Below are 112,192 nucleotides of genomic sequence, written 5' to 3' on the forward strand. Positions count from 1 at the left end.
CAGCCTCGCCCCCCGGGTGGGCCGTCTGGACCTCCGGGGCTACCTCCTGCTGCCCGCCCCCGCCGAGCCCCACGCCCACGCGGACACGGCGCTCACCGGCACCACGGAGGGCCCACCGTCCCACCGGCTCGAGGACGTCCGGCACCGCGCCACCGAGGCCGCACTGCTTCAGCTCGGTCACGGGGCCACCGCGCTGCGCGCGCACGTACGGATCGGCGACGTGCAGGGGCTCGGCTCCCTGGAAGGCGTCCTGGCCGCCCGGCGTTCCCTGCGTGGCCTCACCGACCTGACCGCCGTCGCCGTGCCGCGGCTCCTCACCGGCGTCGCGGGCGCCGGGCACCTCGCCGCACTCTGTGACGCCGTGGACATGGGCGCGGACGTGATCGGCGGTTGTCCCGACCTCGACCCCGACCCGGCCGGCTGCGCCGAGGCGGTCCTGGACCTCGCCGCCTCCCGCGGCCGGCCCGTCGACCTGCACACGGACGGTGACGACCCCGCCCGCATCGCCCGGCTGGCCGCCATGGCCGGCGGGTTCCGGCCAGGCGTCCGTATCGGTCCGTGCGCGGGCCTCTCGCGGCTTTCCGCCGACGAGGCGGCCCGCACCGCCGACCGGCTCGCCGCCGCCGGCGTGACCGTGATCTGCCTCCCCCAGGGCGGCTGCTCCGGCGCGCGGCTCCGCGGCGCCCCGCCCGTGCGGCTGTTGCGTGCCGCCGGGGTGCGGGTGGCGGCGGGCGGCGGAGCCCTGCGCGACAGCTCCAACCCGGTCGGCCGCGGCGATCCCCTGGAGGCGGCCTACCTGCTGGCCTCACAGGAGGGCCTCTCCCCCGAGGAGGCCTACGAAGCCGTCTCCGGTGCCGCCAGAACGGCCCTGGGACTGCCCGAAGTGCGCGTCGAGGCCGGCTGTCCCGCCGAATTGCTCGCCGTGCGCGGGGACGGCCTGGCCGGGACGCTCTCCCTCGCGTACAGCAGGATCGTGGTGCACCGCGGACGCGTGGTGGCGCGGACGAGCGCCGTGCGCGAATACCTCGGTTCCGGGGCCGCCGCCGGTCTCCCCCGCCAGGGACGCACCGGTTCCGGCCCCGGGGGCGAGCCTTGAGCACGAGCACGAGCACGTCCTACGGCGTACGGTCGGAGGCATGCGCATTGTCATTGCAGGTGGACATGGTCAGATCGCGCTGCGGCTCGAGCGGCTGCTCGCCGCGCGCGGTGACGAAGCGGTGGGCGTCATCCGCGACCCGCAGCAGAGCGAGGACCTGAGGGCGGCAGGCGCCGAGCCCGTCGTCCTCGACCTCGAGTCGGCATCGGTCGAGGAGGCGGCGGAGGTCCTGCGAGGGGCGGACGCGGCGGTCTTCGCGGCCGGCGCGGGCCCGAACAGCGGCTCGGCACGCAAGGACACGGTGGACCGCGGGGCGGCCGTGCTCTTCGCGGACGCGGCGGAGCGGGCGGGCGTACGGCGCCACGTGGTGGTGTCCTCCATGGGCGCCGATCCCGGTCACCCCGGTGACGAGGTCTTCGACGTCTACCAGCGGGCCAAGGGCGAGGCGGACGCGTACGTGCGTTCCAGGAGCGGCCTGGACTGGACGATCCTGCGCCCCGGCATGCTCACGAACGACGCAGGAACCGGCCAGGTGCTGCTCGCCGCCTCGACGGGTCGCGGCCCGGTCCCCCGCGACGACGTGGCGGCGGTCCTGCTGGAACTGCTGGACACCCCGGCCACTGCGGGCCTGACGCTCGAGCTGATCAGCGGGAGCAGGCCCGTGGCGGTCGCGGTCAAGGACGTCGCGGGGAACTGAGGGCGGGCCCGGCGGGTTTCTCACGTGGAGGGTGATCGGGGGTACACGCCCCGAGGTGACGACCCGCCGACCTGGAGACCCATATGCACCTCATGTACACGGCTCAGCAGCAGGAACCCGGTGGCATCGCGGGGTGGGCCGCCGGTCTCGTCGAGACCATGGGCGGCCCCGGAGCCGGTCTGGCCATCGCGCTGGAGAACCTCTTCCCGCCGCTGCCGAGCGAGGTGATCCTGCCGCTGACCGGTTTCGCCGCCGGTCAGGGAGTTCTCAGCCTGGCCTCGGCGCTCTTCTGGACCACGCTCGGCTCGGTCGTGGGAGCGCTGGCTCTCTACTGGATCGGCGCGTGCGTGGGCCGTGACCGCATGCACTCCATATGGGCGAAGCTGCCGCTGGTGAAGTCCTCCGATCTGGAGCGCACCGAGGAGTGGTTCGCGAAGCACGGCACCAAGGCGGTCTTCTTCGGCCGCATGGTGCCGATCTTCCGCAGCCTCATCTCCGTCCCCGCCGGTGTGGAGCGCATGCCGCTGCACGTCTTCGTCACGCTGACCGCCCTCGGCAGCCTGATCTGGAACTCGGTCCTGGTGATGGCCGGTTACTGGCTGGGGGACCAGTGGGAGGCGGTGGAGACCTATGTCGGTCTCGCCTCCAAGGTGGTGCTGGCCCTGGTGGTCGTGGCCGTCGCGGTATACGTGGCCAGGCGGCTGCGCGGAGCCAAGCGGGCCCGGCACGGCCGCAGTTGACGCCCCTCCTCCCCTCCCGCACATCCGGACAACGGCGTCGCACCGTGGCCGCGTCGCGGCGGGCGGGCGCCCGGGCCTCCCGGGACCTGCCGCGCGAGGTGTTCCGGCACCCGCGCGAGGCGTTCCGGCCTGCCGGGACATCCGCGGGATAGCGTCGGGCGCATGGACGGTGTCCTTGACCGCCGAGGCTGGCTCCCCTGCTACCTCGGCGGGGCGGTGTTCGCCGTGAGCATGGCGGGGACCACCCTGCCGACCCCCCTCTACGGCCTCTACCAGGGCAAGTTCGGCTTCTCCGAGCTGACGGTGACCGTCGTGTACGCCGTGTACGCGTTCGGGGTCCTCGGGGTGCTCCTGCTGGCGGGAAACGCCTCCGACGCGGTGGGCAGACGCCCTGTGCTGCTGTGGGGCCTGGGCTGCGCGGCGGCGAGCGCCGTCTGCTTCCTGTGCGCCACCGCTCCGGGCTGGCTCTTCGCGGGGCGCCTGTTGTCGGGGCTGTCCGCCGGGCTGTTCACCGGGGCGGCCACCGCGTACGTCATGGAGCTGGCGCCCGGGAAGGGCTTGCCCAGGGCCTCGTTCGTGGCGACGGCGGCCAACATGGGCGGCCTGGGCTGCGGGCCGCTGCTCGCCGGGATCCTCGCGCAGTACGCCCCTCGGCCGCTGTACCTGCCGTTCGCCGTGCACCTGGTGCTGCTGGCGGTCTCGGCGGCCGTCCTGTCCCGCCTGGAGGAGACCGTGGGCGAGCGGCGGCCCCTGGACACCGTCCGCCCACAGCGCCCCGGGCTGCCGCCCGGGGTCCGGGCGGTGTTCAGGCCCGCGGCGCTCGCCTCCTTCGTGGGGTTCGCGCTGTTCGGGGTCTTCACCTCGGTCAGTCCCGCGTTCCTCGCGCAGTTCCTGGGCGTGGACAACCACGCCGTGAGCGGGCTGATCGTCGCGCTGGCCTTCTTCGCCTCGGTCGCCGGCCAGTCGGCGGTCGGCGGGATCGGTGTGCGGCGGTCGCTGCCTCTGGGGTGCGCCGGCCTCTTCGGCGGACTGGCGTTGCTCGCGGCAGCGCTGTGGTGGCAGTTGCTGCCCCTGGTCGTGCTGAGCGCGCTCCTGGGCGGCGCGGGCCAGGGGCTGGCTTTCCGGGCCGCCCTGTCCCAGGTGGCCGCGGCTTCGCCCGCGGACCGGCGGGCTGCGGTGATCTCGACGCTGTTCGTGGTGGCGTACGCGGGTATCTCCCTGCCGGTGATCGGCGTGGGCGTCCTCTCGGGCCCCATCGGCCTCCAGGGTGCGGGACTGGCCTTCATCGCGTGCATGGCCGTCCTGGTCACGTCCGCCGGCGTCTACCTCCTGCGACGCCCGGCCGGGAGCGGGGGGTGACCCGGCCTGCTGCGGCCTGTCCGACCCGTCCGACACGGCCGTCCGGTCGCTCTCGTGCGACCGCCGGCGGACAGAGGCCCTGCCTGGACGAAGCAGTTCAGCCGAATACTCTTCACCACCAACCGCTTTGGAATGCAAAGTGACGGCCGGGGAGTGCCCAGCCGCTCGGCTGCCTCCCCGCGTTGCCGAAATGCGGCCACACGGGGGAGGTCATGGGGACACCGTCACCGGACGACGCGGAAAGCGGGCCGACGGCCCACGCGGCCGGCCTGCCGGCGTCGGCCGAGAGTCTGCGGGCCAGGACCCGCGCGCAGATGAGCGGTTCGTGGGTATCCCTTCTCGGCCTGGGCCTACTCGCGCTGCTGGCCGCTCCTGTCGCCCGGTACGCCTTCAACTTCGGAGCTCACGGCCGCAGCGTCCCGTCCTACCCGGCCTTCGCCTATGCCGAACTGACCGGCCTGTGCGTCGTCCATGAACCAGGAACTCCCTGCTCGGCGGGCGAGTTCGACGGAGCTGTGCTGCGCTTCACGGCATGGGGCGTGTGGTAGGCGCTCCTCCCCCTGGCATGGTTCGTCTTCGCTCGCTGGTACCGCCTCCGCGGCGAGTCCCGAGGCCTCGTCCCCCGCCGAAGCGCGTGGATCCGTACGACCGCCACAGCCACCGTGGCGATGACGGCCGCCCTGACAGCGCTGCTGTTCGGCAGGAACCAGCCGTGGGAAGCCGTGGTACTGGAGAACAGCTACGCCTCACCGTGGTACCTGGCCGGCATCGGACTCATCGCGCTCGGCCTGGTCGAGCGCAGCTGGATCGCCGCGGTCGCCGGCGCCTCCCATGCCCTGCTGCTCACCGGCTACCTCGGCGCCTCCTGGGGCAGTGGGTGGCTCCCCTGGCAGCACCCGGCCCACCCCGGCTGGACGGACGGGCCGCAGGCCAAGGCGCTGCTGCTCGCCGCCGTTCTGCTCGTCGCCGGCCTGGCCGAACGGGCGGCGGCCCGCCGCCGTGCCACCCCCGCTGCGGGTACGGCTGCCCCATGACCTTCGGGGGCTCGACCGCTGCGCGAGGTGACGAGGAAGGCCCCCATCCGACCCAGTCGCTGGACGACACCGTCCATCAACGCGTACGGCTCGGCATTCTCACCATCGCCCGCGAGGCGGACCGAGTCGAGTTCGGCTTCCTGAAGAAGCAACTGGCCGTCACGGACGGAAACCTCTCCCGGCACCTGCGCGTGCTGGAGGAGTCAGGTTCGATCACCCTGGAGAAGGGCTACGCCGGCAGGCGCCCCCGGACGTGGATCGTCCTTACCGGCGAAGGCGCACAAGCACTGGGCGCCGAACTGCGCGCCCTGCGCGCGCTCGTCATGCGCCTGGAGACCCCTCGCCCGACCTCGCCCCCGCACGGCGAATGAACGTTACTGCCGGAAGTTGAGGAAAGACCGGTCGGACGCCGGCCGCGCCCCTGATCGGCGCGGTCACCTTCACTCACACAGAAACCCCGCCCGACCTGGTGTTCAATCAGATCGGACGGGGTTTCCCGTCCTGTGGCGGCGCCAGGGTTCGAACCTGGGTAGGCTGAGCCGGCAGATTTACAGTCTGCTCCCTTTGGCCACTCGGGCACACCGCCTGGAACGACGCGTCGGATACCAGTTGGGATCCTTGGCGACGACGTAAACAATACCTGATACCCGGGGGTGCTCCGCCACCCGTTTGATCAGCACCGGGCGCGGGCGTGGGTGACTAGGCTTTGTGCCGTCCCCAACGCATACGACGCAAGGAGCCACACGTCATGGCCGACTCCAGTTTCGACATCGTCTCGAAGGTCGAGCGGCAGGAGGTCGACAACGCCCTCAACCAGGCCGCGAAGGAGATCTCCCAGCGCTTCGACTTCAAGGGTACGGGCGCGTCGATCTCCTGGTCCGGCGAGAAGATCCTGATGGAGGCGAACGGCGAGGAGCGGGTCAAGGCGATCCTCGACATCTTCCAGACCAAGCTGGTCAAGCGCGGGATCTCCCTGAAGTCGCTGGACGCGGGAGAGCCCCAGCTTTCCGGCAAGGAGTACAAGATCTTCGCCTCGATCGAGGAGGGCATCTCCCAGGAGAACGCCAAGAAGGTGGCGAAGATCATCCGCGATGAGGGTCCCAAGGGTGTCAAGGCTCAGGTCCAGGGTGACGAACTGCGGGTCACCTCCAAGAGCCGGGACGACCTGCAGGCGGTACAGGCGCTGATCAAGGGCAAGGACCTCGACTTCGCGGTGCAGTTCGCCAACTACCGGTAGAGCTTTCGCTGCCGTGTGCAGCGGGCCGCGGCGGCGGGGCGGGCGTGCCGGTCGGCACTGCCCGCCCCGTTGCCGTATGCGAAGGGGCTGTGCGGGCAGAGGGGTCAGCGGCGGCCGCGGGAGTGGCCGAAGAGCAGCCGGTAGGCGATCAGCAGGACCAGGGATCCGGCCACGGCTGCGATCCAGGTGGCCGTGTCGTAGAAGTCCGTGCTGATGGGGCGGTCCAGGAAGCGGGACGACAGCCAGCCGCCGAGGAAGGCTCCCACGATGCCGATGAGGGTGGTGCCGATGATGCCCCCGGGGTCGCGACCCGGCAGAAGCAGCTTGGCTATGGCGCCGGCCAGCAGCCCGAGGACGATCCAACTGATGATGCTCATGTTCGCGTTCCTACCCGTCACTTGTTCCTGCAAGCAAGGACGCCTGCGGGAGCGGGTGCGGTTGCCGGCCGGGCGTTCCGATCAGGGGTGACGTACGTCTAGCGGGTGGCGAACGGCTGGTCCGTGCGGACGATCTCCTTGCCGAAGGGCATCAGCGAGACCGGGATGAGCTTGAAGTTCGCGAGGCCCAGCGGGATGCCGATGATCGTGACGCACAGGGCGATGCCGGTGAAGATGTGGCCGAGCGCGAGCCACCAGCCCGCCAGGACCACCCAGAGGACGTTGCCGATGAGGGAGGGACCCCCGGCGTCGTGCCGGTCGACGACGGAGTAGCCGAAGGGCCAGAGCGCGTAGACGCCGATGCGGAACGCGGCCACGCCGAAGGGAATGCCGATGATCGTGATGCAGAGCAGGAGCCCTGCGGCGATGTAGCCGAGGAACATCCAGAGTCCGCACAGAATCAGCCATATGACGTTCAGGATTGTCTTCACGGTCGGTACCCTGCCATCTGCTCGAGTCGGGCGATGCGTTCGGCCATGGGCGGGTGGGTGGAGAACATCTTGGACATGCCCTGGCCGGGACGGAACGGGTTCGCGATCATCATGTGGCTCGCCGTCTCGAGCCGCGGTTCGGGCGGGAGCGGAAGCTGCTTGGTCCCGGCGTCGAGCTTGCGCAGGGCGGACGCCAGGGCGAGCGGGTCGCCGGTGAGCTGGGCCCCCGACGCGTCGGCCTGGTACTCCCGGGAGCGGCTCACCGCGAGCTGGATCACGGACGCGGCGAGCGGACCGAGGATCATGATCAGGAGCATTCCGAGGAGGCCGGGGCCGTCGTCGTCGTCGGACCGGCCCACCGGGATGAGCCACGCGAAGTTGACCAGGAACATGATGACCGAGGCGAGAGCGCCCGCGACGGACGAGATGAGGATGTCGCGGTTGTAGACGTGGCTCAGTTCGTGGCCGAGGACGCCGCGCAGCTCGCGCTCGTCGAGGAGCTGGAGGATCCCTTCGGTGCAGCACACGGCGGCGTTGCGCGGATTTCGGCCGGTGGCGAAGGCATTGGGAGCCTGGGTCGGGGAGATGTAGAGCCGGGGCATGGGCCGGCGCGCCGCGGTCGAGAGCTCTCGTACGGTGCGGTAGAGCTGCGGCGCTTCGAATTCGCTGACCGGACGCGCCCGCATGGCGCGCAGGGCGAGCTTGTCGCTGTTCCAGTACGCGTAGGCGTTGGTGGCGAGCGCGACGAGGAGGGCCACGATCAGGCCGGTCCGTCCGAAGAAGCTGCCGATGACGATGATGAGGGCCGAAAGGCCCCCTAGCAGTGCGGCGGTTTTCAGCCCGTTGTGCCGGCGGTGCACGGTACGCCCTCCAAGTGGTGCAGCAGGGGAACCCTTGCTCGGTGGTGCTCCACTCTTCAGTGGAGCCTCCCGTACTGGTCAACGCGAGGCGAAGGAAGCTAGTTCCCTTGTGCGAGGTGGCCGGAGGCACAGGCGAAGGGGCGGATCCGAGCGGATCCGCCCCTGGGCCGTACGAGTGGATGGGTGGCCCGTACGGGCGGGCGAGGGCCTGCGGTGACGGGTCAGCGCTGGGCGGGGAGCCCTGCTAGCGCGCGGGCTTCCGCGTCCGGCTCGACCTCGCTGGTGCAGTGGGCGCAGCGGGAGGCGATGGAGGGGATCTCGGCGAAGCAGCGGGGGCAGTCGCGGAGGGCGGCCTTGATGTCTGCCTTCTGCTCCTCCTGCTTGGTCGTGAAGCGGTTCTGGACCTTGGCCATGGGGAGGACGACCAGGAAGTAGAGGACCGCTGCGGTGATGAGGAAGGCGATGGCGGCGCTGACGAAGAGGCCGTACGGGAACGTCACGCCGTCGACGCTGTAGGAGGCCTTGCTGAAGTCACCGGTGCCGCGGGTGACGAGGCCGATCAGCGGCACGATGAAGGCGTTGCTGAAGCCCGTGACCACGGCGGTGAAGGCGGATCCCACGGCGAGACCGATGGCCATCGAGACGACGTTCCCGCGGAGGATGAAGTCCTTGAACCCGTTCAGCACCGCTCTGGCTCCTCTTCGCTCTTCGTGCGAGCTCTTCGTGCGTGTTCGTCCTGCGTGCCCATGTGCGTCCCATGTACGTGACGCGTGCACGCATGACCATGCCTTGTGCGTGGCTTCACGGGCAAGCCGGCCGGAGCCGGTCAGAAGAGGCTGACGGCGGCGAAGCGGAGGATGAGCTGGGGCGCACCGGAGAGTGTGATTCCCGCTACGGCGGTGAGAGCGATCGCCAGCGTGAGCGGAGCCGGGACCCGGTGCTTGTGGGCCGGGGGCTCCGTCTCGGCAGCGGTGCCCGCCTCCGGGGCCTTGAAGAGCGCGGCGGTCCACCGGAGGTAGTAGTAGAGCGCGATCACCACGTTGACGGCCATGACGACGGCGAGCCAGCCGAGCCCGGCGTCGACGGCCGAGGAGAAGACCGTGACCTTGGCGAAGAGGCCGATGATGCCGGGCGGGAGGCCTGCCAGGCAGAGCAGGAAGAAGCCCATGGCGAGCGCGGCCAGGGGGCGGGTGGCGTACAGGCCGCGGTAGTCGCTGAGACGGTTGCCGGGGTGGGTGCGGGCGACGAGGGCGGCCACCGCGAAGGCTCCGAGGTTCACCACGGCGTACATGAGCGCATAGGTGACGGTCGAGCCGATCTGTGCGTCGCTGGAGTACGCGGCGGCGGCGATCGGCACGAGGAGGTAACCGGCCTGGCCGACGGAGGACCATGCGAGGAGCCGTACGGCGCTTCGCGCGCGGGTGGCGGTCTGCCGGAGTCCGGCGAGGTTCCCGATGGTCATGGTGAGCGCGGCGAGGACGGCCAGGGCGGGCCCCCAGACGTCGGCGTACGACGGGAAGCCGATCACCGTGACGAGGATGAGGCCGGAGAAGCCGACCGCCTTGCCGACGACCGAGAGGTAGGCGGCGATGGGGAGCGGGGCGCCCACGTAGGTGTCGGGGACCCAGAAGTGGAACGGCGCTGCGGCCGTCTTGAAGGCGAAGCCCACGAGGGTGAGGACGACACCGGCCGCGGCGAGGGTGGAGAACCTGTCCGGTACGTCGTCGAGGCGGGCGGCGATCTCCGTGAGGTGCAGGGTACCGGTGGTCGCGTAGACGAAGCTGACGCCCAGGAGCATGACAGCGGTGGCGACGACGGAGGACAGGAAGAACTTCAGGGCCGCCTCGGAGGAGCGGCGGTCGCCGCGCTTGATCCCGACGAGCGCGAACGCGGGGAGCGAGGCGACTTCGAGGGCGATGACGAGGGTGGCGAGGTCCCGGGCCGCCGGCAGCAGTGCGGCGCCCGCGGCGGAGGCCAGCAGCAGGAACCAGAACTCGCCCGCCGGGAGCCTCCGGGTGTCGCCGACCGAGAGCAGTGCGGTGAGCAGGGCGCCGCCGAGCACGAGGACCTGGATGACGAGCGCGAAGTGGTCGGCGGTGTAGCTGCAGGCCTGGGCCCCGCCGGTGAGACAGAAGGTGGAGCGGTCCCCGGCGCGCAGCGGGACGGTCATGGCGAGGGCGGCGACGAGCCCGGCGACGGCTCCGTAGCCGAGGAGGGGCTTGCGCCGTTCGTCGGTGAAGAGGTCGGCGACGAGGACGAGCAGGGCCACGGACGCCGCGATGACGGGGGGCGCGATCGCGAGCCAGTCGACGGACTGGACGAGGCTCGCCGCCCCGGTTGCGCTGCCGGCTGCCACGGTCACGACTTGCCTCCTGCGAGGAGCTTCTGCACGGCCGGGTCGGTGAGGCCGAGGAGGACGGCGGGCCAGAGTCCGGCGAGGACGGTCAGGGCGGCGAGCGGGGTCCAGGCGGCGAGCTCGTGGCGCTGGATGTCTGCGACCGGGTGCGGCTGCTCGCGGTGCTCGCCCATGCAGACGCGGCGTACGACGATCAGCATGTACGCGGCCGTGAGCAGGGTGCCGAGGGCGCCGACGGACATGAAGGTGAGGAAGGCGGGGCGGCTGAGGCCCTCGGCGGGGTCGAAGGCGCCGAACAGCGTGAGCATCTCGCCCCAGAACCCGGCGAGGCCGGGCAGTCCGAGGGAGGCCACGGCGGCGAAGGCGAGGAGGCCGCCGAGCCGGGGCGCACGGCCGTAGAGAGCGGCTCCGGTGGCTCCGGAGAGGGTGTCGAGGTCCGCCGTGCCGTAGCGGTCCTTGACGGCGCCGACCAGGAAGAACAGCAGGCCGGTGATGAGGCCGTGGGCGATGTTCGCGAAGAGCGCGCCATTCACACCCGTGGGGGTCATGGTCGCGATGCCGAGGAGCACGAAGCCCATGTGGCCCACGGAGGAGTAGGCGATCAGGCGCTTGAGATCGCCCTTGGCCCCGGGGCGGGCGAGGGCGAGGCAGGCGAGGGAGCCGTAGATGATCCCGACGACGGCGAAGGCCGCCAGATACGGCGCGAAGGTCTGCATCCCGTCGGGGGCCACGGGGAGCAGGATGCGGACGAATCCGTATGTACCCATCTTCAGCAGTACGCCGGCGAGGAGGACGGAGCCGACGGTCGGGGCCGCGGTGTGGGCGTCGGGGAGCCAGCTGTGCAGGGGCCACATCGGGGTCTTCACAGCCAGGCCGACCCCGACCGCCAGCACGGCGATGACCTGCACGGATGTGGTGAGGCCACGGCCGTTGTCAGTGGCGAGTGCCACCATGTCGAAGGTGCCGCTCTTCAGTCCGATGAGGAGCAGCCCCAGCAGCATGATCACGGATCCGAGCAGCGTGTAGAGGATGAACTTCCAGGCGGCGGGCTGCTTCCGGTCGCCGCCCCAGCGGGCGATGAGGAAGTACATCGGGATGAGGACCATCTCGAAGGCCAGGAAGAACAGCAGCAGGTCGAGGACGGCGAAGGTCGCGAGGGTGCCGGACTCGAGGACGAGGACGAGAGCGACGAGGGCCTTCGGGGAGGGGCCTGCGGAGGGCTTGAAGTAGCTGTGGAGCGCGCAGAGGAAGGTCAGCAGCGCGGTCAGCACGAGGAGGGGGAGCGAGATGCCGTCGGTGCCGAGATGGATCCGGACGTCGAGTGCCGGGATCCAGCTGATGTCCGTGGTGGCCTGCATCTTCGACGGATGGTCGTGGTCGAAGCCCGCGGCCAGGACGAGCGCGGCGAGGAGTACGGCGCCGGTGACGGTCACGCCGTGGCGGAGGACGGCCTGGTCGGGGTTCCTGCCCTTGAGCCCGGGCGGGGCGGGCAGGAGCGCTGCGGCCGCGCCGAGGAGCGGGGCCACGACGACGAACGCCAGAAGGAACTGCATCACGGATGCGCTGATATCGAGCACGGTTCACGCCCCGGCGTAGACGTTGGCGAAGACGACGGCGGCGATCGCCAGGACAAGGGTTCCGGCGAGCAGCGCGCCGAGGTAGGTCTGCACGTTTCCGGTCTGGACCCGGCGGATCAGGGTGCCGAGGCCGCGGGCGATGCTGGCCGATCCGTGTACGTAGGTGTCGACGACCTCACGGTCCAGGAAGCGGACGAGCTGTGCGGCGGCCCTGACGGGGCGGACGAACAGCGTCGTGCAGAGGGCGTCGAGGTGGAAGCCGGTGACGGCGTGGCGGTGCAGCGGGCCCAGCAGGAACCTGCCGGGATCCGAGGGGTCCGGGGCGTCCGCGATGGTGCCGTACGCAGCGGTGTGCGAGGCGATGGCCTCCGCCTCCACGAGGGCGGGCTCGGCGTCGGGGTGGGCGGCGACCGCGCCGACCGGGGGGCGGTCGGCGAGCGCCGTGGTGTGGCGCCAGGTGCCGTAGGTGACGAGTCCGCCGGCGAGACCGGCACCGGTGGAGAGGACGGCGGTCGTGAGGGAGGGGGTGAGGCTGTGTCCGTCGAACCAGCCGGTGAGGGCGCCGGTGGTGAGGCCGAAGGCGATCGTGGGGGCGGCGAGGACCCAGAGGACGGAGGTCATCGCGACGGGCTGGCGGCCGTGGTCGGGGGCCTGGGGGCCGCGCCCGCGGAAGGCGAGGAGCCACAGCCGGGTGGCGTAGGCGGCGGTGAGGACCGCGGCGGCGAGTCCGGCGACGAGGATCGTCCAGCCGGCCGCGGCGGGCGCGACGTCCCGGTCCCCGAAGGCGGTGTGCTCGGCGGCGACGAGGACGGCTTCCTTGGAGAAGAAACCGGCGAACGGCGGGATGGCGGCGAGCGCGAGGAGGGCGACGGTCATCGTCCAGTAGGCGTCGGGGATGCGCTTGGCCAGCCCGCCCATGCGGGACATGGCGGCGAGTGAGTTCGTTCCGGCCGCATGGATGACGACGCCCGCCGCGAGGAAGAGGACGGCCTTGAACGCACCGTGCGACAGGAGGTGGAAGACGGCGGCTCCGCGGTCGCCGACGGCCAGGGCGCCGGACATGTAGCCGAGCTGGCCGATCGTCGAGTAGGCGAGGACGCGCTTGATGTCGTCCTGTGCGAGTGCGGCGAGTCCGGAGCCGATCATCGTAACGGCCGCCATGACGGCGAGGACGACGAGTGCGGCGCCGGAGGCGGCGAAGACGGGGAGGAGCCGCGCCACGAAGTAGATGCCGGCGGCGACCATCGTCGCCGCGTGGATCAGCGCGGAGACGGGGGTGGGGCCGGCCATCGCGTCGGGCAGCCAGGTGTGCAGGGGGAACTGCGCGGACTTGCCCGCGACGCCGGCCAGGAGCAGCAGGGCGATGAGGGTGGGGTGGTCGAGTCCGCCGTGGGCGACGGCGGCCAGGATGCCGGTGATGCGGAAGGTGCCGGTGTCCACGGCGAGCGCGAACAGGCCGATGAGGAAGGGGACGTCACCGAGTTTGGTGACGAGGAACGCCTTGAGGGAGGCGGCGCGGGCTTCGGGGGTCTCCCAGTAGTGGCCGACGAGGAAGTACGAGCAGATGCCCATGACCTCCCAGCCGACCAGGAGGACCATCAGGTCGCCCGAGTAGACGACAAGCAGCATCGCGGAGGTGAAGAGGGAGACGAGCGCCGCGTACGAGGGGTAGCGGGCGTCGTTCTTCAGGTACGCCGTCGAGTAGATCTGTACGCAGGTGGCGACGAGTCCGACGAGGACGGCGACGAGGACGGCGAAACCGTCCAGATGCAGGGCCAGGTCGATCGGGACCGAGCCTGTGGGAGTCAGCTGGGTCGCGGCGTCGACGGGTCGGCCGCCCCCCTGGCGTACTGCGACGACGACGGCGAGGAGGGCGGCGGCGAGGGTCGGCAGGACGGCGAGGGGACGGACGAAGCCGGGCGCGGTCCGGCCGAGGAGCAGCCCTGCGGCGGCACCCAGGAAGGGAAGGAGAGGGACGAGGGCGGCGAGGGTCGTGGTGGTCACGCGGTGGCCTCTGCCTTCTTTGCCTTCCCTGCCGGAGCAGTGGCCTGGTCTGCGGTGGTGTCCCGGGCGGCGTCGGCGTCGGGCAGCGTTTCGGCGGCGTCGGTCTCCGCGGTGTCGCGGAGGCGGTCGATGTCCGAGCTGCCGCGGTTGCGGTAGACGGCCAGGACGATCGCGAGGCCGATGCCGATCTCGGCGGCCGCGACGGCGATCGTGAAGAGGGTGAGGGCCTGGCCGGCGTGGAGTGCGTCGCGGAGCCAGACGTCGAAGGCGACCAGGTTGAGGTTGACGGCGTTGAGCATGAGCTCGACGGACATCAGGACGAGGATCGCGTTACGGCGGGCGAGTACTCCGTACAGGCCCGTGCAGAAGAGGAGGACGGCGAGGACTGCGGGATAGGCGAGGTGCATCAGCTCCGGTCCTCCCGGTTCGCGGCCGGACGCACCTGCCGGTCCTGCTCGGCCGGCGGGGCCTGCGTGGCCTTCCGGCCCCTGTCGTCCTTGCCGTCCTTGCGGGAGAGCACGATCGCGCCCACGAGCGCGGCGAGGAGCAGGACAGAGAGCGCTTCGAAGGGAAGCACCCAGTGACGGAAGAGGAATTCTCCGGAGGCCCTGGTGGAGCCCTGGGCGGGGCCGTCCAGGTCGATCCAGGTGGTGCGGAAGGCATCCACGACGACCCAGACGAGGGCGGCGGCGGAGGCGACTGCGGCACCGAGCGCGATCCAGCGGTTGCCCGAGTCGGCGTCGGGGGAACGGCCGATGGGGGCTCTGGTGAGCATCAGCCCGAAGAGGAGGAGGACCACGATGGAGCCGACGTAGATCAGGACCTGGACCCACGCGATGAACTCGGCCGTGAGCAGGAGGTACTCCACCGCTATGCCGCCGAGCGCCACGACGAGCCAGAGGGCCGCGTGAACGAGTTGCTTGGTCGTCACGGTGATGAGGGCTGCGCCGAGTGTGGCGAGCCCCACCAGGAGGAAGGCGATCTCGACGCCGGTCGGTGAGAGGAAGCCGGGGTGTCCGGCGCTAGCCGCGAGGGTCACTCCTGTCCCTCCTGTTCCGCTGTCGGGCCCGGCCGGGCTCCTTGGTCTGCCTGGGCCTCCTGGGCCTCTCGCTCCTCCTGGGCCCGGAGCTTGTCGGCCGTCTTGCGGGCGGCAGCGATCTCCTTGGGCTCCTCTGCTCCCGGGTCGAGCGCGGGGGGCTCGGGAACGGTCCACATCCACTCGCGGAGTTTGTCGCGCTCGTGGGTGAGTTCGTGGATGTCCGTCTCCGCGTACTCGAACTCGGGCGACCAGAACAGAGCGTCGAAGGGGCACACCTCGATGCAGATACCGCAGTACATGCACAGGGCGAAGTCGATCGCGAAGCGGTCCAGGACGTTGCGGCTGCGCTCGCGGCCCCCGGGGGCGGCCGGGGGCACCGTTTCCTTGTGGGAGTCGATGTAGATGCACCAGTCGGGGCATTCACGGGCGCAGAGCATGCAGACCGTGCAGTTCTCCTCGAACAGCCCGATGACACCCCGGGTGCGGGGCGGCAGTTCGGGCTGGACGTCCGGGTACTGCGCGGTGACCGTGCGCTTCGTCATGGTCCGCAGGGTGACGGCGAGACCCTTGGCCAGGCCTGAGCCGGGGATCGGGGGCACTAGTGGATCGCCACCTTCACGATGCCGGTGAGCGCGATCTGCGCGAGAGCGAGGGGAATGAGCGTGGTCCAGGCGAGCTTCTGCAGCTGGTCCTCGCGCAGGCGGGGGTAGGTGACCCGGAGCCAGATGACGACGAACGCGAGAAGACCGGTCTTGAGCAGGGTCCAGACCCAGCCGAGTCCGTCGGCGCCCCACGGTCCGTGCCAGCCGCCGAGGAAGAGCACGGTCGTCAGACCGCACAGGACGACGATTCCGGCGTACTCGGCCAGCAGGAACAGGGCGAAGCGGAGGCCCGTGTACTCGGTGTACGCACCGAAGATGATCTCTGAATCGGCGACCGGCATGTCGAAGGGCGGGCGCTGGAGTTCGGCGAGCCCCGCCACGAAGAAGACCACGGCGCCGACGATCTGCCAGGGCAGCCACCACCACTCGAAGGCGTTGAGGATGCCGGGGAGCGAGACGGTACCGGCGGCCATGGCGACGGAGGCGGCGGCGAGCAGCATCGGCAGTTCGTACGCGAGCAGCTGCGCGGCGGTGCGGAGACCTCCGAGGAGGGAGAACTTGTTGGCCGAGGCCCAGCCCGCCATCAGCGAGCCGAGCACGCCGACGCCCATGACCGCCAGTACGAAGAAGATGCCCGCGTCGACGACCTGGCCGACCGCTCCCTCGCCGGGGCCGATCGGGACGGCGACGAGTACGAGGAGGTACGGAAGCAGGGCGACGGCGGGTGCCAGCTGGAAGATGCGGCGGTCCGCCTCGGCCGGTACGACGTCTTCCTTCTGCGCGAACTTCACCCCGTCAGCGACGAGCTGGGCCCATCCGTGGAACCCGCCTGCGTGCATCGGGCCGAGGCGGCCCTGCATGTGGGCCATGACCTTGTGTTCGGCCTGTCCCACGACGAGCGGAACCACCATGAACACGGCGAAGACGATGACGAGGCGGAGGGCGACGTCGAGTACGTCGTTCACGCGGTATCGCCTCCTGCGGGACGCTCGGGATGACCGGACCCGGCGGAACCGCCGGTCGGAGACGAGGGGCCGGGCTCGGGCGCAGGTGCCTGCCCCGACTCCGTAGCCTGCTCGGGCGCAGGGCCGGGCTCAGGCGCAGGTGTCTGCTCGGACGCAGGACCGGGCTCGGACGCAGGACCGGGCTCGGACGCAGGACCGGGCTCGGGCGCAGGTGCCTGCCCCGACTCCGTAGCCTGCTCGGGCGCAGGACCGGGCTCAGGCGCAGGGCCGGGCTCGGGCGCAGGGCCGGGCTCAGGCGCAGGGCCGGGCTCCGTAGCCTGCTCGGGTTCCTGTGCCGGATCCTTCCGGGAGTCGTCGAAGGCGGGGCGCGCGTCGTGCCAGGGGGCATCCGCGCTGCCGGCCGCCCGCTTGCGTCCGGCGGCGTCCACGTCCGTCGCGGCGGCGTCCGTCGCACCGGCCGGAGGTGTGGGTGTCGCTGCCGGGCCGGTGGCCTGGCTCGCGGAGCCCTGGGAGGCGCTGCGGCTGCGGCGCGGCGGCGCCGCCTGCGGGGCCTGGGCGGCCTCCGGTCGCTGCGCCGCCGAGCCCTCGCTCGCGCTGCGGGCCCGGCGCACCGGACGGTCGCCCGCCGCGCGCGCCCCGCGGGCCGGGCGGGCCGGGGCGGGTGGCAGCTGGCCCTTGAGCGGACCCCATTCGTTCGGATCCGGCACCCCGGGCGGCAGCATGGTGCGCCGCTTGGGCCCGCCGTGTTCGGACTCGCCCGGCTCCTTCGCGCCCGGCCAGGCCTTGGCTACCCGGGCCGCCAGGACGAAGTCCTTGCGCAGCGGGTGGCCCTCGAAGCTCTCGGGCAGCAGCAGCGGGACGAGATGCGGATGGTCCTCGAAGGCGATGCCGAACATCTCGTACGTCTCGCGCTCGTGCCACGCGGCGCCCGCGTAGACGCCGACGGCGGTGGGCAGGGCCGCCGCGTCGTGCGGGACGGTCGTGCGGAGCAGCAGGCGCCGGACCGTACCGCCGCCGACGGCCGCCACATGGGCGCAGACGCGGAAGCCGGTGCCCGGTTCGTCGACGGCGCTCAGCCAGTCGAAATAGGTGCAGCCCAACTCGTCGCGGGCCGTTTCGAGGGCGGCGGTCCAGGACGCGGCGGGGACGTCGACGGTCAGCAGGTCGTACGCGTGCGCGGCGGTGGCGTCCGGGCCGAAGACGTCGGTCACGGCGTCGGGCAGCCGGTCGTAGGTGTCCGGGGCGGTCACGTCCGCTCCTCCCCCGGCGTCTTCGGGGCTGCGACGAGACCGCTGCGCAGGGCGGCGGCCGAGGGGCGGTCCGTGTCCTCGGTGGCGTACCGCTCGGCGAGCGATTCGCGGGCGATCTTCTCCTGGAGCTTGAGGATGCCCTGGAGGAGCGCCTCGGGCCGGGGCGGGCAGCCGGGCACGTACACGTCGACGGGGATGATCTGGTCGACGCCCTTCGTCACGGAGTACGAATCCCAGTAAGGCCCACCGCAGTTGGAGCAGGCGCCGAAGGAGATGACGTACTTCGGCTCGGGCATCTGCTCGTAGAGCCGCTTCACGGCCGGGGCCATCTTGTCCGTCACCGTGCCGGACACGACCATCAGGTCGGCCTGCCGGGGGCCGGGTGCGAACGGGATGACGCCGAGCCGGATGAAGTCGTGCCGTGCCATGGAGGCGGCGATGAATTCGATGGCGCAGCAGGCGAGTCCGAAGTTGAAGACCCAGAGGCTGTAGCGGCGCCCCCAGTTGAGCACCACCTTCATCGGTTCGGGCGCGAGCCGGGACAGCACGCCGAGCTTCTTGGGCTCGGGCAGGCGCGTCGGGTCGGGCAGCGACACGGGGGGTTCGGGGTTCGGCCGGCTCGTCACGCCCATTCGAGGACGCCCTTCTTCCATGCGTAGAGCAGTCCCACGGCCAGGAAACCGAGGAAGATGAACATCTCCACCAGCGTCGTCGCCCCGTATCCCGGGGCCGCGAACACCGTCGCCCACGGGAAGAGGAAGATCGAGTCGACGGCGAAGATCACGTACAGGAAGGCGTACACGTAATAGCGAACCTGGGTGTGGGCCCAGCCCTCCCCCACGGGGTCCACGCCGCACTCGTACGTGAGGAGTTTCTCCGGCGTCGGGACCACGGGCCTCAGCAGCCGGCCGGCCCCGAAGGCGACGGCGACGAACAGCACACCGACCACGGCGAGCAGTCCGACCACTGAGTAGCTCTGGAAGTAGTCCGACGCGAGAACGGTCGGTCCCGGCACGTCCGCCACGTCCGCCCCTCGCTCCCTCAACCTGTTCGACGGTCTGTACGCACGGGAGTCTAGGCCCTGTCAAAGAGACGGTGGGCAGCCCCGTCGCACAACAGGCGGGGCGGGAGGAGACGCGGGAGACGTGACACGAGGTGGGGTTATCCCTACCGGGCCCCACCCACGAACCCCATGGCGTGCGCGTCCCCGGCCCGGCACGCTGGTCGTATGACCATGAGCCCCTCCTTGCCGGACAACGACCGGCCGCCGCCCGCGCGCTTCGCCTTCGACCGGTGGACATGGCAGGAGATCGCGTATCTCCTGGCCAATCTGCCGATGGCGATCGCCGGGTTCGTGTACGCCGTGTTCCTGGTCGGAGTGGGGGCCGGGCTCTCCGTCACCGTGGTCGGGCTGCCGCTGCTCGCGTTGGGGCTGCAGGGAGCGCGTGGTCTCGGCCGGGCCGAGCGCGGCCGGGCGCGGCGCATGCTCGGAGTGCGGATCGAGGAGCCGAGCCCCATGGGACGGAGCCGTCGGAACCAGGGGTTCCTCACCTGGCTGTGGTCAGGACTGAAGGACCCGGTCGGCTGGCGGGCGCTGTTGTACTCGTTCATCCGGCTGCCGTGGGGTGTGGCGACGTTCGCCGTGACTCTGGTGAGCCTGTTCGTCCTCTGGCCCGTCCTCCCCTACCTGGCGCGTGGGCTGACGAACGCGGACCGGGCGATGGCACGCGGGCTGCTCTCGCCCTCCGACGAACTGGAGCGCAGGATCGCCGAGCTGGAGTCGGACCGGGGTGTGGTGGTGGACACGGCCGCCGCGGACCTGCGCCGCATCGAACGCGACCTCCACGACGGCGCACAGGCCCGCCTCGTCGCCCTCGCCATGGACCTAGGTCTGGCGAAGGAGAAGCTCGACCACGACCCCGAAGCCGCCGCCCGCATGGTCGAAGAGGCCCACGGCGAGGTCAAGGTCGCCCTCCAGGAACTCCGCGACCTCGCCCGCGGCATCCACCCCGCCGTCCTCACCGACCGCGGCCTGGACGCCGCACTCTCCGCCATCGCCTCCCGCTGCACCGTCCCCGTGACCGTCACCGTCGACCTGGAAACACGCCCCGCACAAGCCATCGAAGGCATCGCCTACTTCACCGTCTCCGAACTCCTCCAGAACATCAGCAAACACGCCCGCGCCACCCACGCCACCGTCGACGTGTGGCAGACCGCACAACGACTGATGCTCCAGGTCACCGACAACGGCAGAGGCGGCGCCGACGTGACGACGGGCAGCGGCCTGGCCGGACTGACGGAACGGCTGGACGCGGTCGACGGCGTCCTCGTCGTCGACTCCCCCCAAGGCGGCCCCACCACGGTCACCGCCGAACTGCCCTGGCGTGACCGCGCGGACAACGGGGCCGAGCGGGTCGGTGCGGGGTGAGCCGCCCGTCGGGTGACCCCGTCGGCGTGAGCCGGCCGCCGGGCGGAACCGCCGGCGTGAGCCGGTCACCGGGCGGGACCTCCCCACGGTGGGGAAAACCCCCTGCCGGATACGGAGACCGCCCTCATGGTGCCGGAGCTCCCGGCACAGCAGTCTTGGGACATCAGCCGTTGTATCGGCCCGCGGGGAGTTCCCGCCCAGAAGAAACGGACGGACGCCACTGATGGCCACGGCATACGGACCGGACACCCGGGCCCACCAGAGGTCCGGCACCGGGCCGGGGGGCCACCCCCCGGTGAAGCACTTCCTCCCCGCGGCGCTGCGCGCGCCCGTCGAGGCCCGCACATGGCGCGAGCTGGGTCATGTACTCCTGAGTCTGCCGATCAGCGTGGTGATGTTCAGCTTCGCGGTCACCATGGTGTCACTGGGCCTGGGCCTGCTGATCACCTTCCTCGGCGTTCCGGTACTCGCCGCCGGCCTGGTCGTGTGCCGCGGCTTCGGGGCCGTGGAGCGGGGCCGGGCGCGCGGGCTGCTGAGGCTGGACGTCGCGGATCCCGCACCGGTGCGCGGGAAGGGCGGCCTGATGTCCTGGGTCGGCGCGGTGCTCAGGAGCGGGGCGTCCTGGCGGCATCTGCTCTACGCGGTGCTGCACATGCCGTGGGCGGTGTTCGCGTTCGTCGTCACGGTGGTGTTCTGGACGTACGGCTGGGCCGCGTTCACGTATCCGCTGTGGCGTTGGGTCTTCCCGGCGTACGTGGGGGTCGACGGCATCCAGGTGTACGGCGACAGCACGCACCAGGTCTACCTCGACTCCTCCTTCGAGGTGGCGGTCACGAGTGCGATCGGCCTGGCCCTCGTCCTGGTCACGCCGTGGATCATCCGTGGCCTGGTCTCCGTGGACCGGGTGATGGTGCTGGGTCTGCTCGGTCCCTCCCGGCTGGCCACCAGGGTCTCGGAGCTGGAGTCGGACCGGGGTGTGGTGGTGGACACGGCCGCCGCGGACCTGCGCCGCATCGAACGCGACCTCCACGACGGCGCACAGGCCCGCCTCGTCGCCCTCGCCATGGACCTAGGTCTGGCGAAGGAGAAGCTCGACCACGACCCCGAAGCCGCCGCCCGCATGGTCGAAGAGGCCCACGGCGAGGTCAAGGTCGCCCTCCAGGAACTCCGCGACCTCGCCCGCGGCATCCACCCCGCCGTCCTCACCGACCGCGGCCTGGACGCCGCACTCTCCGCCATCGCCTCCCGCTGCACCGTCCCCGTGACCGTCACCGTCGACCTGGAAACACGCCCCGCACAAGCCATCGAAGGCATCGCCTACTTCACCGTCTCCGAACTCCTCCAGAACATCAGCAAACACGCCCGCGCCACCCACGCCACCGTCGACGTGTGGCAGACCGCACAACGACTGATGCTCCAGGTCACCGACAACGGCAGAGGCGGCGCCGACGTGACGACGGGCAGCGGCCTGGCCGGACTGACGGAACGGCTGGACGCGGTCGACGGCGTCCTCGTCGTCGACTCCCCCCAAGGCGGCCCCACCACGGTCACCGCCGAACTGCCCTGGCGGGGCTGAGGCTCCGGTCCCGTACACGAGCCGCAGCCGCGGTGCCCCGGACGCCGTGACGGCGTCCGGGGCACCGCGGCTGCGGCTGTGGCCCCGCAACCGCTGGTGCGGGGCCCGTTCCCGTGCCATTCCCGTGCCGATGCTGGAATGCTGGACACACAGAGCGGCGCGCGACAGCGGCGTACACAGGGAACACCGACAGTGGGGGACACACGTCGTGGAGGAAAGAGTGCGGGTCGTCATCGCCGAGGACTCGGTGCTGCTCCGGGAGGGACTCACCCGGCTGCTGACCGATCTCGGGCACGATGTCGTCGCGGGGGTGGGGGACGCCGAGGCGCTGATCAAGACGGTGAGCGACCTCGCGGGGCAGGACGCGCTGCCGGACGTGGTGGTCGCCGACGTGCGGATGCCGCCGACCCACACCGACGAGGGAGTGCGGGCCGCGGTGCGACTGCGCAAGGACTACCCGGACATCGGGGTCCTGGTGCTCTCGCAGTACGTCGAGGAGCAGTACGCCACCGAGCTGCTGGCCGGGAGCAGCCGTGGGGTGGGTTATCTGCTGAAGGACCGGGTCGCCGAGGTCAGGGAGTTCGTGGACGCCGTGGTGCGGGTGGCGCGGGGCGGGACCGCGCTGGACCCGGAGGTGGTGGCACAGCTGCTGGGCCGCAGCCGCAAGCAGGACGTGCTGGCGGGACTCACACCGCGCGAGCGGGAGGTCCTCGGTCTGATGGCGGAGGGACGTACGAATTCAGCCGTCGCCCGGCAGCTGGTGGTCAGCGACGGAGCTGTGGAGAAGCACGTCAGCAACATCTTCCTGAAGCTCGGCCTGTCTCCCAGTGACGGGGATCACCGGCGTGTTCTCGCCGTTCTCACTTATCTGAACTCGTGACGGCGCGATGACTTGACGGCAATGGTCCGGGGGATCCGCCCGCCGTCGAGCGAGCCCCGGGCCTTACCGCAGCCTACGACGAAAGGATGAGTGCCGGAGGAGGTTCGTCCGGTGATCGGGGGGCTCGGAAAGTATGGCAAAGCGTGACGCATTCATGTCCTGAAAACACGTTCACCCTATGATCGATCCAAGGAAGGCGACCCTTACAGAAGTAGGGTGGGGCCTGGACCGCCGGCGGGCCGGCCGGTCCCGAGCCGCCGCCCCGAGGGAGGTCCAGTTCAGTGACCAGCCAGGTCAGTAGCCCAGCCGGAAAGTCCGATGAGGCCAGCGAGGCTGTCGTCGGGGAGCAGCGCCCCCCGCACATGGAGCGTACGGGTGCCGCCGAGAAGGAAGTCCGTCGTCTGGACCGGGTGATCATCCGTTTCGCGGGTGACTCGGGTGACGGCATGCAGTTGACGGGTGACCGGTTCACGTCGGAGACGGCGTCGTTCGGGAACGATCTGTCGACGCTGCCGAACTTCCCGGCCGAGATCCGGGCGCCTGCCGGCACACTGCCGGGCGTCTCGTCGTTCCAGCTGCATTTCGCGGACCACGACATCCTGACCCCGGGCGATGCGCCAAATGTGCTGGTCGCGATGAATCCCGCCGCGCTGAAGGCGAATATCGCCGATGTTCCGCGCGGGGCGGACATCATCGTGAACACGGACGAGTTCACCAAACGTCCGATGGCGAAAGTCGGTTATACCGAGTCTCCGCTGGAGGACGGTTCACTCGAGGCGTACAACGTGCATCCTGTGCCGCTGACCACGTTGACGATCGAGGCGTTGAAGGATTTCGGGCTTTCCCGCAAGGAGGCCGAGCGGTCGAAGAACATGTTCGCGCTCGGGCTGTTGTCCTGGATGTATCACCGTCCGACCGAGGGGACGGAGACATTCCTCCGGTCGAAATTCGCGAAGAAGCCGGACATCGCCGAGGCGAATGTGGCGGCGTTCCGGGCGGGCTGGAATTTCGGTGAGACCACGGAGGATTTCGCGGTCTCGTACGAGGTCGCACCGGCGTCGCAGGCTTTCCCCACGGGCACGTACCGCAACATCTCGGGAAACCTGGCCCTGTCGTACGGGCTGATCGCGGCCGGCCGGCAGGCGGATCTGCCGGTGTATCTGGGGTCCTATCCGATCACTCCGGCGTCCGACATCCTGCACGAGCTCAGCAAGCACAAGAACTTCGGCGTGCGCACGTTCCAGGCGGAGGACGAGATCGCCGGGATCGGGGCGGCGCTCGGTGCCGCGTTCGGCGGTTCCCTCGCGGTGACGACGACGTCGGGTCCGGGTGTGGCGCTGAAGTCGGAGACGATCGGTCTGGCGGTGTCGCTGGAGCTGCCGTTGCTGATCATCGACATCCAGCGGGGCGGGCCGTCCACCGGCCTGCCGACCAAGACCGAGCAGGCCGACCTGCTGCAGGCCATGTACGGGCGCAACGGTGAGGCACCGGTGCCGATCGTGGCGCCCAGGACCCCGGCGGACTGCTTCGACGCGGCGCTGGAGGCCGCCCGGATCGCGCTGGTGTACCGGACACCGGTCTTCCTGCTCTCGGACGGGTACCTGGCCAACGGCTCCGAGCCGTGGCGGATCCCGGAGACCGACAGCCTGCCGGATCTGCGGACGCAGTTCGCGACCGGGCCGAACCACACCCTGGCCGACGGCACCGAGGTGTTCTGGCCCTACAAGCGGGACCCCCGGACGCTGGCCCGGCCGTGGGCCGTGCCGGGCACGCCGGGTCTGGAACACCGGATCGGCGGGATCGAGAAGCAGGACGGGTCGGGCAACATCTCCTACGACCCGGCCAACCACGACTTCATGGTCCGCACCCGTCAGGCCAAGGTCGACAACATCCAGGTCCCCGACCTCGAGGTCGACGACCCGGCCGGTGCCAGGACCCTGGTGCTGGGCTGGGGTTCTACGTACGGGCCGGTCACCGCGGCGGTGCGCCGGCTCCGGGCGGCCGGGGAGACGATCGCGCAGGCCCACCTGCGCCACCTCAACCCTTTCCCCGCCAACCTCGGCGAGGTGCTGAGACGCTACGACAAGGTCGTGGTCCCGGAGATGAACCTCGGGCAGCTCGCGATGCTGCTGAGGGCGAAGTACCTCGTGGACGCCCGGAGTTACAACCAGGTCAACGGAATGCCCTTCAAGGCCGAGCAGCTCGCCACCGTCCTCAAGGAGGCCATCGATGCCTGACGTCCACGCCAACGAGCTCCTCCAGCTGGTCCCCAAGGCCGAGGGCAAGCAGTCCATGAAGGACTTCAAGTCCGACCAGGAGGTGCGCTGGTGCCCGGGCTGCGGTGACTACGCGGTCCTCGCGGCCGTGCAGGGCTTCATGCCCGAGCTGGGGCTGGCCAAGGAGAACATCACGTTCGTCTCCGGCATCGGCTGCTCCTCCCGCTTCCCGTACTACATGAACACCTACGGGATGCACTCCATCCACGGCCGCGCCCCCTCCATCGCGACGGGGCTGGCCACCTCCCGCCGTGACCTGTCCGTCTGGGTCGTCACCGGCGACGGCGACGCGCTGTCCATCGGCGGGAACCACCTCATCCACGCCCTGCGCCGCAACGTCAACCTCAAGATCCTGCTGTTCAACAACCGGATCTACGGGCTCACCAAGGGGCAGTACAGCCCCACGTCCGAGGTCGGCAAGATCACCAAGTCGACGCCGATGGGCTCCCTCGACGCCCCCTTCAACCCGGTCTCCCTCGCGCTGGGCGCCGAGGCGTCCTTCGTCGCCCGCACCGTCGACTCCGACCGCAAGCACCTCACCGGTGTGCTGCAGGCGGCCGCCGACCACCCCGGCACCGCGCTGGTGGAGATCTACCAGAACTGCAACATCTTCAACGACGGTGCCTTCGAGGTGCTCAAGGACAAGGACCGCGCCCAGGAAGCGGTCATCCGCCTCGAACACGGCCAGCCGATCCGCTTCGGTGCCGAGGGCTCGAAGGGGGTCGTGCGCGATGCGCTCACGGGTGACCTGAGCGTCGTCGAGGTCACCGAGGAGAACCAGTCGCGGATCCTCGTCCACGACGCCCACAACCCCAGCCCCACGACCGCGTTCGCGCTGTCCCGGCTGGCCGACGCCGACACCCTGCACCACACGCCGATCGGTGTGCTGCGCAGTGTGGAGCGCCCGGTCTACGACGCGCTCATGTCCGACCAGCTCGATGCCGCGGTCGAACAGCACGGCAAGGGCGACCTGAGCACCCTGCTGGCGGGCAACGACACGTGGACCGTCGTCGGCTGATCCGCCGTCACGCCTGTTCGCCGGGGCCCGGAGCCGACTGGTTCCGGGCCCCGTCGTATGCCGCGCGGGCGGCCTCGACCTCGTCCACCTGCCGCTCGGACCAACGGGCGAGCGCCCAGACCTGGTCGGCGGCCGCCCTGCCCATCGGGGTGAGCGAGTAGTCCACGCGGGGCGGGATGACCTGCTTCGCGTCCCGGTGCACGAAGCCGTCGCGCTCCAGCGTCCGGAGGGTCTGGGACAGCATCTTCTCGCTGACGCCGCCGACCGTGCGGCGCAGTTCACCGAACCGGTGGGAGCGTTCCAGCAGCGCGGCCAGCACGAGCACGCCCCACCGGCTGGTGATGTGTTCGAGGACCAGCCGGGAGGGGCAGTTCTGCTGGTTGACGTCCGGGCGCCGGCCGCCCACGTCGTCCAGAATGCTTACCGTCATACCAGTACCTTACTTCAAAGTGGGTACTTTCCCAGAGTTAGCACTTCTCCTACGGTGGGTCGCGTTCCACTCGCAGCAGGACCGGCGCCACCAGGAGAGAACCCCCATGAGCATCGTCGTCACCGGAGCCACCGGCGCCCTCGGCCGCCTCGTCGTCGAGCGTCTGCTCGCCACGGTCCCGGCCCACCAGGTCGTCGCGGTCGTCCGCGACAAGGAGAAGGCCGCCCCGCTCGCCGCCCGGGGCGTCGAGCTCCGTATCGCCGACTACGACCGCCCCGGGACCCTCGCCGGCGCGTTCCGGGCCGGCGACCGCGTCCTGCTGGTCTCGGGCAGCGAGGTCGGCAGGCGGGTGCCCCAGCACGCCGCGGTGATCGACGCCGCGAAGGCGGCCGAGGTCGCGCAGCTCGCGTACACCGGGGTGCTGGGCGGGCCCGGGGCCGGCTTCCTGCTGGCCGAGGAGCACAAGGCCACCGAGCAGCTGGTCCTCGACTCCGGCCTCCCGTACACCTTCCTGCGCAACGGCTGGTACACCGAGAACTACACGGCGAATCTGGCGCCCGTCCTGGAGCACGGCGCCGTCGTCGCCAACGCGGGTGACGGACGCGTCGCCTCCGCCGCACGGGCCGACTACGCGGACGCGGCCGCCGCCGTGCTGACCGGCGAGGGCCACCTGGGCGCGGCGTACGAGCTGAGCGGCGACGTGGCCTGGTCGCTGGCCGAGTACGCCGCCGTGGTGGCCGCCGCGACCGGCAAGGAGATCGCCTACAAGAACGTTCCGGCCCGGGTGCACCAGGAGATCCTCGTCGGCGCCGGCGTGCCCGAGCCCTTCGCCGCGATCCTCGTCGACGTCGACGAGGCCATCGCACGCGGCCTGCTCGCGGCGACGAGCGGCGACCTGGCCCGCCTGATCGGCCGGCCGACCACCCCCCTGGCCGAGACGGTCGCGGCGGCGGTCGCCACCGCCTGAACGGGCAGCCCGGCGCCTGTCACGACCGTCTCCCTGAGACGGCAATGACAGGGGCCGCTTCCGGCGCTACCGTCGTGCAGTCGGCCGACCGCCGGCACAGGGATCGCCAGGAGGGCCCGTGAAGGGGAAGAACGAACAGCGGGCCGGCCTGCTGTACGGAATCGGTGCGTACGGGATGTGGGGCCTCGTCCCCCTCTTCTGGCCGCTGCTGGAACCGTCGGGAGCGATGGAGATCCTCGCTCACCGGATGGTGTGGTCGCTGGGTGTCGTGGGTATCGCCCTGCTGTTCCTGCGCCGCTGGGCGTGGATCGGCGAGCTGATACGGCAGCCCCGGCGAGTGGGGCTGATCGCGATCGCCGCGACCGTGATCTCGGTCAACTGGGGCCTCTACATCTGGTCCGTCAACAACGGCCATGTCGTCGAGGCTTCGCTCGGTTACTTCATCAATCCGCTGGTCACGATCGCCATGGGTGTCCTGCTGCTCGGTGAGCGGCTGAGGCCGGTGCAGTGGACCGCGGTGGCGACCGGTTTCGCAGCGGTGCTGGTACTGGCGGTCGGCTACGGGCAGCCGCCGTGGATCTCGCTGGTACTGGCGTTCTCGTTCGCGACGTACGGCCTGGTGAAGAAGAAGGTCGGCATGGGCGGCCTGGAGTCCCTGGCCGCCGAGACCGCCGTGCTGTTCCTGCCCGCGCTCGGCTTCCTGCTGTGGCTCGGGGCCAGTGGTGAGGCGACGTTCCTCGCCGGGGGCGCCGGCCACGGAGTCCTTCTCGCCGCGACGGGGCTCGTCACCGCGATCCCGCTGGTCTGTTTCGGCGCCGCCGCGATCCGGGTGCCGTTGTCCGTCCTGGGACTGCTGCAGTATCTGGCGCCGGTGTTCCAGTTCGCGCTCGGCATCCTGTACTTCCATGAGGCGATGCCGCCCGAGCGGTGGGCCGGCTTCGCGCTTGTCTGGGTGGCACTGATGCTCCTGACCTGGGATGCGCTGCGGACGGCACGGCGCACGAGGGCGGAGGCCCTGCGGCTGGCCGTACGGGCGGCGCAGGCCGCAGCGCCTGTCGCGACGGCTTCCGCTTCCACACCGGACACGGGCACGCCCCCCATAAAATAGTTACCGAGTTGCTTTTTTAACTCGGTTACGTTTTCCTTTCCCGGGACGACGTGAACCGAGGAGCGGACATGACCGACGTACTGATCGTGGGCGCGGGCCCCACCGGGCTGGTCCTGGCCTGCGATCTCGCCCGGCGGGGCATCGCCGTCCGGATCGTCGACAAGGCACCCGGGCACCCGCGCAGTTCACGGTCCAAGGGGCCCGACCCGCGCTCCCTGGAGGTGCTGGAGGACCTCGGCGTCGTGGAGGCGGTGCTGGCGGCGGGGTCGCCGCCGCTCCCCATGCGCAAGTACCGCGACGGTGTGCCGGTCGCGGACGCCGACCCGTACGCCGGCTCGTCACCGGCACCGGACGCTCCCTACGACCGGGGCCGGCTGATCGCCCAGTGGCGGCTGGAGGAGATCCTCCGCGGCCGCCTCGCCGGATACGGCGTGGCGGTGGAGACGGGCACCGAGGCCGTGGGACTCACCGACGGCGCCACCTCGGTGTCCGTCACCTTCGCCGACGGCACCGGCGCCGACGCGCGGTACGTGGTGGGCTGCGACGGCGCCCACAGCCGCGTGCGGAAACTGCTCGGCGTCCCGTTCGACGGGGAGACGGACGAGGAGCAGGTGATGGTCTGCGGCGACGTCGAGATCACCCCGGGCGTCCTGGACCGCGGCCTCTGGCACCAGTGGTTCGACGAGGACGGGGCGGTCATGCTCTGCCCCGTCCCCGGCACCCGGGCGGGCTGGTGGTTCCAGGCCGCCCCGGAGCGGGACGCGGACGGCCGGCCCCTCGCCCCCTCCCTCGACGGTTTCGGGCGGCTCTTCGCCCGGCACACCCGCCTCCCGGCCGGCCACCTCACCGAGGCCACGCTGCTCTCGACGTACCGCGTCACCGTCCGCATGGCCGGCCGGTACCGGGTGGGCAGGGTCTTCCTGGCCGGGGACGCCGCCCACGTGCACGCGATCGCGGGCGGGCTCGGCATGAACACCGGTATCCAGGACGCCCACAACCTCGGCTGGAAGCTCGCCCAGGTGCTGCGGGGCCGGGCGGACGCCGGTCTGCTGGACACCTACGAGGAGGAGCGGCTGCCGGTCGCCGCCCGGACGCTGGACCTCACCTCGGAGCGGCTGCGGGCCACGCTGGAGGCGATCAGGGAGCCGGGCGGCGGGCTCGAGACCGCCGTCACCCGGCCGGCGACGGGACTCGGCAGCGGCTACCGGTGGAGCAGCCTCGCGCGCCCCGGAGGCGACGGCGCCGTACGGTCGGGCGACCGGGCTCCGGACGCCCCCTGCACCGTGGCGTCGACGGGTGCGCCGACCCGCCTGTTCCATGTCCTCGCCGGTCCGCACCTCACGGTGCTGGGCTTCGGGGCGGGCACGGAGCGGGTGCTCCGGGAAACGTCCACGGCCCACGGCACCGCGGTCCGGGCCCGGCGGGTGTACGGCGCCGGGGACCCGTGGCCCGGGGCCGCCGCCGCGGGGCCGGACGCCCTGCACGACCGGGAAGGGCTCGCCCGCGCGGCGTACGGCATCGGCGGGGACACCGTCGTCGTGATCCGGCCGGACAACCACGTGGGGCTGATCGCGGACGCGGACGACCACGACGCGGTGCGCCGGTATCTGCGCGTGCTGGACGGGGTGCGGGAGCCGGATCCGATGGGTGGGGCAGACATGGTGGACGGCGCCCGCAAAGGCTGATTGAGTGCCCGGATGGGGACGATCCTGAAGGACATGAGGCACGTTCAGTGGCATGAGCTGCGCCATGCCCAGGGCTCCGCGTCCCAGGTCCCCGGGATGCTGTCACGGATCGCCTGGGGCGACAGCGAATCGGCCGGGGACGCGCTGAGCGACCTGGGCCGGTGGATAGCCGCCCTGGCCGTGTTCGACGCGACGGCCGCCACGGTGCCGTTCCTGTGGGAACTCGCCGCCAGGGAGTCCGTGAAGGACCGCGTGGGGGTGATCGGCCTGCTGGGGACGATCCTCTCCCATGACCATGCGCTCCACCCGGGATGGACCAGGGACGCGCATCTGGCGGTCCTGGCCGGCCGGGCGACGGCCGAGCGGCTGGCGACGGACGGTGATCCGGCGGTGCGCACCGCCGCCGGCGAACTGCTGGCCGCCTGTGGTGGGCACGTCTGCGCGGCCTGCCCGCCGCGGTAGGCCCGGGCGCCCGGGCCTGCCGCGGCGACCGTGGCGGCGTCACCTCTCTCCCCCGTCCCGTCGCACCGGTCCGGCCGGCTCACGCAGCCTCCCGTGCTGCCAGGGCGGTCCGCCGGGACCGCCGGTGGGCAGCTCCAGGCAGAGCGCGCGGACCGGGCGGAACGCACGGCCACACGGCGTACGGGGAGCCGGCCCGGTTCCGGCGTGCCCGTTGCCATGCCTTTCGTGCAACCAGTACAAACGGTTTTCATGACACTGCACTGGAAGGTCGTCATCGACGCCACCGAACCGCACGCCCAGGCCGATTTCTGGGCGGAGGCCCTCGGCTATCTCGTCGAGGACAACAGCGCCCTGATCGAGGAGCTGCTCGGCGCGGGAGCGGTACCGGAGGCCGCCACGGTCGAACCGCACGGGCACCGCGCCTGGCGCGATCTCGCCGCGGTGCGGCATCCGGACGATCCCTACGAGCAGAGGAGCGGGACCGGGCTCGGACGCCGGCTCCTCTTCCAGCGCGTACCGGAGCCCAAGACGGTGAAGAACCGTCTCCACCTGGACGTCCACACGGCCCCGGGGCAGCGCGAGGCCGAGGTGGAACGGCTGGTGGGGCTGGGCGCGAGCGTACTGCGGACCGTCGAGGAACCCGGCGGGTCCTGGCAGGTGCTCCTGGACCCGGAGGGCAACGAATTCTGCGTCCACTGACGGAGGTGACCGTCCGGGCAGGTCAGCGACGTACGGAGGGAAAGCGATCTCTCTAGGCTGACCTCATGCTCACGCCACTCGCCGCACACACCCTTGTCGCCACGGACCTGGACGGCACGCTCCTGCGTTCCGACGACACCGTGAGCCCGCGCTCCCGCGCCGCTCTCGCCCGCGCCACGTCGGCCGGTGCACAGCATCTGATCGTCACGGGCCGGCCGGTGCCGGGCATACGCACCCTGCTCGCGGACCTCGGATACACCGGCCTCGTGGTCTGCGGCCAGGGTGCACAGGTGTACGACGCGGGGGCGGCCCGCATGGTGAGCTCTGTGACGCTGGACCGGGATCTGGCCGACGCCGCGCTCGGCAAGATCGAGGCCGAGGTGGGACAGGTCTTCGCCGCGGTGGACCAGGACGGCGCCGGCGGCCGGACCCTGATCGAGCCGGGTTACCGCATGCCGCACCCTTCACTCCCCGCGCAGCGGGCCGGACGTCGCGCGGACCTGTGGGCGGCGCCGGTCATCAAGGTACTGATACGCCACCCGGAGCTGACGGACGACGAACTGGCCGCGGCCGCCCGGGGAGCGGTGGGCGATCTGGCCTCCGTCACGATGGCGGGCCCGGGGACGGTGGAACTGGCGCCGTACGGTGTGGACAAGGGCACCGGGATCTCCCTGGCCGCCGGACTGCTGGGCCGTGACCTCGCCGGTGCGGTGGCCTTCGGCGACATGCCCAACGACCTGCCGATGTTCCGCCGCACGGGCCACCGGGTGGCGATGGCCGACGCCCACCCGGAGTTGCGCGCCGCGGCCGACGAGATCACGCTCTCGAACGATGACGACGGCGTCGCGGTGGTCCTGGAACGCCTCTTCACCTGAAGGCGCGCCGGCGGCAACACCGAGACGCTCGCCCGGCTCGCGGCCGAGCAGCTCCCGGCCGGCACGGAACAGCGGTGGCTGGACCTGCGCGCCCTCCCACTGCCCGACTTCGAGGACCGACGGCACGGGGACGGCCACTCCGCCCCCACCGGGCACGCCGCGACCCTGCTGGAGGTGACGCCGGCGGCCACCGACGCGGTCGTCGCCTCACCGCTGTACTGGTACACGGTCCCCACCTCCACCAAGCGCTACCTGGACCACTGGGCGGGCTGGGCGGAAACGCCCGGGGCCGATTCCCGGCAGCGGACGGCCGGGAAGCCCCTGTGGGGACCACCGCGCTCGCGGACGACGGCCCGACGGCCGCCGAGCCCCTCACCGGGACCCTGCGGAACTCGGCACGCTGCCTCGGGATGCGGTGGGGCGGGGTACTGCCCGGCAACGGCAGCAGGCCCGGTGACGTACTGTCCGACACCGGCGCCACGGCCAGGGCGAAGGAGTTCTTCAGCTGACGCGCCCCGGGGCGGAGGGGCCGCCCGGGGCCGGGGCCCCGCCGGCGGGGCCCCCGGGGGAAGAGCCGTCGGCGGCGGCCAGGGACCGCAGGACGTGGGACACCAGCGTGGTGACCGTCTCCTCGTCCTGGGCCGGCTTGCGCAGCACATGACGGTAGTAGACGGGGCCGTAGAGCAGCTCCACCGCCAACGGCAGGTCGGCGCCGGCGGGAATCTGCCCCTGCTCCTGGGCACGCCTCAGCCGCCCCACGGCGCTCTCGAAGCGGGGGTCGACGAGTTGCTCGCGTACGGCCCTGGCGAGGGCGTCGTCGTGATGCATCTCCGACAGGATTCCGGCATAGGCCGGGCCGTAGGGCGGAGTGGAGACCAGCTTCACCGCGCTGTTGATGTGCGTGCACAGGTCGGCCGTTATGTCACCGGTGTCGATGAACGGCGTGGCCCCGATGAACACCTCGGCGAACGCCTCCAGCATCACCGCGCCCTTCGACGGCCACCAGCGGTAGATCGTCTTCTTGCTCACGCCGGCGCGGGCCGCGATGGCCTCGACGGTGACCCGGCCGTACCCCTTCTCCGTGCACAGCTCCAGGGCGGCGTCCAGCGTCGCCCGCCGCGACCTCTCGCTACGGCGTACGGAACTCGGCGATGTGATCATTCGGTGAGCATAGGGGGATTCACCCCACCGCTTATTGACAGGTCGTCGCCAAAAGTCGAACAATGGCCATGCCGGAAACGGAACGTACCGTGTCGTCACGTTCCGTGCAGCGCAACCGTTCGTGCCGTTCGTGCCGCGACGAGCCGATCGGGGGACGGCTCGACCGGCCGACGGCGCGGACGGCTCGTGCCGGTTCTCTCGGACGCTGGTGTCCTTCGTCGTGGAGCGCGCCCGGGCCGCAGGGCCGGACACCGCCGCGCAGACCGTCTGCGGACTCAGGTCCCAGGCATCTCGTCCCGACGGACCGGGCCGCGCGGCAGGTCCGTGAAGGACAGCCGGCGGCGCGGGAAGAGACACGGATGGGTCCCCGTCGAGCCACGGCATCGCGTCCAGGATCCGCACGGTGATCAGCGCCCCGGCCGCCGCCGCGGTCCCGCTGTCGGTGATCGCCGGGACGAAGAGGCCCGGTGTCCGGCTCCGTCACCGTGGCCGCCGTGCCGGTCACGCGCACTCCCGGTCCGGTGCCGCTGTGCCCGGCGCCCCGCGTCGCGGTGCCCCGTCGCACGAGCCGCGCCCCGCACGAGCCGCTGCCGCTGACCGACCGCCCCGCGTACGGAGCCCCCGTGCGGCGCTCCGCCGTCCGGCGCACCCGTGACACGCCCCGCCCCGCCGTACGGAGCCGTACGGCGGGGCGGGGCGTGCGGTGCGTCCTACTCGGCGGTGCCGGCCGCCTTCACCAGCGCGTCCTTCGTGACCGCGCCGACGTAGACCTTGCCGTCGTCCGTCATCAGTGCGTTGACCAGGCGCGTCTCGAAGACCGTGCCCGAACCGAAGTCACCGGTGACCTTGTCACCGAGCGCGTCCAGGAACTGCCGCGCCTGCGGGGGAACGTCACCGGAGCCCTCGGCGGGCAGCCCCGCGCCGCCCGGCATCTCGATCTCGGCGACGGCGTTCCAGCCCTCACCGATGACGTTCAGGCCCTTGAAGTCCTCCAGCGCGCTCAGGTCCTTGTGGGCCTTGTCCGCCGCGCCGCTCTTCTCCGCCCCGGCCTTCAGCTCGTCGGCCTCGGTGACCTTCGCGCCCTTGGGCGGGGTGAAGGAGAAGGAGGAGGCGTCGGGCTTCGCGAAGTCGACGTCGGTGAAGCCGGCGTCGACCGCGGCCTTGCCACCGCTGCTCGGGGCCAGGGTGAACTTCAGCGGGACGCCGGTCGAGGCGTCGACCGCGACGGTGACGGACCCGATCGTCGAACCGGACTGCTTCGGCTTGATCACGAGCTTGTACGCGTCGCGCCCCGCGACCTGCGCCGTGCCGTCGACGGTGACGGACGTGGTGTCACCGGCGGCGGCGAGCGCCTCTTCGGCGAACTCCTTCGGAGTGGCCGGCACTCCCTTCGGCGCCTTGTGCTCCTGGTCCTTCCCGCCGGACTCCGCGTGGTAGACCTCGTTGCTCTCGCTGTCGTGGCCCCAGATGTCGTTCCCGTTGTGCACGAGGCTGTACTCGGAGCCCTCGCCGAGGATCGAGACGCGCTGCTTGCCGGGGCCGTCGGCCGCCACCCGGAGCGTGTGCGTCCCGGAGGCGAGCTCCATCAGCCTGGCGTCGGGGGACGCACTCGACTCCCCGGCTCCCGCGTCCGGTGCGAAGGCGCCCGCGAGCCCGCCGAGCGACGGGATGCCGAGGTCGGTGCTGATCTTCACCGTGCCGGAGAGCTGTTCCTCGTCCGATGCGGCGATCTTCTCGATGAGTTCCTGAGCGGTGATGTCCGGCAGCTCCGGGTCGCCGGAGTCCGCGAGCGCCGGAACGAGCCCGATCGTCGCCGCCGCCACTCCCGCCACCGCGAACGGGACGATGTAGCGTGCCGCCTTCCGACGGCCCACGACAGTGCCCGTTGCCTCGCCGTTGGTCTCCGCGCTGTCGTTCGGTGCCATGTGTGCTCTACCTCCGTGGTCGGCGGCTGCCATCCCGTTGCACGTGTCCACTCCCCGCCGCCATTCTCACCCGATGTGGTCAGGAGTGGTTGTCATCCATCTGACCAAATCGGGCGGGCACAAGCGTCAGCCCTCGGGAGCAACTGTGCGTACCTCTCCGGGATGACCCCCGGGGCGCCCGGTCCACCGAGCCCCTAGGGGTCACCCACCGGACGTCACCGGGCCGGCGGGGGCCGTACGGGTCAGCCGGCGCGGTGCACCACGGCGTCGCACAGTTCTTCGAGCGCGGCCTTGGCGTAGCCCTCGGGCAGCGGCGCCAGCGTCGCCCGTGCCTCCTGGGCGTAGCGGATGGTGTCGCGCCGCGCCTGCTCCAGCGCCGGGTGGGCGCGCAGCCCGCGCAGTGCCTCCGCGAGCCGGGCGTCGTCGGCGAGGTCGCCGTCCAGCAGCTCCACGAGCTCCTTGTCCTCCGGACGGCCCTCGGCCGCGGCCCGCGCACGCAGGTGGAGGACCGGCAGGGTGGGGATGCCCTCGCGCAGGTCGGTGCCGGGCGTCTTGCCCGACTCGTGGGAGTCGGAGGCGATGTCCAGGACGTCGTCGGCCAGCTGGAAGGCGATGCCGAGACGCTCGCCGTACTGGGTGAGGATGTCGACGACCGACTCGTCGGCCCCCGCCATCAGGGCACCGAACCGGCCGGAGACGGCGACCAGCGAGCCGGTCTTGCCGCCCAGCACGTCCATGTAGTGGTCCACGGGGTCGCGGCCGTCGCGCGGGCCCGCGGTCTCCAGGATCTGACCGGTGACCAGGCGTTCGAACGCCTCCGCCTGGATGCGGACGGCCTCCGGCCCGAGGTCGGCCAGGATGTGCGAGGCCCGGGCGAAGAGGAAGTCGCCCGTCAGGACGGCCACGGAGTTGCCCCAGCGGGTGTTGGCGCTGGCCACCCCGCGGCGCACGTCCGCCTCGTCCATCACGTCGTCGTGGTACAGCGTCGCCAGGTGCGTCAGCTCGACGACCACGGCGGCGGGGACGACGCCCGGCGCATCGGGGTCGCCGAACTGGGACGCGAGCATCACCAGCAGCGGACGGAAGCGCTTGCCCCCCGCACTGACGAGGTGCTGCGCGGCCTCTGTGATGAACGGGACCTCGCTCTTGGTGGCATCCAGCAGCCCCGCCTCGACAGCGGCCAAACCGGCCTGGACACCGGCCTCAAGGTCCTGGTCCCGCACGCTCAGTCCGAACGGCCCGACGACGGTCACGAGGGCATCTCCTGTCTGCTGACGATCACACGGATTGTCGATGTGTCGCTGTCCGCACTCAACTCAGCGTATCCGGTCCCCTTTGGATCACCGTGGGCGCCTTCCCGCCACCGCCGGTATGTTCGACATCAGCTCATACGATCAGGAGTTGTCGTTTTGTCCCACACCCCGACCGGTACCGAACCGGCCCAGCCACCGTCCGAAGACGATCACGCCTTTTTCGGCCAGCCCCGGGGTCTGATGACTCTGTCCGGGCTGGAGGTCTGGGAACGCTTCTCGTTCCTCGGGATGCAGGCCATCCTGGTGCTCTTCTTCGCCGCCGAGGTCTCCGACGACGGCATGGGCATGGACCCGGGCACCGCCGCCTCGGTGTCCGCCGCCTACGGCACCCTCGTCTACCTGGTGTCCGTCGCGGGCGGCTGGCTGGCCGACCGGATCCTCGGCTCGTACCGCGCCGTCCTGTACGGCGGCATCCTCATCGCCTGCGGCCACTACGCCATGGCGGTGCCCACCGCCACGATGACCTGGGTGGGCCTCGGCCTGATCAGCGCGGGGACGGGCCTGCTCAAGCCCAATGTCGCCTCGATGGTCGGCAAGCTCTACAGCACGCGGGACCAGCGCCGCGACGCCGGCTTCGCGCTCTACTACATGGGCATCAACATCGGCGCCTTCGCCGGCCCCCTGGTCACCGGATGGCTCGGCGAACACGCGGGCTGGCACTGGGGCTTCTCGGCCGCAGCGGTCGGCATGACGCTCGGCCTGGTCCAGTACGTCGCGGGCCGCCGCCACCTCGCCGGGCGGAAGCACGCGGCGGAGTACGCCCTCGCGCCCGGGCCGATGCGCCGGGCGGTGCTGACGATCACCGCCGGCATCGTGGTGGCCGCGCTGGTGGCGACGGCTCTGGTACTGGCCGGCTGGCTCACGATGGACCGTTTCGTCGACGTACTCACCCTCGTCTCGGTGATCGCGCCCGTCGTGTACTTCGTCGTGATGTTCAGGAGCCCCCGGGTCACCCCGGAGGAGCGCGGCAGGCTCCGGCCGTACGTCGTGCTCTTCCTGGCCTCCGTCGTCTTCAACTTCATCCTCTTCCAGGCGTACTCGACGATGATGCTGCTCGCCTCGACGAACGCCCGTACGGAGATCTTCGGCTTCCACTTCCCGGCGAGCTGGTACGCCTCCGCACTCGGCGCCTTCGAGGTCGCGCTGGCACCCGTCGTGGCCACCGCCTGGGCACGGATGGGGACGCGTCAGCCGCACGCCTCGAACAAGATCGCGATCGGGGTGATCCTCGGCGGGCTCTCGTTCCTCCTGATGGTCCTCCCGACCTCCGGCCACGCCGACGGCACGTACGAGATGGCCGCCTGGTGGATCGTCGGTTCCTACCTGCTGCTCGGCCTCGGCGACGTCCTGCTGGAGACCTCCGGCATGTCCGCCACCACCAAGCTCGCCCCCAAGGCGTTCGCCAGCCAGACGATGGCGCTGTGGTTCCTGTCGCTGGCCCTCGCCAACGGCATCCAGGCACAGATCGTGAAGCTCTACGGCGAGGTCTCCAACCCCGCCTACTTCGGTGTCAATGGCGCCATCGCGGTGGCGGCCGGTGTGGCCGTCATCGCCGCCGCTCCCTGGCTCAAGCGCACCATGCACCCCGTCCACTGAGGTACCGCCATGCACATCCGCACCGATTTCCCGTACGAGACGACCCACCAGGACCTCTACATCCCCCTGCCGGACGGCACCGAGCTGTACGCCAGGATCTGGCGCCCGGTCACCGACGAGCCGGTGCCCGCGCTGCTGGAGTACCTGCCCTACCGGCTCAGTGACTGGACGGCGCCGCGCGACTGGCAGCGCCACCCCTGGTACGCGGGCCACGGCTACGCCTCCGTACGCGTCGATGTGCGCGGGCACGGCAACAGCGAGGGCGTGCCGGGCGACGAGTACGACGCGCAGGAGCTCGCCGACGGGGTCGCCGTCGTCCACTGGCTGGCCCAGCAGGAGTGGTGTTCCGGGAAGGTCGGCATGTTCGGCATCTCCTGGGGCGGCTTCAACTCGCTCCAGATCGCCGCGCTCGCCCCGGAGCCCCTGAAGGCGGTCGTCACCGTGTGCTCGGCCGACGACCGCTACGACAACGACGTCCACTACATGGGCGGCTCCGTCCTCGGTGTGGACATGCACGCCTGGGCCGCCACCATGCTGGCCTTCGTCTCCCGTCCCCCGGACCCGGCGGACGTCGGCGACGACTGGCGGGACATGTGGCTGCGGCGGCTCGGGGCGGTGGAGCCGTTCATCCACACGTGGCTGGCGCACCAGACCCGCGACGACTACTGGAAGCACGGCAGCGTCTGCGAGGACTACGGCGCCATCCAGGCGAAGGTCCTGGCGGTGGGCGGCTGGCACGACCCGTACCGCGACACGGTCCTGCGGCTCGTCGAGCACCTGGACCCCGGACAGGTGCGCGGGCTGATCGGCCCCTGGTCGCACCAGTACCCGGACCGCGGCCTCCCCCCGGGCCCCGCGATCGGCTTCCTCCAGGAGACGCTGCGCTGGTGGGACCAGCACCTCAAGGACCAGGACACCGGGGTGATGAACGAGCCCCTGCTGCGGTCCTGGATCAGCGGCTCGCACCGCCCCGCCACGGTCTACGAGACACTGCCCGGCCGCTGGGTCGGCGACACGAGCTGGCCGTCCGCGAACGTCGTCCCGGTGACGTACGCCCTGGAGGGCGGACCGCAGACCGTCCGCTCACCGCAGCAGACCGGGCTGGACGCGGGGCGCTTCTTCCCGTTCGGCAACGACGCCGACCTGCCGCCCGACCAGCGGGACGAGGACGCCAAATCGGTGTGCTTCGAGTTTCCCGTCGAGGACGCCCCGATCGAGATCCTCGGCCGCCCGCGGGCGACGCTCCTGATCCGGATGGACGTGCCGCGCGGCCAGGTGATCGCCCGGCTCTGCGACGTGGCCCCGGACGGGACCTCCACCCTGGTGACCCGTGGGGCCCTCAACCTGGCCACCCGTCACGGGCGCGACCGCGCGGAGGACTGGCCCGTCGGGGAGACCGAGTACGTGACCTTCGAGCTGAACGGCATCGGGCACACCTTCCCGCGCGGCCACCGGATCAGGCTCGCCCTCTCCTCCTCGTACTGGCCGTGGATCTGGCCCCAGGCCGGCTCGGCGGGCTTCACGCTCGAGGCGGAGGGCAGCCTCGTCGAGCTCCCGGTGCGCCGGCCCACCGAGGACCCGGGCATCACCTTCGGCGAACCGGAGCAGTCGGAGCCGCTCGGCGTCGTGTACCCGGCCACGCCCGGCGGGCAGCGCCCGGAACGGCTGGTGGTCCGTGACGTCGCCAAGGGCGAATGGCGTCTGGAGGTCGATCCCCGCTACGGCGGCACACGCGTCTACCCCGACGGGCTGGAGTTCACCGAGGACGCGCTGGAGACGTACACGATCCAGGAGGACGACCCCCTCTCGGCCAGGGCCCGATCGGACTGGACGATCCGGCTGCACCGGCCCGGGATGTCCTGGGACGTGCGGATCGGGACCCGCTCGGAGACGCGGGCGGACGCGGACGACTTCATCACGTCCGACGAGGTCGTGTGCAGGGACGGCGACGAGATCGTCTTCCACCGGACCTGGGAGAAGAGGATCCCCCGCACGGCGGGCTGACCAGGGTTACCACCCGACTTCCCGGGCATCACGGCTACTTGAGGTACTGCCGCCGCCCGGTGAGGCCCACGTACCGTGTTCCCCAAGCGACTGGAAAGGGGCAGCGACAGATGCCCGAGCAGAGCAGCCCGCTCGACCTGGCCGAGGGCGATCCCTTCGGTCCGCACAACCTTCCGTACGGCGTGTTCTCCACCCCAGGGCACCCCGGGGACCGAAGGGTCGGAGTCCGCATCGGCTCACACGTGCTGGACGCCGGAGCAGCGGCACACGCACTCGGTTCGCCGTACGCCAGACTGCTGGCGCAGCCGAGCCTGATGCCGCTGCTGGCGGCGGGACGCACCGCGTGGCGTGACGTGCGCCGGGCACTGACGGCGTGGGTGACGGTCCCGTCCCACCGCCCGGACCTGGAACCGCTGCTCCACCCGCTGGACTCGGTGACCCTGCACCTGCCGTACGAGGTGGCGGACTACGTCGACTTCTACGCCAGCGAGCACCACGCCACCAACGTGGGCCGGATCTTCCGTCCCGACGGTGCGGCCCTCACCCCCAACTGGAAGCACCTGCCCATCGGGTACCACGGACGGGCCGGCACGGTCGTCGTCTCCGGCACGGACGTGGTGCGCCCGTCCGGGCAGCGTAAGACACCGGCCGACCCCTCCCCCGTCTTCGGGCCGTCGGTGAAACTGGACATCGAGGCCGAGGTCGGCTTCGTCGTCGGTGTCCCCTCCGGACAGGGCTCCCCCGTGGCGCTCGGCGACTTCCGCGAGCACGTCTTCGGGCTCTCCCTCCTCAACGACTGGTCGGCACGGGACATCCAGGCCTGGGAGTACGTGCCGCTGGGCCCGTTCCTCGGCAAGTCCTTCGCCACCTCCGTCTCGGCGTGGGTGACCCCTCTGGAGGCCCTGGACGCGGCCCGCACGGCGCCGCCCGCCCGGGACACCGAGCTGCTCCCGTATCTGGAGGACGCGGACGACGAGGAACTCGGCGGCTTCGACATCCGGATCTCGGTGGAGATCAACGGGCAGACCGTGTCCGAGCCGCCGTTCGCCTCCATGTACTGGACGGCGGCCCAGCAGCTGGCGCAGATGACGGTGAACGGCGCCTCACTGCGCACGGGCGACCTGTACGGCTCCGGCACCGTCAGCGGTGCGGAGCCGGGGCAGCGTGGCTCCCTGCTGGAACTCACGTGGAACGGCCGTGACCCGCTGGACCTGGCGGACGGCAAGCGAACGTTCCTGGAGGACGGCGACACCGTCACCCTGACCGCCTGGGCACCCGGGCCGCACGGCACACGGGTCGGTCTCGGCGAGGTCACCGGACGGATCACGGCCTCGCCGTGAACGACGCCCGGCCCACGCTCCCCGAGGAACTGCTGCTGCTCGCCCTGGATCCCGTACGCGGCAAGCCGTACTGCCGCGGCCGGTTCCTGGAGTACGGCATCGCCGGGGCCGTCCTGGCGGAACTGGAACTCCAGGGGAGGGTCTCCGAGGAGCGCCGGCGGGTGGTGGTCGTGAATCCGCTGGACCCGCCTGATCCGCTGCTCGCGGTGTTCCTGCGGAGCCTTCCTCCACCGGGCAAGGGCGGATTCGGCTCGGGGGCGCCGGCCGGGCGCTGGGTGCGGCAGGCGGGGCGGCGGGCCGAGGGGATGTATCTGGACGCCCTGGTGGAGCGCGGTGTCCTGCGCAGGGAGACCCGGCGCTTCCTCGGCCTGTTCCCGTTCCACCGCCACCCGGCGGGCTCCGCCGCCCCGGTGGAGCAGGTGCGGCAGCGCTTCGGGGCTGCCCGTGCGGCGGGGTACCCCGATCGCCGGAGCCGGCTGCTCGCGGCGCTGGCCGCGGCGGTGGAACTGCCGTCGGTGGTGAAGCAGGGTGACCACCGCACGCGCGTGGCGGCGCGTGCCCTGGTCCGCGAGGAGTGGCCGGCGCAGGCCGTGCACCGCAACGTGCGCCAGGACAAGGCGGCCCAGGCCGGGGGCGGGGACGGCGGGGGCGGAGGCGGCGGGGACTGATTCCGCCGGGTGTCCGACGCGGCACGCTCCGGCGGCGAGAAGCGCGGACGGCCGGGCGGTCGTCTACGTCTTCGAGCTGGAGCCCGCGACCGGCGCGTACACGTCCACGGGGATCCTCCACGACCGGATGAAGGTCTCCACACCCTTTCCCGCCGATCTGGACCTGACCGCGTCCGTCTCCCGCCGAAGGGCGGCGGGCCCCCGATAACGCACGCCCTGCCCCGGCTCAGTCGAACTCGGGCGGCTCCTCGTCCCAGCCGAACTCCGGGTCCGCGTCCTGGGCCGGGGGCCGGGCAGCCGGGACCGAGGCCCTGGCCGCCGGTGCGGGGGTCGCCTCCGGCTCCTGCTCCGGCTGCGGCGGGGTGGCTGCAGGGCCCGTGTCTCCCAGCCCGGCCAGCACCTCCAGCACGCCCTCGCCGTACGTCGCGAGCTTCTTCTCCCCGAGCCCGCTGACCCCGCCCAGCTCCGCCAGGGACCCCGGGCGCAGGGCGGCGATCTCCCGCAGCGTCGCGTCGTGGAAGATCACGTACGCCGGGAGGCCCAGCTCCTTGGCCTGGGCGCCGCGCCAGGCGCGCAGCGCCTCGAAGACCGGCACGGCCTCCGCCGGGAGGTCGGCCACCGCTGCGGCGGACTTCGCCTTGCGCTCGCCGGACCCGCCGGAGCGGGTCGTGGGCCGCTTCGGCTCCTTGCGGAGCATCACCTCGCGCTCCTTGCGGAGCACGGTGCCGCTCGCCTCCGTCAGCACCAGCGTGCCGTACTCACCCTCGACGGCGAGCAGCCCCTGGGCCAGCAGCTGGCGCACCACGCCCCGCCACTCCGCCTCGCTCAGTTCCTCGCCGATGCCGAAGACCGAGAGCTGGTCGTGGTCGAACTGGATGACCTTCGCGGTCCTGCGGCCCAGCAGGATGTCGATGACCTGCCCGGCCCCGAACTTCTGGTTGCGCTCCCGCTTCAGCCGGACCACGGTGGACAGCAGCTGCTGGGCGGCCACCGTGCCGTCCCAGGTCTCGGGCGGGGTGAGGCAGGTGTCGCAGTTGCCGCAGGCCTGCTCGGCGGGCTCCTGGCCGAAGTACGTCAGGAGCTGGGCCCGGCGGCACCGGACGGTCTCGCAGAGCGCCAGCATCGAGTCGAGGTGTGAGGCGGCCCGGCGCCGGAACGCCTCGTCGCCCTCGCCGCCCTGGATCAGCTTGCGCTGCTGGACGACGTCCTGGAGCCCGTACGCCATCCAGGCGGTGGACGGGGCGCCGTCACGCCCGGCGCGGCCTGTCTCCTGGTAGTAGCCCTCGACGGACTTGGGCAGGTCGAGGTGGGCGACGAAGCGCACGTCGGGCTTGTCGATGCCCATGCCGAACGCGATGGTCGCGACGACGACCAGGCCCTCCTCGCGCAGGAAGCGGGACTGGTGGGCGGCGCGCGTCCCGGCGTCCAGGCCCGCGTGGTAGGGCACGGCCTCGATGCCGTTGCGGCAGAGGTACTCGGCGGTCTTCTCCGTGGAATTGCGCGAGAGGCAGTAGACGATGCCCGCGTCGCCCGCGTGCTCCTCCTTGAGGAAGGTGAGCAGCTGCTTCTTCGGGTCGGACTTCCCCACGATGCGGTACTGGATGTTGGGCCGGTCGAAGCTCGCCACGAAGTGCCGGGCGCCGGGCATGCCCAGGCGCTGGGTGATCTCCCGGTGCGTGGCGTCGGTCGCCGTGGCCGTCAGCGCGATCCGGGGCACGTCGGGCCAGCGCTCGCCCAGCACGGACAGGGCCAGGTAGTCGGGGCGGAAGTCGTGGCCCCACTGGGCGACGCAGTGCGCCTCGTCGATGGCGAAGACGGAGATCTCACCGCGGGCCAGCAACGCGAGCGTCGAGTCCAGGCGCAGTCGCTCCGGGGCCAGGTACAGCACGTCGAGCTCGCCGGCGACGAACTGGGCCTCCATCGAGCGGCGCTCGTCGAAGTCCTGCGTGGAGTTCATGAAGCCCGCGCGGACGCCGAGCGCGCGCAGGGCGTCCACCTGGTCCTGCATGAGTGCGATCAGCGGGGAGACCACGACGCCGGTGCCGGGCCTGACCAGGGCGGGGATCTGGTAGCAGAGGGACTTGCCGCCACCGGTGGGCATGAGCACGACCGCGTCGCCACCCCCGACGACATGCTCGATCACCGCGCCCTGCTCGCCGCGGAACGCCTCGTACCCGAACACCCGGTGCAGTGTCTGCTGCGCAGTGCTCTCGGTCGTCACACTCATGGTCGCGCCCGTCCGTCCGTCCTCACCCGTCACCGGCAACCATAGGCGCCGCGTACGACAACGCCGGACGGGCTTGGCTTTCCAAGGCCCGTCCGGCGTCGCGGCGCGTTCGCGCCGTTACCGCACGAACACCCCCGCCTGGCTCGCCAGGTCCAGGAAGTACTGCGGGGCCAGACCGAGGACCAGGGTCACGGCGACTCCGACAGCGATCGTGGTCATCGTCAGCGGGGACGGGACGGCGACCGTCGGGCCGTCCGCCTTCGGCTCGCTGAAGAACATCAGGACGATGACCCGGATGTAGAAGAACGCGGCGATGGCCGACGAGATCACACCGACCACGACGAGCCCGCTCGCGCCGCCGTCCGCCGCCGCCTTGAAGACGGCGAACTTGCCGGAGAAACCCGAGGTGAGCGGGATGCCGGCGAAGGACAGCAGGAACACCGCGAAGACCGCCGCGGTCAGCGGCGAACGGCGGCCCAGACCGGCCCACTTCGACAGGTGGGTCGCCTCGCCGCCGGCGTCCCGCACCAGGGTGACCACGGCGAAGGCGCCGACGGTCACGAAGGAGTAGACCCCGAGGTAGAAGAGCACCGAGGAGACGCCCTCCGGGCTGGCCGCGATGACACCGGCGAGGATGAAGCCCGCGTGCGCGATCGAGGAGTAGGCCAGGAGCCGCTTGATGTCGGTCTGGGTGATCGCGACGACCGCACCGCCCAGCATCGTGACGATCGCGACACCCCACATGACGGGGCGGAGGTCCCAGGTGAGACCGGGCAGCACCACGTACAGCAGGCGCAGGAGCGCGCCGAACGCGGCGACCTTCGTGGCCGCGGCCATGAAGCCGGTGACCGGGGTCGGGGCTCCCTGGTAGACGTCCGGCGTCCACATGTGGAACGGGACCGCGCCGACCTTGAAGAGCAGGCCCATGAGGATCATCGCGCCGCCGATCAGCAGCAGCGCGTCGTTGCCCATGGTGGAGGCGAGCGCCGGGTCGATCTGCTGGACGCTGCCGTCGACGACGTTCGCGATGCCGGCGTACGAGACGGTGCCCGCGTAACCGTAGAGCAGGGCGATCCCGAAGAGCAGGAAGGCCGAGGAGAAGGCGCCGAGCAGGAAGTACTTCACGGCGGCTTCCTGTGACATCAGCCGCTTGCGACGGGCGATGGCGCACAGGAGGTAGAGCGGGAGGGAGAAGACCTCGAGCGCGATGAAGAGCGTCAGGAGGTCGTTGGCCGCGGGGAAGACCAGCATGCCCGCCACCGAGAAGAGGGCCAGCGGGAAGACCTCGGTCGTGGTGAACCCGGCCTTGACCGCCGCCTTCTCCCCGTCGCTGCCCGGCACCGAGCCGGCCTGGGCGGCGAAGGAGTCCACGCGGTTGCCGTGGGAGACCGGGTCGAGGCGGCGCTCGGCGAACGTGAAGACCGAGACCATGGAGACGAGCAGGATGGTGCCCTGGAGGAACAGGGCGGGCCCGTCGACGGCGACGGCGCCCATCGCGGCGATGTTCGCGTTCTCCCCGGCGTAACCGTCGGCGGCGAGCCCCACCACCGCGGCGAACGCGGCGGCGATCGCGACGACCGTCAGGAACACCTGGGTGGTGTAGCGGGCCCGTCGCGGGACGAAGGCCTCCACCAGGATCCCGAGGACGGCGGCACCGACCACGATCAGGACGGGTGCCAGTTGGGCGTACTCGATGGTCGGCACGGTGAACTTGTCGCCCGGGGCGGCCGATGTCACCTCGCCCGCCGTCGTCCACAGGCTGTGAACAGCTGTTGCGCTCACTTGGCGGCCTCCACCTCGGGCTGGGGGTCCTTCTTCTGTACGTCGTGCATGGTGTGCCGGACCGCCGGGTTGACGATGTCGGTGACCGGCTTCGGGAAGACGCCCAGGAAGATCAGCAGGGCGATGAGCGGAAGCGCCACCGCCAGCTCACGGACCTTGAGGTCGGGCATTCCCCCGATCCCTTCCCTGACCGGCCCCGTCATCGTCCGCTGGTAGAGGACGAGGACGTAGAGCGCGGCGAGCACGATGCCGGAGGTGGCGATGATGCCCGCCACCGGGTACGCGCTGAACACGCCGACGAGAACCAGGAATTCACTGACGAACGGGGCGAGGCCCGGCAGCGAGAGGGTGGCCAGGCCGCCGATGAGGAAGGTCCCCGCCAGGACGGGCGCCACCTTCTGGACCCCGCCGTAGTCGGCGATGAGCCGCGAGCCCCGCCGGGTGATCAGGAATCCGGCGACCAGCATCAGCGCGGCCGTCGAGAGGCCGTGGTTGACCATGTAGAGCGTGGCGCCCGACTGGCCCTGGCTGGTCATCGCGAAGATGCCGAGCACGATGAAGCCGAAGTGCGAGATCGACGCGTAGGCGATGAGCCGCTTGATGTCGCGCTGGCCGACCGCCAGCAGGGCACCGTAGACGATGGAGATCAGCGCCAGGACGATGATCACCGGCGTCGCCCACTTGCTGGCCTCCGGGAACAGCTGGAGGCAGAAGCGGAGCATCGCGAAGGTGCCGACCTTGTCGACGACCGCGGTGATCAGGACGGCCACCGGCGTGGTCGCCTCCCCCATGGCGTTGGGCAGCCAGGTGTGCAGCGGCCACAGCGGGGCCTTCACCGCGAAGGCGAAGAAGAACCCGAGGAACAGCCACCGCTCGGTGGAGGCCGCCATGTCCAGCGAGCCGTCGGCGCGGGCCTCGGCGATCTCGGAGAGCGAGAAGCTCCCCGCGACGACGTAGAGCCCGATGACGGCGGCCAGCATGATGAGCCCGCCGGCCAGGTTGTAGAGGAGGAACTTCACCGCGGCGTAGCTGCGCTGCGCCGCCGCGTTCTCCTCGGTCCCCGGGTGCGCCCGGTCACCGAAGCCGCCGATGAGGAAGTACATCGGGATGAGCATGGCTTCGAAGAGGATGTAGAAGAGGAAGACGTCGGTGGCCACGAAGGACAGGATCACCATCGCTTCGACCATCAGGATCAGGGCGAAGAAGCCCTGGGTGGGCCGCCAGCGGGAGGTGGTCTCCCCATGGGGGTCCGCGTCGTGCCATGCCGCGAGGACGACGAAGGGGATCAGCAGCGCGGTGAGTGCGAGGAGCGCCACCCCGATACCGTCGACGCCCAGTTCGTACCGGACCCCGAAGTCCTTGATCCAGGCGTGCGATTCGGTCAGCTGGTAGCGGTCACCGCCCGGTTCGAAGCGGGCGAACACGATGCCCGCCAGGACGAGGGTCGCCAGCGAGACGGCCAGCGCGAGCCACTTGGCCGCCGTACGCCGGGCGGCCGGGACGGCGGCGGTGGCGATCGCGCCGATCGCCGGGAGCGCCGCCGTCGCTGTCAGGAGGGGAAAGGACATGGAATCAGACCGCCCTCATCAGCAGGGTGGCGGCGATGAGGACCGCCGCACCGCCGAACATCGAGACCGCGTAGGAGCGGGCATAGCCGTTCTGCAGCTTGCGCAGCCGGCCGGAGAGCCCGCCCATCGACGCGGCCGTGCCGTTGACGACGCCGTCGACCAGGGTGTGGTCGACGTAGACCAGGGAGCGGGTGAGGTGTTCGCCTCCGCGCACCAGGACCACGTGGTTGAAGTCGTCCTGGAGCAGGTCCCGGCGGGCCGCCCTGGTGAGCAGCGAACCGCGCGGGGCGACCACGGGCACGGGCCTGCGCCCGTACATGGCCCAGGCGACGGCGACACCGATGACGAGTACCACCATGGTGGCCGCGGTGACGGTGGCCGCGCTGACCGGGGCGTGTCCGTGGTCGTGCCCGGTGACGGGCTCCAGCCAGTGCATGAAGCGGTCGCCGATGGAGAAGAAGCCTCCGGCGAAGACCGACCCGAAGGCCAGCACGATCATCGGGATCGTCATGGACTTCGGTGACTCGTGCGGGTGCGGCTCGCTGTGTTCGCCCCGCGCCCCGGCGGCGGGCTCCACGTCCGGATCGGCGGGCGACGGTGCCGCCGTACGGCGCCAGCGCTCCTCGCCGAAGAACGTCAGCAGCATCACGCGCGTCATGTAGAACGCGGTGATCGCGGCGCCCAGCAGCGTGACGGAGCCGAGGATCCAGCCCTCGGTGCCGCCCTTGGCGAAGGCCGCCTCGATGATCATGTCCTTGGAGAAGAAGCCGGACAGACCGGGGAAGCCGATGATCGCCAGGTAGCCGAGGCCGAAGGTGACGAAGGTGACCGGCATGTACTTCCGCAGTCCGCCGTACTTCCGCATGTCGACCTCGTCGTTCATGCCGTGCATGACCGAGCCGGCGCCGAGGAAGAGCCCGGCCTTGAAGAAGCCGTGCGTCACCAGGTGCATGATCGCGAAGACGTAGCCGACGGGGCCGAGGCCCGCGGCGAGGATCATGTAGCCGATCTGCGACATCGTCGACCCGGCCAGGGCCTTCTTGATGTCGTCCTTCGCGCAACCGACGATCGCACCGAAGAGGAGCGTCACGGCGCCGACGACCACGACGGCCGTCTGGGCGTCGGGCGCCCCGTTGAAGATCGCGCCGGACCGGACGATGAGGTAGACGCCCGCGGTCACCATGGTGGCGGCGTGGATCAGGGCCGAGACCGGGGTCGGGCCCTCCATCGCGTCACCGAGCCAGGACTGCAGCGGTACCTGGGCCGACTTGCCGCATGCGGCGAGGAGCAGCATCAGGCCGATCGCGGTGAGCTTGCCCTCGCTCGTGTCCCCGGCCGCTCCGAGCACCGGCCCGAAGGCGAACGTCCCGAAGGTGGTGAACATCAGCATGATCGCGATGGACAGGCCCATGTCGCCGACCCGGTTGACCAGGAAGGCCTTCTTGGCTGCGGTGGCCGCGCTGGGCTTGTGCTGCCAGAAGCCGATGAGCAGGTACGACGCCAGGCCGACGCCCTCCCATCCGACGTACAGCAGGAGGTAGTTGTCGGCGATGACCAGGATGAGCATCGCGGCGAGGAACAGATTCAGATAGCCGAAGAAGCGGCGGCGGCGCTCGTCGTGCTCCATGTAACCGATGGAGTAGATGTGGATGAGCGTGCCCACACCCGTGATCAGCAGGACGAACGTCATCGACAACTGGTCGAGCTGGAAGGCCACGTCGGCCTGGAATCCCTCGACGGGGATCCAGCTGAACAGATGCTGGTGCAGGGCGCGGTCCTCGGCGCCCTTGCCGAGCATGCCGGTGAACAGCACGAGGCCGATGACGAACGACGCGGCGGCCAGCACCGTGCCGATCCAGTGTCCGGCCCGGTCGAGCCGGCGGCCGCCGCAGAGCAGGACCGCCGCTCCGAGCAGGGGCGCCGCGACCAGCAGCGCAATCAGGTTTTCCACGATTCCGACCCCTTACAGCTTCATCAGGCTGGCGTCGTCGACCGAGGCCGAGTGGCGGGAGCGGAACAGCGACACGATGATCGCGAGCCCGATGACGACCTCCGCGGCGGCGACGACCATCGTGAAGAAGGCGATGATCTGACCGTCGAGGTTGCCGTGCATCCGGGAGAACGCGACGAGCGCGAGGTTGCAGGCGTTGAGCATCAGCTCGATGCACATGAACACCACGATCGCGTTCCGCCTGATCAGCACACCGGAGGCGCCGATCGTGAACAAAAGGGCCGCGAGGTAGAGGTAGTTGACCGGATTCACTTGGCGACCTCCTCCTCTTCTTCCGCATGGTCACGGGCCGGCTCGCCGTCACGGCCGAGCCGTTCCCCGGAGCGCTGTTCCAGCGCCTTGAGGTCGGCGAGCGACTTGCCGGACACATCCCGGATCTGTCCGCGCCGCCGCAGCGTCTGCATGACGGTGAGCTCGGACGGGGTGCCGTCCGGAAGCAGTCCCGCGATGTCCACGGCGTTGTGCCTGGCGTAGACACCGGGAGCCGGCAGCGGCGGCACGTGGTTGCTGCGCACCCGCTCCTGGGAGAGCTCACGCTGTGTCCTGGCGCGCTCGGTGCGCTCGCGGTGCGTGAGCAGCATCGCGCCGACGGTCGCCGTGATCAGCAGGGCGCCGGTGATCTCGAACGCGAAGACGTACTTGGTGAAGATGAGGTTGGCGAGGCCCTCGACGTTCCCGCCGTGCCGGGCGTTCGCCGCCCCCAGGCCGTTGAAGGTCTTCAGCGACGCCTGTCCGATGCCGGCGATCAGCAGGATGCCGAAGCCGAGACCGCACGCGGCGGCCAGCCAGCGCTGGCCCTTGAGCGTCTCCTTCAGCGAGTCCGCCGCGGTGACACCGACGAGCATGACCACGAAGAGGAACAGCATCATGATGGCGCCGGTGTAGACGACGACCTGGACGATGCCCAGGAAGTAGGCGCCGTTGGCGAGGTAGAAGACCGCCAGCACGATCATGGTGCCGGCGAGCGACAGTGCGCTGTGCACCGCCTTCTTCATCAGGACGGTGGCGAGTGCGCCGAGCACGGCGACGGTGCCGAGGATCCAGAACTGGACGGCCTCGCCCGTCGAGGTGGCGGTGGCCGCCGCGGCCAGGGTGGGGCTCACGCGTCCACCTCCTTGTCCGCTTCTCCCTTGGAGACGGCCCTCTGGCGCTCCGTGCCGGGAGCGGCCTCGGTCACCAGGCCCCGGTAGTAGTCCTGTTCGTCCATGCCGGGGAAGATCGCGTGCGGGCTGTCGACCATGCCGTCCTCGAGCCCCGCGAGCAGCTCGTCCTTGGTGTAGATGAGGCTCTCGCGGGTGGTGTTGGCGAGCTCGAACTCGTTGGTCATGGTCAGTGCCCGGGTGGGGCACGCCTCGATGCAGAGCCCGCAGAGAATGCAGCGCGCGTAGTTGATCTGGTAGACGCGGCCGTAGCGCTCGCCCGGGGAGTAGCGCTCCTCGTCCGTGTTGTCCGCGCCCTCGACGTAGATGGCGTCCGCCGGGCACGCCCAGGCGCAGAGCTCGCAGCCGACGCACTTCTCCAGCCCGTCGGGGTGGCGGTTGAGCTGGTGCCGGCCGTGGAAGCGCGGCGCCGTCACCTTCTGGGTCTCCGGGTACTGCTCCGTCAGCCTCTTCTTGAACATGGCCTTGAAGGTCACGCCGAAGCCGGCCACAGGATTCTGGAACTTCTCCTCCGAGGGTTCCGATGCCTCAGACACCGTCGGCCTCCCTTCCGTCACTCGAACTTCCGGCACCCGCCTGATCGTCGTTCCGGGTGTCCGGCCCGCCACTGCCGACGAGCTCCCGCTCGCGTCGTGGTGTGCGGCGCGGCACCGGCGGCAGGGTCTGGCCTGGCAGCGGCGGCACGGGGAATCCGCCCGCCATCGGGTCGAACGCCGGCTCCGGGCCGGCCGCCTCCTCGGCCGCCCTGGTCCTCCGGTCGCGGAAGACGTCGGCGACGAAGGAGACCAGCAGGACCGCGATCACCGCTCCGGCGACGTACAGCAGGATCCTGGAGTAGTCGTAGCCCTCGTTGTTCAGCGCCCTGACCGTGGCGACCAGCATCAGCCAGACCACGGAGACCGGGATCAGGACCTTCCAGCCGAGCTTCATCAGCTGGTCGTAGCGGACGCGGGGCAGCGTGCCGCGCAGCCAGATGAAGAAGAAGAGGAGCAGCTGCACCTTGATGACGAACCAGAGCATCGGCCACCAGCCGTGGTTCGCGCCCTCCCAGAAGGTGCTGACCGGGTACGGAGCCCGCCAGCCGCCCAGGAAGAGGGTCACCGAGACCGCGGAGACGGTGACCATGTTGACGTACTCGGCGAGCATGAACATCGCGAACTTGATCGAGGAGTACTCGGTGTTGAAGCCGCCGACCAGGTCGCCCTCGGACTCCGGCATGTCGAACGGGGCGCGGTTGGTCTCGCCGACCATCGTGACGATGTAGATGATGAAGGAGACCGGCAGCAGGAGGACGAACCAGCGGTCCTGCTGCGCCGCCACGATCTCCGAGGTCGACATCGAACCGGAGTAGAGGAACACCGAGGCGAACGCGGCGCCCATCGCGATCTCGTAGCTGATCATCTGGGCGCAGGAGCGCAGGCCGCCGAGCAGCGGGTACGTCGATCCGGAGGACCAGCCGGCGAGCACGATGCCGTAGATGCCGACGGAGGCGACCGCGAGGATGTACAGCATCGCGATCGGCAGGTCGGTCAGCTGCATCGTCGTACGGTGGCCGAAGATCGAGACCTCGTTGCCGGCCGGTCCGAACGGGATCACCGCGATCGCCATGAACGCCGGTGCGGCGGCCACGATCGGGGCCAGGACGTAGACGACCTTGTCGGCCCGTTTGACGACGACGTCTTCCTTCAGCATCAGCTTGATGCCGTCGGCGAGCGACTGGAGCATGCCCCAGGGGCCGTGCCTGTTGGGGCCGATGCGCAGCTGCATCCAGGCGACGACCTTGCGCTCCCACACGATGGAGAACAGCACGGTCACCATCAGGAACGCGAAGCAGAACACCGCCTTGACGACGACGAGCCACCAGGGGTCCGTGCCGAACATCGAGAGGTCCTCGGCTGCGAGGACGGTGCCCTGCGGTGCCGCGGCGAGTCGGTCGAGGCCGGTCACTCTCCTACCTCCGTTGTCTCGACGTGGGAGCCCGGGGCGGCCGGACCGATCCGGACCAGTCCGCCCGGCTGGGCGCCGGTGTCGGCGGGGATTCCCCGGCCGACGGAGTTGAGCGGCACCCAGACCACCCGGTCCGGCATCTCGGTCACGGCCAGCGTGAGTTCGGTGGTGCCGGCGGGGCCGGTGACGGCCAGCAGATCGCCGTCCTTCACTCCGGACTCGGCCGCGGTGGCCGGGGACAGCCGGGCGACGGCCGCGTGCCTCGTACCGGTCAGCGCCTCGTCGCCCTCCTGGAGCCGGCCCCGGTCGAGCAGCATCCGGTGGCCCGCGAGGACCGCCTCGCCGTCGCCGGGCCGGGGCACCGGGCGGGAGGTCACCCGCGGGTCATCGGCGTGACCGCCCTGCCGGCCGCCGAGGCGGTCGAGCTCGCGGCGGACCGCCCTCGGATCAGGCAGCCCGAGGCGTACGCCGAGGGCGTCGGCCAGCATGTGCAGCACCCGCGCGTCGGTGGGGCAGAGCGTCCTGGGCAGTTGCTCGGGCTTCAGAGCGGCCTCGAACATCCGCGCCCTCCCCTCCCAGTTGAGGAAGGTTCCGGGCTTCTCCGGGACGGCCGCGACGGGAAGGACCACGTCGGCGCGGTCGGTGACCGCACCGGGGCGCAGCTCCAGCGAGACGAGGAAGCCGACCTCGTCCAGGGCCTCCACGGCGCGGGCCGGGTCGGGCAGGTCCTCGGGGTCCACCCCCGCGACCAGCAGCGCGCCCAGTTCTCCGGTGGCCGCGGCCGCCACGATCTGGCCGGTGTCACGGCCGAAGCGGGCGGGGAGCTCGGCGACGCCCCATACGGACGCCACCTCCTCCCGGGCCCGGGGGTCCGTCGCGGGACGGCCGCCGGGCAGCAGCGACGGGAGCGCGCCCGCCTCCAGTGCCCCGCGTTCGCCGGCCCGGCGCGGGATCCACACGAGTGCGGCGCCGGTCGCCGCGGCGGTGCGCACGGCGGCGGTCAGCCCGCCGGGCACCGCGGCGAGCCGCTCACCCACCACGATGACGGCGCCCTCACCGCGCAACGCCTCGGCCGCGACGGCTCCGACGCTCTCCAGGCCGACCCCGCCCGCGAGGGCGTCCAGCCATTCGGTCTCGGTGCCGGGTGCGGCGGGGAGCAGGGTGCCGCCCGCCTTCACGAGGCCCCGGCTGGCGTGCGAGGCGAGCGCGAAGGTCCGCTGCCCCCTCTTGCGGAAGGCCTTGCGGAGGCGCAGGAAGACGCCCGGTGCCTCCTCCTCGGATTCGAAGCCGACGAGCAGGACGGCCGGGGCCTTCTCCAGCGAGGTGTACGTGACGCCGGTCCCGTCCAGGTCGCGTCCGCGGCCTGCCACCCGGGCGGCGAGGAAGTCGGCTTCCTCGGCGCTGTGGACCCGGGCCCGGAAGTCGATGTCGTTGGTGCCGAGGGCGACCCGTGCGAACTTGCTGTACGCGTAGGCGTCCTCGACGGTCAGCCGGCCGCCGGTGAGCACCCCGGTCCTGCCGTGTGCCGCCGAGAGACCGGCTGCCGCGGCTGCCAGCGCCTCGGGCCAGCTCGCCGGCTCCAGCACACCCTCCGCGTTGCGGACGAGCGGCGTGGTGAGCCGGTCGCGCTGCTGGGCGTAGCGGAAGCCGAAGCGGCCCTTGTCGCAGAGCCACTCCTCGTTGACCTCGGGGTCGTTGGCGGCGAGCCGCCGCATGACCTTGCCGCGCCGGTGGTCGGTCCGCGTCGCGCAGCCGCCGGCGCAGTGCTCGCACACCGAGGGGGTCGACACCAGGTCGAAGGGCCGGGAGCGGAAGCGGTACGCCGCCGAGGTGAGGGCTCCGACCGGGCAGATCTGGATGGTGTTGCCGGAGAAGTACGACTCGAAGGGGTCGCCCTCGCCGGTGCCGACCTGCTGGAGCGCACCGCGCTCGATCAGCTCGATCATCGGGTCACCCGCCACCTGGTTGGAGAACCGGGTGCAGCGGGCGCAGAGCACGCACCGCTCGCGGTCCAGCAGCACCTGGGTGGAGATGGGGACGGGCTTCTCGAAGGTGCGCTTCTTCCCGTCGAAGCGGGAGTCGGTGCCCCCGTGCGACATCGCCTGGTTCTGCAGGGGGCACTCGCCGCCCTTGTCGCAGACCGGGCAGTCCAGCGGGTGGTTGATGAGCAGGAGCTCCATCACCCCCTTCTGGGCCTTCTCCGCGACGGGTGAGGTGATCTGCGACTTCACGACCATGCCGTCGGTGCACGTGATGGTGCAGGAGGCCATCGGCTTGCGCTGGCCCTCGACCTCGACGATGCACTGCCGGCAGGCTCCGGCCGGGTCGAGGAGCGGGTGGTCGCAGAAGCGCGGGATCTCGATGCCCAGGAGTTCGGCGGCACGGATGACGAGGGTGCCCTTGGGCACGCTGATCTCGATGCCGTCGATCGTGAGCGTGACGAGGTCCTCGGGCGGAACGGCCGCCTCGCCGCCCCCGGAGGGCGCACTCGTGGTGACTGTCATGCGTTCACCCCCCGGTGAGCGTTCTTGTCGTCCTTGTCGTCGGCCCAGAGGGTCGACCTGGCCGGGTCGAAGGGGCAGCCCCTGTCGGTGATGTGCTGCTCGTACTCCTCGCGGAAGTACTTCAGCGAGGAGAAGATCGGTGAGGCGGCACCGTCACCGAGGGCGCAGAACGACTTGCCGTTGATGTTGTCGGCGATGTCGTTGAGCTTGTCGAGGTCCGCCATCTCGCCCTTGCCCGCCTCGATGTCGCGGAGCAGCTGGACGAGCCAGTAGGTGCCCTCACGGCACGGTGTGCACTTGCCGCAGGACTCATGGGCGTAGAACTCGGTCCAGCGGGTGACGGCTCGCACCACGCAGGTGGTCTCGTCGAAGCACTGCAGCGCCTTGGTGCCGAGCATCGACCCGGCGGCGCCCACGCCCTCGTAGTCCAGGGGGACGTCGAGGTGTTCGTCGGTGAACATCGGGGTGGAGGAACCGCCGGGGGTCCAGAACTTCAGTCGGTGCCCGGCCCGGATGCCGCCGCTCATGTCGAGCAGCTGGCGCAGGGTGATGCCGAGCGGGGCCTCGTACTGGCCGGGGCTGGTGACGTGCCCGCTGAGCGAGTACAGCGTGAAGCCCGGGGACTTCTCGCTGCCCATCGACTTGAACCAGTCCTTGCCCCTGTTCAGGATCGCGGGGACCGAGGCGATGGACTCGACGTTGTTCACGACGGTGGGGCAGGCGTACAGACCGGCGACCGCGGGGAAGGGGGGCCGCAGCCGGGGCTGGCCGCGCCGTCCTTCGAGCGAGTCGAGCAGCGCGGTCTCCTCTCCGCAGATGTACGCACCCGCGCCCGCGTGCACCGTGAGTTCCAGGTCGAGCCCCGAACCCAGGATGTCCGTCCCCAGGTAGCCCGCCTCATACGCCTCGCGCACGGCCTCGTGCAACCGCCGCAGTACGGGGACGACCTCGCCGCGCAGGTAGATGAAGGCGTGCGAGGAGCGGATCGCGTAGCAGGCGATCACGATGCCTTCGATGAGGCTGTGCGGATTCGCGAAGAGGAGCGGGATGTCCTTGCAGGTCCCGGGCTCCGACTCGTCGGCGTTGACCACGAGGTAGTGCGGCTTGCCGTCACCCTGCGGGATGAACTGCCACTTCATCCCGGTGGGGAAGCCCGCTCCTCCGCGTCCGCGCAGACCGGAGTCCTTGACGTACGCGATGAGGTCGTCGGGCGGCATCGCGAGGGCCTTGCGCAGTCCCTCGTAGCCGTCGTGCCGGCGGTAGGTGTCCAGCGTCCAGGACTCCGGCTCGTCCCAGAAGGAGGAGAGGACGGGTGCCAGGAGTTTCTCCGGGCTGGTCCCGTTCTTGCCGATCTCGGCTGCCAAGGTCATCACTCCCCCTCCTCGGCTGCGGGCCCGGCCGGGTACTCCGGGTCGGAGGCCGACGTCTGCTGCGGCGCGTCGTGCGAGCTGAGGTGTTCGGCGCCCTTCTGCGGCGGCGCGTCCTGGGGCGTCCCGCCCCTCTGCCCGACCACACGCGCGTGCGGTGCGGTCTCGCCCTTGGCCAGTTTCAGTCCGGCCAGCGAGGCGGCACCCGCTCCGCCGCTCGCCTCGACGGCACCGGGGCGCGCGTCGGGGAAACCGGCCAGGATCCGGGCCGTCTCCTTGTAGGTGCAGAGGGGGGCGCCGCGGGTGGGCTCCACGGTCCGGCCGGCGATCAGGTCGTCGACGAGCCGTGTCGCGCTCTCCGGCGTCTGGTTGTCGAAGAACTCCCAGTTGACCATCACGACGGGCGCGAAGTCGCAGGCCGCGTTGCACTCGATGTGCTCGAGGGTGACCTTGCCGTCGTCAGTTGTCATGTCGGACCCGTCGTTGCCGACGCCCAGGTGGTCCTTGAGCCGCTCGAAGATGGCGTCGCCGCCCATGACCGCGCACAGGGTGTTGGTGCAGACCCCGACCTGGTAGTCACCGCTCGGCCGGCGCCGGTACATCGTGTAGAAGGTGGCGACCGCGGTGACCTCGGCGGTGGTGAGGCCGAGCTGGTCGGCGCAGAACGCCATGCCCGTGCGGGAGACGTACCCCTCCTCGGACTGCACCAGGTGCAGCAGCGGCAGAAGCGCGGAGCGACTGCCGGGGTAGCGGGCGATCACTTCCTTCGCGTCCGCTTCGAGCCGGGCGAGCACCTCGGCCGGGTAGGCGGGGGCGGGGAGCTGCGGCATCCCCAGACTGACTTCTCGACTGGATGCGGTCACCGGTCGACGCCTCCCATCACGGGGTCGATGGACGCGACGGCGACGATGACGTCGGCGACCTGGCCGCCCTCGCACATCGCCGCCATGGCCTGGAGGTTGGTGAAGGACGGGTCGCGGAAGTGGACCCGGAAGGGGCGCGTGCCGCCGTCCGAGACGACGTGCACGCCGAGTTCGCCCTTGGGGGACTCCATGGCGGTGTACGCCTGCCCGGCCGGGACCCGGAAGCCCTCGGTCACCAGCTTGAAGTGGTGGATCAGGGCCTCCATGGAGGTGCCCATGATCTTCTTGATGTGGTCCAGCGAGTTGCCGAGTCCGTCGGGCCCCAGCGCGAGCTGTGCGGGCCAGGCGATCTTCTTGTCACCGACCATGACCGGGCCTGGCTCCAGCCGGTCCAGGCACTGCTCGATGATCCTGAGCGACTGGCGCATCTCCTCCAGGCGGATGAGGAAGCGGCCGTAGGCGTCGCAGGTGTCCGCGGTGGGCACGTCGAACTCGTAGTCCTCGTAACCGCAGTACGGATCGGTCTTGCGCAGGTCGTGCGGGAGTCCGGCCGACCTGAGGACCGGACCGGTGGCGCCGAGCGCCATGCAGCCGGTCAGGTCGAGGTACCCGACGTCCTGCATACGGGCCTTGAAGATGGGGTTGCCGGTCGCGAGCTTGTCGTATTCCGGCAGGTTCTTCTTCATGGTCCGGACGAACTCGCGGAGCCGGTCGATCGCGCCCATGGGCAGGTCCTGGGCGAGGCCGCCGGGCCGGATGAACGCGTGGTTCATCCGCAGTCCGGTGATCAGCTCGAAGAGGTCGAGCACGAGTTCACGGTCACGGAAGCCGTAGATCATGATCGTCGTGGCGCCGAGCTCCATGCCGCCGGTGGCGACGCACACCAGGTGCGAGGAGATCCGGTTGAGCTCCATCAGGAGCACCCGCAGGACGGTGGCCCGCTCGGGGATCTGGTCCTCGATGCCGAGGAGTTTCTCGACCCCGAGGCAGTACGCCGCCTCGTTGAAGAACGGGGTCAGGTAGTCCATGCGCGTGACGAAGGTGGTGCCCTGGGTCCAGTTCCGGAATTCGAGGTTCTTCTCGATGCCGGTGTGGAGGTAGCCGATGCCGCAGCGGGCCTCGGTGACGGTCTCGCCGTCGATCTCCAGGATCAGCCGCAGCACGCCGTGTGTGGACGGGTGCTGGGGACCCATGTTGACGATGATGCGTTCGTCGTCCGACTTCGCGGCGGACTCGACGACCTCGTCCCAGTCGCCGCCGGTGACTGTGTACACAGTCCCCTCGGTGGTGGCCCTGGGTGTCGAGTGGGGCGTTGCGTGGGGAGTGGTCATCAGCTGTACGACCTCCGCTGGTCCGGAGCCGGGATCTGGGCGCCCTTGTACTCGACGGCGATGCCGCCGAGGGGGTAGTCCTTGCGCTGCGGGAAGCCCTGCCAGTCGTCCGGCATCATGATCCGGGTCAGGGCGGGGTGCCCGTCGAAGATCAGCCCGAAGAAGTCGTAGGTCTCGCGCTCGTGCCAGTCGTTGGTCGGGTAGACCGCGACGAGGGACGGGATGTGCGGGTCGCTGTCCGGCGCGGACACCTCGAGGCGGATCAGCCGCCCGTGGGTGAGGGAGCGCAGGTGGTAGACCGCGTGCAGTTCGCGTCCCTTGTCCCCCAGGTAGTGGACGCCGCTGACGCCCGTACACAGCTCGAAGCGCAGGGCAGGGTCGTCACGCAGGGTGCGGGCAACCTGGACCAGGTGCTCGCGTGCGATGAAGAAAGTGATCTCGCCCCGGTCGACGACCGTCTTCTCGATGGCGCTGCCGGGGAGCAGGTCCTGTTCCTCCAGGGCTCCTTCCAGCTCGTCGGCGACTTCGTCGAACCAGCCGCCGTACGGGCGGGAGGTGGGACCCGGCAGGGTCACCGTGCGGACGAGTCCGCCGTAGCCGGAGGTGTCGCCGCCGTTGTCGGCGCCGAACATGCCCTTGCGCACGCCGATGACCTCACCGGAGTCGTCGCGCGGGGCGGGCACCTGGCCGCTGTTCGTGTTCAGCTCGTCGCTCATCGCAGCAGCCCCTTCATCTCGATCAGGGGAAGTGCCTTGAGAGCCGCCTCCTCCGCCTCGCGGGCGGCCTCCTCCGCGTTGACCCCGAGCTTGGAGCCCTGGATCTTCTGGTGGAGCTTGAGGATGGCGTCGATCAGCATCTCGGGACGCGGGGGGCATCCCGGCAGATAGATGTCGACCGGGACAATATGATCAACACCCTGGACAATGGCGTAATTATTGAACATTCCACCCGATGACGCGCAAACCCCCATGGAAATGACCCACTTAGGGCTCGGCATCTGGTCGTAGACCTGTCGCAGGACGGGCGCCATCTTCTGGCTGACCCGCCCGGCGACGATCATCAGATCCGCCTGCCGCGGCGATCCGCGGAAGACCTCCATTCCGAAACGGGCCAGGTCGTACCGCCCGGCGCCGGTCGTCATCATCTCGATGGCGCAGCAGGCGAGGCCGAAGGTGGCGGGGAAGACGGAGGACTTCCGTACCCAGCCGGCGGCCTGCTCGACAGTGGTCAGCACAAAGCCGCTCGGCAGCTTCTCTTCGAGTCCCATGGTGTGCCCCTCAGCCCCTCAGTCCCATTCCAGGCCGCCCCGGCGCCACACATACGCGTAGGCGACGAAGACGGTGAGCACGAAGAGCAGCATCTCCACGAGCCCGAAGATCCCCAGGGCGTCGAAGGTGACCGCCCAGGGATAGAGGAAGACGATCTCGATGTCGAAGACGATGAACAGCATCGCCGTCAGGTAGTACTTGATGGGGAAACGGCCGCCTCCGGCTGGAGTGGGGGTGGGTTCGATGCCGCACTCGTACGCTTCGAGCTTTGCCCGGTTGTACCGCTTGGGGCCGATAAGCGTGGCCATGACCACGGAGAAGATCGCAAACCCTGCCCCGAGGGCGCCGAGCACGAGGATGGGCGCGTAGGCATTCACGCTCCTCGCTCCTTCCAGTCGTCCTTGACCGTTGGACCGCATCGGGCGACCGGCTCGCCACCTCATCAAGATCGTGCACATGTGAGGCAGTTCACAAGCCCGACTGCCCCGCATCCTATGCCTGCCGTCCTGTGATCTGCGACACGGGGTGCGTCACCGTCTTTGTGATCTCCACCACCCCTCGAACGATCATGAAGCCGGATGAGCGGTGATCTACGCACGCGAAGCGGCCGAGCGGTTACGAGACGTGACATTTGATCGTGTTGTCGCTGGTCAAAGCCGGTTGTCACTATCAATGGTAGGCATCTACATGCAAATTGGCGATGGATGCCGAAGGGGTGATATAGGCATCGGCCGCAGTTCGCCTCCACCCGGAAGAGGGGCCGGCCGGACCCAGGTGGACGGTGGCCATGCGCATCGGTTCACTAACTCTCCGCGTGCGGGGCCGCGATGGAGGAGGAGGCACACCCGTCGGCCGCCGGGCCGCCGGGAGCGGCGGGGCGGGGCTCCGGGCGGCACCCCTCCGCCCGGCGGCTCCGGCCGGCCGCGCGACCGGCCGGCCCGCCGGGCCGAGCGGATGCCGCACGGGGCGACGGGGTGGCCCGCGGGGCGCGGACCGCACGAGGCGACCGCGAAGCGGGGAGCGGTCAGCGGCACCCTTCTCCCCGGCCCACCGAAAGAGGCCAGGGCAAACCGGACATGACTCGCCAATAGGTCACGAGGCGACAGGAAGCGGGGTGTTCCCGGACTCGAGGCGGATGAGTGCCGGACTCGAGTCCGGGCACGGCCGCGCGGTTGCCCCTCACGGGAGACCCACGCTGTGACCTGCGTCACCCCGTGCGCGCTTCAAGAAAAGCGGGCTTGGCCATCCGTGTGAACGGATGGTAAGCGACGGGCAATTCGGGCGTATTGAAAGAACGCCGTGATCACAGCGGTGTTCACTCACGCCCCTTTTGCCCGTTAGGACGTCAATAGAGGCCCGGAATAAGCGGATTCATGGATTCCGAACGTAACTGTGTCGCAACACACGTTTCTTGATGGGACCCCTACAGCCCTGATAGCGGTAGTACTCATGTCCCACACCGCTCACATACCCAGCCACCGGAAGCCCCGCCAGAGTGCCTCGAAGACGGCGCTGCGGGCAGGAGTTGCCGGTGGCGTCCTCAGCACCATCGCGGTCGCGGGTGCCGCCGGTCCGGCTCAGGCCGAGCCGGTGGCCCAGACCATCGAGATGCCCACCATCACGGCCGGGCTCTCCACCTCCGTCGCCGCGTCCGCGCAGGCGACCCAGGCGGTCGCTCTCGAGTTCGAGACGCAGGCCCAGGAGGACGCCGCGGCCGAGGCCGCCGCCAAGACCGCCAAGAAGGCCAAGGCAGAGGCGGTCCGCAAGGCGGAGGCCAAGAAGAAGGCCGAAGCCGCCGCCAAGGCCGAGGCCGAGGCCGAGGCCGCCGAGCGTGCCTCCCGCTCCGCCGAGCGCACCACGCTCAGCGCGTCCTCCGGCTCCTCCGGCTCGTCCTTCTCCACCTCGTCGTCCTCGAACGCCACCGGGTCCGCCGCGTCCGTCATCGCGTTCGCGCAGTCCCAGGTCGGCGACGCGTACGTCTCCGGTGGTACCGGCCCGAACTCGTGGGACTGCTCGGGTCTGGTCCAGGCCGCCTTCGGTTCGGTGGGCATCGATCTGCCGCGCGTCTCGCAGAGCCAGTCGACGGCCGGGACCCAGGTCTCGCTCGACAACCTCCAGCCCGGCGACATCCTGTACTGGGGCGGTGCGGGCAGCGCGTACCACGTCGGGATCTATGTGGGCGGCGGCCAGTTCGTCGGTGCGCAGAACTCCAGCACCGGCGTCGTGCAGGCGTCCCTGGACTACGACCCGCCGTCGGGCGCCGTGCGCGTTCTCTGATTCACAAGCTCCGCACGCTCGCGGGCCGTCACCCCACCGACCGGGGTGACGGCCCGTCATCGTGCCGTCGGCCCGCCCCGGCGCCGTAGGCGCGTCACAGTGCCGTAGGTGCGTCCGCCTCCGCGGGGGCCTGCGCCGGCCTGCGCTGGCCCGGCACGTGTCCCCGTTCCCGCCCGGCACGGTCCCGGCGCAGGAGCATCACGCCCACCGCGCAGACGAGCGCGGCCAGCACGAAGCCGTACGGCGGTGTCGAGCCCGAGGGCTGTGTCTCGTAGACGAGCGCGGCCGACAGCACGGTGACCGCGCCCACCGCCCGGCCCCCGCTCGCTGTGGCGGCGAGCACCGCCGTCGCCCACAGCAGGTACCACGGCTGCACCATCGGCGAGAGCGCGACCAGGGCCAGCAGCGCGAGGCCCAGGGCGTGAACGGGTCGTGTGCGCCCCGTCGTGGCGTGCCACGCGAGCCGGGCGATCAGTACCAGGGCGGCCAGCAGTCCCAGGTTCTGCACGGCGGACTTGACCGGGTCCGGGTCGGTCCCGGCCAGCAGCCGCAGGAGTTCGCCCAGGCCCAGACCGAGGTCGCTGCTGAGGGACAGTGCGGTGTGGATGCGTCCCGCGACGCCCTGGGTCCCGAGCCAGCCGAAGCCGGTGCCGCCGAGGAACGTGGCGCCGACGGCGACCGCCCCGGCGACCAGTCCGGGGGCCAGCAGCCCCTTCGCCACCCGCCGTACGGCCGGCCCGTGCGCGGCCCGGCCCACCACGACGCCCATGAACAGGAGTGCCACCGCCGCGGGCGACTTCACCATCACGGCGAGTCCGACGAGCGCCGACCCGGTGATCCACCTCCCGCGCAGGGCGAGCAGCACTCCGGCCAGCATGAGGCCGGTCATCAGCCCGTCGTTGTGGACGCCGCCGACCACATGGATGAGCAGCAGCGGATTCAGTGCCCCGAGCCACAGCGCGGCGCTCTCACTGCGGCCGTGCTCCCGGGCGAGGTTCCGCAGGGCCCACACGATCAGTACCAGCGCGCCCAGGGCGATGAGGCGCATCCCCAGCACGGCGGGCACGATCGTGCCGCCGCTCGCCCAGGCCACGCCCCGGGCGAGCACGAGGAAGAACGGTCCGTACGGGGCCGGGGTGTCGGTCCAGTGCCCGCCGACGCTCGCAGCGGCGTCGCCGCCCGGCCCGTCGGGGTCGAGGACGGACGGTCCCGCGCTGTAGACGTCGTGTCCTTCGAGGACCATCACGCCCTGCGCGATGTAGCTGTAGACGTCGGCGCTGTACAGCGGGGGCGCGAGGACCAGGGGGGCCGTCCACCACGCGAGGGTGACGAGGGTGCCGCGCACGGAGGCGCCCGCCCTCCCGTACAGCCACCAGGCGGCGACGAGCACCGTCAGTCCGCCGTACGCCAGTGCGTAGCCCGCCGCGGTCACCGCGGTCCCGCGCGGGACCCACAGCCCCCACGGGTCGTGGGCCGGCAGTGTGCCGACGGCCCAGCCCCCCAGCGCGACCGCCAGCGATCCGGCCGCGCCGAGTCGCCGGCAGCCGCCGGCCGTCCATGCCCGTGTAGCCCCCATGGCCCGAAACCTATCGCAGGGCCGTCCGCCGGGGACCGGGGTGCCCCCGGGCCCTGGCGGCTCAGGCCTTCGGGGCGGCCTTCGAGAGGCCGTTGATGATGCGGTCCATGGCGTCGCCACCCGTCGGGTCGGTGAGGTTGGCGAGCATCTTCAGCGTGAACTTCATCAGGATCGGGTGGGTCAGGCCGCGCTGCGTCGCGATCTTCATGACCTTCGGGTTCCCGATCATCTTCACGAAGGCGCGGCCCAGCGTGTAGTAGCCGCCGTAGGTCTCCTTGAGGATCTTCGGGTAGTGGTGCAGGGCCAGTTCGCGCTGGGCCGGGGTGGCGCGGGCGTGTGCCTGGACGATGACGTCCGCGGCGATCTGGCCCGACTCCATGGCGTAGGCGATGCCTTCGCCGTTGAACGGGTTGACGAGCCCGCCCGCGTCACCGACGAGCAGCAGGCCCTTGGTGTAGTGCGGCTGGCGGTTGAAGGCCATCGGGAGTGCGGCGCCGCGGATCGGCATCGTCATGTTCTCGGGGGTGTAGCCCCAGTCCTCCGGCATGGAGGCGCACCACGCCTTGAGCACCTCGCGCCAGTCGAGCTCCTTGAAGGCGGACGAGGAGTTCAGGATGCCGAGGCCGACGTTGGAGGTGCCGTCGCCCATGCCGAAGATCCAGCCGTAGCCGGGCAGCAGACGGTCCTCGGCGCCACGGCGGTCCCACAGCTCCAGCCAGGACTCCAGGTAGTCGTCGTCGTGGCGGGGCGACGTGAAGTACGTACGGACCGCGACGCCCATCGGGCGGTCCTCGCGACGGTGCAGGCCCATGTGGAGGGAGAGCCGGGTGGAGTTGCCGTCGGCGGCGACGACGAGCGGGGCGTGGAAGGTGACCGGGGTCTTCTCCTCGCCGAGCTTCGCGTGGACGCCGGTGATGCGGCCGGTGCGCTCGTCCTTCACGGGCTCACCGACGTTGCAGCGCTCGTACAGCCGGGCGCCCGCCTTCTGTGCCTGGCGGGCGAGCTGCTCGTCGAAGTCGTCGCGCTTGCGGACCAGACCGTAGTCCGGGTACGAGGCGAGGTCCGGCCAGTCCAGCTGGAGGCGCACGCCGCCGCCGATGATGCGCAGGCCCTTGTTGCGCAGCCAGCCGGCCTCCTCGGAGATGTCGATGCCCATGGAGACGAGCTGCTTGGTGGCGCGCGGGGTGAGGCCGTCGCCGCAGACCTTCTCACGCGGGAAGGCCGTCTTCTCCAGGAGGAGGACGTCGAGTCCGGCCTTGGCGAGGTAGTACGCGGTCGTGGAGCCGGCTGGGCCCGCTCCGACGACGATCACGTCCGCGCTGTGTTCGGAGAGGGGCTCGGTCACGGTCGGATCTCCCGAAGACTCGAATTCGCGTGCCGCGCGGCACATGTCGCGTGCAGTCTATGGGTGCCTGCTGATCAACCTCCCGAAGGGCTCCCTGATGCCGCACGTGCCTGACACGACTCCGTCCGTACATCTGCGTGTCCCCACCGACGAGGACGCCTTCGCCTGGTACCGGGTGTTCGCCGACCCGGAGGTGATGGAGTTCCACGGCGGCCGTCCGGCGGAGTACTCCGTGTACGAGGAGCTGACCGCCCGCCAGCGCCGGCACGACGCGGAGTTGGGCTACTGCCTGTGGACGGTGCTGGACGACGCCGGTGAGGTGCTCGGCTTCACCGGCGCCCAGCCGTGGCCCCACGAGTCGTTCGGCCCGGTGGGCGAGATCGAGATCGGCTGGCGGCTGGGCCGGGCCGCCTGGGGACACGGCTACGCGACGGCGGCCGCACGGACCACGCTGGAGCGGATACGGGCGCTCGGGGTACGGGAGGCCGTCGCGATGATCAACACGCGCAACGCCCGCTCGGTGGCGGTGGCCGTACGTCTCGGCATGCGGCGGGCCGAGACGTACACCTCCCCGGCGTCCGGGCAGGAGGCGTACTGCTTCCGGCTGGAGCTCTGAGCCCCGCAGCCGTGCTCAGCCGCGGACGCCCCGGTGGAGCGCCACCACCCCGCCGGTGAGGTTGCGCCAGGCGACCTCCGACCAGCCGGCCTCCTGCAGCAGCGCCGCGAGGCCGGCCTGGTCGGGCCAGGCACGGATCGACTCGGCGAGGTAGACGTAGGCGTCCGGGTTGGACGACACCGCCCGGGCCACCGGCGGCAGCGCACGCATCAGGTACTCGGTGTACACGGTCCGGAACGGCGTCCACGTCGGCTGGGAGAACTCGCAGATCACCACACGGCCACCGGGCTTGGTGACCCGGTACAGCTCGCTCAGCGCGGCGCCGGTGTCCTGGATGTTGCGCAGCCCGAAGGAGATCGTGACCGCGTCGAAGGTCTCGTCCTTGAAGGGGAGCTTCGTGCCGTCGCCGGCGGTGAAGGGCATCCACGGGTGGCGCTCCTTGCCGACCCGGAGCATGCCGATCGAGAAGTCGCAGGGCACCACGTAGGCACCGGCCCGCGCGAACGGCTGCGAGGAGGTGGCCGTGCCCGCTGCCAGGTCGAGGACCTTCTGGGCAGGCCGGGCGTCGACGGCGCGGGCGACCTCCCTGCGCCAGAGCCGTGCCTGTCCGAGCGACAGCACGTCGTTGGTGAGGTCGTAGTTCGCCGCCACGTCGTCGAACATCGAGGCGACTTCGTGCGGCTGCTTGTCCAGGGATGCTCGGGTCACCGTCCTATTCAAGCAGTCCGGCTCCCGGTCACCCGCAGCGGCGTGGAGCGGCTTCGGCCTTTCGCCGCCGGCAGCACCTCCGGGGGCTCCGCCCGGGCGGAGCGGCGATGTCTCCCCCGCCGGCTCCCCGGACACGGGATCCGCCCCGATCGCCTTCGATTCCGGGAACACCACCGCCTTGATCGACGTCTCATCCGGCGAGGGAAAGGGGTTTCCGCGCCGGGGACCACCCGGCAACTGCTGGACGGCGCACGGGGGAGCGGACAGCCGACCGTCGTGCGGGTACGCGGACGAGCACCCGTGCCCGGGAAGCAGATCAGCGTGCGGGGCGATGGCCGTCCCCCTGTGCGGCCACACCGAGACCACGGATGATCACCAGAGCATGCACAGCGACGACACACATCACATACGGACCGGCACCGGCGCCCGCCGGGTGTCCGGGGGGCCCGCTCCGGGGGCCCGGCCCTCACGCGCGCAGGTCCGCAGGAACTCCATGGCCCGCCGAAGACGGGTGCGGCGCCGGCGTGCCGTGTTCACCGGTGCGGTGATCGCGGTGGCGGCCGTCGCCGCGTTCCTCCACGTCTCCCCACCGTGGCAGGACACAGGCGCCACGGTCGCGGCCGGCCAGGACACGGTCCCGGCCTCCCCGGAGGCCGGGACCGTGCCGGAGGCGCCGGCCTCCCCGGAGGCGGCGGTGAGCCCCGGGCCCTCGAAGTCCCCGGTGAGCTCACCGGGCGCCGAGGAGTCCGTCGATCCGGACTCCGTGCCGGAGTCGGGGCCCGGCACCTTCACCGTGGCCCGTGGGGGTGTCTCGTCCGAGGGCGGCGGCAGCCGCTACCGCGTCGAGGTGGAGGACGGCAGCGGTGTGGACCCGGACAGCGCCGCCGAGGACGTCGCGGAGATACTCGCCGACCCCCGGGGCTGGAGCAAGGACGGGACCCGTACGTTCCGTCAGGTCGACGACGGGTCGGCGGGGCTGGTCATCCGGATAGGGACGCCGAAGACCACCGACCGGCTCTGCGGGCGGTACGGGCTGGACACCAGGGGCGAGGTGAACTGCCGCGGCGGGAAGGACGTCATGGTCAACCTGGCCCGGTGGCAGCTCGGTTCGCCGACCTTCGACGGTCCGGCGGCCGAGTACCGGGCCCTGATCATCAATCACGAGGTGGGCCACTGGCTCGGGCACGGCCACGAGACCTGCCCCGGTCCCGGCAGGCCCGCGCCCGCCATGATGCAGCAGATCAAGGGGCTGAAGGGGTGCACGTCCAACGCCTGGCCGTACGACGCGGACGGCCGCTACCTGGGCGGGCCCTCGGTTCCGTGACCCGTCCCGGTGCGGCCGCCCGCACCGCCGGTCTCACCGTCGCCGGTACACCAGCCGCCCGCCGAGGACCGTGGCCACACAGGCCCGGGCGCCCGCCGCGCACAGGGCCGCTTCGTCCGGCACGTCGAAGACCGCGAGGTCCGCACGGCCCCCGGCGACGAGCGGGCCGTGCGCGGAACCCGCGAGGTCACGCCCCCTGGCGAAGGGATCCAGGTCCGGTCCGCCGGCCGGGGCCCCCGCCGGGGGGACCACCGTGAGGCCCGCGCGGCCCACGGCGGTGCGTACGGCGGGTTCGGCGAACCCGCCCGCGACATGGGTGGTGCCGTGGCGCAGCATGCGCTGCAGCCCGCGGCGTACGCTGCCCGCCCGGCGGGGCTCGTCCATCCTCCCGGCCTGCCGCTCGAAGTCCACTCCGGTCAGCGGCTGTTCGCCGAGCTCGTCCGCCTCGCGCGGATCCGGGTGGTAGCAGCGGGTCAGCAGCGCGACACCGTCCCACTGGCGCAGGCCCGGGGTGAGGACACCCGGCCACTGCCGGATCCGGGCCGCCGGGTGTGCGGCCCTCACCTCGTCGTACGGCCCGAGGGCCACGATCCGGTCGCCGTCCACCGCGACCGCGCCGCCCTCGACGCCTGCCGTGCCGGCCGGAAGGACCAGCGGCGCGGCGTGAATCGTCAGCACGAAGACGTCAGTTGGCGTTCAGGAGCTTGAGCTCCGGGTGCGCCGTGCCGCCCGCGATCGCCGTGGAGGAGATGTGTGAGACGACGCGCTCGTCGACCGGGTCGTCCGCCGGGTCGTCGTGGACGACCAGGTGTTCGTAGGTCGTGGCGCGCTGGGCGGGGACGCGGCCCGCCTTGCGGATCAGGTCGATGATCTCGAGCCGGTTCGAGCGGTGCTTCGCGCCGGCCGAGGAGACGACGTTCTCCTCCAGCATGATCGAGCCGAGGTCGTCCGCGCCGTAGTGCAGGGAGAGCTGGCCGACCTCCTTGCCCGTGGTCAGCCAGGAGCCCTGGATGTGGGCGACGTTGTCGAGGAAGAGCCGGGCTACGGCGATCATCCGCAGGTACTCGAAGAGGGTGGCCTGCGTCTGTCCCTTCAGCTTGTTGTTCTCCGGCTGGTAGGTGTACGGGATGAAGGCGCGGAAGCCGCCGGTGCGGTCCTGGACGTCGCGGATCATCCGCAGGTGCTCGATGCGTTCGGCGTTGGTCTCGCCGGTGCCCATCAGCATGGTGGAGGTGGACTCGACGCCGAGGCCGTGCGCGATCTCCATGATCTCCAGCCAGCGCTCGCCGGACTCCTTGAGCGGGGCGATCGCCGTACGCGGCCTGGCGGGCAGGAGTTCGGCACCGGCGCCGGCGAAGGAGTCGAGGCCGGCGGCGTGGATGCGCTCGATGGCCTCCTTCGCGGAGACGCCGGAGATGCGGGCCATGTGCTCGATCTCGGAGGCGCCCAGCGAGTGGATGACCAGGTCCGGGAACGCCTTCTTGATCGCGGAGAAGTGTTCCTCGTAGTACTCGACGCCGTAGTCCGGGTGGTGGCCGCCCTGGAACATGATCTGGGTGCCGCCCAGCTCGACGGTCTCGGCGCACCGGCGCAGGATGTCGTCGAGGTCGCGGGACCAGCCCTTGGCGGTGTCCTTGGGCGGGGCGTAGAACGCGCAGAACTTGCAGGCCGTGACGCAGACGTTGGTGTAGTTGATGTTGCGCTCGATGATGTACGTCGCGATGTGCTCCGTACCGGCGTAGCGGCGGCGGCGCACGGCGTCGGCCGCGGCTCCCAGCGCGTGCAGCGGTGCCGACCTGTACAGGTCGAGCGCCTCCTCAGGGGTGATCCGCCCGCCTTCGGCGGCGCGGTCGAGGACGGGCTGAAGGTCGGCCTTCTCGGTCACCGGGCTGTCACCTTTCGGCGGTTTTTCTGCGGTTCCACGGACCGATCCAGCCTACGCCAGCCCGTTCCGGGGTCAGCGTTCGGTCCGGGTGAGCGTGCCCTTCGGCGTGCCCGCAGCCTCCTCGTGGGACTCGTAGCGCAGGGTGTCCTCGGAGGCCAGGGTGAAGACCAGGTCGGCCTCGCCCCCGGTGCACAGTGCGCCGGTGCGGGCGTCCGGGTCGGCGTGCTCGCGGACCTTCAGTTCGGTGGCCGTGCCGGAGACGAGTGTGCCGATGCCCTTGCAGACCACGGTCGTCCCGAGCGCGTCGAACCGGTACGACAGCCGGACCACCTCCTCCCCCTTCTCGCCCTGGACGAACACGGCGGTGAGCGTGCCGTGCGGTGCGCCGCTGCGTTCGGTCGTGGGGCCCTTCCACGTGCCGGCGAAGGCCTTGGGCAGCGCGTCCACCTGCCCGGAAGCCGAGGCGGACGCCGACGGGGAGGACCGGCCGGGGTCCGGCGGGGACTGCGACCCGCCGGCCGCCGGGGGCTGCTGCGCGGCGTCGTCGCCGTGGTCACCGCTGCCCGTGAACAGGTCGCCCAGCGTCGCGGCCCCGACGGTCACCACGGCGAGTGCGCCGGCGACGGCCAGAGCGACGGTGCAGCTGACCCGGCGCCCCCGGCGCGTACCGGGCTGCGGGCCGGCGTCCGGGGCGTCGGCGGCACGGGCACCGGGGCCCCGCTCCCCGGACGTGTCCGAGGGGGACGGCGGCCCGGCCGGCGGGGGCGGCAGCGGGGGGCCGAAGGTGCCGGGCGCCGGGCCCCCCAGTGATGCGCTGCTGAACGGCACCGGCCCGGACTGCACCGGCGCGTCCTGCGGCTCCAGGTCCAGCAGGGCCACCGCCGACCTGCTGACCTCACGGACCAGCGGGCCCGGCAGCCAGCCGGGTGCCACCAGCGAGGCGGCACCGTCCGGCGCGAGCCCGCGGGCGAGTTCGGCGGGGGCCGGCCGGCCGGCGGGGTCCTTGGCGAGGCAGGCGGCCACCAGCTCCCGCAGTCCGCCCTCCAGGTTCCCGAGCTCGGGCTCCTCGTGCACCACCTTGTAGAGGAGTACGGCGGAGGAGTCGCCGGGGAAGGGCGCGGTGCCGGTCGCCGCGTAGGCGAGGACCGCGCCGAGCGAGAAGACGTCGGCGGCACCGGAGACGTCCAGGCCGCGGATCTGTTCCGGTGCCATGTAACCGGGGGAGCCGACGGAGACGCCGGTGGAGGTGAGGGAGACGGTGGCGCCGAGGGCCCGGGCGATGCCGAAGTCGATCAGCCGGGGGCCGTCGAGGGCGAGCAGGACGTTGGAGGGTTTCACGTCCCGGTGGACGAGGCGTTGCGCGTGTACGGCGTCGAGTGCCTCACCGAGCCCGGCCCCCAGGGTCCGCACCGCGTACTCGGGCAGCGGGCCGTGGCGGGTGACCGCGTCGGAGAGCGACGGCCCGGCCACGTAACCGGTCGCCACCCACGGCACGGCCGCGTCGGGGTCGGCGTCTAGCACCGGGGCCGTCCACTGCGCGCCGAGACTCCGTGCCGCGTCCACCTCGCGCCGGAATCTCGCGCGGAACTGCTCGTCGAGGGCGAAGTGGGGGTGCACCACCTTGACCGCGACCGTGCGTCCGCCCGCGCTGCGGCCCAGGTACACGCGGCCCATCCCACCGGCCCCCAGCCTGCCGAGCAGCCGGTAGGCGCCGATGGTGTGCGGTTCGCCGGCTTCCAGCGGCTGCATGCGGTCTCCCCCTGTGGTCCCCGGAACTCGGTCGGCAGCCTAGGGGGCCCGGGACGCACGGTCACACGGACCCCTTCCCCCGATTTCACCCCTATGCGCACGAAGCAGGGATTTCGCCACCCGGAAAGGCGCGAATACGTCGTTCGCCGTGCCGCAGCGGGTCCCCCGGGGAAACCGGAAGGCGTTCCGGCGGACGTCCGCTATTCACCGGGTGTCCACGGAGAGGGCCCGGCGGCGGGGCTCCGGGCATTCACCCCCCTTTCACGGGAGCGGAATGCCGGAGCCGGGCATCGGGGGAATGCGCGGCCCGGGCGAGGAAGGCCCGGAAAAGTACAGGATTCACCTTTCCTCGCACCATTCCCGTGCGCCGGCGGGGTCAGCCGCCGAGCAGTTCCACCTTCACGTCCGCCGGGAAGCCGGTCGTCGGGCCGGTCCGCCGGGCGAACTCGCGCACGCCCGCCAGCTGGTCCGGGCCGAAGCGGAAGTCCAGGGTGGTGAAGTAGCGTTCCAGCACCTCGGCGTCGAAGGCCTCCCAGCGCGCCGCCTGCTCGGCCACCTTGGTGACCTCCTCCAGCGAGACGTCGCGGGAGGCCAGGAACGCCTCGTGCACCTTCTCCACGTAGCCGGGGTGCGAGGCCAGGTAGTCCTTGCGTGCCGCCCAGACCGCGAAGACGAACGGGAGCCCCGTCCACTCCTTCCACATCTGGCCCAGGTCGTGGACCCGCAGCCCGAGCCTGGGGGCGTCGTGAAGGTTCGCGCGGAGCGCGGCGTCGCCGATGAGGACGGCCGCGTCGGCCTCCTGCATCATCAGACCGAGGTCCGGCGGGCAGGTGTAGTAGTCGGGTGTGACGCCGTAGCGCTCGGCCAGCAGCAGCTGGGCCAGCCGCACGGAGGTGCGCGACGTCGAGCCGAGGGCGACCCGGGCCCCGTCCAGCTGCTCCAGGGGGAGCTGGGACACGATCACGCACGACATGACGGGGCCGTCGCAGCCGACGGCGATGTCGGGGAGGGCGACCAGCTCGTCGGCGTTGCGGAGGAACTCGACCAGGGTGACGGGACCGATGTCCAGGTCGCCCCTGACCAGCTGCTCACTGAGTCTTTCCGGGGTGTCCTTCGAGAGCTCCAGATCGAGCAGGGTTCCGGTCCGTGCCAGGCCCCAGTAGAGGGGAAGGCAGTTCAGGAACTGGATGTGGCCGACGCGCGGCCTGCTGCGACGGTCGTCGCCTTCTACGGGAGAGACGGTTGAATTGTCCACATCGCGAGGCTAGACCCGCCCCCGCCGGGCGGCACCATCGGGGCTGCGGACCGGGACGGCCGGACCGCTCCGCGGGGTCTTGCCCGTCAGCTCTCCGGCGCCCGATCAAACATCCGAGTGAAGTGATCTTTCCCTCTACCGCTTCCCACAGACTGCGTGCTAGGCTCGCTCGCAAGTTGCAGTTTGGTTTCCCTTGCAGTACAGAGCCTGCGGAGCATGTAACCCGCAGGCTTTTGTAGTTTTCAGACTTGTTTGCAGGTTCTGGAGCAGGGCAACCCTTTGGCCCAAGGAGGGCTTATGGCTACCGGAACCGTCAAGTGGTTCAACGCTGAAAAGGGCTTCGGCTTCATCGCCCAGGACGGCGGCGGCCCGGATGTCTTCGTCCACTACTCCGCGATCAACGCGTCCGGGTTCCGCTCCCTCGAGGAGAACCAGGTCGTGAACTTCGACGTCACTCAGGGACCCAAGGGTCCGCAGGCTGAGAACGTCACCCCGGCCTAGTTGCCCGGGTCGGCCGATCGCGGCCGAGTGAGCAGTACCCAAGGAGTCCCGCTCCCCCGCTTCGGCGGAGGAACGGGGCTCCTGCCTTTTGCGGTCCCCTGCCCGCCCCGGTGGCCGCTCCCCCGGCGCGCCGGCCGTCACATCGCCGTACGCCCTGCGCGCGCTTCGCCGCACGCCCCGCACGAGCCTTCACCCCCGATCACTGTCGAAGGCCTGTGCGGAGCCGTCACCCGATGCTGACGAGTCCGCCCGTCACAAGGCAGACTGTTGACCGCGATACCAGCGGTACGGGCAGGCGGGATCAGCGGCACCGGCGGGGCGAGCAGGACAGGGGGCATCATGGACCGCGACAACGGACCTGGCGTGCGTGTTCCGGAGCAACGCACTCCGCAGGAACGGGCGGCCGGCGCCGGACTGCGCTTCACCGTGCTCGGCCCCGTACGCGCCTGGCGCGGCAGCGAGGCCCTGCCGGCCGGCTCCCCGCAGCAACGGGCCCTGCTGGCCGCACTGCTCCTGCGCGACGGCCGCACGGCGACCGCCGCCGAACTCATCGACGCCCTCTGGGGCGACGAGCCCCCGTCCCAGGCGCTGGCCACGGTACGGACGTACGCGTCCCGGCTCCGCAAGATCCTCGGCCAGGACACCCTGGTCAGCGAGTCCGGAGGATATGCCGTCCGGGTCCCTCGCGAGACCCTCGACCTGACGCTCGCCCAGGACCTCGCCGTCGAGGCGGACAAGGCACGCGGGAGCGGCGACCGCCACCAGGCCCGCACCCTGATCAACAAGCTGCTCGGCCTGTGGGACGGTGAGGCGCTCGCCTCCCTCCCCGGACGCTACGCGGAGAACCAGCGCACCAGCCTGGAGGAATGGCGCCTCCAGCTCACCGAGACCCGCCTGGACCTGGACCTGGAGCTCGGCTGCCACGCGGAGGCGGTCTCCGAACTCACCGCGCTCACCGCTGCGCACCCCCTGCGCGAGCGGCTGCGCGAGCTGTTGATGCTCGCCCTGTACCGCAGCGGCCGGCAGGCCGAGGCCCTCGCGGTGTACGCCGACACCCACCGCCTGCTCGCCGAGGAACTGGGCGTCGACCCCCGGCCCGAGCTCGCCGCGCTCCAGCAGCGGATCCTCCGGGCCGACGAGGAACTGGCCCACCCGGCCGACGAGCCGGTGTCCGCTTCCGCCCCGCCCCGCCCGGCGCAGCTCCCGGCCACCGTCCCGGACTTCACGGGCCGCGCGGCGTTCGTGCGCGAGCTGGGTGACCGGCTCGTGTCCTCGGAGGGCTCCGTCATGGCCGTCTCCGCGCTCGCCGGCATCGGCGGCGTGGGCAAGACGACCCTCGCCGTGCACGTCGCCCATCAGGCACGTCCGTACTTCCCGGACGGGCAGCTGTACGTCGACCTCCAGGGGGCGGGCGCCAGGGCCGCCGAACCCGAGACCGTCCTCGGCGCGTTCCTGCGCGCCCTGGGCACCGCCGACCCCGCCATCCCGGACTCCCTGGACGAGCGGGCGGCTCTCTACCGCTCCACCCTCGACGGCCGCCGCATCCTGGTCGTGCTGGACAACGCCCATGACGCGGCCCAGATCCGGCCCCTGCTGCCCGGCACGGAAGGCTGTGCGGCGCTGGTCACCAGCCGCGTCCGTATGGTCGACCTGGCCGGCGCGCACCTCGTGGACCTGGACGTGATGTCACCCGAGGAGGCGCTCCAGCTCTTCACCCGCATCGTCGGCGACGAACGCGTCCGCTCGGAACGCGAGGCGGCCCTGGACGTGGTGGCCGCGTGCGGTTTCCTGCCGCTGGCCATCCGTATCGCCGCCTCCCGGCTGGCCGCCCGCCGCACCTGGACGGTCTCGGTGCTTGCCGCGAAGCTCGCCGACGAACGCCGCCGCCTCGACGAGCTCCAGGCGGGCGACCTCGCGGTGAAGGCCACCTTCGAGCTCGGCTACGGCCAGCTCGAGCCGGCCCAGGCCCGTGCCTTCCGCCTCCTGGGCCTGGCGGACGGCCCGGACATCTCCCTCGCGGCGGCGGCCGCCCTGCTGGACCTGGACCCGCACACGGCGGAGGACCTCCTGGAGTCCCTGGTCGACACCAGCCTCCTGGAGTCCGCGGCCCCGGGCCGCTACCGCTACCACGACCTGGTGCGGCTCTACGCGCGTGCATGCGCCGAACGCGACGAACAGCCGCCGGCGGGACGGGAGCTGGCCCTGTCGCGCCTGCTGGACTTCTACCTGGCGACGGCGGCCGGCGTGTACGCGCTGGAGCGGCCGGGGGACCGGACGGTCGAGCATCTGGACGCCACCGAACACCCCGGCCTCGACTTCGCCGAGCACAGGACAGCGCTGGACTGGCTCTACACCGAGGCGGGTTCGATCCTGGCCTGCGCGCAGCAGGCCGCTTCCTCGGGACGGGTCCGGCGCGGCGTCGATCTCATGCTGGCGGCCAAGGATCTCGCCGAGTCGGGAGCCAACAGCCGTCAGTTCGAGTCAGCGGCCATCGCAGTGCGGGACGCCGCTGTGGCTGCCCGCGACCCGCGTTCCGAAGCCCGTGCACGCACCACGCTCGCCCAGGTGCACAGCATGGCCGGCCGTTTCCGGCAGGCCGAGGACGAAGCACGACGCGCCATGCTGCTGGCACCGCAGGTCGATGACGTCTGGACGAACTGCAACGCCCCGAACGAACTCGGGATCATCGCCGGCTACCAGAACCGGCCCGACGAGGCGGAGCCCCTCCTTCAGCAGACCATCGCGGCGTTCCGGGCGGACGGGAACCAGCCCGGCGAAGCGAGCGCCCTGTGCAACCTGTCGCGGATCCAGCTCGCCGTCGGCCACACCGACAGCGCGGTGCGGCTGGCCGGACAGGGAGTCGCGCTGTACAACCGCCTGGGCCTCACTCTGCGCCTGGCCAACGGCCGGTACGCACTCGGGCTGGCACTGGCACGCGCGGGCCGTCAGGGCGAAGCCCAGGAGAGGCTGCAGGAGGCGCTCGCCGTCTTCCGGGAGAGCCGCCAGCGGCTGTGGGAGGGCATGACGCTCTTCCGGCTGGCCGAGGTCCACCTCGACGCCCATCGCCCCGGTGAGGCCGCGGCCCTGTCCGAACAGGCCCTCGCGGTCCTTCTGCACATCGGCGGTGAGTGGCGTCGCGCCAACGTCCTGACCGTGCTGGGCAAGGCCCTGAAGCGGATCGGACAGGTGGACCGCGCGAAGGTGTGCTGGCACGAGGCCCTGTCGACCCTGGAACAGCTGAAGGCCCCGGAAGCTGACGCGGTCCGTCTCCTGCTGTCGCCCGCTCCGACGTCCAACGGCCTCTGACAGCACGTTCATCGTTCGTTTATCGCCGGCCTGCACTCTGATTCCTGTCGGAGCGTCGCGTCGGGGGGCAGGCGATTCGACCGGTCGGACCGCGCACTAAGGTGAACGGCTCTGAACAGCCCGTCCGGCAGTCCACGGGGGAACAGCCGGACGGGCTTTGCCGCCTATCCATGCACCGGAAAATGGAGTTCACGACATGAGCGACGCCAAGAAGATCGAGGTCCCGAAGGCCGGCACAGCGGGGAACGCCAAGCCTACGGACAGCCACATGACCGGCGAGCCGACGGCCAGGCCGACGGACAGCCACATGACCGGTGAGCCCGAGATCGCGACGCTGGACAGCCACATGACCGGCGGCGACCCGCGCTAGTCCGACAGACGACGGGGGAGCGGCCGCGGCGGCGCGGAGGGGGAGCCGTCGTGGCCGCTGCGTGTCCGCGGTCGTCGAGCACGAGGGCCCGAGCCGGCCGGCTCGGGCCCTCGTGCGTGTCCCCCGCGCCGCTGCCGCCCCGGCCTCTGTCACGGGCCCGTGCTTCTCCCGTGCCCAGGTCACGAGTTCTCCCAGCCCTCGCTGCTCACGCTCCATGGCGTGCGTGACGTACGCGCTGAACGCACCCGGGCCGCCTCCGCTCCGGATCTCCTCGGCGGGTTCCTCGGGCAGCGCGACCGTGTGCTTCCCGGTTGCCGGACCAGGCACTGTACCGAGCGACGTCAGTAGCGCGGCTCCGCCGCGACCTGGCAGCGCTTCACGCGGGAGACCAGGCGGGGACTGTCCATCGGCACCGAGATGACCGTGGAGTCACCGGGCCCGAGCTCGGCCTCGGCCTCACCCGTGTCGACGGTCAGACCCTTGGCGTCGACGAACGTCACGTCCACCTCGTACACATGCGTGGTCGCAGCGGTCGAGCGGATCTCGACCGACGAGGAGGTCCACGCCCTGCGCTTGCCCTTCTTCGGCTGGACGCAGCGGACGACGCGCAGAACGGGGTCCTCCGAGGCGGTCGCCCCGGGGGCGGCCGACTCGTACGCCGATCCTCCGGAGGTGCTCGACGAGCTGTCGTCGTCGTAGTCGTGGTCGCGGTAGCCGCCGTTGCTCTTCTTGTCGCTGGAGCAGCCCCCTCCCCCGGAGCCGCCGCTGCTCTTGCCGCTCCTGCCGCCGTGGCTGGACGTCGAGAACCCGGTGAGTGCGAGCACCACCACGACCAGTACCGCCGCGAACCTCGTCTGCCGCCGCACCATCGATGCAGCCCCCCTTGTCGTAGCCGGCCGTCGCACGGACGCGCGACACCGTAACGCACAGCGTCCCGGGCTCGTACCCGTGGACCCGTCATGGCCCTGTCACGGTCTTGTCATCGTCTCCGATGGCAGGGAGGAGCGGCCGGGCGTAGCGTCGGGCGCGGGGAGCGGAGCGCACAGCCGTGCGCCATGGACCGGGAGGCTGTCGATGATCCGCAATGTCCTCGGCTCCGTCGTCGCACTCGTGGGAGCGGCGGCGGCCGTGCAGAGCCCCTTCCACAGCTGGTACGACGACCGCCCCGGCCGGGACTACCGCGTCCAGGACCTGTTCGACGGCATCAGCGGCGCCTCGTCCTCCGTGCTGGGGTCGGTCCTGCTGCCCTTCCTGTTCGCCGCACTGGTGACCCTCGTGGGTGTCGTGCTCCGCTCGCGTTGGGTGGTGGCCCTCGCCGGTCTGGTCGTCATCGGCTTCACCGTGCTGTGGATGGTCCGGCAGGGCCAGGAGGCGGGCGGCCTGACGGTCGACGGCGGCGGATCCGGGCTCCGGTGGGGTGTGGCACAGGCGCTGGCGGGCGGTCTCCTGCTCCTGCTGGGTGCGCTGCTGATGTCGGGGCGGCGGCGGACGGCACGCACCAGGCGTGGCGCCGAGCCGTATCCCGTGCCGCCGGACGACCGTCCCGACACCTGGCCGCCGACGCGGGAGCCGGGGCCGGCCGCCCAGACGTCCCCCGGGCCGGAGCCCGAGGCGGAGCCGTACACCGGGCCGGGCCGGCACCGGGCGCCCCGCGCCGACGAGGACACCGCCCGGTACCCCGTCCAGTACCCCGACGAGGGGGATCAACGGGAACAGGGGCGGTATCACCCGCCCCACCCCTGAGGCCCTCAGGCCCGGGCCCTGTTCCCCGTCCCGGTGCCCTTCAGCGCGTCCAGGGCGTACACGCAGCGGTCCTTGCTGCACGCGTAGACGACACCCGCCTGCGCCACCGGGGAGCCCGTGATCTCGCCGCCCGTGGCCAGCTTCCAGCGGAGCTGGCCGCCCGCCGCGTCCAGGGTGTAGAGCACGTGGTCCGCCGAGCCGAAGTGGACCCGGCCGTCCGCGACGACCGGTGCGCCGACCACCTCACCGCCCGCCGCGAAGCGCCACTTGGGCGTGCCGGTCACCGCGTCCAGGGTGTACAGCGCGCTGCCACTGCCGACGTGCACGTTGCCCGCCGTGACCAGCACGGGCTCGATGGACTGCCGGGCCTCCGTCGCGATCCGCCACCGGTCCTTGCCGGTGGAGGCGTCCAGCGCGTACACGGTGCCCAGGTAGTCCGCGAGGTACACCCCGCCGCCCGTGACCGCCGGTCCCGGTGCGAAGGCGGGCGGGGAGAGGAAGACCGCCGGTGACTCGAAGTGCCAGCGCACCCGGCCCGAGACCGTGTCCACGGCCAGCACCCGGTTCCCCGAGACGACGTACACGAAGCCGTCGGGCGCGGGGGTCACCCGGACCGGCACCCCGCCGCAGGACGCGGCGTCACCGACGGGGTACGACCACCGCTCCGTGCCGGTGCGCGCGTCGACGGCCCGCAGCCGGGCGTCCTGCCACAGGAACACCGTGCCGTCGTGGATGACCGGCCCGGCCTCCGGCGTCTCGAAGTCCGTCTGGACGCCCCGGGTCTCCCACAGCTTCTCGCCGCTGGACGCCTCCCACGCCTGGACTCCGCCGCCGCGCGTCCCGGTCAGGACGGTGCCCCGGTCGGCCTTGAGGGAGTACACCCAGGCGTCGGTCCGCAGGCGCCACCGCTCGGTGCCGGTGGCCGCGTCCAGCGCGTAGAGGGACGGGCCGTCCGAGGCGTGGATCCGGCCGCCGTCGATCGCCATCGACCAGGCCACGTCACGGGTCTTGAACTGCCGGCGCCCGTTGCCGACGTCCAGGGCGTGGACCTCGAAGGACGTCACGTACAGCAGGTCGCCCACCACCACGGGCGTGCCCCACACGTCGTTCGACATGCGGAAACGCCACGGCCGCCAGCGCTCCGGCGCGGCGGGCGCCGCCTCCGGGGCCGGCGTGGGGGCGGGCACCGGAGCAGCCGGTACGGCAGCGGTCTGCCCGCCGGGCGCGCGCACCCAGCCGGTGGCCGGGTCGGCGTGCGCGGCGGCGGGGCCGCGGACGTCCACCGGGCGTGGCCCGGGGCCGATCGGCACCTGGACGCCGGGCAGCCGCACGGTGCCGCCGTCCGGGGCGGACGCCGGCACCGGTACGGGGGCCGGCGCGGTCCGCAGGCCGCTCCCGCCTCCCCATGCCCCGCCCGGGCCGGCTCCCGGCGGCGGCTGGGAGGGAGGCGGAGGCACGACGACGGGGGCGGGGGCGACGACGCGGCCACCGCCACGGCGCTGCTCGATCATCGCGGTCGCGGCGGCCGGCAGCCAGGCCGACGCCGTGCCGCTGTCGTCGCTCCCGGAGGCGAACAGATGCGGGGCCAGCTGGGACTGCAGATCCGCCGGGCTGGGCCGCCGGGACGCGTCCATCTGCATGCAGGACTCGATGAGCGGACGCAGGTCGTCGGGCAGCCCTTCGGTGTCGGGGCCCTCCCGCAGCAGCATGAACACGGTCTCGACCGGATTCGCCCCGTGGAAGGGCGCGTGTCCCGTCGCCGCGAAGACCAGGGTCGACCCGAGCGAGAACACATCGCTGGCGCCCGTCACGCTGCGCGAGTCGCGGGCCTGCTCCGGAGACATGTACGCGGGCGTGCCCACCGCTACGTTCGTCATGGTCAGCCGGGTGTTGGAGACCCCGGACGCGATACCGAAGTCGATCACCCGCGGTCCGTCCTCGACCACGAGGACGTTGGACGGCTTCAGGTCACGGTGGACGAGGCCGGCCCCGTGGATCGACTGCAGGGCCTCGGCGATCCCGGCGGCCAGCCAGCGCACGGCCTGCGTCGGCATCGGCCCGCACTCACTCACTATCTCCTCGAGGGAGGGAGCGGGGACGTAGGCGGTAGCCAGCCACGGCACGGCCGCCCGCGGGTCGGCGTCGACCACGGCGGCGGTGTAGAAACCGCTGACCGCGCGCGCGGCCTCCACCTCACGTGTGAAGCGGACCCGGAACAGCTGGTCCTCGGCCAGTTCCGTACGGACCGTCTTGATCGCCACCCGCCGGCCCGACGCCGAGCGCGCCAGATAGACCAGCCCCATGCCGCCGGCCCCGAGCCGTCCCAGCACCTCGAACGGGCCGATCCGCCGCGGGTCATGCTGCGTCAGCTGTTCCACTTGCCTGCCACCTCCCCGTACGGACCTCAGGAACAGAAGCCCGCGAAATCCCGCCTTGTGCAGCGTCTCACCGCTGGGCACCACTTGGCGGTGCGCCCCCTGATTCTTCCTGTCCCGGGGCTCGGTTGCGAACCGGGGGGCGGATCGGGGTGTCTTATGGCATCCATCCCTTTCAGGACACCTCGGAGACGGCTACGGCACCGGCTCCGTCGGCTGGAGCACGGCGAAAGCCGCACCCTGGTCGTCCTGGAGGACCGCTGTCCGCCCGTACGGGATGTCCTGCGGCGGGGTTGTGATCCGGCCACCGAGCCGTGTCGCGGTCTCGACGGTGCGGTCGCAGTCCGCCACGGCGAAGTAGCTGAGGAAGTAGCTGGGCAGCACCGCCGGGAACGCGTCCGTGATGATCGCGCGCCCGCCGACCGCGGTGTCCTCCCCCGGCTCGGCCCCGGCGGGGGACCAGACGCGGAACGGCTCCACACCTCCCCCCTCGCCCGGCAGTTCGATGTCGGTTCCCTGGAAGCCGAGAACCTCCTCGTAGAAGGGGTCCACCCGTTCCGGCTGCCGGGTGTGGACCTCGGTCCAGCAGAAGGCGCCCGGGACGTGTCGCTTCTCGAAGCCCGCGCGCGCACCCGCCTGCCAGAGGCCGAAGACCGCCCCGCCGGGGTCGGCCGCCTGGGCGAGGACCCCGGCCGCTCCGGCCCGTACCGGCTCGGTGATCACCTGCCCGCCCGCCTTCCGCACCAGGGCCACGGTGGCGCGGATGTCGTCGGTGGAGAAGTAGACGCCCCAGGCCGTGGGCATGCGGCCGTCCCGTTTGGCGGCGAGCGCGGCGACGAGTCCGCCGTCGCTGTACGCGTCGGCGAAGGGCATGCCGTCGCCCGCGTGGAAGGTCCAGCCGAACAGGCCGCCGTAGAAGCGCTTGCCGGCTTCCAGGTCGGGGAGCTGCACATCCACCCAGCACGGAGCGGACTGCGCGAATACGGCCATGGCCCGGGTCCTTCCGACGCTGTGAGGCCGCGACACCGCCCCGGCGACACCGCGACACCGCCCCGGCGACACCGCGGCGGCGCCCCTGCGGGTCGCCATGGACCGCGACGAGGGCAGCTGTGACACCCATCACACCCAACGTATCGCCGGGGGGCCCGGGGCGCGCCCCGGAAGGTCAAATAGAACTTTTGCCCGAATCGTGAAGATCCTGCGACCCGTGTGGACGCGGTTGTCCACCGAAGTTATCCACAGGCTGTTGATAACAAGATCACACCGGAGCACACCGAGGCAGAAGGGGAATTCCATAAACGCTCGCACCCCGGAGAAAGCGGATCGGTGCCGCCGGGAATTACGCCCGTTCGCCCCGCCCGCGCTGAGGCGTTCCCCATTTGCAGTCGGTCAGATAGCGCTCGGATCACCCCTCGGTAAGCTGACGGCATGACAGGACAAGTGCGCACCGTCGACGGCCGCGTGGCTGGTCGGCGAGGTCAGGCGACGCGGCAGAAGCTGCTCGACTGCCTCAGCGAGATGCTCAGCTCCTCGCCGTACCGGGACGTCAAAGTCATCGACGTGGCCCGGAAGGCTGGGACTTCACCCGCGACTTTCTACCAGTATTTCCCCGACGTCGAAGGCGCCGTTCTCGAACTCGCCGAGGAAATGGCCAAGGAGGGTGCCGGCCTGACCGAACTGGTCGGCGGACGCTCCTGGGTCGGCAAGGCCGGCTGGCAGGCCTCCGAGGAACTCGTCGAAGGGTTCCTCGACTTCTGGCGGCGCCACGACGCGATCCTCCGTGTCGTCGACCTCGCCGCCGCCGAGGGCGACAAACGGTTCTACAAGATCCGCATGAAGGTGCTGAACTCGGTCACCAACTCCCTGACGGACGCGGTCAAGGAGCTCCAGTCCAAGGGCAGGGTGGACAAGGAGGTCAGCCCCGCGGCGGTGGCCGGCTCCCTGGTCGTCATGCTCGCGGGGGTCGCCTCGCACCAGAAGGGCTTCACCACCTGGGGCGTGAAGCAGGCCGAAATCCGCCCCAACCTCGCCCTGTTGGTCCATCTGGGCATCACCGGAAAGAAGCCGCCCAGGTAGGCCCCGGCAGCCCCGCCTCCCCCGCACACGCCGGGAGCCGCGCCCTTCCGCGGCCCCCACGTCCTGTCTCGACGACGGCGGACCACTCCTGTGGTCCGCCGTCGTCGTTTCCGCGCCGGCACGGGACGCTGTGGAATGGCCCCATGAGCGATGCACAGAACGACTTCCGCGACCTGCTCCGCGCACAGCGCGTCTGGGACGTGTCCCTCCCCCGCTTCGACCCGGCCACCGCGCCCGCCGCTCCCCTGCCGCTCTTCCACACCTGGTTCGCCGAGGCGGTGGCGGCCGGGCAGAGCGAACCGCACACCATGACCCTGGCGACGACGGACACCGGGGGGCGGCCCGATGTGCGCACGCTGATGCTGCACGACGCGGACGAGCGGGGCTGGCACTTCGCCACGCACGCCACCAGCGCGAAGGGCCGCCAGCTCGCCGCGTGCCCGTACGCCGCGCTCGGCTTCTACTGGCCCGCCCAGGGCCGCCAGGTGCGCGTCCGGGGTGCGGCGTCCCCCGCGGGCCGGGAGGAGAGCCGCGCCGACCTGCGGGCCAGGTCCACCGGTGCGCTGGCCGCCGCGCTCACCGGCTCGCAGAGCGAGGTGCTGCCGGCGTACGAGGATCTCGTACGGGCCTCCGAGGCGGCCTGGGAACAGGCCCGGGCGGAGCCGGACGCCGGGGCGGAGACCTGGACGCGCTACGTGGTCGATCCGCAGGAGGTGGAGTTCTTCCAGGGCGACGGCCGGCGACGCCACGTGCGGCTGCGCTACCGCCGCACCGGTGCGGGCTGGACCCGCGAGCTCCTCTGGCCCTGAACCCCGGTGCCCTCCGGGGCGCGCTCGCACGCCGGTTCCCGGTGCGTGGCGCGCCGGGCCTCCGGACGGGGCCGGCGCTCCGGGCCCGTGATCGTTTCGCAACCGATTCCCGTCCGGACCGGAACCCATCATGTCCATGCCCTACTACGCTCCGGACCATGTCTGGAAACACCCCCGCCCCCGATGACGCCCCGCTCCCCTCCGCCGACCGCGCCGACGGCCGGCCGGTCTATGTGATCGGCGGCGGCCCGGGCGGTCTCGCCGTCGCGGCGGCCCTGCGGAAGCAGGGCGTACGCGCGCTCGTGCTGGAGAGGTCCGGCCACGTCGGGGCGTCCTGGCGCCGTCACTACGACCGGCTGCACCTCCACACGATCCGGCGGTGGTCGGCACTGCCGGGACTGGCGATGCCCCGCAGGTTCGGGCGCTGGGTGTCGCGCGACGACATGGTGCGCTACCTGGAGAAGTACGCCGAGCACCACGAGCTGGAAGTGGTGACGGGCGTCGAGGTGTCCCGGATCGACCGGACCGGTGACGGCACGGGCTGGCAGCTGAGCGCGACCGGCGGCCGGGTGCTCACCGGGCGGGCGGTCGTGGTGGCCACCGGTTTCAACCACACGCCGAAGATCCCCTCGTGGCCCGGCCGCGAGGGCTTCACCGGCGAACTGGTGCACGCCGCGGAGTACCGCAGCCCGGCCCCGTACGAGGGCAAGGACGTCCTCGTCGCCGGAATCGGCAACACCGGGGCGGAGATCGCCGTGGACCTGGCCGAGGGCGGCGCCTCCCGGGTGCGGATCGCGGTGCGCACGACCCCGCACATCGTGCGCCGCTCCACGGCCGGCTGGCCCGCCCAGGCCACCGCCGTCCTGGTCCGCCGGCTGCCGGTCCGGCTCGTCGACCGGGCGGGGCGCCTGATGTGCCGCGTCTCCGTCCCCGACCTGACGGCACAGGGCCTTCCGAGACCGGCCACGGGCCTGTACTCCCGGGTCAGGGAAGGTGCGATCCCCGTCCAGGACGTCGGGCTGGTCAACGCGGTGAAGACCGGCCGGGTGGTGCCCGTGGCGGCGGTCGAGTCGTTCGACGGGGACGCGGTGGTACTGGCCGACGGGTCCCGGACCACCCCGGACGCCGTGATCGCGGCGACCGGATACGAACGCGCCCTGGAGGGCCTGGTGGGCCACCTCGGCGTGCTGGACCCGAGGGGCCGCCCCGTGGTGCACGGTGCCCGCACCCCGGACGGGGCGCCGGACCTCTACTTCACCGGCTTCACCAACCCGATCAGCGGCATGCTCCGCGAAATCGCCCTGGACGCACGGAAGATAGCCGCCCGCGTGGCCAGGAGGGGGTGACCCCGCCCCTCAGAGGGCGGCGGCCGGTGTCTGTCCGCCCCGCTCGCGGCGGATCACCAGGGCCATCAGGGCCGCCGACGCGCACAGCGCCCCCGAGGCGTACCAGACCACGTCGTACGAACCGGTCACGTCGCGTGCCACCCCACCGAGGAACGCCACCAGGGCCGCTCCCACCTGGTGCGACGCCAGGACCCAGCCGAAGACGATCGCGCTGTCCTCGCCGTACCGCTCCCGGCACAGGGCCAGGGTCGGCGGGACCGTGGCGACCCAGTCCAGGCCGTAGAAGACGATGAAGAAGACCATCGTCGGATGCACCGCGGGGGCCATCAGCATCGGCAGGAACAGCAGCGAGACACCGCGCAGGGCGTAGTAGACGGCCAGCAGCCTGCGGGCGTCGAAGCGGTCCGTGAGCCAGCCGCTGAAGACCGTGCCGATGATGTCGAAGACACCGATGACGGCCAGCAGCGAGGCCGCCGCGGTGATCTCCATCCCGTGGTCATGGGCCGAGGGCACGAAGTGGGTACGGATCAGGCCGTTCGTGGAGGCGCCGCAGATCGCGAACGAGCCCGCCAGCAGCCAGAACGGCCCCGTGCGGGCCGCGTCGGACAGGACGCGGACGGTGCGGGCCGCGGCGCCCCGCGCGGGGACCGGCTTCCCGGTGTACGCGCCGCCGTAGGGGGCGAGGCCCACGTCGGCCGGGTGGTCGCGCATCAGGAGCCAGACGAACGGGACGACGACGAGCGCCGCCAGCGCGACCGTCACCGACGCCGGCCGCCAGCCGTGCCTGTCGACGATCCAGGCGCACAGCGGCAGGAAGACCAGCTGGCCGGATGCCCCGGCCGCGGTCAGGATGCCGGTGACCAGTCCCCGGCGGGCGACGAACCAGCGGTTGGTGACGGTCGCCGAGAAGGCCATCGCCATCGAGCCGGTGCCCAGGCCGACGAGGAGGCCCCAGTAGAGCATCAGCTGCCAGGACGCCGTCATCCAGACGCTCGCCAGCGCCCCGGCCGCGACCGCGCTGAGCGCGACGACCACGACCCGGCGGATACCGAACCGGTCCATCAGCGCGGCCGCGAACGGCGCGGTCAGCCCGTACAGCGCCATGTCGATGGAGACGGCGAGACCGATCTCGCCGCGTGACCAGCCGAACTCCGTGTGCAGGGGCTCGATGAGGAGGCCGGGCAGGGAGTTGAAGGCCGCGCCGCCGATGATCGTCACGAAGGTGACGGCGGCGACGGTCCACGCACGGTGTATCCGCGGGCGGGGTCTCCGGGGGCGGGAGCGGCGGCGGGGTGCGCGCCCGGTCGTCGCGCTGTCAGGTGTCCGGTTCACGCGGCTCAGCATCCGGTCGGCGGGCGCCCTCCGGCGAGTGGCCGGACGGACAGCCTTCGCAGGGATCGGGCCACCCCGGTCAGGCCCGTGCGGGTGAGCGCCCGGACGGCAGCCGGCTGTGGACGGCCCACGCCAGGGCCGCGCCCACCGCGTACCAGAGCAGGTCCGGGGCGTTGAACGTCGAGCCGAGCACCAGCCGTGCCACCACGCTCTCCCTCGCGAGAGCGGCCGGCACACCGGTGAGCTGGGCCAGCTCCACCGTCCAGCTGAAGGCCAGCGCGGCACCCGCGGCCACCGCCGGCCGCACCCGCGGCACGAGGAGGACGACGAGGGCGTGGACCAGCACCGTGTAGAGGGCGTCGCCCGCGTACTTCGCCACGTCCCCGCTCGTCGTCGAGCGCACACCGAGGCCCGCCGCCACGGTCACGAGTGACACCGCCGCAGCCGTCGCGCGGACGACGAGGGGCCGGGGAGGGAATGTGCGGGTTTCCATGGCCGGTACGTTTATCAGGCCGCCACCGGTCACGCCCAATCCGTGGGAGAGCAGGAGCCGAGATGCCCCACCGTGTCGTCGTGCTCGCCCTGGACGGGGTGATCCCCTTCGAACTGGGCATCCCTCAGCGCATCTTCGGCCGCGCGCGGAGCGTGGAGGCGCCCGGTGCGGACGAGGAGCTGTACACCGTCGTGACCTGCTCGGTACGCCCGCCGGGGCCGGTCCGCACCGACGCCGACTTCAGCATCGTGGCCGAGCACGGCCCCGACGCGCTCGCCACCGCCGACACGGTGGTCGTCCCGGCCTCCTACGAACTCGGGCCCGTCCACGAGGAGGGCCGGCTCACCGGGGAGCTGGCCGCCGCGTTCGCGTACATCAGGCCGGGGACCCGCCTGGTCTCCATCTGCACCGGCAGCTACGTCCTCGCCGCGGCCGGGTACCTCGACGGACGCCCCGCCACCACCCACTGGTCCTCGGCCGACCACTTCCAGCGGCTCTTCCCGAGGATCCGCGTCGATCCGGACGTCCTGTTCATCGACGACGGGGACGTGCTGACCTCCGCGGGAGTGGCCGCCGGGATCGATCTCTGTCTGCACATCGTGCGGCGCGACCACGGCACCGCCGTGGCGAACGACGTCGCACGCCGTACCGTCGTCCCCCCGCACCGCGACGGCGGGCAGGCGCAGTTCATCCGGCGTCCGCTGCCCGAGGCCGGGCTCGCCACGACGACGGCCGCACGGGCGTGGGCGCTGGGGCGGCTCGAACAGCCGATCCTGCTGCGGGACATGGCACGGCAGGAGTCGATGAGCGTGCGCACCTTCACCCGCCGCTTCCGCGAGGAGGCCGGCATCAGCCCGGGCCAGTGGCTCGCCCGGCAGAGGGTGGAGCGGGCACGGCAGCTGCTGGAGTCCACGGATCTGTCGATCGACCAGGTGGCACGGGACTCCGGCTTCGGGACGGCCACCTCCCTGCGGCAGCATGTGCAGGCCGCGCTGGGGGTGTCGCCCACGGTCTACCGGCGGACGTTCCGGTCGGCCGGCGCCGGGCACTGAGGCTATCCCCGGAGACGGGCCCGGTCGCCGGGATGCTCCTGGATCACGGGGAGCACCACCGGGACGCCGCGGTCGATCTCGCACCAGATCCGCTTGCCCGCGCCCTCCGGCTGCCAGCCCCAGCGATCCGCCAGGCCGTCCACCAGCTCCAGGCCGCGGCCGCCGGTGTCCTCACCTTCCGCGTGACGCGGCCGGGGCGGACGGCAACTGGTGTCGGCGACCTCGACCCGCACCGTCCCGGCCGAACCGGCCGGACCGAACAGCATCCGCAGCACGGCCGGACAGCCCGTGTGGACCACCGCGTTGGTGACGAGCTCCGAGATCAGCAGAATGAGCGTTTCCGCGAGCGGTTCGTCGTCCTCCATCCCGGACCCGATCAGCCGCGACCGCGCCCATCTGCGGGCCCGTCCCACCTCCGCGGGATCCGGACCGACCTCCAGCTGAACCTGAAGCACCTGCACCGCTCACACCATCCGAACCGGCGGACACATCGCCTCGCGCCTCCTCAGGGTCACGGAACGTGACTCCCGTGCGAGACAGCATGGTTGACGTACAGTCACCGCAACAAGCGCTTCGGGCATATTCCAGCGCGAAGGAGTACGCGTGGTGCATACTGTGCGACGCGTGCTGCGAAGAGTCGAACAGGAACGCGCCGGAACCCCGGGGACCGGGTCCCCGGCAGTCCCGCCGCAGCTCCGCGGGTCACGAGCAGGGCATCGGGCGCCGGCCGGAACGGCCACAGGGGCCGCACCCGGACGTTCCGGTTCCAGTACCACTCGCATCCAACGGAGCGTACCCGAGCGCGGGGCCGTGACTCCGTCCGGTCACGGTCCGCCCCGAGGACGCACCCGCCTTCCGGATGCGGTGCGTCACCCGCGTCACACCGTCCGCACACCCCCGGTCAGCCACGACTCCCCCGGATCCGGCGTCACGGCCCGGCCCGGAGGCAGCTCGGGCCGGGCCTGGAATGGGTACGAACTGCTCTCGCCGTCCGGCGTGTTGACCCCGGGCCGGCCGCGGAGCCGGTCGCGGGCCACCCCCGGGACGGGCCCGCGGCGCCGCGGGCCCGTCCCGGACGCGGTGGCTACGCGTCGGGGGCGATCACGGTGAAGTACGCGGCGAAGGCGGCGACCGCCTCCGCCTCGCCGATCCGGCCGTCCCGGTCGGTGTCCAGGCTGCCGGCCGCGAGGCCCGCGAGGTCGTCCTCCGCGCCCAGCACCCGCAGGGCCCGCTCCACCGCGGCGACCGGGGCGGAAACCGTTTCGGTGCTGTCGGGGTCCGTCCCGGCGGCCACGGCGATCGCCGCGCGCAGGAAGGGGCGCGCGATCTCCGCGAAGCGTTCGGGGTTGTCACGCAATCGTTTCACGGCCCCGCCGACGAACTCCTCACGGGTGACGCGCTGGTCCCCGTCCACGTCGGCGATGCCCGCCATGCCCTGCCAGAAGGCCTCGGCACCCGTGTAGAGCGACTGACCCCGGTCGCAGCGGGCCGTCGTACCGAACTCGGTGAGCAGACGGGCCGCGGCGGCGTTGAAATCGGCGCGATCGATGTAGCCGTTGCCGTCCTGGTCGAAGGCGGCGAAGCGGTGGGCGATCTTGCGCTCGTACTCTGCGCTGTCCATGCGGGGAGCGTACGACGCCGGACGGCGTCACGTGTCACCGACTTCCTTCAGGGGTGTGACGGTCTCGCTCCGGACCGGCGTGTCACGCGGTGAGCGGCCGGGATTCGTCATCGGTCGCCGCGTCCGCGTCGGGGTAGACGTCGAAGAGCCGGCGCACCCCCAGGGCCCCGAGCACCTTGTTCACGTGGGAGCCGTCGACGGCGCCGCGAGCAGGGAGGATCAGCCGCAGCCGGCCGCCGCAGGACTTCATGAGGCGGCGGGAGGCGATGAGGACGTTGACACCGCTGGAGTCGCAGAACAGGACGCCGGAGAGGTCGAGGACCACGTCGTGCCGGCCCGCGGCCACCGCCCCGTGGACGGACTGACGCACGACGGGTGAACTCACGAGATCGAGCTCGCCGTGGACCCGTAGCAGGGTCCATGCGTCCCGCTCCGTCTCGTACACCTTCAGCGTCACGCGACTCGGCCTCTCGTTCCGGGGCTCCGGAGGGTCCGGAAGATTCCGTTCCCCCTTGCGGCTGCCCGCTCACCCGCCCGTGAAACACCTTTCCGCCCGCCGGTCCGGCGCAGGGGTCATCCTGTAAGTGATCACTTCAGGATCGTTTACACGATCAGGAGAAGGCAAGGGTGAAGCATTCCCTATCATTCGGCGCCGCTCAAGGGACGTACTTGGCACAAAGAAGCGTGTTCGGAGCGTGCCGCCGACTACATTCGAGCTGACGAGAGGCACAGGGCTGGGGGCTGGATGGCGAAGGACGCACCACCGCGCTGGGACCGCCGGATGCAGCAGCGGCTGGCGCGTGGCGAGGCGGCGGCCCTCGGTGAGCTCTACGACCGGTTCGCCGTCCTGGTGCACAGCCAGGCCCATCGCATGCTCGACGACGAGGACGCGGCGGACCAGGTGACGCGCGAGGTCTTCGGCTACGTCTGGGAGAACCCCGGCGCGTACGACCCCAGGCACGGCTCGATGCGCGCCTGGGTGGCACGGCTCACCCACCGCCGGTCCGTGCTGCTCCTCCGCAGCACGCACGGGGCGGCCGCGGGGGCCGGCGCGGGCAGCCGGGCCGAGGAGCTGGAGGACCGGGTGTTCAGGGCGACCGCCGCGGCCCGCGCCGACTACATCGTCGCCTCCATGCCCGCGTCACTGCGCGCCGCCCTGGAACTCGCGTACGTCCAGCGGCGGGACTACCGGCAGGCCGCCGCCGACCTCGGCGTCACCGGGGACGAGGCCAGGCGCCGGCTGCGCCTCGGGCTCCAGCTGCTGTCCACCGCGAACATCCGGCCGTCGGCGGACTCCGTGCCCCCCGGATACGGGCCCGCATCGTGAACGGGAGCCACGGCGGCGACGGGGGACCGCCGGCCGAGCGGCGCGTACCGGGGCCCCGGGCCGCCGCGGACGACCAGGAGGAGCTGCCGCCGGTCCGGCCCGGCGGCCGGGAGCCGCCCGGATCACCGGGCCCGCCCGCCCCGGCGTTCCCCCACCAGGTGCTCGAGTCGCTCCTCGGCGCCTGGGCGCTGGCTGCCTGCTCCGCCGAGGAGACCGCTGCCGTCGAGGAGCACCTCACCTCGTGCGCGCGGTGCGCCGACGAGGCCGTGCGGTTGCGGGACGCCGTGGGACTGTTGCACACCGACGGCACCCTGGACCTCGACCCGTTGCTCCGGTCCCGGGTCCTGGAGGGCTGTCTGGGCCGTCGCCCGGCGCGTGTCCCCGTCCCGTCGTGGGCGGCGCCGTACGACGCGGAGACCGCCCGGCTCGATGCCCTGCTGCGGGACATCGGCAACTCGGAGTGGCACGCGCCGGTACGGCTGAAGTGGTTCGAGGCCGACCGCCAGGTGAACCGCAGGACGACGGTCGCCGGGGTGATCGGACACCTGACGGCCGTCGACGGCCTGGTGTCCAGGGCGCTCGGCCTGGACGACCCGCTCGGAGGGGAGGACCGCTCCCCTCCGCCGACACCGACCGGGCGCACCGAGACGTACTGGTCGGCCGCTCCGCGGCCGCCCACCCGGGCCGTGCAGGAGCCGTGGCGTGACCAGAGCCACGCCCTCGTCCGTACGGTGTCGTTCGCGGGCCGCGGCGTCGCGGAGCTCTCCGTCCCGTACGGGGACTTCGCCCTTCCGCTGCAGGACTCGCTCCTGGAGCGGGCCTTCGAGTGCTGGGTGCACGGCGGCGACATCGCGGACGCGGTGGACTATCCCTACGAGCCGCCCGCCGCGGCCCATCTCCACCGGATGATCGACCTGGTGGTCCGGCTGCTGCCCGGCACCCTCGCCGAGCGCCGCCGCACGGGGCTGGCCGCACCGGCCCGCCGTCTGGTCACCGCGGGGTCCCCGGGCCGCTCCCTGCACCTGGAGGTGGAAGGCCGCGGCGGGGGTGACTGGTACATCGCGCTGGACTCACCGGCCGCCCTCGGTTCCCCCGCCCACACGGTCGCGCAGGTCGCGCTCGACGGGGTGGAGTTCTGCCGGCTGGCCGCCGGCCACGTGCCGCCGGCCGAAGCCGCGGCCGGTCAGGAGGGTGACCGCGAGGCGATCCGCGACGTCCTGTTCGCCGCGGCCTCCCTCAGCCGGCTGTGAACACGGCGCTCACGGGAAGACGACCGTACGGCGGCCGTTGAGCAGGATGCGGCGTTCCGCGTGCCACTTGACGGCGCGGGCCAGCGCCTGGCACTCCACGTCGCGCCCGACGGCGACGAGCTGGTCCGGCGTGACACCGTGCCCGACGCGCTCGACCTCCTGCTCGATGATCGGCCCCTCGTCGAGGTCGGCGGTCACGTAGTGCGCCGTCGCACCGATCAGCTTCACACCACGCGCATGGGCCTGGTGGTACGGCTTGGCGCCCTTGAAGCTCGGCAGGAAGGAGTGGTGGATGTTGATGATCCGGCCGCTCAGCTGCTTGCAGAGATCGTCCGAGAGCACCTGCATGTAGCGCGCCAGGACGACGAGTTCGACGTTCTCGCCGCGGACCAGTTCCAGCAGCTGCGCCTCGGCCTCCGGCTTGTTCTCCCTGTTCACGGGGATGTGCCGGAAGGGGACGCCGTACGAGGCGACGAGCTCGGCGAAATCCGTGTGGTTGGAGACGACCGCCACGATCTCGACCGGCAGGGCGCCGGTGCGGGAGCGGAACAACAGGTCGTTGAGGCAGTGCCCGAACTTGCTGACCATCAGCACGATCCGCATCCGGTCGCTCGCCCGGTGGATCTGCCAGTCCATCCGGAAGGCGTCCCCGATCGCGGCGAAGCTGGCGCGCAGCTTGTCCACGGTGACCGTGGCGTCCGCCGAGAGGTGGACGCGCATGAAGAAGAGACCGGTGTCGTGGTCGCCGAACTGCTGGCTGTCCTCGATGTTGCAGCCGGTCATGAAGAGATAACTCGACACGGCGTGCACGATGCCCTGCTTGTCGGGGCAGGAGAGCGTGAGGACGTACTGCTCGGCGGTGGGGTCCGAGGCAGCGGGTACGGGTTCGGCGGGCTGCGGCGCGGTCATCCCCGTAGGGTGCCACACCGCCCGCCGGTCACGCCGGTCCGGTCATGATGCGGAGCACGTCCAGGGACCGCGGCGGGGTGTCGGGGTCCTCCGCGTCGTTGGTGGCGAGCATCACGTGGGCCTCACGGGCGGCCAGCACCGCCTCCTGCCAGCCCGGGTGCTCCAGGTAGGCGGACACCGGGGCGTCGGCACCCACCTGGTGCATGATGCGCAACACCCGCAGGGCGGCGACGTCCACGAGTGCGGCCTCGGCGGAGTCGCGGAAGATCGTGCCCACGTACTTCTCGGCGGACCAGTTGTCCAGCCAGGTGTCCTCGACCAGGCGGTACACGGCGTCGGTGACGTCGCCGTACCCCTCCCGGCCGGCCAGCCAGCACTCGTGGTGGAAGACGGGGTCGGAAAGCATGTGCAGCGCCGAGCGCACGTTGCTGCGCCAGCGCCACCACGGCATGTCGTTGAGCGGCATGCCGCCCATGGTGGAGGAGCGACGGCCGCGACGGGAAGTGTTCTCCGAACCTTGCTGCACGGTTGCCGATCGTACGTTCCCTCCGGACGGCCGTGCGCGGGCCCCCGTAATTCACCTCCACGTCACCTTGCGTAGACCGCGGCGGACCGCCGCGTTACGCGTGGGCCGCAACAGTTCACGTCTATGACCGGATGGCGACGCCTCACCTCCCTCCGTCCCCGCGGACTCCTCACACCGACGGTGGCCGGGGCCCTGCTCGTATCCGGTTGCGGCATCCTGCCGGGTGACTCCAGGGAGCCCGTCACCGTGATGACCTGGGCGCCCGACACCACCGGGGCCGACACGGTGAACATGGCGGGCATGCCGGCCATGGCGAGGACCTACGCCCGCTGGACCGAGGAGGAGGGCGGGATCGACGGTCACGAGCTCCGGGTGCTCACCTGCAACGAGCAGGACACCCCGGCAGGAGCCTCGAAGTGCGCCCGCCGGGCGGTCGACGAGGACGTGGCGGCCGTCGTCGGTTCGTACAGCAGGCACGGGCGGGCGTTCCTGGCCCCGCTGGAGGCCGCCGGAATTCCGTACATCGGCGGGTACGGCGCCTCCGCCGACGAGCTCACCAGCTATCTTTCCTACCCGGTCAACGGCGGCCAGCCGGCGCTCGTCGCGGGCAACGGCGAGCAGCTCGCCGCCAACTGCGAACGGGTCTCGCTCGTGCGCCCCGACTCCCTGGTCGGTGACACCATGCCCGGGCTCCTCGACATGAGCCTCAGCCGGAGCGGCCGCCCCCCGGCCTACGACATCAGCGCGTCCGAGGGGGCCACGTCGTACGACGCCGAGGCGGCCAGGGCCATCGACAAGGCGGGGGACGGCTGTGTGACCGCGGTGCTCGGCAAGGGCACGGAGACGTTCTTCGATTCCTTGCGCCGGCTCGGCCCCGAGGGCAGCGGCGTCCGGATCTCGTCCGTGCTCGGCAGCGTCGGCCAGGCCCTCATCAACCGTTCGGGCGGACCGGACAGCCCCTTCGAGGGCGCCCTGGTCACCGGCTGGTACCCGGAGCCCGGCGACGCCCGCTGGAACGAGATGCGCGAGGTGATCCGGAAGTACGCCTTCGGGGACGACCGGATCGATCCCGAGGACACGGGCGTGCAGACGACCTGGATCGCCTACACCGCGCTCAAGGCCGTCATCGAGGCGATGGACCGGCCGGACATCACAGCGGGAGGGATCTCCGTCAGCCTCAACCGAGGCACCGAGGTGGACACCGGCGGGCTCACCCCGGTCCTGCGCTGGCGCTTCCAGGACGTGGTCGGCACGGCCGCCTACGGGCGCATCGTCAATGGGCGGGTGACGTTCCAGGTGGTCCGCGACGGGCGTCTCACCGCCGAGAAGGAGGGTTTCGTGGATGTCACGAAGACCCTGATGGACGCCCCCACGGGCTTCTGACGCCTCCGCCTGACGCGCGCTCACCTGCCTCCGGCTCCCGGGACCGGCACCCGGGAGCCGGAGACCTCCGCGTCAGAGCTGCGTGGGGGCGCGCCCGGTCAGCCCGTACTTCCGCGCGATGGTGTTCCACAGCCCCGAGGCCTCACGCTTGGCCGTGGTCGCCTCACCGCTCGACGCGTTGGCCTTGGCGGTCGCGTCGGTCGAACGGGCCTTGCCGCCCTTGCAGACCTTCTTGTCGTTCTTGGCCTGGCCGGCCCACGTGGCGTAGTGGTCGTCGGCCTCGGCCGACGCCTGCCACGCCTTCGTCAGGGAAGCCTTCAGCTCGGCGTTGGCCGGGAGCAGGTCGACACTCAGCGCCTCCAGCCGGGTGATCAGGCCCCGGCGCTGCGCGGCAGCGCCCGTCAGGTCGGAGGCCGCCTGGTCGAGCGCCCGGCAGCCCTTGATCTTCTCCACGGCGCTGATGACCGCCGAGCGGCTGTCGTTGCTGTCCGCGAGGAGCTTGTCGAGCGCCTCGGCCTGCGGTTTCGCGGGATCGGCCGCCTGGGCGGAGCTGTCGTCCGAGGGTGAACTCTGCGCGGCCACCGGCTGCTTGTCGTCCGACGGGCTTTCGTCGCCCCCGCTCATCAGGGCGCCCGCGCCGAGCCCGATGACGGCGCAGCCGACGACGACGGCCGCGATCAGCGGGATGTGCGCCGACCGTCTGCGCGGCGCGGCGTGCTCCTGCTCCGGCCCGCCGTGGCCCGGCGGGTGGGGCTGGGCGCCCTGGGGCGGCAACCGGTCGCCGTACGTGCCCTGGTGGGACTGGTGCGGCTGATGCTGGTGCCCGGCGAAGCCGGGCATCTGCTGGGTGGCGCCCGCGGGTTCCTCGCTGCGGAAGAGGCTGTCGAACTCGGCGGGTGGCTGCCGGTCGCCCGGGGCACCCGGCCGGATGCCGTACGGAGCGCCGCCGGGGACCGGGGGTATGTACTGGGTCGCGTCGGCGTCGGACGACTGCGCGGGGGCGGCGGTCCGGTCCAGGTACTGGGTGGACTCCGCCGGACGCTCGGGCGGCAGCCCTCCGGGGAGGGGGCCGCCTCCGGGGAGGGGTGCGATGTACTGCGTGGCGTCCGCGTCCCCGCCCTGCCCGGCGGGACCTGCCTCCGGCGGCAGGGGCTGGGCGTACTGCTGCGGCTGCTGGTACGGGGTCTGCTGGGGTGCGTAACCCTGCTGCGGGGGCTGGTACTGCCCTTGCGGCTGCTGGTGGACACCCTGCTGGTACTCCGGTGGCAGCTGCCCCGGGGGCGGGCCGCCCTGGTACGGGGCCTGTGGCCCCCAGGACCCGCCCCACGGCTGCCCGCCCGCGGGGGCGGCTCGGTCCGGCTGCCCGCCCGCCGGCCCCCCCGCGTTCCAGGGGGCACCACCCTCCGCGGGCAGCACGACACCTTCGTGCGCGGGCCGTACAGCAGGAAGCTGCCGCTCGTCACCCTGTCCGCTCTGCGTCACCGGGACTCCTACGTGTGAACCTACGGAATCGTCGGCTCACGCTACCGGGTGCCAGGAGCCCTGCGCCAAGCACCCAGGACGCTCACCGCTCCTTCACACGGCGGGTGGTACTCCAGGTACTCGCGGCGCTGTTCACGGCCGGCTCGCCGGGTACGGAGGCTGCTGGTCAGGCGGCCTGGAGCTCCAGCCTGGCGCCGAATTCCCGCACCGCGGGCTCGTTCGCGTACGGCTCGAGCCGCTGCTGGAGGTCGTCGAGGTATTCGGAGCCCCGGCTGGAGCGCACCGTCGCCAGCAGTTCCATCGCCCGCAGCCCCGTGTGGCACGCCTGCTCCACCTCGCGCTGCTGCACCTGCGCGGTGGCCAGCAGCACCAGGCCGATGCCCCGGCGCCGGGCCCGGGACTCCGGGAGGGCCGCCAGGGCTTCCTTCGCCCGGCGGGCGGCCGGTTCGGCCTGTCCCAGGTCCCGGTGGCAGTGCGCCAGCTCGTCGGCGAGGTAGCCCGCGTCGAAGTGGGTGATCCAGCCGGGGTCGTCGCCCTTCTCCGGGTCGGCCTGGTCCAGCGCCGCCAGCGCCCGGCCCGCTGCGGCCTGGCAGGTGCGCGCATCGCCCATCAGCGCGTGGCCCCGGGCCTCCGCCGCGTGGAACAGGGCTTCCGCCCGCGGGGTCACCTGTCCCCGCGCGCCCTCCTGCGCGGCCCGGGCCAGCTGGGCGATCTCGCGCGGATTGCCCAGCTGCGCGGCGAGATGGCTCATGGACGCCGCCAGCACATAGCCCCCGTACGCCCGGTCGCCCGCGGCCTGGGCCAGGCGCAGTGCCTGGATGTAGTACCGCTGGGCCAGCCCCGGCTGGCCGGTGTCCACGGCCATGTACCCGGCGAGCTCGGTGAGCCGGGCGGCCGCGCCGAAGAGCTCGCGGCCGACCGACTCGCGGTACGACCCCGAAAGGAGCCCGGACACCACGCTGTTGAGGTAGTGCACCAGCACAGGACGCACGTGTCCGCTGCCGAAGCGGTGGTCCAGGTCGACGAGCGCGGCGGTCGTCGCCCGCACCGCCGCCACGTCCGGCATGCCGACCCGGCTCCCGGCCGTCCGCGCCACCTGCGGGTCGGCGGCCGTGATCAGCCAGTCACGGCTGGGCTCGACCAGGGCGGACGCGGTCACCGCCGAGCCGGCCAGGAGGTCGCGACGGCCCACGTCGCTGCGCCACAGTTCGCAGGCCTGCTCGATGGCGCCGAGCACGGTGGGCGCGAACTGCAGGCCGACTCCGGAGGCCAGGCTCTTTCCGTTGGCCATGCCGATCTCGTCGATCGTGACCGTGCGGCCGAGTTTGCGCCCGATCGCCTCGGCGATGATCCCCGGCGCCCTGCCGCGTGGCTGCTGTCCGCGCAGCCAGCGGGCCACGGAGGTCTTGTCGTAACGGAGGTCGATCCCCCGCTCCGCCCCGACCATGTTGACCCGGCGTGCGAGACCGGCGTTGGAACACGCCGCCTCCTGGATGAGCGTCTGGAGCCGTTCGTTCGGCTGGCGGGCGACGAGAGGCCTGGCTGCCATTTTTCCCCCTGGGACCGCAGTGGTTCGCTGAAGGCATCACTGCCCGGCACGGCATGAGAAATGCCCGGGTTCATCTGTATCCGGTGAAGCGGTGGTGAGTTGGCACAGTCCTGCATGTGGTTACCCCGCACCGACGTGCTTCCTCCCGCGCGCCCCCGCCCGTGCACCCGTGCGCCCCATGTGCGGGACCGATCCGCCGCGAAGGCCGCGCGGGCGCCCGTAACCCCCGTTCGTGCCGGGAGTTGAGCGGGGCGTGGAAGAGTCCATCGGAGTGACGGAAGCCGCCCAGGTCCCCCGGCAGCGAGGTGAGCAACTGACCGAGGCCGCCGTCTGGTACGCCCAGGAGCGGCACTGGGAGGTGTTCCCGGGAACCTGGCTGGAGGCCGCCGGGGGGACGGAGCGCTGCTCGTGCGGTGACACCGGCTGCGCGGCCCCCGGGGCCCATCCGACCCGTCCGGACTGGGCGGACCAGGCGACGGGCAGCGCTGCCGCGGCCCGCCGGATGTGGTCGAGGCAGCCCGGGTCGTCGGTCCTCATGCCGACCGGCCGGACGTTCGACGTTCTGGACGTACCGGAGTCCGCGGGCTTCCTGGCCCTGGCGAGGACGGAGCGGATGGGTCTCACGACCGGCCCGGTGATCCGCACCCCGGACCGCAGGATGCTGTTCTTCGCCCTGCCGGGCGCCGCGGCCGGGGCGCCCGAGCTCGTACGGCGGCTGGGCTGGGACTCCGGGGCGATCGGTCTGGTGGGGCGCGGCGAAGGCGATCACGTGGCCGCGCCGCCCACCCGGCTGGCCGGGCGCGGCGCCGTGCAGTGGGCACGCCGGCCCTCCCGGGCCGACCTGTGGCTGCCCGACGTGCAGGAGCTGATCAGCCCGCTCGCCTACGCCTGTGCCCGGGAGGCGGCCGACGCCCGCACCCGCCTTTCGTAGGGTGGTCCCCACACGTGGGGATATCGAAAGGCAGTGCTATGCCGGACCAGGCGGACAGTGCAGGCGTGACCGGCACGGCGGGAGGTGCGGCTCCGGCCCCGCCTCCCGCCGTGCGGGTGGAGGGGTTGTGGAAGCGGTTCGGGGAGCAGGTGGCGGTCGCCGGGGTCGATCTGGAGCTGCCCGCCGGCAAGTTCATCGGCCTGGTCGGTCCCAACGGCGCGGGCAAGACCACCACCCTCTCGATGGTGACGGGGCTGCTGAGGCCTGACATGGGCCGGATCGAGGTGGCGGGCCACGACGTGTGGCGGGACCCGGTCGAGGTGAAGTCCCGGATCGGGGTGCTCCCGGAGGGACTGCGGCTCTTCGAGCGGCTTTCCGGCCGTGAACTGCTGGGTTACACAGGGCGGTTGCGTGGGTTGCCGGGGGCCGAGACGGACAAGCGGGCCACCCAGCTGCTCGACGTCCTGGACCTGGCGGGGGCCCAGCACAAACTGGTCGTCGACTACTCGACCGGGATGCGCAAGAAGATCGGACTGGCGGCCGCGCTGCTGCACAATCCCGAAGTCCTCTTCCTGGACGAGCCGTTCGAGGGTGTCGACCCGGTCTCCGCACAGACCATCCGCGGGGTGCTGGAGCGCTACACCCGCTCCGGCGCGACCGTGGTCTTCTCCAGCCATGTGATGGAGCTCGTCGAGTCCCTCTGCGACTGGGTGGCCGTCATGGCGGCGGGCCGGATCCGGGCCCGGGGCACGCTCACCGAGGTGCGTGGTGAGGCGGCCTCCCTGCAGGACGCCTTCCTCGAACTGGTCGGCGCGGGTGCCCGGGACACCGGTGAGTCCCTGGACTGGCTGGGCGGTGCCCGATGACGGTGCTGGACGCCCCCGCGGGTTCCGCCGTCCCGGCCGTACCGGGGCAGGGCCTCGTGCCCGTCTTCGTACGGCTCAAGCTGACGCTGCTGCGCAACGGGCTGCGCCAGTCGTCCGGGCGGCGGGCCGCCTACGTCGCTTCCCTGGTGGTCACCGTGCTGCTCGCGGCGGGCCAGGTGATCGGCCTGCTCGCGCTGCGCGGCCATGCGCAGGCAGGCACCCTGGTGGTGTTGCTGACCGCGGTGGTGGCGCTGGGCTGGGCGGTGATGCCGCTGTTCTTCCCGAGCGGTGACGAGACCCTCGACCCGAGCCGGCTGGTGATGCTGCCGCTGCGGCCCCGTCCGCTGATCGGGGCGCTGCTGGTGGCCTCGCTGATCGGCATCGGGCCGCTCTTCACGCTCACCCTGGCCCTGGGGTCGGTGATCGCGGTGGCGCACGGTGCGGCCGCGGTGGTGTCCGGGGTGATCGCCGTACCTCTGACGCTGCTGGTCTGTGTGGCGCTGGCGCGGTCCGTCGCCACGGCCAACATCCGGTTGCTGACCTCGCGCAAGGGCCGCGACCTCGCGGTCCTCAGCGGCCTGGTGATCGCGGTGGGCATCCAGTTCGTCAACTTCGGTGCGCAGCGCCTGGGCAGGGCGGGCGGGCTGTCCTCCCTCGAACCCGTCGCGGACGTGGTGCGGTGGCTGCCGCCGGCCTCGGCTCTCGGGTCGGTGGCGTCCGCCTCCGAGGGGGCGTACGGGGCCGCGCTCGGGCAGCTGCTGCTCTCGGTGCTCGCGCTGGGCGGCCTGATGTGGCTGTGGCAGCGGAGCCTGACGAAGCTGATGACCTCGCCGGACGGTTCCACGGTCGCCGCCGCCGAGCCGTCGGCCGGCCGGGCGGGCGCCGAGCGCTCCGGGTTCCTCTCGCTGCTCCCCGAGGGGCGTACGGGCACGGTGATGCAGCGGAGTCTGCGGTATGTCGTGCGGGATCCGAAGACCAAGGCCTCCTGGGTGACGGCGCTGGCGATCGGTCTGATCGTTCCGGTGCTCAACGCGGTGCAGGGGGCCGGGTCGGTCTACTTCGCGTGCTTCGCGGCCGGGATGCTCGGCATGCAGATGTACAACCAGTTCGGGCAGGACACCTCCGCCTTCTGGATGGTGGCGCTGTCGGTCTCCTCGACCAGGGACGCTTACGTCGAACTGCGGGCGCGGGCCCTGGCCCTGCTGCTGATCACCCTGCCGTACACGGTCCTGGTGACGGTGGTGACCGCGGCGGTGCTCGGGGACTGGGAGGCGCTGCCGGGCGTCATGGGGCTTTCGTTCGCCCTGCTCGGAGCGATGCTCGCGACCGGTGCGGTGGCCTCGGCGCTGTTCCCGTATTCGATCCCCCAGGACGGGGCGTTCAAGAACGTCGTGCCGGGGCAGGCCGGGCTCGCCTGGATCTCCATCCTCGGTGGCATGGTGGCGGCCGCGGTGCTCAGCGGGCCCGTCATCGGGCTGACGGTCTGGCTGCACGTGGCGGGCCGTCAGGACCTGCTGTGGCTGCTGCTGCCGGTGGGCGCGGTGTACGGGGCGTTCATCGCGTGGCTGGGTGTACGGCTGGCGGCGCCGCGCACGGCGGGCCGGCTCCCGGAGATCCTGGCCGCGGTCAGCAAGGGCTGAGGGACCGGCACGGGGCGGGGGCCCGCGGGAAGGCCCGGGTGGCGGAGGCGCCGGGGGTCAGGGGCTGACGGGCTCCCGGTCGTCCCGGAAGTCCTCGGCGAGCTGTTCCAGGAAGGGTTCCACCGCCCTGCGCCAGCCCTCGGGCCGGTCGTAGTGGACGAGGTGGCCGGCGTCCTCCACCTCCGCGTACTGCCCGCGCGGCAGGACGCGGACCATCTCCTGGGCCTCGGCCCTGCCCAGCTGTCCGTCGATCCCGCGCAGGACCAGGGTGGGGCAGCGCACCTGCGCCAGCTCCTCCCAGTGGGCGTCGTGGACCCAGGTGGCCCGGGACGTCAGCATCTGCTCCTGGGAGAAGACGGGCCGCCAGCCGTCGGGGCCCTCGGCCATCACCTCCGCGAAGAACTCGCCGCGGGAGGGGTGGGGCCGCTCGACCCAGGGGTCGTCCTCGCCGAACCACTTCCGCACCTCCGCGAGCGTCGCGAAGGGGAGCGGCCAGGAGCCGAACCAGTCCTCCCATTCACGCTGCGAGGCCGCTCCGAGTGCGGAGGCCCGCATGTCACAGATGATGAGCGCCTTGACGAGATCGGGGCGCTTCGCGGCGAGCTGCCATGCGGTGAGCGCGCCCATCGAGTGTCCGACGAGGGTGACGGGGCCGAGGCCGAGCTGTTCGACGGCGGCCTCGGCGTCCGCGACGTAGGCGTCACGGGTGTAGAGGCCGTCGGCCGGCTTCTCGCTGTCTCCGTGGCCACGCTGGTCGAGGCCGACCGGGCGGTGGCGTCCGGAGAGCCAACGGGCGGCGGGGGCCCAGTGCGAGGCCCGGCCCATCAGCCCGTGGAGCATCAGGATCCCGGGGGCTTCACCGGCCTCCGCGCGCTCCTCGGGCGGATCCGCGAAATCCCAGGCCGCGAGACGTACGCCGCCGGCTCCGGTCACATCGATGCGCCGCACCATAGGTTCTGGCACCCCCTTCTGATCTCGATCACCGTGCGTCGTGCGCGCCAGACTATCGAAAATTTATTCGAAAGCCTGCTTCTGGCTCGCAACATCCCACGTTTGAGTGACAGCAGTTCAGGATTGATGACGCTCCCTCAGGGGAGACCTTCTGCAAGAAGCGGACCGCTCGGGGACAGGGGTCCGTAAGCACTGGCCTCGAGAGCTCGGGGCTCCAGGTCAGGGCAGGGGAGGACCGGCCCCGGCGCCTCAGGGCGCCGGGGCCGTCCCCTGTTCCGCGGTGCACGGGTCCGCGCTCGCGGCGGGTCCGGAACCGCCCGGCGGGCGGGCGGAGCGGCATGACGGCCCGCCGGGACCGGGCGATGGTCCGCCGGAGCGATTCGAACACCTTGTGCGGCCATGGAGGTGCCGGAGGACAGGGGGCGCCGCACGGGCCGGCACTCGTCCCACAGTGCGCGTGCCAGTGCGACGGGCGCATTTCCTGCTCCCTCCCCGACCGCCCGGCAGGCCAGGCCCCGCCGGCACCCTCAGGTCATATGCCTGGCCACAGCCTGGCACGCGTTTCGCCCGGGCGCTGCGATTCCGGGCGGAAAACAGAAAGCGGGCTTACCGGTTCACATCTGCACGTGCATCCGCACCGGCTCCTGCATTTGCGGGCAGGGCGCCTACGCGGACACAGGCGCTGGTCAGCGCTTGGCGACGAACACGTGTGAGGCGACTTCGGCGTTCAGTTCGGCCGCCTCCCCGCTGGAGCCGACCAGCACCCCGCCGGCCGATTCGGTCACGCTGACGACGGAGCCGGGCTGCACGCCGGCCCGCCGCAAGGAGTACATCAGCTGCGCGTCCGTCTGGATCGGCTCACCGATCCGGCGCACCACCACGGTCTTGCCGTCCGCGCCCGGGTCGAGTTCGGCCAGGCTCACCATGCCCTCGTCCAGGAACGGATCCGCCTCGGCCTTCTCGCCCAGCTCCTCCAGCCCCGGGATCGGATTGCCGTACGGAGACTCCGTCGGGTGCCGCAGCAGCTCCAGCACCCGGCGCTCCACGGCCTCGCTCATCACGTGTTCCCAGCGGCAGGCCTCGGCATGGACCTGTTCCCACTCCAGGCCGATGACGTCGACCAGCAGGCACTCGGCGAGGCGGTGCTTGCGCATCACCCGTGTCGCCAGGCGGCGCCCCTCCTCGGTCAGCTCCAGGTGGCGGTCGCCCGCGACCTGGACCAGCCCGTCCCGCTCCATGCGCGCCACCGTCTGGCTGACCGTGGGACCACTCTGGTCCAGCCGTTCGGCGATCCGGGCGCGCATAGGGACCACGCCTTCCTCTTCGAGCTCGAGGATGGTGCGGAGATACATCTCCGTCGTGTCGATCAGTCCGGACATACGTGCCCCTCGATGCTGTGACATGAAGTCGTCGTGCGATGGCCCTGCCCCAATTCTGACGCATGGCACCGGCAACCGTGCCCCGCCGTCGGGAGTCCGTGCCGTCGGCCCGGTCCGAGCGCTATTGACAGCCCACCGGTCCGGACCGCAACGTGATCCGCTACACGGGCACCGCACGGGCCCCCGTCCCGCAGGAAAGGCCTCCTCGATGAGCGACAGCAAGCTCGCCGGTCAGTTCTTCGACGCAGCGATCGGCCTGCTGGAGCGGGTGCGCGACGAGGAGTCCGAAGCGATCGCCGCCGCGGGTGCCGCGATCGCCGACACCGTCGCCGCGGGCGGCCGGCTCTTCGCCTTCGGCGCCGGGCACTCCTCGCTCGCCGCGCAGGACGTCGTCTACCGGGCGGGCGGTCTCGCCCTGATGAACCTGCTCGCGGTGCCCGGCACCGTCGGCGTCGACGTCATGCCGGCCACGCTCGGTTCCGCGCTGGAGCGGGTGGACGGTCTCGCGAGCGCCGTACTCGACTCCAGCCCGGCCCGTTCCGGCGACCTCCTCGTGATCATCTCCCTGTCCGGGCGCAACGCCCTGCCCGTGGAGATGGCGCAGAACGCGCGGGCGCTCGGGCTGACGGTCGTCGGGGTCACCTCGGTCGCGTACACGAAGGGCACCAGGTCCCGGCACGCCTCGGGCGGATTCCTCCGGGACCACTGCGACATCGTGCTCGACAGCAAGATCGCGATCGGCGACGCGGAGCTGAGGGCGGAGGGCGTCGAGGCACCGTTCGCGCCCGCTTCCACGGTCGTCACCAGCGCGCTGATGCAGGCCGTGATGGCCGGCGCGGCGGAGGAGCTCGTCGCCCGGGGGACCGAACCGCCGCTGCTGCGCTCGGGCAACGTCGACGGCGGGCACGAGTGGAACGGACGCGTGATGCGGGAGTACGGCGACCGCATCTTCTACCGGCACTGAGACCCCGGGGCCCTGGAGGAGCCGGCCCCGCCAGGTGCCCGGCGCCTTCAGGTGCCCGGCGCCTTCAGGCGTCCATCGTGTCCGGCCCCGCCGTCAGCCGGGCCAGGTCGACCGCCGAGGCGACCCGGACCGCCACGCTTTCCGCGTACATCACGTCGGGGCGCTCGAACGCCCTGCGGCTGGCCGACCTCAGGAACGTCACCACACCCAGGGTCCGCCCCCGGCTCCGCAGCACGACGCACAGGGCGTGCACCGAGTCACCCGGCCACCGGTGCTCCGACGCCCACGCCTCGCCCGCGTCCGCCGGTGCGGCGACACGGACGGAACCCGTACGCTCCACGGCCTTCAGGGCCGGGTGCCCCGGCGCGTACCGCACGGGGAGCGGGCCGCCGGAGACCGGCAGGCAGGGTCCCGGCGCGTCGGACGGCGTGGCGGCGGCCCGCACCAGCCGCTCCCCCGCCGCCAGGTCCGCCAGCAGATCGACGACCACGTGGTCGGCGAACCCCGCCAGGGCGAAGTCCAGCGACGTGGTCGCCGCCTCCATCGGGTCCTCGCACTCAGCCGCCTGGCGGGCGGCCCGGTGCAGCTGGTTCGCGCGGAAACGCACCCGGTCCGCGTCCTGCTCCGCGAGCTTCGCCGCGGTGACGTCCCGGAACATCCAGCCGACCCCGAGCGGCACCGGCTCCTCCGCCAGCGGCGAGGCCAGCCTCAGGAAGCCGCTGCGCCAGCACCGCCGCCGGTCGCCCTCGGGGGTCCGCAGGGTCACCCACAGCTCCGCCGGGGCGGACGGCGCCCCCTCGGCGAGGGCGTGCTGCAGCGCCCCCTCCAGCTCCTCGACGCCCTGCACGACCAGCTCGCCCAGCGGGCGGCCCAGCAGCCTCGTGCGCCCGCCGCCCAGCGCCCTGGCCGCGTACGCGTTGACCGCGGTCGGGCGCAGGTCGACGTCGACGGCGACCACGCCCCAGGACGCGTCCTCGAACAGGGCCTCGCCGAGTGCGATGGACCGCTCCAGGTCGATCTGCGCGTGCACCTCGCTGAACGCGCAGTACACCCCGGCGGGCTTCCCGTCCTCGCCGCGCACCCCCGCCGACTGGGTCCGGACGAGGACACGCCCGCCGTCCTTGCGCAGCAGCGCGAACTCGTGGACCTGCCTGCCGGGCGCGTCCATGACGGCGAGCAGCCGTCCCTGCACGTCCTCCGCGTCCGCGCTCCGCACGGCCCACCCCGCGAAGCCCCGCCGCCCCACGGCCTCGGCCGCGGTCCAGCCGAGGATCCGTTCGGCCTCGCGGTTCCAGTGGGTGATGGTGCCGTGCGCGTCGAACGCGCAGAGCGCGGCGTCCATCCCGTCGAGCAGCGCCGCGAGGAGACGAGATCCCGGAATCGCCGCTTCCGGAGGCTCCCGCCCGGGGCCCTCCTCGGGACCGAGCGCGTCGGTGGTCCCGGTGCTCCTGAAAGCGCTCACTCCGCACCTCCCGCAGGGCGTGTTCCGCTTGGCGTTCCGCATTGCCGCACGTCAGACCATTCAACTCGAACGTGAGCCACCACACAGCCACTTCCAGGAAATCCGGTCTTCACCGAAGGTCCGTTAATTCACTTGCACGGCTGCGGGGGCGTTCCTAGGCTGTGGGCACACGTTGAAAGGAGGTGATCCGAAAAGTGCAGTCTTATCGGATTCGTGAGGTGGCTGCGGGCTGACAGCCCGCCGTCGCACACAGTGCACCTCGGCAGGCTGTCTGCCGAAACCCACGCAGTCACCGACCCGCAGGCTCGCCGGTAAGTCCGGCCGGCTCCTCCGCAAGGAGGGACCAGAGCCTGCGGGTTCCTGCGTTCACGGGCGGGACGGGCCGATGCCGCCCGGGCCGGTCCCGCCGGCCGGGACGGCCGTGGCCCTGACCGGGCCGCCCCGGAGCCGGAGGGCGGGAACGCGACCAGGGTGCCCGCCTCCTCCGGTCTGCCGGGGAGGGCGGGCCGACGGGTCACGGGCAGAGCCGCTCCACCCGCCAGGCCGCGGCCGGACTCTCCCGGACGTACCGGAGCCTGTCGTGCAGCCGGTTCTCGCGGCCCTGCCAGAATTCGATCGCGTCCGGCACGACGCGGAAGCCGCCCCACTGCGGGGGCGCCGGGACCTTCTCCCCCTCCGGGTAGCGGGCGGCGAGCTCCTCGTAGCGGGCGGTCAGCTCCTCGCGGGAGCCGACCACCGTCGACTGGTCACTGGCCCAGGCGCCCAGCTGGGAGCCGTGGGGGCGGGTACGGAAGTACGCGACCGTCTCCTCGCGCCCGACGCGGGCCGCGGTGCCGGTGACGACGACCTGGCGGGCGAGCGGGTGCCAGGGGAAGAGCAGTGAGACGTACGGGTTCGCGGTCAGCTCGCGGCCCTTGCGGGAGCCGTAGTTGGTGAAGAAGACGAAGCCACGGTCGTCGTAGTGCTTCAGCAGCACCGTCCGGGAGGACGGCCGGCCCCGGGAGTCGGCGGTGGAGACCACCATCGCGTTCGGCTCGTGGAGGGCGCCGCCCCCGGCGACCTGGCGGAACCAGTGGGCGAACTGCTCCATGGGGTCCGCGGCGAGATCCTTCTCGACGAAGTCCTCGGAGCGGTACTGCTCGCGCATCGCGGCCGGATCGGTGGTGCAATCGGATGACGGGACACGAGAGGAGGCGGAAGCGGAAGACGGAGTGGCATCGGCTGTGGGCACGGGGCCATCCTGCCGCAGCGGGCCGGTTCCCCTGCGGGGAGGGCCGCGATCGCCGGCCCGCGCGCCGCAGGGCTGTGCCGGACGTCACCCTTCCCCGCGTCGTGGTAACCCGCCAGTATGCGTGGACAGGCCTTCGTGGCCGTCAACAGCCGCCGAGTCGAGGGAGCCGCCCGATGTCCGACTTCGTACCCGGACTTGAAGGAGTCGTCGCGTTCGAGACGGAGATCGCCGAGCCCGACAAGGAAGGCGGCTCGCTCCGCTACCGCGGCGTCGACATCGAGGACCTCGTCGGCCATGTGTCGTTCGGCAACGTCTGGGGTCTGCTGGTGGACGGGGCGTTCGACCCTGGTCTGCCGCCCGCCGAGCCCTTCCCGATCCCCGTGCACTCCGGCGACATCCGCGTCGACGTGCAGTCCGCGCTCGCCATGCTGGCGCCGGTGTGGGGCCTGAAACCGCTGCTCGACATCGACGAGCGGACCGCGCGCGACGACCTGGCGCGGGCCGCCGTCATGGCCCTGTCGTACGTCGCCCAGTCGGCCCGTGGCCAGGGGCTGCCCATGGTCCCGCAGAGCGAGATCGACAAGGCGGAGTCCGTGGTCGAGCGCTTCATGATCCGCTGGCGCGGTGAGCCGGACCCGAAGCACGTCAAGGCCGTCGACGCCTACTGGACGTCGGCCGCCGAGCACGGGATGAACGCCTCGACGTTCACCGCCCGTGTCATCGCGTCGACCGGCGCGGACGTCTCGGCGGCGCTGTCCGGGGCGGTGGGCGCGATGTCGGGCCCGCTGCACGGTGGCGCACCGTCCCGGGTGCTCGGCATGATCGAGGAGATCGAGCGGACGGGCGACGCCACGGCGTACGTGAAGCAGGCGCTGGACAAGGGCGAGCGCCTGATGGGCTTCGGCCACCGCGTCTACCGCGCCGAGGACCCCCGGGCCCGCGTCCTGCGCCGCACGGCCCGTGAGCTGGCCGCCCCGCGCTTCGAGGTGGCGGAGGCCCTGGAGAAGGCGGCCCTGGAGGAGCTCCACGCCCGCCGCCCGGACCGTGTCCTGGCGACGAACGTCGAGTTCTGGGCGGCGATCGTGCTGGACTTCGCCGAGGTCCCGGCACACATGTTCACGTCGATGTTCAGCTGCGCCCGCACGGCGGGCTGGTCGGCGCACATCCTGGAGCAGAAGCAGACCGGCCGCCTGGTGCGCCCCTCGGCGAAGTACGTCGGCCCGGGCTCGCGCGACCCCCGCTCGATCCGGGGGTACGACCAGCTGGCGGACCTGGGGAACTGACGGGCGCGGGACGGTCCGGCTGACCGGCCCGCCTCGGCGGGCCGGTCGGCCGGGCTTCCGCAGCCGGCATCCGGGGGAGGCACTTCCGTCTCCCCCGCTGGTCGCCCCGGACGCCACCGAGGGCGCGGGTTCGGTGAGGAGGACGGACAGCACTCGGCGACGGGCTGCGTCCCACACTGTGCGGTGGTCCGACGCGAGCTGGACGGCCACGCGAGCAATCGCCTCGGCATCCCTTCGGCCGCGCCCTGCCTGGAAGTCCCGAGAGCGGAAGAGGGCCGGGTACTTGCCGGCGTTCACCATCTTCATGGCGTAGGCGAGGCTGACGGTGAAGGCGTCGAACGGGTGGGAACGGCCTTGAAGGAGCCCTCGTGCTGTGACGTACGCGCGTGATCGGTCCGATCAGCATTCGCGTACCGCAACGGGTGGTCAGGATGTTTGACGGCCAATCACCTCGCGTCCGGTCCGCCGGTGTTCGAGCTCCCCTCCAGCCTTCGCCCCCGGCTCTCGGCCACGCGCCGTACGTCGCCCAGGGACTCGGCCAGGCGGCAGGCGAGGTAGTGCACCTGGGCGCCGGTCGACCGGCGGTCGGCCAGCAGGTCCGCAGCGTGGCCGAGCAGATCCCCGGCCATGGACAGTTGAGCGCTCTCCACCCGGTCCGCGATCCGCGACACCGTGCCCGCGCCGTCCCCGAGGAGGTAGCAGGGCTTGCCGTCCGCCGTCGTCCACGGGAGCAGCCGCACTCCCCCGGAGTCCGCCCTCACGCCGCCGTCTCCCGTCCGCACCGGGCGACCACGAGCACGCGCCGCCGCCTCAGCTCTGCGAGCCGGTCCCGCTCGTGGGCCACGTAGTACGGACGCACCAGCGGGCGCTGTCCTCGCCGCGCGGCAGATGCTCACCGGTGCAGCGTGCCGTGATCCCGCCGGGACGATGCTCCGTGTCCGGCGCCGGCCTTCTCACCAGCAGCCCGAAAAGCCGGGCGATGCGGTCCCTCATGTCTTCCTGCTTTCCTCGCGTTTCGTGGACACGCCATACGAAGGAGCGAATGACTGCGCTCCGTGACGGATCATTCACAGCATGAGGTCGCTCCTCGCTACGCTGCCAGGGGTGCGCGCATGACAGCGCGCCTGTCATCCCGGGGAGTTGGTCGCATGGCGTCGCACCACAGGCCGCGCACGGCACGAGCGAAGTACGGCGAGGAGTTGCGGCTCAGGCGCACGACGTCCGGGCTGACCCAGGAGGCGCTGAGCGAGCAGATCGTGTGCTCACCGACGCTCATCAGCCACTTCGAGGCCGGCCGCCGGCTGCCGAACCCGGACGACGCCCAGCGGATCGACCGGGCCCTGGCCACGGACGGGTTCTTCGCCCGGTGGCTCGAGGACCTGGACACGAAGTTCGCCGATCACTTCGCCGCTGTGGCCGAGCTTGAGCAGCAAGCCACAGACATCAGGCAGTACGGGGCCTCACTCATTCCTGGGCTTCTCCAGACGAATGACTATGCGCGTGCAGTCTTCCAGGCTCATAGCCCCAACTTCCGGGCGGAAGAAGTTGACAGCCTGATCGTCAACCGTGTCGCCCGCGCCCGGATCTTGGACAGTGCATCGAGTCCCACCGCCTGGACCTTGCTCGACGAGGCGGCACTCCGACGAGCGGTCGGTGGGCCGCAGGTGATGGCCGAGCAACTGCACAAGATCGCGAATTTTGCAGAAAATGGGAGGATTCGGTTGCACGTGGTGCCATTCAGCGTGGGAGCTCACGCTCTCATCGAGAGCATGCTCTACCTTCTGGGCTTCTCGGACGCTGCCCCGGTGGCGTATGTGGAAGGTCTGCACACAGGGCAGTTGATCGATGATCCAGCGGTGGTCGAGGCGTGCAAGACGGCATACGCTCTGGCTCTGAGTGATGCAGCGCCGCATCATGAGTCCCTCGCCCTCGTCAGGGCCATCGCGAAGGAATACAAAAATGGCGAGCATTGAACGCGCTCTTGCCGATTCCGGCTCGTTCATGGGGTGGTACAAGTCCAGTTACAGCGGCGGCAGTAATGGCGAATGCCTTGAGGTGGCCCGCGGCTACGACGTCGTCCCCGTGCGGGACAGCAAGGACGTACAAGGACCGGCCATGATCGCTTCCACAGCAAGCTGGTCGGCCTTCATCACCGCCGTCAGGAACGGCCGCTTCGATTCCTGATCGTCCCTTGCACTGAGTGACTCGATGTCTTGCCGAGGATCACCGACCACCGCCCGTGCCGCAGTGGAGGAACACGAACATGGTCAGCAGTGAACACACTGTCGCCGACGCCTCCACCCTCGGCGGATGGCACAAATCCAGCTACAGCGGCGGCGACCAGGGCGAATGCCTTGAGGTAGCCCGCGGCTACGACGCCGTCCCCGTGCGGGACAGCAAGGCCGCGCACGGACCCGCCGTGATCGCGTCCGCAGCAAGCTGGTCGGCCTTCGTCTCGGCCGTCAGAAACGGCACACTCGGCGCCTGACAGCCGCTCAGCCGAGAAACCCCGCACGCAGGTCCGGATCGCGCAGCAGGCCCAGCACCTCGTCCTCGCCGTTGAACAGCAGCTCGGCGGCAGGGTGGACCGCCTGGTGGAACATCGACGCCAGCACGTCGGCCAACGGTCTGTCCCACGCGATGCGGACCGTGTCGCACGCCCTGTCCGTCTGCCCCTTGTCGGCTGCCGCGCGCCACTGCTTCAGGAAGAGCGCCGCGGTGCTGTACGCGTCGTGGCGCCCCTTCACCAGCACCCCACGGGCGTTGAGTCCGAACACTTCGATGCTGGAATCACCTTGTGGGGTCAGTCCTCTGTAGAGGCCGGTTCCGAGGACCAGATGAAGGTGGTCCAGCGGCTCCTGGATCGTCGGATCGATGAGGAGAGGACGCCCTGCCTCGTCGCGGGGGAACACGTGACGCTTGTGGTGGCTGTTGCAGACAGCGCAGGCCAGCAGGTGGTTCTTCCATTCGAAGGCCCGTAAGGGCGCTACGGCCAACGGCTCGAAGTGGTCGATGTCAGAGCCCTGGTTGTCGCCGCAGTACATGCAGCGTTCGTGGCCCGGGGCCATGTCTCTCAGCGTGGCGAAGAGGGCCGGGTGGACATGCCGCCGCACCGTCGTGTGCTTCCACAGGTAACGTGCCTTGTCCGCCGGTTCCTCGGACTTGCTGATGTCCTCG

Annotated in this window: 103 protein-coding genes, 1 tRNA gene and 2 pseudogenes (2 of these 106 cut by a window edge); 47 read left to right on the top strand and 59 right to left on the bottom strand. The window is 71.5% G+C overall.

Annotated features, from left to right (window positions below; translation table 11 throughout):
• The 7 genes from ACF1FZ_RS02145 to ACF1FZ_RS02175 all read left to right on the top strand — a co-directional run.
• On the top strand, positions 1–1,096 hold the 3' portion of the coding sequence (locus ACF1FZ_RS02145) for an amidohydrolase family protein (RefSeq protein WP_391771432.1). It extends 119 nt beyond the left edge of the window; 1,096 of the gene's 1,215 nt are visible here — the last part of the coding sequence; its start codon lies beyond the left edge, outside the window; it ends in the stop codon at positions 1,094–1,096.
• Positions 1,097–1,136: 40 nt separating this feature from the next.
• Positions 1,137–1,793 (top strand): SDR family oxidoreductase, encoded by a 657-nt coding sequence (locus tag ACF1FZ_RS02150; protein ID WP_391771433.1) that lies wholly within the window; start codon positions 1,137–1,139, stop codon positions 1,791–1,793.
• A gap of 83 nt (positions 1,794–1,876) precedes the next feature.
• On the top strand, positions 1,877–2,533 hold the full coding sequence (locus tag ACF1FZ_RS02155; protein WP_391771434.1) for a DedA family protein: 657 nt from the start codon (positions 1,877–1,879) through the stop codon (positions 2,531–2,533).
• A 162-nt stretch (positions 2,534–2,695) separates the two neighbouring features.
• The gene (locus ACF1FZ_RS02160; RefSeq protein WP_391771435.1) at positions 2,696–3,892 is read left to right on the top strand and encodes an MFS transporter; all 1,197 of its coding nucleotides are present in this window, start codon (positions 2,696–2,698) and stop codon (positions 3,890–3,892) included.
• Positions 3,893–4,104: 212 nt separating this feature from the next.
• Positions 4,105–4,440, top strand: a complete 336-nt coding sequence (locus ACF1FZ_RS02165; RefSeq protein WP_391771436.1) for a hypothetical protein — start codon at positions 4,105–4,107, stop codon at positions 4,438–4,440.
• 120 nt (positions 4,441–4,560) lie between these two features.
• On the top strand, positions 4,561–4,926 hold the full coding sequence (locus tag ACF1FZ_RS02170) for a hypothetical protein (RefSeq protein WP_391771437.1): 366 nt from the start codon (positions 4,561–4,563) through the stop codon (positions 4,924–4,926).
• Positions 4,923–5,297 carry a transcriptional regulator gene (locus tag ACF1FZ_RS02175; protein WP_391771438.1) on the top strand — a complete coding sequence of 125 codons (375 nt, stop codon included), beginning with the start codon at positions 4,923–4,925 and terminating at the stop codon, positions 5,295–5,297. Before ACF1FZ_RS02170 ends, ACF1FZ_RS02175 begins: the two co-directional genes overlap by 4 nt.
• 133 nt (positions 5,298–5,430) lie before the next feature.
• Here ACF1FZ_RS02175 and ACF1FZ_RS02180 read toward each other — a convergent pair.
• Positions 5,431–5,512: transfer RNA gene (locus ACF1FZ_RS02180), tRNA-Tyr, on the bottom strand.
• 162 nt (positions 5,513–5,674) lie between these two features.
• Between ACF1FZ_RS02180 and ACF1FZ_RS02185 the strand changes: the two genes are divergently transcribed.
• The gene (locus tag ACF1FZ_RS02185) at positions 5,675–6,163 is read left to right on the top strand and encodes a YajQ family cyclic di-GMP-binding protein (RefSeq protein ID WP_325747776.1); all 489 of its coding nucleotides are present in this window, start codon (positions 5,675–5,677) and stop codon (positions 6,161–6,163) included.
• A 104-nt stretch (positions 6,164–6,267) separates the two neighbouring features.
• On the opposite strand, the gene ACF1FZ_RS02190 is transcribed toward ACF1FZ_RS02185, so the two are convergent.
• The 14 genes from ACF1FZ_RS02190 to ACF1FZ_RS02255 form a co-directional block, all read right to left on the bottom strand.
• Entirely contained in the window at positions 6,268–6,540 is a 273-nt protein-coding gene (locus tag ACF1FZ_RS02190; protein WP_391771439.1) for a GlsB/YeaQ/YmgE family stress response membrane protein, read from the bottom strand.
• Between the two features lie 98 nt (positions 6,541–6,638).
• Complete coding sequence (locus ACF1FZ_RS02195; RefSeq protein ID WP_391771440.1) at positions 6,639–7,031, bottom strand: YccF domain-containing protein; 393 nt, start codon at positions 7,029–7,031, stop codon at positions 6,639–6,641.
• The gene (htpX, locus tag ACF1FZ_RS02200) at positions 7,028–7,891 is read right to left on the bottom strand and encodes a zinc metalloprotease HtpX (RefSeq protein ID WP_391771441.1); all 864 of its coding nucleotides are present in this window, start codon (positions 7,889–7,891) and stop codon (positions 7,028–7,030) included. The genes ACF1FZ_RS02195 and htpX overlap by 4 nt, the downstream gene beginning before the upstream one ends.
• 221 nt (positions 7,892–8,112) lie before the next feature.
• The gene (gene mscL / locus ACF1FZ_RS02205) at positions 8,113–8,577 is read right to left on the bottom strand and encodes a large conductance mechanosensitive channel protein MscL (protein ID WP_391771442.1); all 465 of its coding nucleotides are present in this window, start codon (positions 8,575–8,577) and stop codon (positions 8,113–8,115) included.
• Positions 8,578–8,717: 140 nt separating this feature from the next.
• Positions 8,718–10,253, bottom strand: a complete 1,536-nt coding sequence (locus ACF1FZ_RS02210; protein WP_391771443.1) for an NADH-quinone oxidoreductase subunit N — start codon at positions 10,251–10,253, stop codon at positions 8,718–8,720.
• Positions 10,250–11,800 (bottom strand): NuoM family protein, encoded by a 1,551-nt coding sequence (locus tag ACF1FZ_RS02215; protein WP_391771797.1) that lies wholly within the window; start codon positions 11,798–11,800, stop codon positions 10,250–10,252. The genes ACF1FZ_RS02210 and ACF1FZ_RS02215 overlap by 4 nt, the downstream gene beginning before the upstream one ends.
• 27 nt (positions 11,801–11,827) lie before the next feature.
• Positions 11,828–13,828: an NADH-quinone oxidoreductase subunit L gene (locus ACF1FZ_RS02220; RefSeq protein WP_391771444.1), complete on the bottom strand. Its 2,001-nt coding sequence runs from the start codon at positions 13,826–13,828 to the stop codon at positions 11,828–11,830.
• Positions 13,825–14,235: an NADH-quinone oxidoreductase subunit NuoK gene (gene nuoK / locus ACF1FZ_RS02225; protein WP_391771445.1), complete on the bottom strand. Its 411-nt coding sequence runs from the start codon at positions 14,233–14,235 to the stop codon at positions 13,825–13,827. Before nuoK (ACF1FZ_RS02225) ends, ACF1FZ_RS02220 begins: the two co-directional genes overlap by 4 nt.
• Positions 14,235–14,867 carry an NADH-quinone oxidoreductase subunit J gene (locus tag ACF1FZ_RS02230; RefSeq protein WP_391771446.1) on the bottom strand — a complete coding sequence of 211 codons (633 nt, stop codon included), beginning with the start codon at positions 14,865–14,867 and terminating at the stop codon, positions 14,235–14,237. The genes nuoK (ACF1FZ_RS02225) and ACF1FZ_RS02230 overlap by 1 nt, the downstream gene beginning before the upstream one ends.
• Positions 14,864–15,466, bottom strand: a complete 603-nt coding sequence (locus tag ACF1FZ_RS02235; RefSeq protein ID WP_391771447.1) for a NuoI/complex I 23 kDa subunit family protein — start codon at positions 15,464–15,466, stop codon at positions 14,864–14,866. The genes ACF1FZ_RS02230 and ACF1FZ_RS02235 overlap by 4 nt, the downstream gene beginning before the upstream one ends.
• Entirely contained in the window at positions 15,466–16,434 is a 969-nt protein-coding gene (locus tag ACF1FZ_RS02240; protein WP_391771448.1) for an NADH-quinone oxidoreductase subunit H, read from the bottom strand. Before ACF1FZ_RS02240 ends, ACF1FZ_RS02235 begins: the two co-directional genes overlap by 1 nt.
• Positions 16,431–17,684 carry an NADH-quinone oxidoreductase subunit C gene (locus ACF1FZ_RS02245; protein ID WP_391771449.1) on the bottom strand — a complete coding sequence of 418 codons (1,254 nt, stop codon included), beginning with the start codon at positions 17,682–17,684 and terminating at the stop codon, positions 16,431–16,433. The genes ACF1FZ_RS02240 and ACF1FZ_RS02245 overlap by 4 nt, the downstream gene beginning before the upstream one ends.
• A complete protein-coding gene (locus ACF1FZ_RS02250) occupies positions 17,681–18,316 on the bottom strand; it encodes an NADH-quinone oxidoreductase subunit B (RefSeq protein WP_391771450.1) in 636 nt (211 codons plus the stop codon). Before ACF1FZ_RS02250 ends, ACF1FZ_RS02245 begins: the two co-directional genes overlap by 4 nt.
• Positions 18,307–18,708, bottom strand: coding sequence for an NADH-quinone oxidoreductase subunit A (locus ACF1FZ_RS02255; protein ID WP_033297557.1), 402 nt, complete (start codon positions 18,706–18,708; stop codon positions 18,307–18,309). Before ACF1FZ_RS02255 ends, ACF1FZ_RS02250 begins: the two co-directional genes overlap by 10 nt.
• Positions 18,709–18,912: 204 nt before the next feature.
• Here ACF1FZ_RS02255 and ACF1FZ_RS02260 point away from each other — a divergent pair, with 204 nt between their 5' ends.
• The 5 genes from ACF1FZ_RS02260 (at position 18,913) to ACF1FZ_RS02280 (ending at position 25,862) form a co-directional block, all read left to right on the top strand.
• Entirely contained in the window at positions 18,913–20,112 is a 1,200-nt protein-coding gene (locus ACF1FZ_RS02260; protein ID WP_391771451.1) for a sensor histidine kinase, read from the top strand.
• A gap of 223 nt (positions 20,113–20,335) precedes the next feature.
• Positions 20,336–21,688, top strand: a complete 1,353-nt coding sequence (locus ACF1FZ_RS02265) for a sensor histidine kinase (RefSeq protein ID WP_391771452.1) — start codon at positions 20,336–20,338, stop codon at positions 21,686–21,688.
• Positions 21,689–21,908: 220 nt separating this feature from the next.
• Positions 21,909–22,568, top strand: coding sequence for a LuxR C-terminal-related transcriptional regulator (locus ACF1FZ_RS02270; RefSeq protein ID WP_391771798.1), 660 nt, complete (start codon positions 21,909–21,911; stop codon positions 22,566–22,568).
• 281 nt (positions 22,569–22,849) lie between these two features.
• Complete coding sequence (locus ACF1FZ_RS02275; RefSeq protein WP_391771453.1) at positions 22,850–24,805, top strand: 2-oxoacid:acceptor oxidoreductase subunit alpha; 1,956 nt, start codon at positions 22,850–22,852, stop codon at positions 24,803–24,805.
• Complete coding sequence (locus ACF1FZ_RS02280; protein WP_391771454.1) at positions 24,798–25,862, top strand: 2-oxoacid:ferredoxin oxidoreductase subunit beta; 1,065 nt, start codon at positions 24,798–24,800, stop codon at positions 25,860–25,862. The genes ACF1FZ_RS02275 and ACF1FZ_RS02280 overlap by 8 nt, the downstream gene beginning before the upstream one ends.
• Positions 25,863–25,869: 7 nt before the next feature.
• Here the strand turns inward: ACF1FZ_RS02280 and ACF1FZ_RS02285 are convergent, their stop codons facing one another.
• A complete protein-coding gene (locus ACF1FZ_RS02285) occupies positions 25,870–26,292 on the bottom strand; it encodes a winged helix-turn-helix transcriptional regulator (protein WP_391771455.1) in 423 nt (140 codons plus the stop codon).
• Between the two features lie 106 nt (positions 26,293–26,398).
• Between ACF1FZ_RS02285 and ACF1FZ_RS02290 the strand changes: the two genes are divergently transcribed.
• The 7 genes and pseudogenes from ACF1FZ_RS02290 to ACF1FZ_RS02320 form a co-directional block, all read left to right on the top strand.
• Positions 26,399–27,259 (top strand): NAD(P)H-binding protein, encoded by an 861-nt coding sequence (locus ACF1FZ_RS02290; RefSeq protein WP_391771456.1) that lies wholly within the window; start codon positions 26,399–26,401, stop codon positions 27,257–27,259.
• Between the two features lie 118 nt (positions 27,260–27,377).
• A complete protein-coding gene (rarD, locus tag ACF1FZ_RS02295) occupies positions 27,378–28,367 on the top strand; it encodes an EamA family transporter RarD (protein WP_391771457.1) in 990 nt (329 codons plus the stop codon).
• A 68-nt stretch (positions 28,368–28,435) separates the two neighbouring features.
• Positions 28,436–30,052 carry an FAD-dependent monooxygenase gene (locus tag ACF1FZ_RS02300; protein WP_391771458.1) on the top strand — a complete coding sequence of 539 codons (1,617 nt, stop codon included), beginning with the start codon at positions 28,436–28,438 and terminating at the stop codon, positions 30,050–30,052.
• A gap of 12 nt (positions 30,053–30,064) precedes the next feature.
• Complete coding sequence (locus ACF1FZ_RS02305) at positions 30,065–30,514, top strand: hypothetical protein (RefSeq protein WP_391771459.1); 450 nt, start codon at positions 30,065–30,067, stop codon at positions 30,512–30,514.
• Positions 30,515–30,763: 249 nt separating this feature from the next.
• A complete protein-coding gene (locus tag ACF1FZ_RS02310; protein ID WP_391771460.1) occupies positions 30,764–31,213 on the top strand; it encodes a VOC family protein in 450 nt (149 codons plus the stop codon).
• A 65-nt stretch (positions 31,214–31,278) separates the two neighbouring features.
• Entirely contained in the window at positions 31,279–32,088 is an 810-nt protein-coding gene (locus tag ACF1FZ_RS02315) for an HAD family hydrolase (RefSeq protein WP_391771461.1), read from the top strand.
• Positions 32,089–32,091: 3 nt separating this feature from the next.
• Positions 32,092–32,597: pseudogene (locus tag ACF1FZ_RS02320) on the top strand (flavodoxin family protein); the annotation flags it as partial.
• On the opposite strand, the gene ACF1FZ_RS02325 reads toward ACF1FZ_RS02320, so the two are convergent.
• The 3 genes from ACF1FZ_RS02325 to ACF1FZ_RS02335 all read right to left on the bottom strand — a co-directional run bounded on the left by ACF1FZ_RS02325 (position 32,590) and on the right by ACF1FZ_RS02335 (position 36,427).
• Positions 32,590–33,249 (bottom strand): TetR/AcrR family transcriptional regulator, encoded by a 660-nt coding sequence (locus tag ACF1FZ_RS02325; RefSeq protein ID WP_391771462.1) that lies wholly within the window; start codon positions 33,247–33,249, stop codon positions 32,590–32,592. The pseudogene ACF1FZ_RS02320 and the gene ACF1FZ_RS02325 sit on opposite strands and share 8 nt — an antisense overlap.
• A gap of 710 nt (positions 33,250–33,959) precedes the next feature.
• On the bottom strand, positions 33,960–35,174 hold the full coding sequence (locus ACF1FZ_RS02330; protein WP_391771463.1) for an outer membrane lipoprotein carrier protein LolA: 1,215 nt from the start codon (positions 35,172–35,174) through the stop codon (positions 33,960–33,962).
• A gap of 242 nt (positions 35,175–35,416) precedes the next feature.
• Positions 35,417–36,427 carry a polyprenyl synthetase family protein gene (locus ACF1FZ_RS02335; RefSeq protein WP_391771464.1) on the bottom strand — a complete coding sequence of 337 codons (1,011 nt, stop codon included), beginning with the start codon at positions 36,425–36,427 and terminating at the stop codon, positions 35,417–35,419.
• Between the two features lie 156 nt (positions 36,428–36,583).
• On the opposite strand from ACF1FZ_RS02335, the gene ACF1FZ_RS02340 reads away from it, so the two are divergent.
• The 5 genes and pseudogenes from ACF1FZ_RS02340 to ACF1FZ_RS02360 form a co-directional block, all read left to right on the top strand.
• A complete protein-coding gene (locus ACF1FZ_RS02340; RefSeq protein ID WP_391771465.1) occupies positions 36,584–38,083 on the top strand; it encodes a peptide MFS transporter in 1,500 nt (499 codons plus the stop codon).
• Positions 38,084–38,092: 9 nt separating this feature from the next.
• Positions 38,093–40,087 carry a CocE/NonD family hydrolase gene (locus ACF1FZ_RS02345; protein WP_391771466.1) on the top strand — a complete coding sequence of 665 codons (1,995 nt, stop codon included), beginning with the start codon at positions 38,093–38,095 and terminating at the stop codon, positions 40,085–40,087.
• Positions 40,088–40,197: 110 nt separating this feature from the next.
• On the top strand, positions 40,198–41,427 hold the full coding sequence (gene fahA, locus ACF1FZ_RS02350; protein ID WP_391771467.1) for a fumarylacetoacetase: 1,230 nt from the start codon (positions 40,198–40,200) through the stop codon (positions 41,425–41,427).
• The gene (locus ACF1FZ_RS02355) at positions 41,424–42,095 is read left to right on the top strand and encodes a GPP34 family phosphoprotein (protein ID WP_391771468.1); all 672 of its coding nucleotides are present in this window, start codon (positions 41,424–41,426) and stop codon (positions 42,093–42,095) included. The genes fahA and ACF1FZ_RS02355 overlap by 4 nt, the downstream gene beginning before the upstream one ends.
• A gap of 43 nt (positions 42,096–42,138) precedes the next feature.
• A pseudogene (locus ACF1FZ_RS02360) lies at positions 42,139–42,303 on the top strand (Uma2 family endonuclease); the annotation flags it as partial.
• 18 nt (positions 42,304–42,321) lie between these two features.
• Here ACF1FZ_RS02360 and recQ read toward each other — a convergent pair.
• From recQ to ACF1FZ_RS02435, 15 genes are all read right to left on the bottom strand, one after another.
• A complete protein-coding gene (gene recQ, locus ACF1FZ_RS02365; RefSeq protein ID WP_391771469.1) occupies positions 42,322–44,322 on the bottom strand; it encodes a DNA helicase RecQ in 2,001 nt (666 codons plus the stop codon).
• A gap of 117 nt (positions 44,323–44,439) precedes the next feature.
• The gene (nuoN, locus tag ACF1FZ_RS02370) at positions 44,440–46,104 is read right to left on the bottom strand and encodes an NADH-quinone oxidoreductase subunit NuoN (protein ID WP_391771470.1); all 1,665 of its coding nucleotides are present in this window, start codon (positions 46,102–46,104) and stop codon (positions 44,440–44,442) included.
• Positions 46,101–47,672, bottom strand: a complete 1,572-nt coding sequence (locus tag ACF1FZ_RS02375) for an NADH-quinone oxidoreductase subunit M (RefSeq protein ID WP_391771471.1) — start codon at positions 47,670–47,672, stop codon at positions 46,101–46,103. The genes nuoN and ACF1FZ_RS02375 overlap by 4 nt, the downstream gene beginning before the upstream one ends.
• A 4-nt stretch (positions 47,673–47,676) precedes the next feature.
• Positions 47,677–49,623, bottom strand: a complete 1,947-nt coding sequence (nuoL, locus tag ACF1FZ_RS02380; RefSeq protein WP_391771472.1) for an NADH-quinone oxidoreductase subunit L — start codon at positions 49,621–49,623, stop codon at positions 47,677–47,679.
• A 12-nt stretch (positions 49,624–49,635) separates the two neighbouring features.
• Complete coding sequence (nuoK, locus tag ACF1FZ_RS02385) at positions 49,636–49,935, bottom strand: NADH-quinone oxidoreductase subunit NuoK (RefSeq protein WP_033297526.1); 300 nt, start codon at positions 49,933–49,935, stop codon at positions 49,636–49,638.
• Positions 49,932–50,786, bottom strand: a complete 855-nt coding sequence (locus tag ACF1FZ_RS02390) for an NADH-quinone oxidoreductase subunit J (RefSeq protein ID WP_391771473.1) — start codon at positions 50,784–50,786, stop codon at positions 49,932–49,934. Before ACF1FZ_RS02390 ends, nuoK (ACF1FZ_RS02385) begins: the two co-directional genes overlap by 4 nt.
• On the bottom strand, positions 50,783–51,379 hold the full coding sequence (gene nuoI, locus ACF1FZ_RS02395; RefSeq protein ID WP_391771474.1) for an NADH-quinone oxidoreductase subunit NuoI: 597 nt from the start codon (positions 51,377–51,379) through the stop codon (positions 50,783–50,785). The genes ACF1FZ_RS02390 and nuoI overlap by 4 nt, the downstream gene beginning before the upstream one ends.
• Positions 51,372–52,790, bottom strand: coding sequence for an NADH-quinone oxidoreductase subunit NuoH (gene nuoH, locus ACF1FZ_RS02400; RefSeq protein ID WP_391771475.1), 1,419 nt, complete (start codon positions 52,788–52,790; stop codon positions 51,372–51,374). Before nuoH ends, nuoI begins: the two co-directional genes overlap by 8 nt.
• Positions 52,787–55,294 (bottom strand): NADH-quinone oxidoreductase subunit G, encoded by a 2,508-nt coding sequence (locus tag ACF1FZ_RS02405; RefSeq protein WP_391771476.1) that lies wholly within the window; start codon positions 55,292–55,294, stop codon positions 52,787–52,789. The genes nuoH and ACF1FZ_RS02405 overlap by 4 nt, the downstream gene beginning before the upstream one ends.
• Positions 55,291–56,664 (bottom strand): NADH-quinone oxidoreductase subunit NuoF, encoded by a 1,374-nt coding sequence (nuoF, locus tag ACF1FZ_RS02410; protein WP_391771477.1) that lies wholly within the window; start codon positions 56,662–56,664, stop codon positions 55,291–55,293. The genes ACF1FZ_RS02405 and nuoF overlap by 4 nt, the downstream gene beginning before the upstream one ends.
• Positions 56,664–57,491, bottom strand: coding sequence for an NADH-quinone oxidoreductase subunit NuoE (gene nuoE / locus ACF1FZ_RS02415; protein WP_391771799.1), 828 nt, complete (start codon positions 57,489–57,491; stop codon positions 56,664–56,666). The genes nuoF and nuoE overlap by 1 nt, the downstream gene beginning before the upstream one ends.
• 29 nt (positions 57,492–57,520) lie before the next feature.
• Entirely contained in the window at positions 57,521–58,855 is a 1,335-nt protein-coding gene (locus tag ACF1FZ_RS02420) for an NADH-quinone oxidoreductase subunit D (RefSeq protein ID WP_391771478.1), read from the bottom strand.
• A complete protein-coding gene (locus ACF1FZ_RS02425) occupies positions 58,855–59,571 on the bottom strand; it encodes an NADH-quinone oxidoreductase subunit C (protein WP_391771479.1) in 717 nt (238 codons plus the stop codon). The genes ACF1FZ_RS02420 and ACF1FZ_RS02425 overlap by 1 nt, the downstream gene beginning before the upstream one ends.
• Positions 59,568–60,122 (bottom strand): NADH-quinone oxidoreductase subunit B family protein, encoded by a 555-nt coding sequence (locus ACF1FZ_RS02430; protein WP_014154689.1) that lies wholly within the window; start codon positions 60,120–60,122, stop codon positions 59,568–59,570. Before ACF1FZ_RS02430 ends, ACF1FZ_RS02425 begins: the two co-directional genes overlap by 4 nt.
• 18 nt (positions 60,123–60,140) lie before the next feature.
• Positions 60,141–60,500 (bottom strand): NADH-quinone oxidoreductase subunit A, encoded by a 360-nt coding sequence (locus ACF1FZ_RS02435; RefSeq protein WP_003992243.1) that lies wholly within the window; start codon positions 60,498–60,500, stop codon positions 60,141–60,143.
• Between the two features lie 1,072 nt (positions 60,501–61,572).
• On the opposite strand from ACF1FZ_RS02435, the gene ACF1FZ_RS02440 reads away from it, so the two are divergent.
• A complete protein-coding gene (locus ACF1FZ_RS02440) occupies positions 61,573–62,400 on the top strand; it encodes a C40 family peptidase (protein ID WP_391771480.1) in 828 nt (275 codons plus the stop codon).
• A 94-nt stretch (positions 62,401–62,494) separates the two neighbouring features.
• On the opposite strand, the gene mptB is transcribed toward ACF1FZ_RS02440, so the two are convergent.
• Positions 62,495–63,976, bottom strand: coding sequence for a polyprenol phosphomannose-dependent alpha 1,6 mannosyltransferase MptB (gene mptB / locus ACF1FZ_RS02445; protein ID WP_391771481.1), 1,482 nt, complete (start codon positions 63,974–63,976; stop codon positions 62,495–62,497).
• Positions 63,977–64,037: 61 nt separating this feature from the next.
• The gene (locus ACF1FZ_RS02450; protein WP_391771482.1) at positions 64,038–65,321 is read right to left on the bottom strand and encodes a geranylgeranyl reductase family protein; all 1,284 of its coding nucleotides are present in this window, start codon (positions 65,319–65,321) and stop codon (positions 64,038–64,040) included.
• Positions 65,322–65,418: 97 nt separating this feature from the next.
• Here ACF1FZ_RS02450 and ACF1FZ_RS02455 point away from each other — a divergent pair, with 97 nt between their 5' ends.
• On the top strand, positions 65,419–65,937 hold the full coding sequence (locus tag ACF1FZ_RS02455) for a GNAT family N-acetyltransferase (RefSeq protein WP_391771483.1): 519 nt from the start codon (positions 65,419–65,421) through the stop codon (positions 65,935–65,937).
• A 15-nt stretch (positions 65,938–65,952) separates the two neighbouring features.
• Here ACF1FZ_RS02455 and ACF1FZ_RS02460 read toward each other — a convergent pair whose 3' ends face one another.
• Positions 65,953–66,645: a demethylmenaquinone methyltransferase gene (locus tag ACF1FZ_RS02460; protein ID WP_391771484.1), complete on the bottom strand. Its 693-nt coding sequence runs from the start codon at positions 66,643–66,645 to the stop codon at positions 65,953–65,955.
• 493 nt (positions 66,646–67,138) lie between these two features.
• Between ACF1FZ_RS02460 and ACF1FZ_RS02465 the strand changes: the two genes are divergently transcribed.
• On the top strand, positions 67,139–67,969 hold the full coding sequence (locus tag ACF1FZ_RS02465; protein WP_391771485.1) for a DUF3152 domain-containing protein: 831 nt from the start codon (positions 67,139–67,141) through the stop codon (positions 67,967–67,969).
• A 33-nt stretch (positions 67,970–68,002) separates the two neighbouring features.
• Here ACF1FZ_RS02465 and ACF1FZ_RS02470 read toward each other — a convergent pair whose 3' ends face one another.
• The 4 genes from ACF1FZ_RS02470 to ACF1FZ_RS02485 all read right to left on the bottom strand — a co-directional run bounded on the left by ACF1FZ_RS02470 (position 68,003) and on the right by ACF1FZ_RS02485 (position 72,858).
• Positions 68,003–68,647, bottom strand: a complete 645-nt coding sequence (locus ACF1FZ_RS02470; RefSeq protein WP_391771486.1) for a hypothetical protein — start codon at positions 68,645–68,647, stop codon at positions 68,003–68,005.
• Positions 68,648–68,654: 7 nt separating this feature from the next.
• Entirely contained in the window at positions 68,655–69,854 is a 1,200-nt protein-coding gene (mqnC, locus tag ACF1FZ_RS02475; RefSeq protein ID WP_391771487.1) for a cyclic dehypoxanthinyl futalosine synthase, read from the bottom strand.
• A 72-nt stretch (positions 69,855–69,926) separates the two neighbouring features.
• Positions 69,927–71,603, bottom strand: coding sequence for a serine/threonine-protein kinase (locus ACF1FZ_RS02480; protein WP_391771488.1), 1,677 nt, complete (start codon positions 71,601–71,603; stop codon positions 69,927–69,929).
• A 376-nt stretch (positions 71,604–71,979) separates the two neighbouring features.
• Positions 71,980–72,858 (bottom strand): menaquinone biosynthetic enzyme MqnA/MqnD family protein, encoded by an 879-nt coding sequence (locus ACF1FZ_RS02485; protein ID WP_391771489.1) that lies wholly within the window; start codon positions 72,856–72,858, stop codon positions 71,980–71,982.
• 297 nt (positions 72,859–73,155) lie between these two features.
• On the opposite strand from ACF1FZ_RS02485, the gene ACF1FZ_RS02490 reads away from it, so the two are divergent.
• The 3 genes from ACF1FZ_RS02490 (at position 73,156) to ACF1FZ_RS02500 (ending at position 77,035) form a co-directional block, all read left to right on the top strand.
• On the top strand, positions 73,156–73,359 hold the full coding sequence (locus tag ACF1FZ_RS02490; protein WP_003967102.1) for a cold-shock protein: 204 nt from the start codon (positions 73,156–73,158) through the stop codon (positions 73,357–73,359).
• Positions 73,360–73,698: 339 nt separating this feature from the next.
• Positions 73,699–76,665 carry a BTAD domain-containing putative transcriptional regulator gene (locus ACF1FZ_RS02495; RefSeq protein ID WP_391771800.1) on the top strand — a complete coding sequence of 989 codons (2,967 nt, stop codon included), beginning with the start codon at positions 73,699–73,701 and terminating at the stop codon, positions 76,663–76,665.
• Positions 76,666–76,861: 196 nt separating this feature from the next.
• Positions 76,862–77,035, top strand: a complete 174-nt coding sequence (locus ACF1FZ_RS02500) for a hypothetical protein (protein ID WP_391771490.1) — start codon at positions 76,862–76,864, stop codon at positions 77,033–77,035.
• A 341-nt stretch (positions 77,036–77,376) separates the two neighbouring features.
• Here the strand turns inward: ACF1FZ_RS02500 and ACF1FZ_RS02505 are convergent, their stop codons facing one another.
• On the bottom strand, positions 77,377–77,904 hold the full coding sequence (locus ACF1FZ_RS02505; RefSeq protein ID WP_391771491.1) for a hypothetical protein: 528 nt from the start codon (positions 77,902–77,904) through the stop codon (positions 77,377–77,379).
• Positions 77,905–78,109: 205 nt separating this feature from the next.
• Here ACF1FZ_RS02505 and ACF1FZ_RS02510 point away from each other — a divergent pair, with 205 nt between their 5' ends.
• Positions 78,110–78,778, top strand: coding sequence for a hypothetical protein (locus tag ACF1FZ_RS02510; RefSeq protein WP_391771492.1), 669 nt, complete (start codon positions 78,110–78,112; stop codon positions 78,776–78,778).
• A gap of 5 nt (positions 78,779–78,783) precedes the next feature.
• Here the strand turns inward: ACF1FZ_RS02510 and ACF1FZ_RS02515 are convergent, their stop codons facing one another.
• Complete coding sequence (locus tag ACF1FZ_RS02515) at positions 78,784–81,156, bottom strand: PQQ-binding-like beta-propeller repeat protein (RefSeq protein ID WP_391771493.1); 2,373 nt, start codon at positions 81,154–81,156, stop codon at positions 78,784–78,786.
• A gap of 192 nt (positions 81,157–81,348) precedes the next feature.
• Positions 81,349–82,143 (bottom strand): VOC family protein, encoded by a 795-nt coding sequence (locus ACF1FZ_RS02520; RefSeq protein WP_391771494.1) that lies wholly within the window; start codon positions 82,141–82,143, stop codon positions 81,349–81,351.
• Positions 82,144–82,581: 438 nt separating this feature from the next.
• Here ACF1FZ_RS02520 and ACF1FZ_RS02525 point away from each other — a divergent pair, with 438 nt between their 5' ends.
• The 3 genes from ACF1FZ_RS02525 (at position 82,582) to ACF1FZ_RS02535 (ending at position 85,384) form a co-directional block, all read left to right on the top strand.
• Positions 82,582–83,229 (top strand): TetR family transcriptional regulator, encoded by a 648-nt coding sequence (locus ACF1FZ_RS02525; protein ID WP_391771495.1) that lies wholly within the window; start codon positions 82,582–82,584, stop codon positions 83,227–83,229.
• A 143-nt stretch (positions 83,230–83,372) separates the two neighbouring features.
• Positions 83,373–84,038, top strand: coding sequence for a pyridoxal 5'-phosphate synthase (locus tag ACF1FZ_RS02530; protein ID WP_391771496.1), 666 nt, complete (start codon positions 83,373–83,375; stop codon positions 84,036–84,038).
• Between the two features lie 158 nt (positions 84,039–84,196).
• Positions 84,197–85,384, top strand: a complete 1,188-nt coding sequence (locus ACF1FZ_RS02535; protein WP_391771497.1) for a flavin-containing monooxygenase — start codon at positions 84,197–84,199, stop codon at positions 85,382–85,384.
• A gap of 9 nt (positions 85,385–85,393) precedes the next feature.
• On the opposite strand, the gene ACF1FZ_RS02540 is transcribed toward ACF1FZ_RS02535, so the two are convergent.
• Together ACF1FZ_RS02540 and ACF1FZ_RS02545 are read right to left on the bottom strand one after the other, a co-directional pair.
• Complete coding sequence (locus ACF1FZ_RS02540) at positions 85,394–86,728, bottom strand: MFS transporter (RefSeq protein WP_391771498.1); 1,335 nt, start codon at positions 86,726–86,728, stop codon at positions 85,394–85,396.
• A gap of 67 nt (positions 86,729–86,795) precedes the next feature.
• Entirely contained in the window at positions 86,796–87,209 is a 414-nt protein-coding gene (locus tag ACF1FZ_RS02545) for a DUF2809 domain-containing protein (RefSeq protein ID WP_391771499.1), read from the bottom strand.
• A gap of 62 nt (positions 87,210–87,271) precedes the next feature.
• Between ACF1FZ_RS02545 and ACF1FZ_RS02550 the strand changes: the two genes are divergently transcribed.
• The gene (locus tag ACF1FZ_RS02550) at positions 87,272–88,261 is read left to right on the top strand and encodes a GlxA family transcriptional regulator (protein ID WP_391771500.1); all 990 of its coding nucleotides are present in this window, start codon (positions 87,272–87,274) and stop codon (positions 88,259–88,261) included.
• A 2-nt stretch (positions 88,262–88,263) separates the two neighbouring features.
• Here the strand turns inward: ACF1FZ_RS02550 and ACF1FZ_RS02555 are convergent, their stop codons facing one another.
• The 3 genes from ACF1FZ_RS02555 to ACF1FZ_RS02565 form a co-directional block, all read right to left on the bottom strand.
• Positions 88,264–88,722, bottom strand: coding sequence for an ATP-binding protein (locus ACF1FZ_RS02555; protein WP_391771501.1), 459 nt, complete (start codon positions 88,720–88,722; stop codon positions 88,264–88,266).
• Between the two features lie 623 nt (positions 88,723–89,345).
• Positions 89,346–89,882, bottom strand: a complete 537-nt coding sequence (locus ACF1FZ_RS02560; protein ID WP_391771502.1) for an EF-hand domain-containing protein — start codon at positions 89,880–89,882, stop codon at positions 89,346–89,348.
• A gap of 82 nt (positions 89,883–89,964) precedes the next feature.
• Complete coding sequence (locus tag ACF1FZ_RS02565; protein WP_391771503.1) at positions 89,965–90,339, bottom strand: STAS domain-containing protein; 375 nt, start codon at positions 90,337–90,339, stop codon at positions 89,965–89,967.
• A 288-nt stretch (positions 90,340–90,627) separates the two neighbouring features.
• Here ACF1FZ_RS02565 and ACF1FZ_RS02570 point away from each other — a divergent pair, with 288 nt between their 5' ends.
• Positions 90,628–91,209, top strand: coding sequence for an RNA polymerase sigma factor (locus ACF1FZ_RS02570; RefSeq protein ID WP_391771504.1), 582 nt, complete (start codon positions 90,628–90,630; stop codon positions 91,207–91,209).
• The gene (locus ACF1FZ_RS02575; protein WP_391771505.1) at positions 91,206–92,459 is read left to right on the top strand and encodes a maleylpyruvate isomerase N-terminal domain-containing protein; all 1,254 of its coding nucleotides are present in this window, start codon (positions 91,206–91,208) and stop codon (positions 92,457–92,459) included. Before ACF1FZ_RS02570 ends, ACF1FZ_RS02575 begins: the two co-directional genes overlap by 4 nt.
• A 9-nt stretch (positions 92,460–92,468) precedes the next feature.
• Here ACF1FZ_RS02575 and purU read toward each other — a convergent pair whose 3' ends face one another.
• Both purU and ACF1FZ_RS02585 read right to left on the bottom strand, forming a co-directional pair.
• Entirely contained in the window at positions 92,469–93,368 is a 900-nt protein-coding gene (gene purU, locus ACF1FZ_RS02580; protein WP_391771506.1) for a formyltetrahydrofolate deformylase, read from the bottom strand.
• Between the two features lie 28 nt (positions 93,369–93,396).
• A complete protein-coding gene (locus ACF1FZ_RS02585) occupies positions 93,397–93,843 on the bottom strand; it encodes a hypothetical protein (protein WP_325749020.1) in 447 nt (148 codons plus the stop codon).
• Between the two features lie 174 nt (positions 93,844–94,017).
• Between ACF1FZ_RS02585 and ACF1FZ_RS02590 the strand changes: the two genes are divergently transcribed.
• On the top strand, positions 94,018–95,277 hold the full coding sequence (locus ACF1FZ_RS02590) for an ABC transporter substrate-binding protein (protein ID WP_391771507.1): 1,260 nt from the start codon (positions 94,018–94,020) through the stop codon (positions 95,275–95,277).
• Between the two features lie 72 nt (positions 95,278–95,349).
• On the opposite strand, the gene ACF1FZ_RS02595 is transcribed toward ACF1FZ_RS02590, so the two are convergent.
• Both ACF1FZ_RS02595 and ACF1FZ_RS02600 read right to left on the bottom strand, forming a co-directional pair.
• On the bottom strand, positions 95,350–96,759 hold the full coding sequence (locus ACF1FZ_RS02595; RefSeq protein ID WP_391771508.1) for a hypothetical protein: 1,410 nt from the start codon (positions 96,757–96,759) through the stop codon (positions 95,350–95,352).
• A 166-nt stretch (positions 96,760–96,925) separates the two neighbouring features.
• Positions 96,926–98,308: a transcriptional regulator gene (locus ACF1FZ_RS02600; RefSeq protein WP_391771509.1), complete on the bottom strand. Its 1,383-nt coding sequence runs from the start codon at positions 98,306–98,308 to the stop codon at positions 96,926–96,928.
• A 253-nt stretch (positions 98,309–98,561) separates the two neighbouring features.
• Here ACF1FZ_RS02600 and ACF1FZ_RS02605 point away from each other — a divergent pair, with 253 nt between their 5' ends.
• From ACF1FZ_RS02605 to ACF1FZ_RS02615, 3 genes are read left to right on the top strand one after another with little or no spacing between them, the layout of a single operon-like run.
• Complete coding sequence (locus tag ACF1FZ_RS02605; RefSeq protein ID WP_391771510.1) at positions 98,562–99,239, top strand: bifunctional DNA primase/polymerase; 678 nt, start codon at positions 98,562–98,564, stop codon at positions 99,237–99,239.
• A gap of 38 nt (positions 99,240–99,277) precedes the next feature.
• Entirely contained in the window at positions 99,278–100,105 is an 828-nt protein-coding gene (locus tag ACF1FZ_RS02610) for an ABC transporter ATP-binding protein (RefSeq protein ID WP_391771511.1), read from the top strand.
• Positions 100,102–101,745: a transporter gene (locus ACF1FZ_RS02615; protein ID WP_391771512.1), complete on the top strand. Its 1,644-nt coding sequence runs from the start codon at positions 100,102–100,104 to the stop codon at positions 101,743–101,745. The genes ACF1FZ_RS02610 and ACF1FZ_RS02615 overlap by 4 nt, the downstream gene beginning before the upstream one ends.
• A gap of 57 nt (positions 101,746–101,802) precedes the next feature.
• Here the strand turns inward: ACF1FZ_RS02615 and ACF1FZ_RS02620 are convergent, their stop codons facing one another.
• On the bottom strand, positions 101,803–102,696 hold the full coding sequence (locus ACF1FZ_RS02620) for an alpha/beta fold hydrolase (RefSeq protein ID WP_391771513.1): 894 nt from the start codon (positions 102,694–102,696) through the stop codon (positions 101,803–101,805).
• Positions 102,697–103,382: 686 nt separating this feature from the next.
• Positions 103,383–104,075 carry a metal-dependent transcriptional regulator gene (locus ACF1FZ_RS02625; protein WP_391771514.1) on the bottom strand — a complete coding sequence of 231 codons (693 nt, stop codon included), beginning with the start codon at positions 104,073–104,075 and terminating at the stop codon, positions 103,383–103,385.
• A 208-nt stretch (positions 104,076–104,283) separates the two neighbouring features.
• Between ACF1FZ_RS02625 and ACF1FZ_RS02630 the strand changes: the two genes are divergently transcribed.
• Positions 104,284–105,039, top strand: a complete 756-nt coding sequence (locus ACF1FZ_RS02630) for an SIS domain-containing protein (protein WP_391771515.1) — start codon at positions 104,284–104,286, stop codon at positions 105,037–105,039.
• A 64-nt stretch (positions 105,040–105,103) separates the two neighbouring features.
• Here ACF1FZ_RS02630 and ACF1FZ_RS02635 read toward each other — a convergent pair whose 3' ends face one another.
• Entirely contained in the window at positions 105,104–106,501 is a 1,398-nt protein-coding gene (locus tag ACF1FZ_RS02635) for a PAS domain-containing protein (protein WP_391771516.1), read from the bottom strand.
• Between the two features lie 514 nt (positions 106,502–107,015).
• Complete coding sequence (pdxH, locus tag ACF1FZ_RS02640) at positions 107,016–107,648, bottom strand: pyridoxamine 5'-phosphate oxidase (RefSeq protein WP_391771517.1); 633 nt, start codon at positions 107,646–107,648, stop codon at positions 107,016–107,018.
• Positions 107,649–107,905: 257 nt separating this feature from the next.
• On the opposite strand from pdxH, the gene ACF1FZ_RS02645 reads away from it, so the two are divergent.
• Positions 107,906–109,015, top strand: a complete 1,110-nt coding sequence (locus tag ACF1FZ_RS02645) for a citrate synthase 2 (RefSeq protein WP_391771518.1) — start codon at positions 107,906–107,908, stop codon at positions 109,013–109,015.
• Between the two features lie 446 nt (positions 109,016–109,461).
• On the opposite strand, the gene ACF1FZ_RS02650 is transcribed toward ACF1FZ_RS02645, so the two are convergent.
• Positions 109,462–109,776 (bottom strand): hypothetical protein, encoded by a 315-nt coding sequence (locus tag ACF1FZ_RS02650; protein WP_391771519.1) that lies wholly within the window; start codon positions 109,774–109,776, stop codon positions 109,462–109,464.
• 387 nt (positions 109,777–110,163) lie between these two features.
• Between ACF1FZ_RS02650 and ACF1FZ_RS02655 the strand changes: the two genes are divergently transcribed.
• From ACF1FZ_RS02655 to ACF1FZ_RS02665, 3 genes are all read left to right on the top strand, one after another.
• Complete coding sequence (locus ACF1FZ_RS02655; RefSeq protein ID WP_391771520.1) at positions 110,164–110,988, top strand: Scr1 family TA system antitoxin-like transcriptional regulator; 825 nt, start codon at positions 110,164–110,166, stop codon at positions 110,986–110,988.
• Complete coding sequence (locus tag ACF1FZ_RS02660) at positions 110,975–111,199, top strand: DUF397 domain-containing protein (protein ID WP_391771521.1); 225 nt, start codon at positions 110,975–110,977, stop codon at positions 111,197–111,199. Before ACF1FZ_RS02655 ends, ACF1FZ_RS02660 begins: the two co-directional genes overlap by 14 nt.
• A gap of 79 nt (positions 111,200–111,278) precedes the next feature.
• Positions 111,279–111,503 (top strand): DUF397 domain-containing protein, encoded by a 225-nt coding sequence (locus ACF1FZ_RS02665; RefSeq protein WP_391771522.1) that lies wholly within the window; start codon positions 111,279–111,281, stop codon positions 111,501–111,503.
• A gap of 7 nt (positions 111,504–111,510) precedes the next feature.
• Here ACF1FZ_RS02665 and ACF1FZ_RS02670 read toward each other — a convergent pair whose 3' ends face one another.
• Positions 111,511–112,192: the 3' portion of an HNH endonuclease gene (locus ACF1FZ_RS02670; RefSeq protein ID WP_391771523.1), read on the bottom strand. Its footprint extends 62 nt past the window's final position; the window shows 682 of its 744 coding nt (coding positions 63–744); the start codon falls outside the window, past its right edge — the gene reads right to left on this strand; its stop codon occupies positions 111,511–111,513.

The organism is Streptomyces sp. NPDC014623 (genome assembly GCF_043088245.1).
Taxonomy (GTDB): Bacteria; Actinomycetota; Actinomycetes; order Streptomycetales; family Streptomycetaceae; genus Streptomyces.

Coding starts and splice junctions, on each gene's coding strand:
- ACF1FZ_RS02150 (WP_391771433.1), top strand. CDS start 1,137: ATGCGCATTGTCATTGCAGGTGGACATGGTCAGATCGCGCTGCGGCTC.
- ACF1FZ_RS02155 (WP_391771434.1), top strand. CDS start 1,877: ATGCACCTCATGTACACGGCTCAGCAGCAGGAACCCGGTGGCATCGCG.
- ACF1FZ_RS02160 (WP_391771435.1), top strand. CDS start 2,696: ATGGACGGTGTCCTTGACCGCCGAGGCTGGCTCCCCTGCTACCTCGGC.
- ACF1FZ_RS02165 (WP_391771436.1), top strand. CDS start 4,105: ATGGGGACACCGTCACCGGACGACGCGGAAAGCGGGCCGACGGCCCAC.
- ACF1FZ_RS02170 (WP_391771437.1), top strand. CDS start 4,561: ATGACGGCCGCCCTGACAGCGCTGCTGTTCGGCAGGAACCAGCCGTGG.
- ACF1FZ_RS02175 (WP_391771438.1), top strand. CDS start 4,923: ATGACCTTCGGGGGCTCGACCGCTGCGCGAGGTGACGAGGAAGGCCCC.
- ACF1FZ_RS02185 (WP_325747776.1), top strand. CDS start 5,675: ATGGCCGACTCCAGTTTCGACATCGTCTCGAAGGTCGAGCGGCAGGAG.
- ACF1FZ_RS02190 (WP_391771439.1), bottom strand. CDS start 6,540: ATGAGCATCATCAGTTGGATCGTCCTCGGGCTGCTGGCCGGCGCCATA.
- ACF1FZ_RS02215 (WP_391771797.1), bottom strand. CDS start 11,800: ATGCAGTTCCTTCTGGCGTTCGTCGTCGTGGCCCCGCTCCTCGGCGCG.
- nuoK (WP_391771445.1), bottom strand. CDS start 14,235: ATGCACCTCGCCTATCCCGCAGTCCTCGCCGTCCTCCTCTTCTGCACG.
- ACF1FZ_RS02250 (WP_391771450.1), bottom strand. CDS start 18,316: ATGGGCGTGACGAGCCGGCCGAACCCCGAACCCCCCGTGTCGCTGCCC.
- ACF1FZ_RS02260 (WP_391771451.1), top strand. CDS start 18,913: ATGACCATGAGCCCCTCCTTGCCGGACAACGACCGGCCGCCGCCCGCG.
- ACF1FZ_RS02265 (WP_391771452.1), top strand. CDS start 20,336: ATGGCCACGGCATACGGACCGGACACCCGGGCCCACCAGAGGTCCGGC.
- ACF1FZ_RS02280 (WP_391771454.1), top strand. CDS start 24,798: ATGCCTGACGTCCACGCCAACGAGCTCCTCCAGCTGGTCCCCAAGGCC.
- ACF1FZ_RS02285 (WP_391771455.1), bottom strand. CDS start 26,292: ATGACGGTAAGCATTCTGGACGACGTGGGCGGCCGGCGCCCGGACGTC.
- ACF1FZ_RS02290 (WP_391771456.1), top strand. CDS start 26,399: ATGAGCATCGTCGTCACCGGAGCCACCGGCGCCCTCGGCCGCCTCGTC.
- ACF1FZ_RS02300 (WP_391771458.1), top strand. CDS start 28,436: ATGACCGACGTACTGATCGTGGGCGCGGGCCCCACCGGGCTGGTCCTG.
- ACF1FZ_RS02305 (WP_391771459.1), top strand. CDS start 30,065: ATGGGGACGATCCTGAAGGACATGAGGCACGTTCAGTGGCATGAGCTG.
- ACF1FZ_RS02310 (WP_391771460.1), top strand. CDS start 30,764: ATGACACTGCACTGGAAGGTCGTCATCGACGCCACCGAACCGCACGCC.
- ACF1FZ_RS02315 (WP_391771461.1), top strand. CDS start 31,279: ATGCTCACGCCACTCGCCGCACACACCCTTGTCGCCACGGACCTGGAC.
- ACF1FZ_RS02325 (WP_391771462.1), bottom strand. CDS start 33,249: ATGATCACATCGCCGAGTTCCGTACGCCGTAGCGAGAGGTCGCGGCGG.
- ACF1FZ_RS02330 (WP_391771463.1), bottom strand. CDS start 35,174: ATGGCACCGAACGACAGCGCGGAGACCAACGGCGAGGCAACGGGCACT.
- ACF1FZ_RS02345 (WP_391771466.1), top strand. CDS start 38,093: ATGCACATCCGCACCGATTTCCCGTACGAGACGACCCACCAGGACCTC.
- fahA (WP_391771467.1), top strand. CDS start 40,198: ATGCCCGAGCAGAGCAGCCCGCTCGACCTGGCCGAGGGCGATCCCTTC.
- recQ (WP_391771469.1), bottom strand. CDS start 44,322: ATGAGTGTGACGACCGAGAGCACTGCGCAGCAGACACTGCACCGGGTG.
- ACF1FZ_RS02375 (WP_391771471.1), bottom strand. CDS start 47,672: ATGTCCTTTCCCCTCCTGACAGCGACGGCGGCGCTCCCGGCGATCGGC.
- ACF1FZ_RS02405 (WP_391771476.1), bottom strand. CDS start 55,294: ATGACAGTCACCACGAGTGCGCCCTCCGGGGGCGGCGAGGCGGCCGTT.
- nuoF (WP_391771477.1), bottom strand. CDS start 56,664: ATGACCTTGGCAGCCGAGATCGGCAAGAACGGGACCAGCCCGGAGAAA.
- nuoE (WP_391771799.1), bottom strand. CDS start 57,491: ATGCCGCAGCTCCCCGCCCCCGCCTACCCGGCCGAGGTGCTCGCCCGG.
- ACF1FZ_RS02420 (WP_391771478.1), bottom strand. CDS start 58,855: ATGACCACTCCCCACGCAACGCCCCACTCGACACCCAGGGCCACCACC.
- ACF1FZ_RS02425 (WP_391771479.1), bottom strand. CDS start 59,571: ATGAGCGACGAGCTGAACACGAACAGCGGCCAGGTGCCCGCCCCGCGC.
- ACF1FZ_RS02430 (WP_014154689.1), bottom strand. CDS start 60,122: ATGGGACTCGAAGAGAAGCTGCCGAGCGGCTTTGTGCTGACCACTGTC.
- ACF1FZ_RS02440 (WP_391771480.1), top strand. CDS start 61,573: ATGTCCCACACCGCTCACATACCCAGCCACCGGAAGCCCCGCCAGAGT.
- mptB (WP_391771481.1), bottom strand. CDS start 63,976: ATGGGGGCTACACGGGCATGGACGGCCGGCGGCTGCCGGCGACTCGGC.
- ACF1FZ_RS02455 (WP_391771483.1), top strand. CDS start 65,419: ATGCCGCACGTGCCTGACACGACTCCGTCCGTACATCTGCGTGTCCCC.
- ACF1FZ_RS02465 (WP_391771485.1), top strand. CDS start 67,139: ATGGCCCGCCGAAGACGGGTGCGGCGCCGGCGTGCCGTGTTCACCGGT.
- ACF1FZ_RS02480 (WP_391771488.1), bottom strand. CDS start 71,603: ATGCAGCCGCTGGAAGCCGGCGAACCGCACACCATCGGCGCCTACCGG.
- ACF1FZ_RS02490 (WP_003967102.1), top strand. CDS start 73,156: ATGGCTACCGGAACCGTCAAGTGGTTCAACGCTGAAAAGGGCTTCGGC.
- ACF1FZ_RS02495 (WP_391771800.1), top strand. CDS start 73,699: ATGGACCGCGACAACGGACCTGGCGTGCGTGTTCCGGAGCAACGCACT.
- ACF1FZ_RS02500 (WP_391771490.1), top strand. CDS start 76,862: ATGAGCGACGCCAAGAAGATCGAGGTCCCGAAGGCCGGCACAGCGGGG.
- ACF1FZ_RS02505 (WP_391771491.1), bottom strand. CDS start 77,904: ATGGTGCGGCGGCAGACGAGGTTCGCGGCGGTACTGGTCGTGGTGGTG.
- ACF1FZ_RS02510 (WP_391771492.1), top strand. CDS start 78,110: ATGATCCGCAATGTCCTCGGCTCCGTCGTCGCACTCGTGGGAGCGGCG.
- ACF1FZ_RS02520 (WP_391771494.1), bottom strand. CDS start 82,143: ATGGCCGTATTCGCGCAGTCCGCTCCGTGCTGGGTGGATGTGCAGCTC.
- ACF1FZ_RS02525 (WP_391771495.1), top strand. CDS start 82,582: ATGACAGGACAAGTGCGCACCGTCGACGGCCGCGTGGCTGGTCGGCGA.
- ACF1FZ_RS02530 (WP_391771496.1), top strand. CDS start 83,373: ATGAGCGATGCACAGAACGACTTCCGCGACCTGCTCCGCGCACAGCGC.
- ACF1FZ_RS02535 (WP_391771497.1), top strand. CDS start 84,197: ATGTCTGGAAACACCCCCGCCCCCGATGACGCCCCGCTCCCCTCCGCC.
- ACF1FZ_RS02540 (WP_391771498.1), bottom strand. CDS start 86,728: ATGCTGAGCCGCGTGAACCGGACACCTGACAGCGCGACGACCGGGCGC.
- ACF1FZ_RS02545 (WP_391771499.1), bottom strand. CDS start 87,209: ATGGAAACCCGCACATTCCCTCCCCGGCCCCTCGTCGTCCGCGCGACG.
- ACF1FZ_RS02550 (WP_391771500.1), top strand. CDS start 87,272: ATGCCCCACCGTGTCGTCGTGCTCGCCCTGGACGGGGTGATCCCCTTC.
- ACF1FZ_RS02560 (WP_391771502.1), bottom strand. CDS start 89,882: ATGGACAGCGCAGAGTACGAGCGCAAGATCGCCCACCGCTTCGCCGCC.
- ACF1FZ_RS02570 (WP_391771504.1), top strand. CDS start 90,628: ATGGCGAAGGACGCACCACCGCGCTGGGACCGCCGGATGCAGCAGCGG.
- purU (WP_391771506.1), bottom strand. CDS start 93,368: ATGACCGCGCCGCAGCCCGCCGAACCCGTACCCGCTGCCTCGGACCCC.
- ACF1FZ_RS02585 (WP_325749020.1), bottom strand. CDS start 93,843: ATGGGCGGCATGCCGCTCAACGACATGCCGTGGTGGCGCTGGCGCAGC.
- ACF1FZ_RS02590 (WP_391771507.1), top strand. CDS start 94,018: ATGACCGGATGGCGACGCCTCACCTCCCTCCGTCCCCGCGGACTCCTC.
- ACF1FZ_RS02600 (WP_391771509.1), bottom strand. CDS start 98,308: ATGGCAGCCAGGCCTCTCGTCGCCCGCCAGCCGAACGAACGGCTCCAG.
- ACF1FZ_RS02610 (WP_391771511.1), top strand. CDS start 99,278: ATGCCGGACCAGGCGGACAGTGCAGGCGTGACCGGCACGGCGGGAGGT.
- ACF1FZ_RS02615 (WP_391771512.1), top strand. CDS start 100,102: ATGACGGTGCTGGACGCCCCCGCGGGTTCCGCCGTCCCGGCCGTACCG.
- ACF1FZ_RS02620 (WP_391771513.1), bottom strand. CDS start 102,696: ATGGTGCGGCGCATCGATGTGACCGGAGCCGGCGGCGTACGTCTCGCG.
- ACF1FZ_RS02625 (WP_391771514.1), bottom strand. CDS start 104,075: ATGTCCGGACTGATCGACACGACGGAGATGTATCTCCGCACCATCCTC.
- ACF1FZ_RS02630 (WP_391771515.1), top strand. CDS start 104,284: ATGAGCGACAGCAAGCTCGCCGGTCAGTTCTTCGACGCAGCGATCGGC.
- pdxH (WP_391771517.1), bottom strand. CDS start 107,648: ATGCGCGAGCAGTACCGCTCCGAGGACTTCGTCGAGAAGGATCTCGCC.
- ACF1FZ_RS02645 (WP_391771518.1), top strand. CDS start 107,906: ATGTCCGACTTCGTACCCGGACTTGAAGGAGTCGTCGCGTTCGAGACG.
- ACF1FZ_RS02655 (WP_391771520.1), top strand. CDS start 110,164: ATGGCGTCGCACCACAGGCCGCGCACGGCACGAGCGAAGTACGGCGAG.
- ACF1FZ_RS02660 (WP_391771521.1), top strand. CDS start 110,975: ATGGCGAGCATTGAACGCGCTCTTGCCGATTCCGGCTCGTTCATGGGG.
- ACF1FZ_RS02665 (WP_391771522.1), top strand. CDS start 111,279: ATGGTCAGCAGTGAACACACTGTCGCCGACGCCTCCACCCTCGGCGGA.